Here is a 113,018-nt window from a genome sequence, read left to right as displayed (position 1 = left end):
AGAGGGCGCAGGGAAGACCGGGTGCGCGCTGCACCCGCGGTCCCGTGTGCGGTTTGCACTAAGTAGGCTGCACACGAGCATACAGGGCAGCGGAGAACACCCGGCCTTCCCTGCGCAATGGCTTTACGGCTTATGCCGCGCTCTCCCCGGAGACGAGTTCTTGGTTGACTCCGTCGCTGCCGCTTCCGCTCGCGCTTCTTCGACAGCTTGACGCCGGCAACGGGCGCCAGGACCACACGGTTTTGCCGTACGCCTGTATACGCCGTCGTCAGGCGCAACAAACGTCCACCGCATCCCGCCGCGCGTTCGTGACGTGCGCACGCCCCTCTTGTCGGGCGGGACGCGACGATTCAAACCGCTGATTTGCCCTACGAGGGAAGTGGAATTTTGCCCGTCGGGTTACTTTGTCGCAGTCAATCGTCGTCGCGAGCGCAGCGACGTCGTCCCGGCCTTGAGCCGGGACCCATACGCCGCGGCCCTCATTGTTTGCAGAAGGTGTCCAAGACCTGCGCTCTCACCGATGGGCCGCGGCGTATGGGTCCCGGATCGCGCTTCGCTTGTCCGGGACGACGTGGATGGGTCATTGCAAGCACCGCTTCGCGATCTCGCCGCGTCGCCCCGCCCTACTCCGCCGCCGCTTCCCGCGGCGCTTCGCGCGGCATGATGATCTGGATTTTCGTGCCCATGCCGGGTTTGGTTTCCAGATGAATCCGGCCGCCCAGACGATTGGTCACGATGTTGTGGACGATGTGTAACCCGAGGCCGGTGTTGCCCTGGTCGCGCCGGGTGGTGAAAAACGGGTCGAACACCTGGCGCTTGACCTCCGGGCTCATGCCGCAGCCGTCGTCTGAAAACAGCACCTCGACATTGCCCTTGCCCGATGCCTGCGCCGCAATATGGACCGATCCCCCGCCGCCGTCCGGAAAGGCATGCGCCGCGGAGTTGAGAACCAGATTGGTGAGCACCTGGCCGTAAGGTCCGGGATAGCTATTCATGACAAGATCGGGTTCGCATTCGACGGCGACCGTCAGGTTTTGACCTCGCAGCCCGAACCGCAATCCCCCGACGACCTGCTCGGTCACCTCGCCGAGATCGAAACGCCTGCGGTCCGAAACGTTGCGATCGGCTGCAACCTGCTTGAACGACTGGATCAGTTCGACCGCGTTGCCAAGATTGAACATGATCTGCGACGCCGCCTCGCGGCTGGCCGCAATGAACTCCGAGAGCGTCGAGCGGCGCACGTCACCCTTGGCGACATCGGCTTCAAACCGCTTGGTCTTGTTGATCAATGCTGAGGCCACGGTGAGGCTGGTGCCGACGGGGGTGTTGATCTCGTGCGCAACGCCCGCCACCAGCCGTCCCAGCGCGGCCAGTTTCTCGGTCTGTACCAGACTGCCCTGCGCGGCGCGCAAATCGTCAAGCGATTGCGACAGCTGCCTGGTGCGTTCCTGCACTTCCGTGAACAGCCGCGTGTTCTCGATGGCGATGACCGCCTGGCCGGCAAAGGTCTTCAGGAGCTCGACCTGCGCCTTGGGGAATAATTGCGGCTCCAGGCGCATCACCGCGATGGCGCCGATCGCGACCTCGTCGCGCAGCATCGGCACGATCAGGATGCTGCGATAGCCCGATGTCTTCTGCAGTTCGCTGTAGCCGCCGGAGACCAGCACATCCGGCTCATGCACGACGCGGCGCTCGCGGATCGCGACCGAGATCAGATTCTTGCTGGTGAGCGGAGCCGGGTAGGCTTTGCGCACCGCCGCCACCGATGCCGGAGAGAACTGATCGTGCGCGACCAGGTGGACGTGGTCCCCGTCCCGGCGGTAGACGGCGCTCAGCACGCTCTGGCAGAGCCGCGCTGCGTTCCTGACGATCCGGTCGAATACCGGCGCAAGATCGGTCGGCGCGTCGGCGATGAGGCTCAGGACCTCGGATGTCGCGGCCTGGCGCTCTCTGGCTTGCTGAAGTTCGAGGGCGAGTCGTTCGACTTCGGTTTGCGCTGGATTTTCGGCGTCCGTTTTCGCTGACCTGGAAGCGCGCGCCACCTTTGGCGCAATGATCCGCTTTCGCGGCTTCGCCGTACGGCTTTGCGGCTTTTTCGATCCGCCGCCTGCTGCAGAACGTGGTGTCATTGCCTGCCCCGGGCTTCAGAATAAGCCATCGGATCGGCTTAGGCTAGTAACGGGAAACGGGGGGCGGTGGCTGCGCCGGATGAGACCTCACCGCGACATGGCCGGACTTGCCGCTGCATTGCCTTGCCGCGAATGAGCCGACGCAGCAACGAAATCAAGCGAACTTGTACAGGTTTGCTTTGGCCGCTAGCTTTGGATCATGACGTGCTCCGTTCTTCTGGACCTCGACGGCACCTTGATCGATTCGTATCCCGGCATTTCGGCAAGCTGTCTGGCGGCGCTGCGCGCCCTTGGACATGAACCGGATGGAACCCCCGACATAAAACGCATCATCGGGCCGCCACTCGAAGAGATCATGCAAACCCTGCTGCAGTCATACGGAGACGACCGGGTCGGTGAAGCAGTCACGGCCTATCGTCAGCACTACGGTGAAAGCGGGTTTCTCGGCAGCGTGCCCTATCCGGGAATTGGCAACTGCCTTGCAGAGATGAAGCGATGCGGATTGCGGGTCTATCTCGCGACCTCGAAGCGGGAGATCTTCGCGAGCCGCATTCTGGAGCATCTGGGGTTTGCCAGCTACTTCGATGGCATCCATGGCTCCGTGCCGAGCGGCGAGCTGGATCACAAGCCCGAGTTGCTCGCCCATATCCTGTCCAGGCACGGTCTTGCGCCGTCTCGCAGCCTGATGGTCGGGGATCGCCGGCATGATATTTCCGGCGCCCACGCGGTCGGGATGCGCGGTCTTGGCGTGCTCTGGGGTTATGGCACGAGGGACGAACTTGAGACGGCGGGCGCAGACCAACTGGTGAATTCTCCCGCCGATCTCGCCGGTACGGTTCTTTCGATGGTCAATGGGAAGCAATCCCCGGGCTAGGGCCGCTGTTGAAATGCGCTAGCCTTTGTTCGGTGACCAGCCATAGGCCTTGGCGCAGGCACCGCCCATCAGCATGGCCCGCTCGGTGTCACTGAGGCGGTCCGTCTTGAGGAACGGCGTGACGGCCTGCTCGTAATTGACGACGGCGAAGGCGCGGGTCCAGTCGGTGCCCCACAGGCAGCGATCGAAACCCCAGGCCTCAAACACGCGCGCCAGCGGGTCCCAGATGTCAGGGAATGGATACGGCTCTTTGGACAGCGTGCAGGCGCCGCTGACCTTGATCACCACGTTCTTGCGTTTGGCGAGCGCCAGCACCTTGGGCAGTTCGGCCCAAGGGGACCAAGGCTGCGCGGGCGCCGGCGGCGTGCGCGGCTGCAGGATGCCGAGATGGTCGAGGATGAAGCGCGTGTCGGGATGACGATCGACCAGCGCCCTGCCGGCATCGAGATTGTCCCAGCACAGCAGATTCACCGGAAAGTCATGTTGGACGGCCGCGCGCGCAATGCGGTCGATGCCGGGGTGACCGGGCTCGCGCTTGTTCTCCCTGGTCAGCATGATGCGGATGCCGACCGCGCCCGGCATCTTCTTCCAGTCGGCGATGACGTCGGCGACGTTGGGATCATCCGGGTCGACCGGCTTGACGATGGCGAGCCTGTTGGGATGGGCGCGCGCCACTTCCACGGCATAGCTGGCGTCGTAGCGGTACATCGAGAAGGCGGAGATGAAGATCGCGCCGTCGACGCCGACCTTGTCCATCGCCGCCACCATCTCGTCGCCGGTGACGTGGTCGGGCCAGTTCGGCACCGTGGCCCAGGGCCGCTTCGGCGTGTTGGCCTCATAGGCATGGACCTGGGAATCGATAATCGCCATCGGGACGCTCCTCCGTTTTGAGGCGATTTTGGACATCGCAACATCTGCGTGTCCAGAGGGCCAAAGCGCGGAGATGCGTTGCGCGGATTGCAGGCGGCGTCAGCGCTCCCGCGCCACCGCCTGCCAGCCGATGTCGCGGCGGCAGAAGCCTTCCGCCCAGTTGATGCGATCGACGGCCGCATAGGCGCGCTGCTGCGCCTCGGTCACCGTCTTGCCCATGGCGCAGACGTTCAGCACGCGGCCGCCGCTGGCGAGAATTTTTCCGTCTTTCTCGATCGTCCCGGCGTGGAAGATTTCGACGCCCTCGACTTTTGCGGCGTCGTCGAGACCTGAGATCACCGAGCCCTTGCCATAGCTGCCGGGATAACCTTTCGTCGCCATGATCACGGTCAGCGCCGCATCGTCGAACCAGCGCAGGCTGAAATTCTTCAATTGCCCGTCGGCGCTGGCGATCAGCGCCGGCAAGATATCGGACATCATCCGCAACATCAGCACCTGGGTTTCCGGATCGCCGAACCGGGCGTTGTATTCGACGAGTTTCGGGCCGTCCTTGGTCACCATCACGCCGGCAAACAGCACGCCCTTGTAGGGCGATCCCATCGCCTTCATCGCACGCAGCGTCGGATGGATCATCTCCTCCATGACGCGGGCGCACATCGCGTCCGTCATGACCGGCGCCGGGGAATAGGCGCCCATGCCGCCGGTGTTCGGGCCCTGGTCGCCGTCGAAGGCGCGCTTGTGGTCCTGCGCGGTCGCCAGCGGCAGCGCGTGTTCGCCGTCGCACAGCGCAAAGAACGAGGCCTCCTCGCCCACCATGAATTCCTCGACCACGACCTCGGCGCCTGCGTCGCCGAACCCGCCGCCGAACATCATGTCGACGGCGTCAAGCGCTTCGGCCTCGCTCATCGCCACGACGACGCCCTTGCCGGCGGCCAGACCATCGGCCTTGATCACGATCGGCGCGCCCTGCTTGCGGATATAGGCTTTTGCCTTCGCGGCCTCGGTGAAATGCTCATACGCCGCGGTCGGAATGTTGTTGGCGCGGCAGAGATTCTTGGTGAAGGTTTTCGAGCTCTCGAGCCGGCCCGCGGCCTGGGTGGGCCCGAACGCCTTGAAGCCGGCACTGTTGAGATCGTCGACGATCCCGGCGGCGATCGGCGCGTCGGGGCCGACCACGACGAAATCCACCTTGTGCGCCTTGCAGAAATCGATCACGGCCGGATGGTCGGTGATGTCGAGCGCGACGCATTCGGCATCCTTGGCGATGCCGGCATTGCCCGGCGCGCACCAGAGCTTCGTCAGCAGCGGAGATGCGGCGATCTTCCATGCCAGGGCATGTTCGCGGCCGCCGGAACCGAGCAGGAGGATGTTCATGACTGGAGCCAGATGTGGGGAACGACAAGTCGAGCAGGTCGCACAAAACCTTCACGGACGGCAAGAGCAGCCTCCAGCAGGATGGCACTTGTCCGGAGCCAAGATGACTTTTCCGCCCGCAATCCGGTTTTCCCCCGACGGACAAAGTCATCACTACTATATTACCTGAAACACCACACCGGCGGAGATTGGCGGGGATAAGCAAAAGTCCCTACCTTGCGTAGAAGCCCCAAAAGCCTGATTCGATTGACGAGATGCCTGCCACCGAACCACTGCTCAACGCGCCCGAATTCACCGTCTCGGAACTCTCCTCCGCCCTGAAGCGGACGGTGGAGGACGCCTATGGCCATGTCCGGGTGCGCGGCGAAATTTCGGGCTTCCGCGGGCCGCATTCCTCCGGCCACTGCTATTTCGCGCTCAAGGACGAGAGCGCCAAGATCGAGGCTGTGATCTGGAAGGGCGTGCATTCCCGAATGCGGTTCAAGCCGCAGGAAGGGCTCGAGGTGATCGCGACCGGCAAGCTCACCACCTATCCGGGCTCGTCGAAATACCAGATCGTCATCGAAGCCATCGAGCCCGCCGGCATCGGCGCGCTGATGGCGCTGGTGGAAGAGCGCAAGAAGAAACTCGGCGCCGAGGGCCTGTTCGACGAAGCGCGCAAGCAATTGCTGCCGTGGCTGCCGGAAGTGATCGGCATCGTGACCTCACCGACCGGCGCCGTGATCCGCGACATCCTGCACCGCCTCGAAGACCGCTTTCCGCGCCGCGTGCTGGTGTGGCCGGTGAAGGTCCAGGGCGAAGGCTCCGCCGAACAGGTTGCCGCCGCGATCCGCGGTTTCAACGCGCTGCCTGAGGGTGGCAAGATTCCGCGGCCGGATCTGCTGATCGTCGCGCGCGGCGGCGGCTCGTTGGAGGATTTGTGGTCGTTCAACGAGGAGATCGTGGTTCGCGCCGCGGCCGAGAGCATGATCCCGCTGATCTCCGCGGTCGGGCACGAGACCGACATCACGCTGATCGATTTTGCCGCCGACAAGCGCGCGCCGACGCCGACGGCGGCCGCCGAAATGGCCGTGCCGGTGCGCAGCGAATTGCTGGTCGAGGTCGCCGGCCTGGCGCGCCGCACCATGGTGTGCTGGCTGCGCGGCCAGGAAAGTCGGCGCAACGAATTGCGCGCCGCGGCGCGCGCCCTGCCCGCGGCCAGCGAATTATTGGCGATCCCGCGGCAGCGGCTGGACAGCGCAGGTAGCGCCCTGCCCCGCGGCTTGAAAGCCAACACCAACGCGCATCATCGCCGTTTCTCGCAGCTCAGCGCCGGCTTGACGCTGAAGGTGCTGCGCGGACAGGTCGCGCAGGCGGGGCACCGTCTCACCGTATCCGGCGAGCGCATCAGGCTTTCCGCACGGGCATTGTTGCGCAACCGGCGCGATCGCTTTGCCGGACTTGAACTCAGGCTGAAAGCGTCGAAACTTTCCAACGCGCAAGCGCAGCGCAACGCGATCGCGCGCGACCGCGAACGCACGCAGCGCCTTGCCGAGCGCGCGCGCCGCGCGCTGGTGACCGCGATGACGCGGCTCAACGCCCGCGTCGCCCATAGCGGCCAGTTGCTGTCGGCGCTGTCCTATCGCGGCGTGCTGGCGCGCGGGTTTGCGCTGGTGCGCGACGAACACGGCCACGCCGTGCATGCCGCAGCGTCGATCGGCCCGGGCGCGCCTCTGTCAATCGAGTTCGCCGACGGCCGCGTCGCGGCGACGGCGGATGCCGACCGGCCGGCGGCGACATCAGCACCGATGAGCCAGCCGACCCTTGCCCGGCGAGAAACCAAGACGCTGGCGCCCAAGCGCGTGGTCAAGCCGGTCGATCAGGGCAGTTTGTTTTAGGCGAGCGATGCGCCTTCCTTACCTCTCCCCGCAAGAGCGGGGCGAGGGAGCAGAGACACCGCGCTACGTCGCTCTCGCTCACCTTGCCAGCCATTCCGCCACGCGCCTTTGCGAGTCCGAGCGCGCCGCCGCATCGGTGCCGATGTGGCCGCGTTCCGGCTGGCCGGCATCGCCGCTGCCGAGCGCGCGGAGCGGCAGATTGGCGCGGTCGAAATCGTGCGGCGCGCCGGGATAGATTTCGATCCGCGCCAGCGCGCTGCGGCCGCGGGCGCCGTCCACCATCTGGCGGCACGCCGATGGCGAACTGACATCGTCCTTGGCGCCGATCAACAGCAGCGTCGGCATCCGCGCGCTCCAGCCGAGGCCGGCGGAGATCCGGCAGTCCGGATAGAAGGCGACCGCCGAGCGGAAATCCGGCCCGTCGTGGCGCCAGGCTTGCGGACGCACCGCCCACAACAGCGCGCTGGCCCCGTTCGCCCATCCCATCAGGCTGACGCGATCCTGCGCCACCCAGGCCTGCTGCGCCAGCCATCGCCGCGTCGCCACGATATCGGCCACCCGCTCGCGGCGCGCCAGCACCCGGCGCTCCTTGTCGCGGCATTGCGGGCCGAGTTCGCGCGAACCGTAGCTGTCCGGCAGCACGACCGCATGTCCCGCCTTCAATAGTTGTTCGACCCAGTCGCGGTAGCGCGGCAGCACCGGCTCGGAATGTCCACTCAGGCCGCCGCAGCCATGCAGCGCGATCACGGTGGGAAACGGCCCGTCACCGTCAGGCCTGTAGAGCTGGGCGTGCAAGTTGAGTTTTGGCGCGGGGATATCGACCTGTTTAGGGGCCGGCAGTGGCGCGCCCGAAGCGGCGCGCGGCACGGCTGCGCAGGCCGCGGCGAACAGCGTCAGGAATAGCAGTGTCGCTGGGCGCATCTGATTTCGCCGGGTCAAACTGGCGCTCGGGGCAATGCGAACATAATCAGGAGGTTATCACGCGCGATCGGCGAAAATTCATCACAATCAGGTGGTTTTCTTGCAGGTGGTTTCTTGCGGGTGGGTTTCGGGAGCGGACAGCCCAGCCTATCTGTGATAGATCGGATTTGGAAAATACACTTTAGTCGGCCTGTGAAATGGCCGACCTGTCGGAGAGTTTGCGGTGCTGAATAAATTCGGTCCCTCGGGACATGGCGAAGCGCAGGTGCAATATCTGGATGGCGATTTCCGCGTGGTCTCGCCGGGAACCTATGTGCGCTGCGCGATATCGGATGTGCGGATCCCGCTCGACGAGTTGAAATACTGGAGCGTCGATCTGCAGGAAGCCTATTCGGTGCCATCAGCCGTGCTGCAGCGGCATTTTCCCGGCGCGCTGAAGACGCAGGGTTGAATTATTTGTCGTCCCGGGCTTGACCCGGGACCCACAACCACAGCTCTTCGTGGTTATGTCAGGCTGGAACTCCAGCCCGCTTCAACAACTGACGACGGTGGTTATGGGTCCCGGGTCAAGCCCGGGACGACGACGCAAATTTCTTCTCGCGCGCCTTGAAGAGTTGATCGGTCACGAACCTCTTTAGCTTCGCGCCGTCCTCAAACTCGAGCGTCACCGCGAACGGCACGATCGCTTTCGCCCAATCCGGCAATCCGCCGCCGACTCTCAGGCGCGCCAGATCCTTTTCCGTCGTCACCAGCGTCAGCGCGTCGCGGCCGGCCTCGGCGATCAGGCCGTCGATCTCGGCCTTCGAGAACGCATGGTGATCGGCGAAGGCGTGCTGCCGGACCACCTCAACGCCGCTTGCCGTCAGCGTGCCAAAAAATCTTGCGGGATCGCCGATGCCGGCGAAGGCCAGCACGCGCTTGCCGCGCAGCGAAGCCACCGAATCCTGGTTCGGCACAAGGCGCGCGCGCAGCACCGGCTTGTCCTGTGCGGCGATATCGGCCGCAACGCGGTCGGCCGCCGTACCGTTGCCGACGATGATGAGCGCATCGGTGCGCGCCAGTTGCGGCTTTAGCGGCGCGCGCAAGGGGCCTGCGGGAAACACCTGCCCGTTGCCGAGGCCGCGGCCGGCGTCGATCACGATCAGCGAGGCATCCTTGGCGACCGAGGGATTCTGGAAACCGTCATCCATCAGGATCACGGACGCCGCCAGCGAACGCACCAGCGGAACGCCGTCGGCGCGTTGGCGCGCGACCACCACCGGCAGCGTCGCCGCCAGCATCAGCGGCTCATCGCCGACATCGGCGGCGGCATGCCGCTCCGGATCGACCCGCACCGGCCCGCGTAATTTTCCGCCATAGCCGCGGCTCAGCACGACGGGCGTTTCGCCGAGCTCGCGGAGCAGCTTCGCCAGTGCCAGCACCGTCGGCGTCTTGCCGGCGCCGCCGACGTGATAATTGCCAATACAAATGACGGGGACGCCGGCATCCAGGCCCCCGCGCTGCATCCGTCTCGCGGCGATGGCGCCGTAGAGGGCAGCGAGCGGGCTCAACAGGTTGGATTGAAGAGAAGGCGGGCCGTGCCAGAAGCGCGGCTCACGCATTCGCGGCTCCCATTTCGAGCCGCAGCTGCAACAGATACGGCTCCAGCGCGATCATCGTGCGATCCAGCGCGCCGCCGAGCCGTTCGACCACACGCTCGGCAGCTTTGAGCGATACTTCGCGCGCCCTGGGATCGGCGAGCAGCTGACCGAGTTGCTTGACCAGGGCCTCCTGGGTGTCAGCCTTTCGCGCGCCGCCGGCCTGATCGAGCGCCTCATAGACGTCGCCGAAATTGAAGACGTGCGGGCCATGGACGATCGAGGCGCCGAGCTTGACCGCCTCGATCGGATTTTGTCCGCCATGTTCGACCAGCGATCCGCCCATGAACACGATCGGCGACAACCGGTAGAACAACCCGAGCTCGCCCATGGTGTCGGCGACATAGATGTCGGTCGCAGCGGTCGGCAATTCCTCGCGCGAACGCAGCGACGCGTGCAGGCCGGACGCCTCGACCATGCGCGCGATCGCCTCGCCGCGATCGGGATGCCGCGGCACGATCACGGTGAGCAGGTTCGGAAAGTATCCGGCGAGGATCTTGTGCGCCTCCGCCAGCATCTCGTCCTCGCCGGGATGGGTGGAGGCGGCGATGACGACCGGACGGCCGCGCGTCATCGCCATCAGCCGCTCCAGCTTGGCTTGATCCGCCGGTGGTGCGGGAACGTCGAGCTTCAGATTGCCTGTGGTCACGACGTTGGGACAACCAAGTGTCGAAAACCTGTCGGCATCGGTTTCCGACTGCGCGAGGCACAGTTCGAACCGGCCGAGCAGCGCCGAGATGGTGCCGGAGACACGCCGCCAGCGCGGAAACGAGCGAGGCGACATGCGGCCGTTGATCAGCACCATCGGCACGCGCCGCGCCGCGCTCGACAGGATCAAATTCGGCCACAGATCGGACTCGATGAACAGCGCCAGCGACGGACGCCAATGGTCGAGAAACCGCGCGACGTAGCGCGGCGAGTCGTAGGGGACATATTGATGGATAACGTCGGGCGGAAACCGCTTGGCGACGACCGCCGCCGAGGTCACCGTGCCCGAGGTGAGGAGGATGCGCAGGTTCAGCGCCCGCAGCTGCTCGACCAGCGCTGCCGAGGCCAGCACCTCGCCGACGCTGGCGCCGTGAATCCACACCAGCGGCCCGACCGGGCGAACATCGGCGCTCACGCCGCGGCGCTCGCTGACGCGCGCCGGATCTTCCTTGCCGAGCTTCAGCCGCCGGTTGATGAACGCAGGCGCCAGCGGCACCATCGCGGACGACAGACTCCGGTAGACGCGCAACGTCATCGGCAGCGGCAGCGAATTAACCAAGGGCGGCCTCCGGACGACCGACAGCCGCATAGGCGCGGCGGGTCGCTTCGTTCAGATAAGTCTCTACCTGTTGGCGCAGCTTTTCCATGGTCTCTGCGTCGGCGTCCGGCGGCACGAAAACCGCATCAATGCCTACCACGGCACCCCTGCCGAATGGCAAATTGATGGTGGAGGAGTCCCAATTTTTCAACCGGATGAACCGGCTGGTCACCATCGCAAAGGGAAGAATCGGCCGCCCGGACTCCCGCGCCAGCATGATGAGGCCGAGCCCCACCACCCGCGCCCGCTTCGGCACGTCGGCGGTGGTCGCGACATTCCACCCCTGCTCCAGCGCCTGCACCATCTCGCGGAACGCGCCGACGCCACCCTTGCGGTGGAAGGCGCCGCCATGGTCGCCGGAACCTCTGATGGTTCCGATGCCGAGCCGCTCGGCCGCAATGGCGTTGAACTCGCCGTCGCGATGCCGCGAGATCAGGACCTTGGCGCGATGGCTCTCCTTGGTCTTGATGAACGGCGTGATGAAATGCTGGCCGTGCCAGAACGCGAGGATCGCCGGCATGGCGGGCTCGACCTGGTCGTAGACGTCAGCCGGTTCGTAGCTGAACTTGTTGGTCAACCAGACCAGCCGCAGATATTCGGCCGCAAGCACACCGACCGCGCGCTGAAGCCAGCTGCTGCGCAGCAAATCGCGAAGGAATCGTTTCAACGGGCAGGCTTCGCGTCTTGCTTGGTATCTTGCTTGGTGTCTTGTCCCGGATCGAGCAGCCGGTGGAGGTGGACCACGAAATAGCGCATGTGGGCGTTGTCCACGGTCTGCTGCGCCTTCGCCTTCCAGGCCGCATGGGCGGTGGCGTAATTCGGGTACACGCCGACGATATCGACCTGGTCGAGATCCTTGAAGGTGATGTGTTCGAGATCGGTCAACTCGCCGCCGATGACGAGATGAAGCAGTTGTGGCGGGGCACTATCTGGCATGATGGTTGTTCCTAACGAGGTGCCCGGCAAGCGAGTTTGTTGAGGTGTATCGCATGATGAGTGGCGTGACGAACCGTGACGCTGGTCCGGCGTGTTCAGGGCAGCGGACGGATTCGAAAATGCTCGACAATGCGTGCATGCCGATCACGTCCCGCAGCCACCAGCACCCCGTGCGTCACCTCCCGGCGATTATACTCAATCGTGTCCCCCGAGAGCGCCGTCATCCTACCATCGGCTTCGTGCACGATCAAATTCGCCGCCGCAAGGTCCCAATCGCGGCTCTGCCCGCCCGCAAAAGCGGCATCCAGGCTGCCGTCGGCGACCCGGCACAGCCGAAGCGCCAGTGAACCGATTCGCGGAAACAGCGTGATCTCATCGGATGACGGGCTCAGCCGCTGCACCAGCGGCTTGGGGCCGGCCATGCGGGAAAAATCCAGATCCGTGCCTGCGGTCGCCAGCACGCGCTTGCCGTTGCGCGTGGCGCCCTGCCCGCGCACCGCGAAGAAGAATTCGTCGGTCGCGGGTGCGAACACCGCCGCCAGCAGCGGCGTGGCATCGGCCACCAGCGCGATGCTCACGCACCAGTCCTCGCGGCCGGCCAGATAGGCGCGGGTGCCATCGATGGGATCGACGATCCAGACCAGTTTCCTGCCGAGGCGCGTGTCGTCGTCGACGCTTTCTTCCGACAGCCAGCCATAATCAGGCGTTGCCGCGCGAAGCCGGCTTTCGACGAGATCGTTGACGGCGATGTCGGCTTCCGACACCGGCGACGAGGCGCCCTTGGTCCAGTTCTTCAGCTCGGTGCGAAACAACGACAGCGCCAGCGCCCCCGCCTCGCGCACCGTCTCCGTCAGCAGCGCGGCGTCGCGCGCCTTTGTCGTTTCAAGCGTATCAGCGTCCGCCAAGCGTCAAACCCTCGATGCGCACGGTCGGCGCATTGACGCCATAGCGGAATTCCAGATCGTTGGCCGCAGTCAGCGATTGGAAGATCGCCAGCAGATGGCCCGCGATCGTGACTTCGCTGACGGGATAGGTGATCTCGCCGTTCTCGATCCAGAAGCCGGACGCGCCGCGGCTGTAATCGCCGGTGACGCCGTTGACGCCGGAGCCGATCAGATCGGTGACGTAAAAGCCCTGCTTGATGTCAGAGATCAACTCGGCCGGCGTCGGCTCGCCCGCCTCCATGTGCAGATTGTACGATCCCGGCGACGGCGACGACGACACGCCGCGATGCGCATGGCCGGTCGTCACCAGTCCAAGTTCGCGCGCGGTCGCGGTGTCCAGCAGCCACGAGGTCAGCACGCCCTCGTCGATGATCGCGAGCTTCTTCACCGTGACGCCTTCGGCATCGAAGGTCTGCGAACGCAATCCGCGCACCCGCAGCGGATCGTCGATGATGCGGATGTTTTTGGCGAACAGTTGCTCGCCCATGCGGTCTTTCAGAAAACTGGTCTTGCGCGCGATCGAGGCGCCGTTGACGGCGCCGACGAGATGGCCGACCAGCGATCCCGACACCCGCGGATCGAACACGACCGGCACCTTGCAGGTCTCGACCTTGCGCGGATTGGCGCGCGCCACCGTGCGCTCGCCCGCCTTGCGGCCGACGCTTTCGGGCGCGGCAAGATCGGAGGCATGCGGCGCCGACGTGTAATCGTAGTCGCGCTCCATGCCGGTGCCTTCGCCTGAAATCGCGGTCATCGAGATGCCCTGGCTCGATCGCAAATACGAGCCGTGGAACCCGGTCGAAGTCACCAGCACCATGCCGCCGATGCCGCTCGATGCCGACGCGCCGCCTGATCGCGTCACGCCCTTGACCGCAAGCGCCGCGGCCTCCGCTTCTACGGCGCGGCGTTCGAGTTCGGAAGTCGAGGGAACCGTGCGATCGAGCAGGTCGAGATCGGCGAACTCGCGTGCCAGGAGTGAAGGATCGGCGAGGCCGACATATTTGTCGTCGGGTGCGACGCGCGCCATCGCGACCGCGCGCTCGGCCAGTTTCGAAATGCCATCGCCGCTGATGTCGTTGGTCGAGACCACGGCCTGGCGCTGTCCGACCAGCACGCGCAATCCGACATCGTCGCCTTCCGATCGCTCGGACTCCTCGACGCGGCCATCGCGCACTTCGACGCCTTGGCTGACGCCGCGCACCGCGACCGCATCAGCCGCATCGGCGCCGGCGCGCTTGGCAGCCTCGACCAGCTGCTGCGCCAGCGTCGAGAGCGCCGACTGGTCGAACAGGTCCGAGGTCGCGGAAGATGAAGGCTTGGATGGTGAAGAGTTCACAAACAAAATCCCTGACATTGAAGCGAGTTGGGACGCAAATCTTTGGACCCATCAGATGTGCCTGATTCACAGGGATTTCAAGCATTTTGCGGTGCCAAAAGCCAATCATTTTCGGCTTCAAAGCAAGGACTCGTCAATCATGCGCGCCAAGCTCTTGTCAATCATGCGGGCAGAAGCAGTGACGGTGACCTCGGGTTAACCAGCCTTTTTAAGCCAAAACGGAAACCGCTCGGCTAAGGTCTCACACATCGACCGGGAACATAATTCCGGCGGGGAGACGAAAGCCGTGAGGCGTCAAACAGCAACAAGCGGGATCAATCCCGCCGGGTCGGGCCGCGCATTGCGGCTCGACCCTCTTTCCCTTCCGCTCCGCTTCGATGCGCAGGACACCCGCGCTGACGGCGGCGTGCGGCAGATCGAACTTCACCGCGAACGCGTCGTGCTGCGCCGTGCCGTCCGCGGCATGCAGATGGCCGTCAACGTTCGCGTCAGCGATTTTCTCGGCGTGGCTTTGCGCGGTCTCGACGACGCGCAGATGCTGGTGCTGGTGCATCGCGACCCTTCGCTGAACATTCCGCTTGGCGTCAGCTCCGATGCCGAGGAGCTTTCTTCCGCCTGGCAGATGTGGAGCGATATCTTCGCGCTTCCGCTATTGCCGGAGGACAAGCGCCGCGATCCGGCCCAGCGCCGCCGCCGCCACAACGCCATCCGTGCCCGCCGCCCGAAATTTCTGGTGCGCCGGCGTGCCGGAGACCTGCTCAACCCGGCCAACATCCATCAGGGCGAACGCGAGATCATCGCAAGGGATTGAGATTTTTTTGTAGGGTGGGTTAGCCGAAGGCGTAACCCACCGCTGTGCGGAAGATCAAGATGGTGGGTTACGCTGCGCTAACCCACCCTACGCATCAGTGCATCACCGCATCGACCAGCAGGCCCGCAAACAGCAGCAGCCCCGCATCGCGGTTGGATTTGAAGATGCGCAGGCACAGCGCGGGATCGCTGATGTCGAGCCGCCGGATTTGCCAGACCAGATGAACAGCAAATGCGACCAGCCCGATCCATGCCGGCCATCGCGCCCCGCCCAGCACCAACGCGACGCCGATCAGCACCACCGCCAGCGTATAGAACACGACCAGCGCCCGATGCGTCGCCGCGCCGAACAGACGCGCGGTCGATTTGACGCCGATCAGCGCGTCGTCCTCGGCGTCCTGATGCGCGTAGATGGTGTCGTAGCCGATCACCCAGGCGATCGAGCCGGCATAGAGCACGAGCGCGGTCAGATCGATGCGTCCGAGCGTGACCGCAAATCCCATCAAGGCGCCCCATGAGAAGGCAAGGCCGAGCACGACCTGCGGCCACCAGGTGATGCGCTTCATGAAGGGATAGACCGCGACGATGATCAGCGACGCGATGCCGGTCATGATCGCGAAGCGGTTGAACTGCAGCAACACGGCGAGCCCGATCAGCGCCTGCAGCACCAGCCACGCCAGTGCCTGCGGCACGCTCACCTGTCCGGCCGGAATCGGGCGCGACCGCGTGCGCTCGACCTTGCCGTCGAGATCGCGATCGGTGATGTCGTTCCAGGTGCACCCCGCCCCGCGCATCACGAAGGCGCCGATGAAGAACAGCACGATGACGAGCCACAATTGACTGGCGTCGCGCGCGATGCCGGCGGCCAGCGCCGCCGACCACCAGCACGGCATCAGCAACAGCCAGGAGCCGATCGGCCGGTCGAAACGGGAAAGCCGCAGATAGGGCCGCGACCAGGACGGCGCGCGCGTATCGACCCAGTTGCCGGTGGCGTCGGCAACGCGGGCCGTAGCGTCGCTCATCGGAAGGCGGTCATCGGGTGAGAACGTTGCCGTTCAGCGTATCGAACGTGCTGCCGCCCTTCCGCACGGTTTGCGCCTCGGGCAGCGCCGCCGACGAGCCGAGCGCTTCGCTCAGGCTTGGAGCTGCCGCTCGCTGCGCCTGTGCTCCCTGCTGGGCGACCGTGCAGACCTGCTTTTGCATTTTTTCGGTGTTCTTGTGGCTGTTCTTGAGCTGCTCGGCGATCTGCGGCGGAATTCCGCATTTCGCGGAATTGGTCTCGACATATTTGATCATCTTGACTTCGGCCACACTGTAGCTGCCGATCAGCTTGCAGGCCTCGTCCGGCGACGCCTTGCGATCGCTCGCGGCCTTGATCATCTTGCCGCGCTTCTCGGCCTCCTCGCGCAACGGGACGAACGCCTTCATGCAGGCATCTTGCGCGCCGCCGGCTTGTGGCGGCGGCGCCGCTCCGCGGTCGAATACCGAACCGCCCCCGACAGGGGCGGCTCCGGCCGACGGGAACGGTGAAGGACCACCCACCGATGCCGCAGGCGCCGCGCCGTTCACCGGCGGAAACGGCGATGCGTTGCTGGCCGCGGCGGGTGCGGCCTGTCCGGGCAGCGGCGCCGGAAATGGGGTCTGCGCAAAGGCCTGCCCCGCGAGAACGGTCACGGCAATCGTCAGCGGCACAATGAGACGGCGGATTTTCAAAGGTGTTTCTCCGGCAAAGGTCCAGCAGGGCCCGGGCGACTTCCGATCGAAGCACAATTCCGACGGGGCTTTTTACGATTCCTGCCGGCCCTTAACAACCCGTGGATTTAGGCGGCAGCGCGGCGCTGGGCCGCACCGAATCATTAAATTGTCCCCGGATTCTAGCCCTTTAGGCTAAAACCGGCGCGAAACGGAACAATCACAGATGCCTGAACTCGATTTTCGTGCCCCTCGCCTGTTCGTCGATGCCCCCTTGAGCCCGGGCGAAAGGGTCGCGCTGGAGCGCAACCAGAGCAATTATCTCGGCAATGTGCTGCGGCTTGCCGCCGGCGAATCGATCCTGGTGTTCAACGGCCGTGACGGCGAATGGCAGGCGCAGATTATCGGGCGGAAGCGGCCCGACAGCCTTGAGATCCTCATTCAGAACCGGCCGCAGGATCGCCTGCCCGACATCGCCTACGTCTTTGCCCCGTTAAAGCATGCCCGGCTCGACTACATGGTGCAGAAGGCGGTCGAGATGGGCGCCTCACGGCTGCAGCCGGTGTTGACGCGTTTCACCCAGGTCTCGCGGGTCAATGGCGAGCGGATGCGCGCCAATGTCATCGAGGCCGCCGAGCAATGCGGCATCCTGAGTCTCGCCGATGTTGCCGAGCCGATGCCGCTCGATCGCTTTCTGAGCCAGCGCCAGCCGGAGCGCCTCCTGGTTTTCTGCGACGAGGCCGCGGAAACCACCTCGCCGCTGCAGGCGCTGCAAAACGGGTTAACGGCGGCTGGCGGCATCGACATCCTGATCGGTCCCGAAGGCGGATTTGCCGAGGAAGAGCGCACGCTGCTGCTGCGCCAGCCGCGAACCCTGCGGCTTTCGCTCGGGCCCCGAATTTTGCGCGCCGATACGGCCGGCGTCGCGGCGCTGGCGCTGGTGCAGGCCGCGCTCGGCGACTGGGCCGGGCCGGGTTAGCCAGCCGAGGCCGTTAAGCCTCATTGAACCCCGCGTTAAGCGACGACACCAATCTCTGTCGAAACCCTGCCCCGGCCATGCTAAGGCCTCCGCCACCAAACGCTCGATACCTCTAGGAACCCGTTTTTCGGGATATTTGGACGCGAAATGACCGTAACCGCCGCCATCGATGGTGCCGCCGGGTCCGCCACCTGGGTGGACGCGCTGCTTTTGTCGTTTGCGCAGGCCGGCTACGCCCAGGCTGAACCGGCGATTCTGCAGCCGGCCGAGCCGTTCCTCGACCTCTCCGGCGAGGACATCCGCAAGAGCCTCTATCTGACCACCGACGCCAGCGGCGAAGAACTTTGCCTTCGTCCCGATCTCACCATTCCGGTGGCGCGGGACTATCTGGCCTCGGGCCGCGCCGGCCAGCCCGCGGGCTTCAGCTATCTCGGGCCGGTGTTCCGTTATCGCGACGGTCAGCCGAGCCAGTTCCTGCAGGCCGGCATCGAATCCTTCGGCCGGCAGGATCGCGCCGCGGCGGATGCGGAAATGCTGGCGCTGGCGCTGGAGGCGACTTCGGCGTTCGGCCTGAGCGATGTCGAAATCCGCACCGGCGACGTCGCGCTGTTCACCGCGCTGATCGATGCGCTCGAACTTTATCCGGTCTGGAAGCGGCGGCTGATCAAGGATTTCAACCGCAAGGTCAGCCTCGCCCAGGACATCGAGCAGCTGACACTGGCGACCGCCCCCGGCCGCAATGAATATGAAGGCGTGCTGGCAGCCCTTGCCGGCTCCGACCGCAAGGCCGCGCTGGCGCTGGTCACCGACCTGATGTCGATCGCCGGCACCACCAATGTCGGCGGCCGCACGGTTGCCGAAATCGCCGACCGCTTTCTCGAACAATCGACGCTCAAGAGCGGCGCGCTGCCGCGCGACGCGCTCGCGACCATCAAGCGCTTTCTTGCCATCGCGGGCGATCCCGATGACGCGGTGGCGCAATTGCGCGCGCTGGCCGAGGACACCAGGCTCAATTTGACGGCGGCGATCGATCAGCTCGAAAGCCGCGTCGGCTTCATGGCCGCGCGCGGCATCGACACCAGCCTGACGCGCTTTTCGACGTCGTTCGGACGCGGCCTCGACTATTACACCGGCTTCGAGTTCGAACTGCACGCCAAAGGTCGCGTCAAGGACAACGGCGTCGAGCCGCTGGTGGCGGGCGGGCGCTATGACGGGCTGATGACCCAGTTGGGCTCGGCCGCGCCGATCCCGGCGGTGGGCTTCTCGGTCTGGATCGAAGCCCTGACGCAACTCCGCAAACCGGTCGGGAACGCATCATGACCGCGCCCTTCGTTCTCGCCGTTCCCTCCAAGGGCCGCCTGCAGGAAGAAGCCCAGGCGTTCTTTTCGCGCGCCGGCCTCAGCCTCGCCAAGCCGCGCGGCGCGCGCGATTATCGCGGCACGATCTCCGGGCTCGACAATGTCGAGATCGCCTATCTCTCGGCGAGCGAGATTGCCTCGCAGCTCGCCCGCGGCATGGTGCATCTTGGTGTGACCGGCGAAGATCTCTTGCGCGAAAGCATCGTGGACGCCGACAAGCGCGTGCTGTTGATCGACAATCTCGGCTTCGGCAGCGCCAATGTCGTGGTCGCGGTACCGCAGGCCTGGATCGACGTCCGCACCATGGCCGATCTCGACGACGTCACGACGGGTTTCCGCGCGCAGCATAACCGGCGCATGCGGGTCGCGACCAAATACATCAACCTGACCCGGAACTTCTTTGCCACCCACGGCGTGGTCGACTACCGCATCGTCGAGAGCGCCGGCGCCACCGAAGGCGCGCCCGCGGTCGGCACCGCCGAGATGATCGTCGATATCACGACAACAGGGGCTACCCTCGTCGCCAACGGCCTCAAGGTGCTTGACGACGGCGTGATCCTGCGCAGCCAGGCCAACCTCGTCGCCTCAAAGGATGCCGACTGGTCGAGCGGGGCGCGCGAGACCGCGCGCGTCATCCTCGATCACATTGCCGCACGCGCGCGCGCCGCCAAATATCGCGAAGTCCGCACCCGCTTTGCCGGCTGCAACGACAGGCTGCTGACCGAGGCGCATAACCGCTTCGGTGTCGTCGCCCCGTTCGGCGGCCCGACCTCGTCGGGCATGCTGACGCTGCACTGCCCGCCGTCGAAGCTCTACGCGCTCGGCAGCTTCCTGCGCGAGCACGGCGCCGATACGGTTTCGGTGGCTTCCCTCGAATATGTGCTCGACCGGGAAAACCCGCTGTTCGCCCGGCTCGAGGCGTTTCTGCGACAATAAGGCGGCTGTGTTTTCAAAGCGGCTCTTGTTTTCGTTCATCGTAGCGACAGCTAGTGGCAAGTAACATATGCTGTTGGGAGCATGATCCGGAAAAAGCCTGCCCCGCACTTGATGCGGGGTGGGCACCGGTTTTCCGAAGAGATCATGCTCAAAACATATGGATGATTTGGAACCTGATCGATGACGCTTGGCTCTGACGTTTCCGGCCTGTCCACCACCGCGGCGAGCGCCGCGGCGCGGGGGCTGTCGATTGTCGTGCCTGTCTATAACGAGGCCGCCGGGCTCGCGTTGCTGCACGAGCGGCTGATCGGCCTCGCCAGGACATTGCGGCAGCGCTACGGCCTCGCCAGCGAAGTGGTCTATGTCGACGACGGCAGCGCCGATACCACGCTCACGATCGCGCGCACCCTGAAGGCCGACGCGCTCGACGTTCAGGTGGTGTCGCTGTCGCGCAATTTCGGCAAGGAAGCCGCCTTGATGGCGGGGCTCGACCATGCGCGGCGCGGTGCGGTGCTGTTCATGGACGGCGATGGCCAGCATCCGCCGACCCTGGTCGAGAAGCTGGTCAGCCACTGGATCGATGACGGCTACGACGTCGTCTATACGGCGAAGGCGCATCGCGACAATGAATCGTTTCTGCGGCGTCTTGCCGTGCACGGCTTCTACGCGCTGATCAATTACGGCGCACGGCAGAAAATCCCCGAGGATGCCGGCGACTTCCGCCTGCTGTCGCCGCGCGCCGCGGCAGCGCTCAAGCAGCTGCCCGAGCGCAATCGCTTCTTCAAGGGTCTGGCGAGCTGGATCGGCTTTCGCCAGATCCGCGTCGATTATGAGCCGGCGCCGCGCGCGCACGGCGTCACCACCTTCAGCGCCGGCCGGCTGGTGGGCCTGTCGATCGAGGGGCTGACCTCGTTCTCGGTAGCGCCGTTGCGCTTTGCCAGCCTGCTCGGCGTGCTGCTCGCCGTGGGCGCCTTTCTGTTCGGCCTGACTATTCTCTGGGAAGTCTTGACCACGGGCAAGCAGGTCCCCGGCTATCCCTCGCTCGTGATCGGCCTGATGACGATCGGCGGCGTGCAGCTGATCATGATCGGTATCGTCGGCGAATATATCGGCAAGATCCTGTCGGAGCTGAAAGCGCGTCCGATCTATTTCGTCGCCGAACACTCCGAGAAGCACGCGGACGAAACGACCACCACAACTGTCAGCGAACGGACCGCCGCGGAATGAACGATGCCGCGCCGCCGCGCCGTATCTGGCTGTGCGCCGATGATTACGGGATCAGCGAGGGCGTCAATCGCGCCATTCGCGAGCTGATCGGCCAGCGCCGCCTCAATGCGACATCGGTGATGGTGGTCGGCCCGGCGATCGGCCGCGGCGAGGTCACGGCGCTGCAGGACGCCGCTGCCGGCAGCCCGCGCTGCGCGATCGGCCTGCATGCGACGCTGACCGCGCCATTCCGGCCGCTGACGATGCACTTCAGACCGACCGATGGCGGCATGTTTCTGCCGCTGCCGGCGATGCTGCGTTCGGGCCTGTTGCGGCGGCTCGATCCCGAGATGATCCATGCCGAATTGATCGATCAGCTGGCCGCGTTCCAGGATCTGTTCGGCCGCCCGCCGGATTTCGTCGACGGCCATCAGCATGCGCAGCTCTTCCCGCAGGTGCGCGATGCGTTTCTGCGCGCGGTGAAGCAGGCCGCGCCCGGCGCCTGGGTTCGCCAGGGCGGCCGCCTGCAGCCGCTGGCCAAACGGCTCGGCGCGCCGAAGGCGCTGCTGCTCGATGCGCTCAGCTCGCGGTTTCGCAAGCTCGCCACCCGTGCCGGTATCCCGTTCAATCCGGCCTTTGCCGGCGCCTATGATTTTTCGAAGACGCCCGATTTCGGCGTCCTGATGGGACAATTCCTGCAGGGCATGCCGGAGGGCGGGCTGGTGATGTGTCATCCGGGCTTCGTCGACGAAACCCTCATCAGCCTCGATCCCCTGACCACACAGCGCGAAAGCGAGCACGCGTTTCTCGCCGGCGCGCAATTGCCGCCGCTGCTGGCAAGGAACAATGTTACACTGGCTTGAGTTTGCTCAATAAACCGGCCGGTCGTTTTGTCGCATACCGAAATTTAATCTGCCCTCCCACTACTTGCGACACAAACCCCGCCCTACATCTGCCCCGCGCTTCGAGGCACCGGGCGCGATGGAGAACGCCATGACACCGCAAGAACGCCAACTGATTGACGATCTTTTCGACCGCCTTGCCAAGCTGGAAAGCGCCCCGCGCGATCCCGAAGCCATGTCCGCGATCATGCAGGGCCTGCGTGGTGCGCCCAATGCCGTCTATGCGTTGGTGCAAACGGCGCTGGTGCAGGACGAAGCGCTGAAGCGCGCCAATGACCGCATCCAGCAACTGGAAAGCGGGCACGCGGCCGAACAGAATCAATCCGGCGGCTTCCTCGATTCGATGCGTGACACGATCTTCGGGCAGAGCCAGTCGCGCGGCTCGGTGCCGAACGTCCGCTCGCCCGGCATGGGCGGCCGCCCGGTCTGGAACAGCGGCGAGGTGGTGCAGCAGACGCAAGGACAACAAGGACCCGGACAATACGGCCAGCCCGGCTACGGGCAGCAGCCTGCCTATGGTCAACCGCCGCAGCAGCAGCCGGCGTTCGGCGGCGGTGGCGGCTCCTTCCTCGGAACGGCGGCGGCAGCAGCCGCCGGCGTGGTCGGCGGATCGATGCTGCTCGGCAGCATCCGCTCGATGATGGGCGGCGGCGGCAACCAGCAGGCGGCCTTCGGCGGCGATAGCGGTGGTCATCGCGGCAGCGTCGAAGACCGGCGGCCTGGCGGCAGCGATCAATCCGGCGGCGATTTGGCGCGGGAGGCCGGTGCCAATGACATCGGCTCGTCCGGAAGTTCGCGCACCGGGCTGTTCGACGACAACAACAGCGGTGACAGCTCACGCAGCGGATACTTCGACAACGCATCGAACGACGACAATTATGACGACATGGATGACGGCTTCGATGGTGACGGCGGCGGCGACGACGATTAAGCCTGAACGACGTCACGTCTGAAAAAGAAAACGGCCGCTCGATCGGGCGGCCGTTTTGATTCCTCTTCCTCGTCGTCCCGGCCTTGAGCCGGGACCCATAACCACCACTGCTCGTGGTAAGCGAAGCTGTGGCAACGGACATACAAAACCAACAGACATCTGTGGTTATGGGTCCCGGCCTTCGCCGGGACGACAGCGATGATTGCAAAACGGCCGCTCGATCGAGCGGCCGTTTTTTTTCGAGACCTGGTTTTGCTCAGATCACAACAACCTTGGCGCCGACGCCGACGCGGCCGTAGAGATCGATCACGTCTTCATTGCGCATCCGGATGCAGCCGGACGAGACGTTGGTGCCGATGGTCCAGGGCTCGTTGGAGCCGTGGATGCGGTAGAGCGTCGATCCCAGATACATCGCGCGGGCGCCGAGCGGATTCTGCGGACCGCCTTCCATGTGCCGCGGCAGATCGGGACGCCGTGCCAGCATTTCCGGCGGCGGGGTCCAGGCCGGCCATTCCTTCTTCGCCGAAATCGTCTTGACGCCGGACCAGGTGAAGCCGGGGCGGCCGACGCCGATGCCGTAGCGCAAGGCCTTGCCGTCGCCCTGCACCAGGAACAGGAACTTGTTGGGCGTATCGACGACGATGGTGCCGACACCTTCCTTGCCGTGATAGTCGACAACCTGCTTGTTGTACTTCGGATCGACCGGGCGCTGTGCCGGCTCGAGCGCCTCTTCCTGCTGCTGACGCATCGGTTGTTGCGGATCCATCGGCGGCAGGGTGCCGCGCCTTCCGCCATATCCGTACCCCGGCTGCTGCTGGTAATCCGGCTGCTGCTGATAGACCGGCTGCTGCTGATAGCGGCCGCCCTGCACCGGCCCATCGCCGAACAGGAATTCAATGAAGCCGCCGCCCATTTGCGAACGTTCGGCATAGGCGGTGCGTACCGGCGCAGGTTGCGCGGGCCGATTGGCGTAGATCACGGTGGGTTCGGCGAGCGGAGAGGCGTCGATCGCCAACGCAGAATCGGAGAAGCCAAGGCACGACACGCCCGCAAGGAGCGCGAGAGACATTTTTCTGAACATCGACGTACTCTGTACTGTTTCGTCACTGTTAGATCTTGGCGACGCCTGAGCGGCGCCGTTGCACGTGGTCAATAAAGGGTCAAAACCACATCGGTTTGGTAAACAGAAACGGCGTTTGGATTCACCACGTCACAGGTTGCGCGCTGATTTGCCCGGTAGCGTTTATTTTGAGTGAACGCCGCACACGCATGGTTAATCCCTGGTATGCGCTTCGCGGAACACTGCGCCGCGATGTGTTCCCCGCGTGAACCTCACGTTAAATCGCATCTGTCTAAAACAGGTCACGGAGTTAAGGGGTGGGAATACATCATGTCGGTTAGTCGCAAACGTTTTCGTATCGAACAGGCCATTTTGGGCGATGTGCCAATACCGGTGTCCGCGGCTGCCGAAGGCGGCGACATCGGCCCGATGCATCGCGAGATCATGAGCGAGCTGCGCTCGATCCGCGCCCAGATGGCCGCGGGCGGTCAAGGCCGCTCAGTTGTGACTGAATCGGCGGAAGCGTCGGTGGCGCGCGAGGTTGCCGAAGCCCAGGCGCTGCTGGAAACCTATCGTGCCCAGATCGAGCAGTGTGAAAAGCTCAAGGTCGAACTCGACCTCATTCACGACGCCATCAACCGCACCAAGCGCGAAATCGCAACGCTGCACGGCAAGAGCTTTGACGGCGGCGAAATGGCCAAGGTCAATGGCGAGCTCGGCGCCGTCGTCGGCGGAACCGAGCAGGCCACGCAGCAAATTCTCGAAGCCACCGAGGCGATCGACCAGGCGGCGACCGCGCTGTCCAAGAACACTTCGCCGGACCAGCAGAAGCTGCTCAGCGAGGAAATCCAGGAACGCGTCATCGCGATCTTCGAAGCCTGCAATTTCCAGGATCTCACCGGTCAGCGCATCAGCAAGGTGATGACCACGATGAAGTTCATCGAGAACCACATCAACGTCATGATGGACATCTGGGGTGGCGTCGACGCGCTGAAGGCGCACGCGACCCCGATCGTCGACACCCGTGAAGGCGACGCCAAGCTGCTCAACGGTCCGAAGCTCGACGGCGACGTCGGCCATGCCTCGCAGGACGACATCGACGCGCTGTTTGATTAGGAATTCCGGCGCGCCGGGCGACAACGCCTGGCGACGTCACGTCGAAAAAAAAACGCCGGCGCGGAGCCGGCGTTTTTTATTGCGGATGAGGTTAAGGCTTTTGTGGTCTCACGCGCGCGGCGCGCAGCGGACATAGACCATGTTGCCGTAACGAACCCCGGCATCCTTTTCGACGAAGCGGGTCACCAGCACACGGCCGTCGAACGAGACGATCTCGCGATCCTGCTCGCCCGGGGTCGCTCCCGCCGGGCCGATATAATTCTTGCCGCTCGGAGAGCCCTTGAGGCGCAGTTCCTGCGGGGTCGCCTGGTCGGCCAGATGCATGACCACGCCCCCGGAGGTGCCGGCGGTGATCACATAAGGCTGCCTGCACTGATCGCGGGCCATCTTTTCGGTGCGGGCCCGGTCGTTCGGATTCTGATACGAGGCGAGACCCCAGCGGCCGACGATCTCGTCGGAGCGGATCGTCGCCGGCATCTCGGGCGCGACGCCCGGCTCGGGCGGAGGCGCGGAACTTGATGACAGCGACGGCAGGCTCATGCTGCTGCACGCCCCCAGGATTATCGTGAGCGCCGAGGCGATCGCCAGATTGGCAACCACGCGCGCAGTACCGGACCCGATCATCGCATTCCCCCAAACAAGTTTTTTGGCCGCACCCGTCCTGCAGCCAACCGTAAAACACGTGCCGGAGCAATGACGTCCATCAAATTACGCCGCCGCTCCGATTTGGTTTCTCAGGGAGCATCCTATATTGGCCTCACCAAGGCCTTAACCTTTTTTGGGCCTTAACCCCCCTTGCTTGACAGGATCGGCGCCAAGCCATATTCCCCGGGCCATACATTAGCACTCAAATGCGACGATTGCTAAGGCAAGAATTGCCCGGGGAGTTTGGCCGTCCCGCCCGGGACGGTGTCGAATACCCGGCATTAGCAGCCATTTTGATGGCAATCAGACCTGAAACCAAGCCTTCCAAAGAGGAAACCTCATGGCCAAATCCAAATTCCGCCCGCTGCATGACCGCGTCGTGGTCAAGCGTATCGACGCCGAAGAGAAGACCAAGGGCGGCATCATCATTCCCGACAGCGCCAAGGAAAAGCCCTCGCAGGGCGAAATCACGGCCGTCGGCCCGGGCGGCCGGGACGAAGCCGGCAAGTTGATCCCGATCGACCTCAAGGTCGGCGACCGCGTGCTGTTCGGCAAATGGTCGGGCACCGAGGTCAAGCTGGACGGTGAGGAACTCCTCATCATGAAGGAATCCGACATCATGGGCGTGCTGGTTTAAGCACGCCTGACTGCCGCCGCACCCTCATTCGTCGGCGCATCCCTTCTTCCCTTCTCCCCTTGTGGGAGAAGGTGGCGCGCAAAGCGCGCCGGATGAGGGGTCTCCATCCGCGGAGACAGACCCCTCACCCGTCTCGAATGAGCTGATGCTCATTCGATCCACCCTCTCCCACAAGGGGAGAGGGGAAGAGGCCCCGGCGACGACAAGCGGCAAGCGACCGTATTCATCCAATCAGGAGTAAATCCACATGGCTGCCAAAGACGTTAAATTCGCCGGAGACGCCCGCGATCGCATGCTGCGCGGCGTCGATATCCTCGCCAACGCCGTGAAGGTGACGCTCGGCCCGAAGGGCCGCAACGTCGTGATCGACAAGAGCTTCGGCGCCCCGCGCATCACCAAGGACGGCGTTACCGTCGCCAAGGAGATCGAACTCGAGGACAAGTTCGAGAACATGGGCGCGCAGATGCTGCGCGAAGTTGCCTCCAAGACCAACGACACCGCCGGTGACGGCACCACCACCGCGACCGTGCTCGCCCAGGCGATCGTGCGCGAAGGCGCCAAGTCGGTTGCCGCCGGCATGAACCCGATGGATCTGAAGCGCGGCATCGACATCGCGGTGCTGGCCGTGGTCAAGGACATCGAAAAGCGCGCCAAGCCGGTCGCCTCCTCCGCCGAAGTCGCCCAGGTCGGCACCATCTCGGCCAATGGCGATGCCGCCATCGGCAAGATGATCGCGCAAGCGATGCAGAAGGTCGGCAATGAAGGCGTCATTACCGTCGAGGAAAACAAGTCGCTCGAGACCGAAGTCGACATCGTCGAGGGCATGAAGTTCGACCGCGGCTATCTGTCGCCCTACTTCATCACCAACGCCGAAAAGATGACCGCCGAGCTCGAGGACGTCTACGTGCTGCTGCACGAGAAGAAGCTCTCCGGCCTGCAGGCGATGCTGCCGGTGCTGGAAGCCGTGGTGCAGTCCGGCCGTCCGCTTTTGATCATCGCCGAGGACGTCGAGGGCGAGGCGCTGGCGACGCTGGTGGTGAACCGTCTCCGTGGTGGACTGAAGGTCGCCGCCGTCAAGGCGCCGGGCTTCGGCGATCGCCGCAAGGCGATGCTGGAAGACATCGCGATCCTGACCGGCGGTCAGCTGATCTCCGATGAGCTCGGCATGAAGCTGGAAAGCGTCACCGTCAACATGCTCGGCCGCGCCAAGAAGGTGGTGATCGACAAGGAGAACACCACCATCGTCAACGGCGCCGGCAAGAAGCCGGCGATCGAGGCCCGCGTCAGCCAGATCAAGGCGCAGATCGAGGAAACCACCTCGGACTACGACCGCGAGAAGCTGCAGGAGCGTCTGGCCAAGCTCGCCGGCGGCGTCGCGGTGATCCGCGTCGGCGGTGCGACCGAGATCGAGGTCAAGGAGAAGAAGGACCGCGTCGAGGACGCGCTCAACGCAACCCGTGCGGCCGTGCAGGAAGGCATCGTGCCGGGCGGCGGCGTAGCGCTGCTGCGCGCCAAGAAGGCGGTCGGCCGCATCCAGAACGACAATTCCGACGTTCAGGCGGGCATCAACATCGTGCTGAAGGCGCTGGAAGCTCCGGTTCGCCAGATCTCGGAGAACGCCGGTGTCGAGGGCTCGATCGTGGTCGGCAAGATCCTCGAGAACAAGTCCGAAACCTTCGGCTTCGACGCCCAGACCGAGCAGTATGTCGACATGGTCGACAAGGGCATCATCGACCCCGCCAAGGTGGTGCGCACCGCCCTGCAGGACGCTTCCTCCGTCGCCGGCCTGCTGGTGACCACCGAAGCCATGGTCGCCGAGCTGCCGAAGGAAGCGGCTCCGCCGATGCCCGGCGGTGGCGGCGGCATGGGTGGAATGGGCGGCATGGGCTTCTAAGTCTCGCCGACCAATGCAATCATCGAAGGCCGCCTCCGGGCGGCCTTCTTTTTTGGCGACATGATCTGGAGGTTTGCTACTTACGACGACGCTGATTCTCTCCCTTGAGGAATTCCCATGCGCGCACTCCTGCTCTGCCTGCTCGGTCTGGTGACGGCCTCGGACCTGGCTTTTGCCCAGATGAAGCTCCCCTCCAAGGCAGCACCGGCACCCGGCGGCAGCGAAGTCAGGTACTTCACCTCGATCGACGGATTGATGGGCGGCAATGCCGACGTGGTCCTCAAGGAGATCCGCCAGGGTAAAACCGTCACCGCGGCCGTGCTCGACGTCTGCTACCCCGTCGAAAAAGGCTCCGACCGCAAGGACCGCTTCGTCGCCAACCTCACTGTTAATGGCCAGAGCCTGACCGGCTCGACGCAAAGCATCGGTGACAAGCTGCCGGTCACCGTGAACCTCGCGCGCAAGGCCAGCGCCGACGGCTTCGAATTCCGCGGCCGGATCACCATCGGCCAGGCGGTGACGGAAGTGGCCTCGACCGACAATTCCGATCTCAGCGAGAAGGAGTTTTTGGACAACCAGACCACCGATGACGGCATCACGCCAACGCCGAAGGACTTCACCGAGGTGTCGCCGGAATCCATCGGCGTGCGGATAAAGCTGGATGCGGCGCTGGATTTCCTCAAGAGCCTGAAGGGCCAGGAGGTGGAACTCGGCCTGAGCAGCCTCTCGATTTCCTGCGACGCGCTGCGCGCCGGCGAACAGACCATCAATCTCACCGCCGATCCGGAGCGGTCGGCGGCGCTGATCGCCAAGGCGAAGTCGACACCAGGTGTGGTCACCGCGGGATGGACCACCGGCATCGTCGAGATGGACCGCACCATCCGTTTTGCCGCCGCCGACTGGCGCGATGGCGACAAGATCAACAAGGACAAGATCGCCGCCGCAGTATCCGCGGTGCTGTCGAAGACGCTCGCGGCCAAGGCGGCCGGTGCGGCGTGGAACGCCAACACCGGCAAGCTGACGCTGACCTTCAAGCGGCCGAGCGAGATCTACCCGGCGCTTGGCCTCACCGACAGCATCGAGGTCACCGCGCTCGTCTCGCCCGACAAGCCCGGCGCGTCGGACCGGCTGATGCTGTGGATCTCGAGCCCGGTGACATCGACCATCGACGAAGGCGCAGGTCCCAAGCTGAACCTGTCCGAAGGCGCCGGCGGCGAGGAGGAAGGCGGCGAGCCGGAAGACGATAATGGTTCGGTCGAGGCGCTCGCCAGGGAGTTCAAGGGCCAGCGCTGGGACATCGACAAATCGGCCTGGAAATAGCGGTTTTCAGCCGTTCCCTTTCTCGATCCTTTCTAAATCGCTGAAGGCGGCTTTCCGCGCACCGCTCCATGCGGTCAGCGCATTTGACATGCCGCACCCGAGCGGCAATGAAACACCCTGATCTTGCAATGGCTTCCAGGGTGCCACGCTGAATGACACGTTATGATGTCGTGATTGTCGGCGCCGGCCTTGGCGGCCTCACAGCTGGAGCGATCCTGGCGCGCGCCGGCCGCAAGGTACTGGTGGTCGAGCGCAGCAATTCGGTCGGCGGTGCGGCGTCGAGCTACAAATCCGGCGAGCTGTTTGTCGAGGGATCGCTGCACGAGACCAGCGACCCGAACGACCCGCGCGACCCCAAACATGACGTGCTGACGCGTGCCGGCGTGATCGACGCCGTCAAATGGATTCCGTCCGGCGCGTTTTACCAGGCGCGCGGCGGCCCGCTCGATCAGCCGTTCCTGATGCCCGACGATTTCGACGCCGCGCGCCGTGCGTTGACCGAACGTTTCCCGGAGGCCCGCGCCGGCATCGATCAATTGCTCAGCGAGATGCAGCATATCGTCGGCGTCATGAGCCGGTTCTCGCAAGGCGACGACGCAACGGAGACCCCGCGCGACCGTCTGGGCACCCTGATCAAGCTTTTGCCTGACGCCGCGGATTGGCCGTTGTCGCTGTCGCAAAAGCTCGACCGCGTATTCGGCGATAATGAAGCCGTCAAATGTGCGCTTGCCGCCAACCTGTCCTATTTCCACGACGACCCCGCCACGCTGTGGTGGATCTATTTCGCGATGGCGCAGGGCAGCTATCTGCAAAGCGGCGGCCGCTACGTGCAGGGCGGCTCGCAGCGGCTTTCCAGCGCGCTGGCGCGGGCCATCAAGGTGGCCGGCGGCGAAGTGCTGCTGCGCCGTGTCGTCAGCGCCATAGCGCTCGGCGACGGCGCCAAGTCCATCACGCACACCGCCAAGGACGGCAGCGATCCCCGGACCGTGCAATGCGCGCGGATCATCGGCAACGCCGCGCCCGCAGCGCTCGAACCCCTGATGCAGGCGGACGCCGCCAAGCAACTGAGGCAAACTTATGCCCGGCAAGCGCCCTCGACCTCGCTGTTCGCGCTGACGCTGGGGCTGTCAAAACCGCCGTGCGAATTCGGTATCGCCGCCTACTCCACGCAATTGCTGCCGCCCTGGATGAAGCGATTGACCGACTATGCGCAAGGCGCAGCGCTGATGGCGGAAGAGCCCGGCGAGCGCATGCCGCCGATGTCGGTGGTGGACTATGCCGCGATCGATTCCGGCGTGCCAGCGCCGCCCTATGTGCTTTCGATCCTCGGCCCCGATCTGTTGTCGAACTGGGACGCCTCCGACATGGACGCCTATCGCGAGAAGCGCGGGCGCTGGCAGGAGGCGATCGTGCGCTATCTCGCCGCGATCTATCCGGGGCTTGGCGAGGCCGTCGTTGCATCCTCGTTCAACAGCGCGCTGTCGGTGCGGCAATATCTCAACGCCCCCGACGGCGCCGTTTACGGATTTGCGCCGACCCCGCCACAGGCGATCTGGAGCAACCCGTTCCGCTCGCCGCGCACGACGGTATCAGGGCTTTATCTGGCCTCCGCCTATGCCGGCTTCGGCGGCTACACCGGCGTCGTGCAATCGGCCGGTGTCTGCGCGGATATGATCCTGCGGGAAGGGTGACACGCGCCGGTCGTCATTGCGATTCTGCTCTCTCCACGCGTCGTCCCGGCCTTGAGCCGGGACCCATACTCCGCGGCGGTTGTTGTTTCAGAAGGTCGCTAACGCCTGCGCTCTCACCGATGGGCCGCGGCGTATGGGTCCCCCGATGCGCAATTGCGCATCTGAGATCGGCGCTCGCGCTGCTCGCTTGTCCGGGACGACGAAAATTATTCTCGCGACGCGCTGCGCACGAGTGGTTGCTGCCGCTTCTCCCCAAAACAAGGGAGCAGGGAATGCCGGATGCGCGCTGCACCCACGTCCGCACCTGGTTAGGAGAGCGGATTTACGTCGTTGCTGATCCGTCCTACGCGCTGGGCCGTAGCTCTCCCACGGTCTGGCTCTTTCCGTCGACGATCGGGCAGCGCACCCGCTGCAGCTCCGCTTCACCTCCACCTAGGCAGCGCGCCGCTGCTCTGCGGGGGCATATCGACTCAACGCCGAAAGTTCCCGGTCTATGCGTGCCTGCAAGGCTCGGCGTTCTTCGTCAGAAGAGGATGAATCGCGCAGCCTGCGATAATGTTCGATGACCTTTTCATGCCCGCGAACGAGGAAAGCATCGAGCTCAGACATGGCCCGCCCTCCCGGCTGCGTTCGGCGGGACAGGCAGAGTGAATGGAAAGGTATTTTCCGAAAGGGAGTTCAGGGCGGACTGTTCTTCGTCCATCCGGCGCATAATGTAGGCACGTTCCAGGTCCGATAGCTGCGTCGCGAGCAGCCTGCGGTAGCGATGGATATTGTCGCGGTGGGCACGCAAGCGGGCAAGTTTTTCATCCAACATCATCGTCTCCTGACGGTCGTCGTGTTTTCCTTTGAGACTGGAAGGGGAAAGGCCCCGCGGAAAAATTAGGCGGCCGGCCTTTACTGTCAAGCCGGCTGATGCCTGAAAAAATCGGTAACCAATCGGCCGCCTCACCCCCAAAAAAAATTTCGCGCTCCCCTTGAACTTTTTTCCACTCTGACAATTCTTATGGTCGCCGCAGACAAAGCGGCCGGGGTGCCCATCGGGGCCCCGGACATGAGGCGGGCGCCGGAAGGTGTCCGGTGCCAGCTCGTACCCAACTTGCTCTTTGGAGGATTTGGCTATGAGGTATGATTGGACTCCCCTGTGGAGGTCGACGATTGGCTTCGACCGCCTGTTTGACGTTCTCGACGAGGTCCAGCGGGCCAGCGAAGAGAGCTATCCCCCCTACAACATCGAACGTCTCGACGAAAACCGCTTCCAGATCTCGGTGGCGCTCGCCGGCTTCACGCCGGACGAGGTGGCGCTGACCATGGAGCAGAATGTCCTGACGCTGGAAGGCCGCAAGGCCGACAAGGACGAAAAGACCTTTTTGCATCGCGGAATCTCCACGCGGTCATTCAAGCGTCAGTTCACCCTGGCCGACCACGTCGACATCAAGGGTGCACGCTTCGAGAACGGCCTTCTGGTCATCGAGCTTCAGCGGGAAATCCCCGAAACCATGAAGCCGCGCCGCATCGCAATCAGCGACGGCACCGGCAAGGTGAGCCAGATCGAGGCCAAGGCGGCCTGACCGACTGAACCATCAGGATCGATCGCCGCGCGGGGCTTCCCGCGCGGCAGCTCATCAACACGTCTATTGATTTGGAGGCAGCCATGCGGCCGACGCCCGCACAGCACGATAACGTGTTCGACTTCGACTTTTCTGCTCCGTCCCGGCACGGCATTCGAACATCCCCGGGATGTGGTTTGTCACCCGGGTCTAACGCTTGCCGAGAAGCGCGCCATCCTCGCATCCTGGGCTTCCGATGCCTCTGCGATGGCATCATGTCCCACATTGCGCGCGCCTGAAGGGCTGAGAGCGCCCGTCCACATCGACGACATCCTGGCAGCGCTCTGCGCGCTCGACGGAAACGGACCGCGCCATCCGCCCGGCGGAAAGCCAATGCGCCTGCGCTCAACCGTGCGCCAAGCTGCAGCCTGATCCAGCGGGAGGAACAATGGAAAAGTCCAGCGAATTGCCGCGCGAATTCGAACGGGTCGAGAGAGCGCTGGCACAAAATCTGGAAAACGAGGTGCGGGCCTGGAGACACGGTCGGTCGCTTCGACACAGCATAACCGCAACCGGCGTTCCGGTCTTGCGACGGTCTGCGCGAAAGCCTCGTCCCCTACGGGCCGACGCTTGGAGATGAGCATGCCGTATCACGTCTATACGAGGAGCGGCCCCAGTGCCTTCGGGGTGATCGTTGAAACGGCGCGCGATGCTGTCACAAAGGCCCGCAATTTGCTGAAGAAGGACATCCAGAGGTCCTGATCAAGGACCTTCTTGGGCACATTCTCTCTCATGCCGAAGTCGCCGCCCTGGCTGAAGGCGAAGATGGCCAGGGCACGTAGAGTCCGTCCCGGAACGGCCCCAAGCGGCCCGCCAGCACGCCGCAGCCGATTCTCGCCCGTCTCGCCGAGGTGATGCCGAAGATCCTGCAGCGGCCCGACATCACGGAGAAGCTGGCGGTTCAGGGCATCGTGTCGCGCAATTCAGGGCATCGTGTCGCGCAACATGACCGATGCCGAGCTGCGCGCCTTCGTCCGCTCGGAATCGGACAAGTTCGCCAGGATCATTCAGGACGCCAACATCACGTTCGCCAATTGAGGCCGGCGTAGCACAAGTCATGTCGACACCGGCCATCGACATGATCTTGCGCGGGGTTGACTTCAGCTTCGATCTTGAGCATCGCGCTTTTGAGCGTCGTGTGCGGGCGACGCCTCATGCTGCAATAGCGAAGCGGTGACGACGGCAGGCGTGACCCGGACGCGGAGCTGCGCTACCTTCCCCGGCAACAAGACCAACAATACGGGGAAATACCAAAGTGTATGACACGATTATCGTAGGCGGCGGTTCGGCTGGTTCGGTCATGGCGCATCGGCTGTCAGCCAAAAGCGGCCACAAGGTCCTGCTGTGCGAGGCGGGCCAGGACACCCCGCCCGGCAACGAGCCGGCCGAGATCAGGGACAGCTATCCCGGCACCGCCTATTTCGATCCGCGTTTCCACTGGACCGAACTCAAGGTCACGACGCAGATCGTCAGCCATAACAATCCCAACGAGGGGCGGCCGCCCTTACGCAAATACGAACAGGCGCGGGTTCTGGGCGGTGGCTCCTCGATCAACGGCCAGATGGCCAACCGCGGCGCGCCGACCGACTACGATGAATGGGAAGCGCGAGGCGCCACCGGCTGGAACTGGAAGGACGTGCTGCCCTATTTCAAAAAGGTCGAGCGCGACCTTGATTTCGACGGGCCGTACCATGGCAAGGATGGCCGCATCCCGGTGCGACGCATCCCGAGGGAGCACTGGACCAAGCATTCGCAGGCTTTCGCTGACGCCTTCCAGCAGGCCGGCCATCAATTCCTGCCGGACCAGAACGGCGAGTTCGTCGACGGCTATTTCCCCGTGACGCATTCCAACCAGGCCGAGCAACGCGTCTCGGCCGCGATGGGCTATCTCGATCGCGAAACGCGCAAGCGCGCCAATCTCACGATCTCCACCAACACGCAGGTCAGGGAATTGCTGTTCGAAGGCACGCAGTGCGTCGGCGTGAAGGCCGTCGTTGACGGCAAGGAGCAGGAATTCCGCGGCCGCGAGATCATTCTGTGCAGCGGCGCCATCCATTCGCCGGCTCATCTGCTGCGCGCCGGCATCGGCCCGGTCGGTCACCTCAAGGACATGGGCATTCCCGTGCTGGTGGGGCTTGAAGGTGTCGGCCAGCGCCTGATGGATCATCCCTCGATTTCGCTGTCCTCCTTTGTCCGCCGCGGCGCGCGCATGAACGGGCATACCAGGCGTCACATGCAGGTCGGCTTGCGTTATTCGTCCGGACTGCCCGGCGTGCCGAAGGGCGACATGTTCGTCGTGGTGCTGAGCAAATCGGCCTGGCATGCGGTCGGCGAGCAAATCGGCTCGGCGCTGACCTTCGTCAACAAGACCTATTCCGAAACCGGACAGGTCAAGCTCGCCTCGCGCGACCCGGCGGCCGAGCCGATCGTCGAGTTCAACCTGTTGTCCGACCGGCGCGACCTCGATCGGCTGATGAGCGGTTTCCGCAAGATGGCCGCGGTGCAAATGAGCGACGCCGTCAGGGCGGTCACCGACAAGCCGTTCCCGGCCTCCTATACCGACCGCGTGCGCAAGATCGGCGTGGTCAACAACAAGAACAGGATCCTCACCAAAATCGCCGCCACCCTGATGGACGGCCCGGCGGCGCTGCGCCATTACATGATCGACAATTTCGTGGTCGAAGGTTTTTCGTTCGACGACGTGATCAACGACGACGAGGCGCTGGAGAGCTTCGTGCGCAAGGGGACCATCGGCGTGTGGCACGCCTCCTGCTCGTGCCGGATGGGCCGGCCGGAGGACCCGATGTCGGTCGTCGACACCGAGGGCCGCGTCAAGGGCGTGCAGGGGCTCCGCGTGGTCGACGCCTCGATCTTCCCCGTCGTGCCCTGCGCCAACACCAATTTTCCGGTGCTGATGTCGGCGGAGAAGATTGCGGCCTCGATGCAGTGAATGCACCGGGGCAGCAATTCCCGTTGCATGCCCATTGATTGACTTGGCACGCTGCGAACCTAAAGTTGGTTCGCACCGAAGGAATTGCACCGCATGACTTTGCCGATGAACTGGAACGAATGGGCGCAGCACGACGGCGTGGCGCTGGCGGAGCGTGTCAGGAAAGGCGAACTGACGGCACAGGAATTGGCAAGTCAGGCGACCGCAGCCATCGCCAAGGTCGATCCGGCGCTGTCGGCCGTGGTCGAAGTGTTTGAGGACGCGATCGACGATCCCGCCAAGGCCGGCGCCAATCTTGCGGGACCGTTTGCCGGCCTGCCGTTCCTGATGAAGGATCTGGGCCCGACCATGCAGGGGCGCCTGCAGGAAATGGGCTCGCTGCTGATGCGCGGCAACCGCGCCACATCAGATACGTTCCTGACATCGAAGATGCGCCAGGCCGGACTGAATTTGATCGGACGGACGACGACGCCGGAGTTCGGCGTTTGCAGTTCGGCGGACAATCCGGCCGTCTACGTCACGCGCAACCCGTGGAATACCGACTACACCACCTGCGGATCGTCGGCCGGCAGCGCCGCGATGGTCGCGGCGGGCGCGGTGCCGATCGCGCATGCCACCGACGGCGGCGGTTCGATCCGCATTCCGGCCGGCGTCAACGGCAACATTGGCCTGAAGGTATCACGCGGCGTGTTCTCGCTGGCGCCGCATCTTTCCGATCTGTCGGGGCTGGTGTCGATCCAGGGCTGCCAGTCACGCACCGTGCGCGATACCGCCGCCTTCGTCGATGCCTGCCGCGGTCCCGCGCCCGGCGAATTGATGCCGTTCTGGACCGCGCCGGAGCCTTATCAGGAGATGATCAAGCGCGATCCGGGACGGCTCAAAATCGCGCTCTCGCACCAATGGGGCGACTACCAGGCGACACCGCAGATCGCCTCCGAGCTGAAAAAGGCCGGACAATTCCTCGAAGGCCTCGGCCATCACGTCGATTACGCGTTGCCCGCGGTCGACTATCGCGCCGCCTTTGACGCCCAGACCACCTGCTACATCAGCAATTTTGCGGTCGTGATCAGCAACATGCTCGCCGCCCGCGGGCTCGAAAAGCCGCCGGCGGATCTCATCGAACCGGTCAACATCCGGATCTGGGAAGCCGGCCGGCACACGACGTATGCCGAGCGGGCGCGCATGCAGGCCGTCTTCAACACGACGTCGCGCGGCTTCGGCGCATTCTTCGAGGAGTGGGACATCATCCTGACGCCGATCACCGCGCTGCCGACGCCGAAGGTCGGCACCAAAGAATATCTGACCATCTCGGACAATCCGTCGGTGCTGGACTGGTTCGGCAATCTGTGGCGCAATTTTGCGTTCACGCCGCTCGCCAATCTGTGCGGGATTCCTGCAATCTCGCTGCCGATGGCGCAGCATGAGCATGGCTTGCCACTCGGCATTCAGGCCCAGGCCAGGCAGGCCAATGACGGGCTGCTGCTGCAGCTGGCGGCGCAGATCGAGCGCGCGCTCGGCGGCCAATGGAACTCGGGACGGAAGCCCGGCGTGCACGCGACGAACGGTTGAGCCGTCTTTGGCTCATCCATCAATATGGTCTAGAACGTCCGTATGTCCGAAGCATCAAAAGTCGACATGCCGCTGCCGTTTGACGAACTGGCTGACGCCATCAAGAGCCACCGCTCCGTCTATGGGCACATCAGTGGACTTCAGCTCGACCGCGCCGCCCCTGGCGAAGCCTGGTCAAGCCTGCCCTACCGCCCGGTCTTCGTCGGCGACACCGGGACCGGCGTACTTCACGGCGGCGTTGTCACCGCGATGCTCGACGAGAGCTGCGGCATGGCGGTCCAGCTCGCGCTCGACGGGACGCGCGCGATCGCAACCCTCGACCTGCGCATTGATTACCTGAAGCCGGCAACGCCCGGCCTCGACATAAGGGCGCACGCGATCTGCTACCGTGTCACCCGCTCGATCGCCTTCGTGCGCGCGACCGCCTACCAGGAGACCGAGGACGATCCGGTCGCCACCGCAACGGCCTGCTTCATGGTCGGCGCCAACCGCACCAACATGCTCAAGGGCCGCTCGAGGGAGGATCTCGCGCTGCCGACGCTTGAAGCGCCGGAAGATCCGGCAGGCCCGTTCGCCCAAAGCCCGTTCGCGCGCGCCCTCGGCATCCGCGTCAGTGAGGACGGCACGCTGGTGATGCCGTTCTCACCAACGATCATCGGCAACCCGATCCTGCCCGCGATCCATGGCGGCATGACCGGCGCCTTTCTCGAAACCACCGCGATCGTCGGCGTGACGCGCGAACTCGGGGTGTCGCTGCCGAAGCCGATCGGGCTGACGATCAACTATTTGCGGTCCGGCCGCGCACTGGACAGCTACGCCAACGTCTCGATCGTCAAGCAGGGCCGGCGCGTCGTCGCCTTCGAGGCGCAGGCCTGGCAGGACGACCGGACCAAACCGATCGCCTCGGCGTTCGGGCATTTCATGCTGAGGCAGGCGCCGGGCGCGGACGAGGAATAGGCGTATCCTAACCGTTAAGCTTACGATCCAAGCGGTCATCGACAAGCGGCTACCGCCGGGCTTAAATCTGTCAGGCTGACCGCGGCCACACGGGCATTAACGGGATGTTGATGCTCTCGCTGTTGTCTCGCCATGGTTGATGGTGGAACATCGGCGCATAGAGCGCACTGATTTTTGAGGGAACGGTATTGCTGGATCCAAAATGGGATGAGCGATTTATGCTCCTGGCGCATCATCTGGCGAGCTGGAGTATCGAGAAAGGGCGGCGCGTCGGCGCCGTGATCGTCGGCCCCGATCATGAAATCCGCTCGACCGGCTTCAACGGACTGCCGCGCGGCGTTCGCGATGATCTCGAGGAGCGCCATTCCCGCATCACCGGCGCCAAATATATCTGGAGCTGCCACGCCGAACAGAATGCGATCTTCAATGCGGCCCGCATTGGCGTCGCGCTCAAGGGCTGCACCATCTACGTTCCCTGGTTTCCCTGCGTCGAGTGCACCAAGGCCATCATCCAATGCGGCATCACGGCGCTCGTCGCCTACGCGCCCGATCGGCCGAACTCGAACTGGGCCGAGGATTTTTCCATCTCCGGCCAGATGCTGAACGAAGCCAATATCGAGGTTCGGCTGATTCCCCGGCTCGCCGAACTACCCGACGCCACCGAAGAGTGAGGCGTAAGAGGCTACACCAAAGCGAAACCATCGCGGTTCCGCGCGGCTCGGCTACGTCGCCCCTTCGTCAGGAATATTCAGCACCACACCACACGCCTTGCAGTGCACGGCATCGCTGTCATGGCGCTGCAGGCCGCAGGACGGACAGGGAAAACGCACTTTACTCGGGGACAGCAGCGCGCGGGCAAGATTGAAGAACAGCGTCACGCCGAAGATCATGATCACGACCGTGATCATGCGGCCGAGCGTTCCGCGCAGGGTGATGTCGCCAAAGCCGGTCGTCGTCAGCGCCGTGACGGTGAAATACAGCGCGTCGGCGTAATTCGTGATCTGCTCGTTGCGAAATTTCTGGGTCTCGTAGACGATCGCGGTCATCACGAAAATGAAGACCGCGAGATTTGTGACGGCAAAGATCACTTCCTCGTTACGCCGGAAGAATGAGCTGTCACCGCGCAGCCGGGTCAGCATCTGAACCTCGCGCAGCAGCCGCAAGGTGCGCAGGATGCGCAGAAAGCCGCCCGCTTCTCCCGCCAGCGGGGCCAGGAACGAGGCGATCGCGATCAGGTCGGTCCAGGTCGAAAGGCGGGTAAATGCCCGCAACGGACGACGGTTGATGAACAGGCGCGCGGCGAAATCGGCCAGGATCACCGCGCCGAACAGGACGTCGAGCGTTTCGACGAGCTCGGTTGGGGGCAGGAACGACGTCACGACGATGAACAGCACCGTGACGATGTCGAACGCCAGCAGCGCATAGCGAAAACGGACGCCGGCTGACGTGGCGCCTTCGTAGAGCTGCCGGATATCGCCTTTCAGGGAGTCGAGCGTCATGGCGGCATGTTCACAGGTTTACCCGCATCATGGCAAGCCATGCAGGGCGCCGCGCCGAGGCGTCACGCGGTGGCCGCCCGGGCGCGCATCTCCTCGCTGGGCTTGACGTCCCGCGAGCGGCTGTAGATCGCAACGGCCAATATCAGCACCACCGTGAGCACGCCGAACAGAGCGCGGTAGGCGGTCTCGGAGCGGGCGCCATCGGCGAGAGGCTCGAACCCGCCGACGATGATGCCCGACAAGGTCTGCATGCAGGCGACGCCCAGCATCACGGCGGTGTTAATGGTCGCAATGCCGCGGCCGATCAGCCGGTCCGGGAAAATGCCACGGCCATGCGTCATCACCATGGTGCTGGAGGCGCTGAAGAAACCGATGGCGACGATGGCGCCGACGGGCACCCAGACGGGCGGGCGAGACGCGAGCGCCAGCGTCGCAAGCATGGATATGGTCACCATGGTGCCGCCGATGGCGATCCATTTGCGCGTGTCGAGCACGCGGTCCAGGGGGCCGAAGGCGACGATCCCAAGCTGGTAGGTGATCACGGCTGATAGCAGCACGTTGCCGGCCTCGATCGGGCTCATGCCATACACCTCGCGCAGGAACGAGCCGCCCCACAGGCCCTGAACGGTGAAGGTGCAGGCATAGTTGCAGAAATTCATCGCCAGGATCGGCCTCAGGCGCGGGTTGCCCAGCACCTCGATCAGGCCTTGCAGCATCTGGCGTGGCGGCTCCGGGGTGCGGTCGAGAAACGGATGGCCGGGCGGCGCGTCGCGCACCACCAGCCACACGGCGATGGTGGCAAGTGCGATGAAGACGACGACGGCACCGAACACCGCGCGCCAGCCGACGGCCTCCGAGGCCCATGCCAGCGGCGTGGTGGCGAACAGATTGCCGAGCAGTCCGATCGACAGCACCATGGCGGTGAGCGTGGAAAAACGATCCGGTGGAAACCAGCGCGAGATCACCACCATGCTGCCGATCAGCATGACGCCGAAGCCGGCGCCCATCAGCACGCGGCCGGTGAGCAGAACCGGCCACGTCGGCGCCAGCGTGAAGATCGCAGCGCCTGTCGTGGCGAGGATCAGCATGCAGGCCACGGTGCGCCGCGGTCCGAAATGGTCGAACAGAAGGCCACAGGGGATCTGCATCGCGGCGAAGCCGAAGAAGAACGCGCCGGTCAGCGCGCCCAACGCTTCCGGTCCGATGGCGAGGTCGCGCATCAGGTCGAGGCCGATGGTGACGTTGGCGGCGCGGAAAAAATGACTGGCGACATAGGCCGTGGCCAAGGTCGCGACGATGATCAGGCCCCGGCGGTGGGCAAAAGGGCGCCGCAACGCGGAGCTCATCGACTGGGGGGTATCCCTCTTGTTGTTTGATGCCTGGCAGGCGTTTCCAATCACCGAGCCTATGCGGCCTTGGCAGGCAGTTCAAGGTTCGGGCTATGATTGGCTGTTATCTCTGCTGCAGTGCATGATTCCAAGTCGTTGTCATTCCCCGATGCGCGATTGCGCATCTGAGGGCGATGCGCAGCATCGAACCCGGAATCCATCGGGCAACGGTGCACGCGGTTGAATGGATTCCGGGCTCGCGCTTCGCGCGCCCTCAGATGCGCAATCGCGCATCGGGGAATGACGGGGGAGAGTGTTTGCGCGCGCCGGGCTTGCGGTGAAATGAGGCCACCCATAAGAACGTGGATCGACATCGCTGGAGGGAGGCAATCTGGTGCTTAGGCTCTCACATCGTCGCAACATCATGAATGCCGTGATCACCTTTGCATCAACCATCGCCTTCGCATGCCCGCTGGTGGCAAGCGCGGCCGTGCATGCCGCCGAGTTTCCAGCGCGCAGCATCACGCTGGTCGTCCCCTACCCGGCCGGCGGCGGCGTCGACGCCATGGCGCGTGTGGTCGCGCAAAAACTGTCGGACGCATTCCGCCAGACCGTGACCGTCGATAACCGCGGCGGCGGCGGAGGAACCATCGGCACCCGCGCCGTGGCGCGCGCCGCGCCTGATGGCTACACGCTGCTGCTGGGCCACACCGGCACCCTCTCCATCAACCCCAGCCTCTACACCAAGCTCGGCATGGACCCGCGCAAGGATTTTGCGCCGATCGGTCTCGTCGCGTCGATGCCGGTGGCCCTGCTCGCGCACCCGTCGTTCTCAGCCAAGACGGTCGCTGAGGTGATCGCGTTCGCCAAAAAGGAGCCGGGCAAACTCAATATCGGCACGTCGCCGGTCGGCACCGGCGGGTACATGTGCGCGGAACTGTTCAAGGCCGAATCCGGTATCGATGCCGCTATTATTCCCTACAAGGGTACGGCGCCTGTCATGAACGACCTGCTCGGCGGCCATGTGCCTGTCGCGTTCGGCGTGCTGCCGCCGGCGCTCGGCAATATCGCGGCCGGCCAGTTGCGCGCCATCGCCGTCACCAGCAAGCAGCGCTTCTCGCTACTGCCTGACGTGCCGACATTCGACGAATCAGGGATGCCCGGCTTCGAAGCCGTGCTGCATTACGGGCTGCTGGCGCCGTCAGGCACGCCGCCTGACATCGTCGAACTCCTCAGCGCCGAGCTGCGCAAACTTGTCAGCGATCCGGAGGTGCAGAAACGCATCCGCCTCGAAGGCGGCGATCCCCTGGCCTCGACGCCGGCCGAATACGCAGACGATATCGACAAGGAAGAGAAGAAGTGGAGCAAGCTCGTGCATCAGCTCGGGCTGAAGGTGGAGTAGCGGCGGGACTCTTCTCCCTCTCCCCGCCCTTCGCGGGGTCGAGACGAGCGGAGCTCGCTCTTAGAGGGTCGGGGTGAGGGGCTCTCTCCGCCATTGCAGTCTATCGATAGACCTGTACCCCTCACCCGAAATTCGCTATTGCGAATTTCGACCTCTCCCCGCAAGCGGACGCAAGCGGGGAGAGGTGACCAGACCGCCGTCCCGCACATCAAATATTCGGATTCCACATCACCGGGATCTCCCGGTAGCCGCTGCCGTGTTTCTCGACATGCGCCAGCGACGGGAACGGGTAATGGAAACCCTGCACCCGCATCCGGTCGGCCACCAGCATGTCGTAGACCTTGCGGCGGGTCGCTTCCGCCATGGCGCCGTCCTGATCGTAAAAGGCGTGCCAGTCGGGATGGCGGACGAACAGGAACGGCACGTGGGTGACGTCGGACTGCACGTAGACGGAGTCCGAGCCGGAAGCGATCACGAACGAGCTGTGGCCGGGCGTGTGCCCCGGCGTGCCCTGCGCGGTGACGCCGGGAATCAGCTCCTTGCCCCATTCATAGGTTTTTACGCGCTTCAAAACCTCCGGCGTGAAGACGCGCCGCACATTCTTGAAGTTGCCTTCCATCCGGCCCTTGGGCGCGCGGCTCATCTCGCCGTCATCCATCCAGAACTGGTGCTCTTTCGCCGGCACGGCGATCTCGGCGTTCGGATAGGTCAGTGAGTTATCGTCCATCAGGACGCCGTTCATGTGATCGCCGTGATAGTGCGAGATGATCGCGACATCGACGGCGTTGCGGTCGATGCCCGCGGCGGCGAGGTTGGTCACGAACTGGCCGGCGGTGCCGTTGCTCTTCTTGTAATTGCTCTCGCCGGTGCCGGTATCGATGATCGCCAGCTTCGATCCGGTGTTGATGGCGATCGGGTTGTAGGGCGTGGTCATCATGTCCTTTTCCATGAAGACCTCGGCGAGAGCGGCGTTCACCACATCCTTCTTGATGTTGGTGACGTGATCCTCCGCCATCTTGAAGCGGTTGACGCCATCGGTGGCCACCGTCACCTCGATGCTGCCGATCTTGTAGCGGTACCAGCCGGCGGTCTGTTTGCCCGCAGGCGGCGCGGCGGCGCGGGCGGGCTGATTGAACGGCAGGCTCGTGGCCGCTGCCGCGCCTGCGGCAGCCGACAACAGATCGCGGCGCGTGAAAGCCGTCATAGGCGTCTCCCCTCAAATTTTATCCCGGGATTTGGCTCCCGAATTGGCGTGAACACTCCCGATTTCTGAGACCTTCCGCAAGGCGGAAGCGAAGGCGACATTCAGCCTTTGGTTAGGCGCACCATCCGGCCGCCGCCTGATTGCCACCTCCGCAGCCTGTCACCTCGGGAACAGCGCGCCGGTTCGGTCTCAGGCATTCTCCAAATCACAGGAAACGGACGCGGTGGTCGCGGTCCAACTGCCAAAAGGAGAACTGCCATGAATACCCAGAACGCTCAGATCGACGTGCTTTCCGACGAACAGCTCAATGCCGTGTCGGGTGGCAAGGACCGGGTTCAGGTCACCAAGGAGCAGTACGAACAGATCCTCGAAGTCAAGTTCATGTTCGCCAGCCTCAAGAAGTAAGCGGATTAGGAGATCCTCCGCGTTCCAATACGAGTACGGCGGACCAGGCCTATTGGCCGGTCCGCCGCACTTGTTTCCGCCGGCGCGCGCGTCAGTCGTTGGCGCCGTGGATGGAGGCGACGACCGCGGCCGTGACCTCATTCGTCCTGGCCTTGCCGCCGAGGTCCGGCGTGTGAAAGCGGGGGTCGGCGGTGACACGTTCGACCGCCTGCATCAGCCGCGTCGCGGCCGCCGGCTCGCCGAGGTGCTCCAGCATCATCACCGATGACCAGAACGTCCCGACGGGATTGGCGATGCCTTTGCCGATGATGTCGAAGGCCGAGCCGTGTATCGGCTCGAACATCGAGGGATAGGTCCGCTCCGGATTGAGGTTCGCTGTTGGCGCGATGCCGAGCGAGCCGGCGAGCGCGGCCGCGAGATCCGACAGCACGTCGGCATGCAAATTGGTCGCCACCACGGTATCGATGGTCTCCGGCTTCATGACCATGCGCATGGTCATCGCGTCGACCAGCATCTTGTCCCAGGTCACGTCCTTGAACTCGGCCGCGATCTCGACTGCGATCTCGTCCCACATCACCATGGCATGGCGCTGCGCGTTGGATTTGGTCACGACGGTGAGCAGCTTGCGCGGCCGCGACTGTGCGAGCTTGAAGGCGAAGCGCATGATGCGCTCGACCCCGGGACGGGTCAGGATCGAGACGTCGGTTGCGACTTCGAGCGGCAAGCCCTTGTGGACGCGGCCACCGACGCCGGCATATTCGCCTTCCGAGTTTTCGCGGACGATCACCCAGTCGAGCTCCTTGCCGTGCACGTTGCGCAGCGGGCTGGTGATGCCGGGCAGGATCCGCGTCGGGCGGACATTGGCGTACTGATCGAACGGCTGGCAGATGGCGAGCCGCAGCCCCCACAGCGTGATGTGATCAGGCACATCAGGCGCGCCGGCCGAGCCGAACAGGATCGCGTCGTGATCCTTGATCTGGTCGCGGCCATCCTCCGGCATCATGATGCCGTGCTTCTTGTAGTATTCAGATCCCCAGTCAAAATGATCGACCTTGAACTTGAAATTGCCGTCGCGCTGGGCCAGCGCGTGCAGCACCTCGACACCTGCAGCAATGACTTCGGTGCCGATCCCGTCGCCCGGGATGGCGGCTATGGCGTACGTCTTCATCGATTGGTCTCCGGATGGCGAATGATTATTTAGTTTCCCTTGGCACCCGCTGCCTTGATCACGGCGCCCCAGCGCGGCACTTCGGCCGTCAGATGCGCCTTGAGCGCCGCTGGCGTCGCCTGCTCGGCCTGGACCGGCTCGGTGCCGAGATTGGCAAACCGCTCAATCACCTTGGGGTCCATCAGCGCGGCCTGAAGAGCTGTGACCAGCTTGTCGGTGGCCTCTTTGGGCAATCCCTTCGGGGCCCACATCGCATGCCAGGCCGAGACCTCAAATCCCTTGACGGCGCCGCCGTCGAGCGTCGGCAGGTCGGGCAATGACGAGACTTTGGCTTTGGTCGTGACCGCAAAGCCCTTGATCTTGCCTTCCTTGATCTGGTTGGTGGTGTTGGTGGTCTGGTCGCACATCACGTCGAACTGGCCGCTGAGCAGGTCGTTCATGGCCGGCCCGGTGCCGCGATAGGGAATCCCGTTCATCTGCACGCCGAGCTCCTTCATCAGCATCAGCATGCACAGATGCGAGGCGGAGCCGATGCCGGCATGCCCGTAGACGGCCTTTTCGCCGCTGGCGCGAATCCACGCCACGTACTCGGTCACATTGTTGGCAGCAAGCGTCGGCTTCGACACCAGGGTCATCGGCACGTCGGTGATGCGGCCGAGGTGGTCGAAATCGTCGACGACATCATATTTGAGAGAGTCGTAGAGCGCGGGCGCGGTCGCGTGCGCGATGTGCCAGATCGCGAGCGTGTAGCCGTCGGCGGCCGACTTCGACACGCGCGCCATGCCGAGCGTGCCACCGGCGCCGCCGACATTTTCGACCAGGATGGTCTGGCCGAGGCTTCGGCCCATCGATTCCGCGATGAGGCGGGCCACGGTGTCGGTCGGCCCTCCGGCCGCCGCCGGAACGATGATGGTGATCGGTTTTGTCGGAAAGGCGGTCTGCGCGAAGGCTGTGTGTGACGCCCATAGCGACGCGGCCGCGATGGCACCGGAAAGGATCGTGCGACGATTGAACCGCATTGGGTCGCTCCCTGCAGAATTCGTTGATTGGCTGATTTCAGCGCTTGCCGACAAGGTAAGGCCAAAGGTCACGCGCCTTCAATCGGCATACGATTATACAAATATTTGATATAATCTGCCGGGGAGGACGAAATATGGAACTGCACCAGCTTCGCTGCTTCGTGGCGGCGGCCGAGGAATTGCATTTCGGGCGTGCGGCGCAGCGGCTGGAAATGCTGCCCTCCGCGCTCGGCCGTTACATCCGGCTGCTCGAAGACGATCTCGGCACAAGGCTGATGACGCGAACGACGCGCAGCGTGACGCTGACCGATGATGGCGTCGTCCTGCTCAAGGAGGCCCGCATTTTGCTGGCGCAGGCGGACAATCTGGCGGTCAAATTCCAGGCGCGGGGCCGCAAGCAGGGCGCGATCATCCGCGTCGGCGCGATCGACAGCGCAGCGGCGGGACTGCTGCCGATGCTGCTTTCCGACTTTCGCGAACAGAGACCTGACGTCACGGTGAAACTGACGGAAGACAAAACGATCCGGCTGTTGCCGGCGCTGATCTCCGGCCGGCTCGACATCGCCCTGGTACGCCCGCCAGAAAAGCCCGACAAGCGGCTGGAATTTCTGTTTCTCCTACACGAGACCGCGGTCGTCGCCGTACCGGATCGTCATCCCCTCGCGTCGAGAAAACGGGTGACCGTCGCCGATCTTGCCGAACAGCCGCTGATCGTCCCCGAGCGTCGCTCGCGCCCGCATAGCCACGATCTGACCATGAAACTGTTTGCGCAGGCCGGGCTGCAGGCGCGCATCATCCAGATTGCCAATGAAAAGCAGACCATCGTGAATCTCGTCGCGGCCGAAATTGGCGTTGCCATCGTGCCGCGATGGACGTCGCGAATGGCGGCGCGTGGCGTTCGGTTTGTTCCGCTGGCGGGATCAGACATGAACCGCTTGCCGCTCGCAGCCGCTTGGACCCGCGGCGCGCGCGATCTCATCAGGGACGAAATGCTTGGTATCCTCAAAGCGTCCCTCAAACGCTATGCACGGGAGGCCTGACGAGGCGGGCCGCCGGCTGACGGTGATCTGGGTCACAAACAGCCGGGGCGGAGAAAGGCAAAATCCCGTTCGTCGCAGCATCGTGCGGCGCCTAACCAAGGGAAAACAGCCATGACCGATTTCACTCCCGTCAAACCCGAAGCATTGACATCAGATGAACTCGACCGCGTTGCCGGTGGCATCATCGTCGTCGGCGGATTGCTGCGCCAGTTTACCTCCAGGCTGGACTGGGTCGCGCTCAATCCGCAGCCGCTGCCGCCGAAGGTTTTCTTTTCATTCCGCTGGTAGCGGCCGCAGCCTCCGGCTCGACTCGCGCGCCTAGTTCGTGTTGAGCCGGAACCGCAGCGTTCTGGTGCCGATGAACGAGATCGCATCGCCCTGCCGCTTCCAGGTCGCGGCATCGGTCAGTGCGGCAATCAGTTCGTCGTCGGCCTGGGCGCGATTGGGCGGACAATTACGGTTCTCCATCGCGCCGGCGACGAAGATCACGGTGTTGCCCGCCACCGAAAACTGGCCCTTGCCGCCTTTGCACCAGAGTTCGAGCACCACTTCGCCGCGGTCGCCGATTTCCAGATTCGGTATTCGCTTGGAGCCGGGCTGCGGCGGGACATCCATGGTCATTTCCATCCCGAACGGAAAGCCGTTGTCGGCCTGGGCATGACCGGCATTGGGAGCGGAAACCAGCAGCACCGAAGCAACGCCTGCGAGCTTCACCATGCGCGCGAATGAAATCATGCAACCTCTCTCGAAAAATCCTCAACCCCGATATCGCGCCGTTCTATTGAACAAGTATGTCATTGGCTAGAGCCGTCCGGTTCAGACCGGTTTCCTGTCCTGCCTCAGCCAATGCGCAAAATGCCGCACCGATGAAAAAATCCCCGCGGGCTTCGCCGCGGGAGTTTGGTTGATCGACTTGGCTCTCGCTTCGCAATCCGCTCAGTCGAATTTTGCCTGCGCCGTCTTTCCATCAGGGCCGGTCAGTTGAACGACACCTTTTGGCTGAACCGGCAATGCGACGCTGGCTGTGCCGGAAAGCAGCGCGCTGCCGGCAGGCTGGAGCAGGATTCGCTGCGATTTGCCGTCGACAACGAGGATGGCAACCGCCTTGAACCCTGTGGCCGGGATCGATTTCTGGTTCTCGTCGCTGACGAAGAGTTCGAGCTTGTCCGATTTCGAAACCAGTTCGACGTGATACGAACCGGCATGCGCGACCCAGCCGCCATTCGTTCCTCTCTCGTCGTGCGCCGAGGCGCAAGTCGACCAGGCCAGCACGGCCACGACCATCAAAAATTTCGCATTCACCGTCATTCTCCGGATGTTGATGTCAAAAAGCTTCGGCGGCTGAATTTGCCGCGGCCGTCTCCGCACTGCCGCCAGCGCCTCTTCGCAGCCGCTCCAGCGGCGCTTCGCCATAGCGAAGGAACAGAACGGGCGTCAGCAGCGTGTCGAGCAGGGTCGCGCTGAGGAGACCGCCGAAAATCGTCACGGCCACCGGATGCAGAATTTCCTTGCCGGGCGTTGCCGCATCGATCAGCAGCGGCACCAGCGCGACACCGGCCGACATCGCCGTCATCAAGACCGGCGTCAGCCGCTCGACGCTGCCGCGAACCACGAGGTCGTGCCCGAACGGCATTCCCTCCTTCAGCGCCAGGTTGATGTAGTGGCTGATTTTCAGGATGCCGTTGCGAACCGCAATGCCGGTCAGCGTGACAAATCCAACCATCGACGCAACCGAGAGCGGTTGGCCCGCCAGCCAGAGCGCCGCGACCGAGCCGATCAGCGCCAGCGGGACGTTGCCCATGATGATGAAGGCAAGCACGGCCGAGCGGTAGCGGCTGTAGAGAATGGCAAACACCAGCAACAGTGACAGCAGCGAGAGCACGCCGATGGTCCGGCTTGCTTCCTCCTGGGCCTGGAACGTTCCCTCCAGCCGAACGTAGAAACCCTCGGGAAGCCTGGTCGAGGCGGTCACCTTGCGGATCGCCGCGATGATGTCGGTCATGTCGGCCGTCCCGTCGGCGTTCGCCAGCACCACCACACGGCGGCGGCCGTTCTCGCGCAGGATCTGGTTGGGGCCTTCGGTCTCCTTGACGTCGGCGATCTGCCGCGCCGGGATCCATCCGGCCGGCGTTTCGATCAAGAGGTCGCCCAGGGTTTGCGTGGTGCGAAGCCGGTCCGGCAGCCGCATCGTGACGTCGAACCGGCGATAGCCGTCCACCACCCGTGAAATGACGCGGCCGTTCGAGAGCCGGCTGAGCTGCTGGATCACGGCGGCCGGCTGCACGCCATAAAGCGCGGCACGGCCATAGTCGACGCGGATTTCCAGCTGCGGAATCAGGACCTGCTTTTCGACCTGCAGGTCGGTGAGACCCGGAATCTCCGAAAGCTTGCCGCGCAACATGTCAGCGGTCGCGCGCAGGCTGTTCAGATCGTCGCCAAAGACTTTCAGCGCAATTTCGGCCCGGACGCCCGAAAGCAGATGGTCGAGCCGGTGCGAAATCGGCTGGCCGACATTGATCGCAGCGGGAAGCACGGCGAGCCGCGCCCTTATATCCGCGACAATTTCGGTCTTTGGCCGTTTCGATGGCTTGAGATTGACCTCGAGGTCCGACGAATGGACGCCTTCGGCATGCTCGTCGAGCTCCGCCCGGCCGGTTCGCCGGCCAACGGTCTTGACCTCGGGCACTTCAAGGATGAGGCGCTCGGCAATCAACCCGACGCGATGGGATTCGGCGAGCGAGATTCCCGGATTGAACAGCATGTTGATCGTGAAGGTGCCCTCGTTGAAGGGCGGCAGGAATGCGCGGGGAAGATAGAATGCGGAAACCGCCGCCATCACGACCGCCGCGAGCGCGGCAGCCATCAGGGCGCGCTGATGGTGGAAAACCCGTTCGAGCAAGGCCGCATTGGCGCGCTTGAGCATCGCGACCAGCGCGCTGTCGCCATGATCGAGGCGCTTGAGATGCGGAAGCATGTGATACGCCATCACCGGGGTCAGGGTGATGGAGACCGCAAGGCTGGCGAGAATGGAGATGATGTAGGCCTGACCAAGCGGCGCAAACAGCCGGCCTTCGATGCCCGACAGTGCAAACAGCGGCACGAACACCAGAACGATGATGGCGGTCGCATAGACGATGCCGGAGCGCACTTCCTGGGATGCCGAGACGACCACATCGAACGCGGAGCGCGGATGCTCCAGGGCGCGATTTTCGCGCAACCGCCGGAAGATGTTTTCGACGTCGACGACGGCGTCATCGACCAGTTCGCCGATGGCGATGGCGATGCCGCCAAGGGTCATCGTGTTGATCGACAGGCCGGCAAAATAGAACACGACCGCGGTGGTCAGGATCGATACCGGGATCGCAGCCAGCGAGATCGCCGTGGTCCGCCAGTTCATCAGGAACAGAAACAGCACGATGGCGACGACCGCGCCGGCCTCGAGCAGGACACGCTCGACATTGCCGATCGAGGTCTCGATGAAATTGGCCTGACGGAAGATGATCTGGTCGGCCTTCATGCCCGTCGGCAGCGACGCCGTGATTTCCTTCAGGGCCTGTTCGATCTCGCGCGTGAGCCTGATCGTATCGACGTTGGGCTGCTTCTCGACCGAGACGACGACGGCCGGCTTGCCCATATAGCCGGCGTCGCCGCGCTTGACCTTGGGGGCGAACTCGACGGTGGCAACCTGCTTCAGATAGACCGGCCCGCCATTGACCTGCGCCACCACCACGTTGCGGAGGTCGTCCAGATTGGTGGTCCGCCCGATATTGCGGATCAGATATTCGCGGGCATGCTGATCGGTAAATCCGCCGCCGGTATTGACGCCGAACTGATTGAGGGCGAGTTCGACCTGCTCGTAGGTGACGCCGAGGCTGCGCAGCGCCGGCGGATTGGGCGCGATCCGGTATTGCCGGACTTCGCCGCCCATCGGAATCACCTGTGCGACGCCGGGGATGGTCAGCAGCCGCGGCCGCACCACGAAGTCGGCGGTCTCGCGCACTTCCATCGCCGAAGCGCGGTCGCTGGTCACCGCGACCAGCAGCACCTGCCCCATGATGGAGTTGATCGGTCCCAATTGCGGAACCGTATTGGGCGGCAACTGGGTCCGGATCAGATTGAGGCGCTCGCCGATCTGCTGCCGGTTACGATAGATATCGGTACCCCAGTCGAACTCGACATAGACGATTGAAAGGCCGATGCCGGAAACCGAGCGGACCCGCGTCACGCCGGGAACACCGTTCATCTGGGTCTCGATCGGAAAGCTGACGAGCTGTTCGACCTCTGGGGGCGCGAGCCCGTCCGACTCGGTCATAATCGTGACCGTCGGCTTGTTCAGGTCGGGAAACACGTCCACCGGCAGCCGGGTAGCGCTGAAGATGCCGAGCAATACCAGGACCAGCGCAGCCGCGATGACCAGGAGGCTGTTGCGCAGCGACTGTGTGACGAGAAAGCGAAACATCTGCTCGGCTCCTCAGCGCACTTGGTCGAGCAGTTCGGCGCCCTGCACCACGAGGCGCTTGCCGCCGGCAAGGCCGGTGGCGATGAACACGCGGTCGCCGTCGAGCGGCTCCACCCGCACCGGCCGCTGTTCGAAGCGCTCCGGCGTGACGTGTTCGTAAACCACCTCCTGCCCGTTGGCGTTGCGCACCAGACTGGCCCGCGGCACCGCAAGGCCGACCTTTTCCTCATTGGTGGTGGCCAGCACCGTGACGAACTGCCCGGCGCGAAGGCCGGAATGGTCGCCCTGAATGGCGAACTGGACCGGAATCGATTGATTGCGGTCCGCAAAGCCTGAGCCCTGATAGACCAGCGTGAAGGTACGATCGGTCCCGAGATTCGCAGTCGCGCTGCGAACGCCGGCCAGCGGATCGAAGCTGCGGGCTTCGACCCACAGACGGGTCGGATCGACGATGTGGAAAATCACCGCATTGGACTGGGCGATCTGTCCGGCCACCGGTGTGCCTTCGGCGACGACGCCGTCGACTGGCGCCAGCAGCGCTTCGGGCTCACGGCGCGCCCGGTCGAGCGATCCGCGGCGGTCTTTCAAGCCCTGCAGCTCCGACCTCGTGTCTTCGAGCTGGGAGCGGGCAATGGCGCCGCTCGGCACCAGCGTTTCATAGCGGGCGAGCCGGCGCTCCACGATGGAAATTTGCTGGTCGAGTTCGCCCTGGCGCTGGCGCATATCCGACACGTCGATGGCCTGCAGCGGCGGGTCGACATAAGCGAGCACGTCGCCTTTCTTGACCGGCGTCCCCAGTCTCGGAAAACCGCCGGGCGGGGCTGAGAGGCGGCCGCCCACCGAAGCCTGCACGAAGCCGCTGGCGTTCGGATCGGGAATGATCCGGCCCGGCAGCTCGATGGCGCGCGGGTGCGCACGGGATTCGGTCATCACGGTACGAAGGGCGAGAATGCGTTGCGTGCTCTTGGGCACGAACACGCCGCCATCTGGCAGGCGCTGTGCGAGGTCGCGAACCGACTGCATCGCGGCTGCCGGAGCGGCGCGATCATGGCCGTCATGGGAGCGCGATGAATTGTTGGACAGGACGAACGCGCCGGCGACGACGAGAACCATTGCCGCCGCTCTGCGACGCCGCCGGATCAGCGCCATGACGCCGATCCCGGCAGCAAGCCCGGCCAGGATGGCGATGAACAGCGCCGGGCCGTCGTGATTGAAGTGATAGCCGACCTCTCCCGCAATGGCGGAGGTCGAGAGCCACGATGTCGGTCCGGCCTTCGCCCCTGGAAGATCCGGAATCACCAGCCGGGCGGGCAACACATCGACATTGCCGTCTTTCGCGACCGTGAAGATCAGGTCGTAAGCGCCCGGCTTGCTGGACCAGGGCGCGTCGAGGCGATAGGGCTCGCCCGGCCTGGCTGCGGCCTTCTGCGGCCCGGCGGGCGTTTCGATTTCGATTTCGGCGCCATCCACCGGCTCGTTGGTTGCGAACCGGTCGAGATAGATGACGAGCACGCCTTCGCGCGCAATCGCAACCAGTTCGTGCGCATCCGAGTCGGTCTCGGCACGCGGCGCGAGACTGGCGCTCGACGCCGGAGCGGGCGCGCCATGATCGTGGCCTTCGTGCGCCAGCACCGGGCCTGCCATGAGCAGGAATGACATAGCCGCCACGCACCGCGCGGCACGGAACAAAAAAGACATCTGAATGACTCACCTGAGAAGAAGCGTGTTCTCGCTCGCGCGGCCGGCACATCGTGCCGCCGCGATATCTTTGCTCAGGTGAACGCTCGGGGGGGTTTACGCAGGCTTGCGGGTTCTATGCCCGAAGCAAGCACGGCACCGGTGACATCAAGTCGGTGCGAATGAACTGCAGGAGGCAAACATTGCGAGGCTGCAACCAAAGCGGCGCCGCCGCAGCACCCCATGCCCGCCCCGCAACAACCGTCCACGCATCCGTCCGCGTCGATCGGCGCTGCATCGGGCACCCGACCTGCGGTCAGGAAAAGCCGGTGCGGGATAGATCCGTTGGCTTCGGTGAGGTCAGCCTCGTTGGTGAAGAAGGCCTCTTTGGTGAAGGCAGCCTCGGCAAAGACGTCCCTGGTGAACGCAGCCTTGGTGAGGTGATGCGCCACCGGCACATGGGCGGCGTGAGGCACCGCGTGATGATGAACGTGGGCATGTCCCTGCAGGCGGTGGGCCTGGTCGGCATGGGCGCGGGCCAAGGCAGGCGCGAATTGAACGGCGATCAGGACGATCACCGCACAAATAAACTGCCAAAGCTTTGGGTTCGCGTTCATCAAGCTCACAATATCACAGGGCTCTCGGCCCTGCATAGGTCAGATTAAAGATGGCTAACGCGAGCTGCGAGCCATTTGTAGTCGTCTTGCATCTTTCTGTCGCCTTCAGGCCAGCAACGGTTCACGAGGCTTTGATGAACGGGGCTGCTGGTCCAGACCGGGTGTATATTCACGCTCGAAACTGAATACTATTACGGTCGGCATCCCCCAACCTCAGTTGAATTTGGCTTGCACTGTCTTGCCATCGGGTGAGGTCAGTTGCACCACCCCCTTCGGCTGCGCCGTCAGCGTATCGCTGGCGGTTCCGGAAAGCCGCCCGCTTCCGGCAGGTTCCATCGCAATGCGTTGGGCTTTGCCATTCACGACGAAGATGCCAACGGCCTTGTATCCGGTTGCGGCGATCGGCTTCTGGTTCGCATCGCTGATGTAGAGGTCGACCTTCTCGGATTTCGAAACCAGCTCGACATGGTACGAGCCGGCATCCTCGACCCTGCCGCCATTCGTTCCCTGGTGATCGTGCGCCCAGGCGCTGGCCGACGAAGACAAGAGCGCCGCAACCAGTAGAAATTTCTTCATTGTCATTCTCCAGCGATGGCGATCAAGCCGAGGCGTTAAGCCGGCCGACGGCGTCGGCCGGCTTTTCGTCGTTAGTGGTGGTGGTGGTGACCGTGATGGTGGTGACCGTGGTGATGATGATGGCCATGATGATGGTGATGGCCATGATGACGGTGCCAGCGCCAATGCCAGTGACCGTGATGGTGGTGGTGGCCATGATGGTGATGACCATGATGGTGATGGCCGTGGTGATGATGGCCGTGATGGTGACGCCAATGCCCCGCGCTGCTTGCGGAGACGCCGGCAACCAGGATGGCGGTTGCAGCGAACGCGGAGAGGATTGCTTTACGAAACGACATGGTAGCTCCTTGGGTTGTGGTAGCAGGGGATCTGCTCCGTAGTTCGAACCCTATGATCGTCGTCGTCGGCTGAACGTGAGCTGAAACACGTTGGTGCACTCGCCTCTTCTTGAAGCGTGGACCGGCAAGCGAATCCGCAAGGCAAATCAGACACGAACTGCACATTCATCTCGGCGTGCGCCACAATGACGCGCGCCGAAATTGCTTCGTCGCCGATCGTGTCAATGTGTCGAATCGTGTGCATGGCCGTTTGACGCGCGCGTCATTCACATCGTTCATGGAAAATTTCTGAACAGTTGTTCAGGTGTCCGCTCGGTCATGAAGAAAATTGCGATCGTCAGCACGTATTGAGGATCGCAACCAGCGTCGCGACATGGTGCAACTCCTTGCGGCTCACCTGCCGTCGGCCGCAGTGAAATTCGGGCTCGGCAAATAGTTGGTTCTGCTCGATGGAGAACCAGGCAAAATGGGAGTTGCGATGAAAGCTGATTTGACCGCCTTGAAAGGCTGGTACAGTTGGGTGGGTTCGAACCACCGACCTCCTGTTCCACAGACAGGCGCTCTAACCAACTGAGCTACAACTGCATCCTGCGCGAAGCCTTGGGAAGGATTTGCTTCGGCCGTTCGTGAGTACGGCGGGCATCATCGCTTGAATGTGAGCTGGCGCACACAGTGGATCGGACGTGCAAATGACAATCCAGCTCCGTCATTGCGAGCCACCCGGTCGGCGCGTAGCGCCGCCGGATGACAGGCTCCGCGAAGCAATCCATGGCACCACTTGCGGAGGCATGGATTGCTTCGTCGCTGTCGCTCCCTTGCGCAAACGCTTCGCGTTTGTCGCAGGCAATGACGACGTAGCGAGAGTGGCTGCGACAAATTAACCCGACGGGCAAAATTCCGCTTCCCTCGTCGGGCAAATCAGCGGTTTGAATCGTCGCGTCCCGCCCGACAAGAGGGGCGTGCGCACGTCACGAACGCGCGGCGGGTTGCGGTGGACGCTGGTTCACGTCTGACGACGGCGTGGATTAAGCGTACGGCAAAACCGTGTGGTCCTGGCGCCCGTTACAGGCGTCAAGCTGTCGGAGAAGCGCAAGCGGAAACGGCGGCGACGGAGTCAACCAGAACTCGTCTCCGGGGAGATCACGGCATAAGTCGTAAAGCCATTGCGCAGGGAAGGCCGGGTGTTCTCCGCTGCCCTGTATGCTCGTGTGCAGCCTACTTAGTGCAAACCGCACACGGGACCGCGGGTGCAGCGCGCACCCGGTCTTCCCTGCACCCTCTCATTGGAGGGCAAGGAAATTTCTGGCAAAGCTCGGGCGCAGCAGGCCGCGACATCGTGAAGGTGCGTTCAGTGCAGAGTGTCGCAACAAACACCGCCGTCGTCCCGGCCTTGAGCCGGGACCCATAACCACAGGAAGAGGTTTTGCGAATGGTCTCTGTTACCGAGTCCTCATCGAGAGATCACGCGGTATGGGTCCCGGCGTTCGCCGGGACGATAAGTTCACTCACCCCTTCGGCCGCATCGCCTCCGGCGTATCGGGCTGCATCGATGGATGCGCGCTGGCAAATTCCGGCAGCGCCATCGCGGCATCATAGATGCGCTTCACGGCCGGATAGGGCGCAAGGTCGATCTGCTGATTGACCGCCGCGGTGACGTGCCCGACCATGCAGATGTCTGCAAATGTTGGCGCATCACCTTGGCAAAAGCGCCCCGTGTCCGTGTGGCCGGCAAGATGGCCTTCCAGCGCCGCCAGCGTCTCCACGGTCCAGTGTCGCCGCCATGCGGCCTGCTGGGTGTCGCGCAAATTCAGTTCGTGATCGAGATAGCGGCGCACCCGCGGCGTCAGCAGCGGATGGCCTTCGCAGGCGACCATTTGCGCGAGCCCGCGCACCCGGGCGCGGGCGCGCGGATCGGCCGGCAGCAGCGGCGGAGCGGGATGCATCTCCTCGAGATATTCGAGGATCGCGAGCGACTGAAACAGCACGGTGCCGTCATCCAGCACCAGCGACGGCAGCGCCATCTGCGGATTGACGCGGCGATATTCTTCACCGCGCTGCGCGTTGGCGTCGAGATCGATGAACACGACTTCCGCCGGCAGGTTCTTCAGATTGAGCGCGATGCGAACGCGAAAGCTCGCCAGCGATCGCCAGAAGGAGAAGAATTTCATGGAGGAGCCTCGGCACACTCTGTCATGCCCGGGCTTGACCCGGGCATCCATCCACCTTCGAGAGAGTCTCCTGAAGATGGATCACCGGGTCAAGCCCGGTGATGACAGTGGTATATGCCGGGAAGCCTTACGCTCCCACCGCCTTCTTGCGATACGCCAGATGCACCGCGCAGGTGCACCCCGGCGGATGCGAGGCGACATCGTTGGCGGGGACTGCCGCGATCGGCGCAGGCGCCGCTGCCGCCGGCTGATCCTGCGACGGAATGTAATTCAGCACCGGGGCCAGCCAGCGCTCGGTCTCGGCGACGCTCATGCCCTTGCGCGCGGCGTAGTCCTCGACCTGGTCGCGCTCGATCTTGCCGACGCCGAAGTAAAAACTCTCGGCGTGGCTGAAATAGAGTCCGGACACCGACGAGCCCGGCCACATCGCATAACTCTCGGTGAGTTTTACGCCCGCGGTGTTCTCCGCGTCGAGCAGCCGGAACAGCGTCGCCTTCTCGGTGTGATCAGGCTGCGCGGGGTAACCGGGCGCGGGGCGGATGCCGGCATATTGTTCAAGGATCAGCTGATCCGGCGCCAGCGCCTCGTCCGGTGCATAGCCCCAGAATTCCCGGCGTACGCGCGCATGCATCCGTTCGGCGAAGGCTTCGGCGAGACGATCGGCCAGTGCCTTGCACAGGATCGAGGAGTAATCGTCATTGGCGTTCTTGAAGCGGTCGGCGACGACGTCCTCGCCGATCCCGGCGGTGACGACGAAGGCGCCGATATAGTCGGGCACGCCGGAAGAGACCGGCGCGATGAAGTCGGACAATGCCGAGTTGAAGCGGCCTTCGCGCTTCTCCAGTTGCTGGCGCAGCGTGTGGAAGGTCGCGATCTCGGTCTTCCGGGTATCGTCCGCGTACACCTTGATGTCGTCGCCGACAGCGTTGGCCGGCCAGAAGCCAATGGTGGCGCGCGCCGTGAACCACTTCTCCTTGATGATCAGGTCCAGCATCTTGCGGGCGTCGTCATAGAGCGAGCGGGCGACTTCGCCGATCTTGGGATCGTCGAGAATGGCCGGGAAGCGCCCGGTCAGTTCCCAGGTCTGGAAGAACGGCGTCCAGTCGATGTATTCGGCCAATTCAACAAGGTCGTAGGCGTCAAAGCTCCGGATGCCGAGGAACGCCGGCCTCGATGGCGGCGTCTTGGCGAAATCGATGGTCATCGCGTTGGCGCGCGCATCCGCCAGCTTCAGCCGCTTCTTGTCGGCCTGGGCGCGGAAATGCGCCGCGGAGATTTTCGCGTATTCGGTCCGGATGTCGGCGGCATAGGCCTCGCGGCGGTCCGGCGACAGCAGCGAAGAAGCCACGCCGACGGCGCGGCTGGCGTCGTTGACATGAACCACCGGGCCGCCCTTGTAGTTCGGGTCGATCTTGACGGCGGTGTGAACGCGGCTGGTGGTGGCGCCACCGATCAACAGCGGCATGTTCATGCCCTGCCGTTGCATCTCGCCGGCGAGAAAACTCATCTCGTCCAGCGAGGGCGTGATCAGGCCGGACAGCCCGATGATGTCGGCGCCCTCGGCCTTGGCGGTCTCGATGATCTTGGCGGCCGGCACCATGACGCCGAGGTCGATCACCTCGAAATTGTTACATTGCAGCACGATGCCGACGATGTTCTTGCCGATGTCGTGGACGTCGCCCTTGACGGTCGCGAGCACGATCTTGCCGGCGGCGTTGCGGCCGCCGTTGCTGGTGACGCCATTGGCGAGGTTGCGCGCCTTCTCCTCTTCCATGAACGGCATCAGATAGGCCACCGCCTGCTTCATGACGCGGGCGGACTTCACCACCTGCGGCAGGAACATCTTGCCGTCGCCGAAGAGGTCGCCGACGATGTTCATGCCGTCCATCAGCGGGCCTTCGATCACGTTGAGCGGCCGCTCGACGGTCTTGCGCACCGCCTCGGTGTCTTCCTCGATATATTCGGTGATGCCGTGCACCAGCGCGTGAGAAAGCCGCTTCTCGACCGTCCATTCGCGCCAGGCCAGATCCTGCTCCTTGGTCTGCTTCTCCTTGCCGCGGAATTTCTCCGCCAGCGCCAGCAGTTTTTCGGACGCACCGGGATCGCGGTTGAGGATGACGTCTTCGCATACCTGGCGCAGCTCGGGATCGATGTCGTCATAGACGATCATCTGCCCGGCATTGACGATACCCATGTCCATGCCGGCCTTGATGGCGTGATACAGGAACACCGAATGCATCGCCTCGCGCACCGGCTCGTTGCCGCGGAACGAGAACGACAGGTTCGAAACGCCGCCGGAAATATGCGCATGCGGCAGGTTCTGGCGGATCCAGCGCGTCGCCTCGATGAAGTCGACGCCGTAATTATTGTGCTCCTCCAGCCCGGTCGCGATCGCAAAGATGTTCGGGTCGAAGATGATGTCCTCGGGCGGGAAGCCGAGCTGGTCGACCAGGATGTCATAGGCGCGTTTGCAGATCTCGGTCTTGCGCGCGAACGTATCGGCCTGTCCGACCTCGTCGAACGCCATCACGACCACGGCCGCGCCATGGCGCTGCGCAATGCGGGCCTCGTGGATGAATTTTTCCTCGCCCTCCTTCATCGAGATCGAGTTCACCACCGGCTTGCCCTGAACGCATTTCAGGCCGGCTTCGATCACGCTGAATTTCGAGGAGTCCACCATGACGGGGACGCGGGCGATATCGGGCTCGGCGGCGACGAGGTTGAGGAACGTCACCATCGCGGCTTCGGAGTCGAGCAGGCCTTCGTCCATGTTGACGTCGATGATCTGGGCGCCGTTCTCGACCTGGTCGCGCGCGACCTGCAGGGCCGCGGTGTAGTCGCCAGCGGTGATCAGTTTACGAAATTTCGCCGAACCCGTGACGTTGGTGCGCTCGCCGACGTTTACAAACGGGATCGCGGGCGTGAGCTCAAACGGCTCCAGGCCGGACAGCCGCAGACGCGGCTCAATCTCCGGAACGGCGCGGGGCTTGTGCGGGGCGACGGCCGCCGCAATCGCCGCGATGTGGGCGGGCGTGGTGCCGCAGCAGCCGCCGACGATGTTGACGAGGCCGGCTTGTGCGAACTCGCCGATCAGGCCCGCCATGAACTCCGGGCTCTCGTCGTACTGGCCGAACTCGTTGGGCAGGCCGGCGTTCGGATAGGCGCACACCAGCGTATCCGCGACGCGGCCGATGTCGGCGATGTGGGCGCGCAGATCCTCGGCGCCGAGCGCGCAGTTGAAGCCGATCGTGATCGGCTTGGCATGCCGCACCGAATTCCAGAAGGCCTCAGGCAATTGCCCGGAGAGGAGGCGGCCGGATTTGTCGGTGATGGTGCCCGAGATCATCACGGGCACGTCGATATTACGTTCTTCGCAGATTTCCGAGATCGCGTAGAGCGCCGCCTTGGCGTTCAGCGTGTCGAAAATGGTTTCGACCAGCAGCAGGTCGGCGCCGCCGTCCAGGAGACCGTTGATCTGTTCGCCATAGGACTTGCGCAGATCGTCAAACGTGACGGCGCGGTAGCCGGGGTTGGACACATCAGGCGAGATCGAGGCGGTGCGGTTGGTCGGGCCCAAGGCGCCGGCGACGAAACGCGGCTTGCCGTCCTCGGCGGTGACGCGCTCGGCGGCGTTGCGGCAGAGCCGCGCGCCGTCGCGATTGAGTTCGTAGGCGAGGTCCGACATGTCGTAATCGGCCTGCGCGATCGAGGTCGAGGAGAAGGTATTGGTCGCGACGATGTCGGCGCCGGCGCGCAAATAATCGGCGTGGATGTCCTCGATCGCCTGCGGCTGGGTCAGGATCAGCAGATCGTTGTTGCCGCGGACGTCGCGGTGGAAATCCTTGAAGCGCTCGCCGCGGAACGCGGCCTCGTCATATTGCAGGCCCTGGATCATGGTGCCCATGGCGCCATCGAGCACCAGGATGCGTTCGCGGGCAGCCGCGCGCAGGGCGGTTCGCTTCGGGGACACAGGTACGGTCATCGGATCAGGCAGCTTTCTGTGCGCCATTGGGACGGATGCCCAGCAAATGGCTGATCGCGAACACGAGGTCCGCGCGGTTCATGGTGTAGAAGTGAAAGGTGTCGACGCCCTGCTTTGCCAATTTCTGCACCTGGCCCGCCGCGACAGTTGCGGCCACGAGCTTTCGCGTCTCGGCGTCGTCGTCGAGCCCTTCGAACTTGTCGGCGAGCCAGGACGGCACCGTGGTGCCGGCGCGGGTCACGAAGCTGCGGGCCTGCTTGAAATTGTGCATCGGCATGATGCCGGGCACTACGGGGATGTTGATGCCGCGGGCGCGGACGCGGTCGAGGTAGCGCAGATAAAGGTCGTTATCGAAGAACACCTGGGTGATGGCGCGCGCCGCACCGGCGTCGACCTTGGCCTGCAGCGTGTCGATGTCGGCGTCGAGGTTCGGGCTCTCCGGATGCTTCTCCGGATAGGCCGAGACCGAGATTTCAAAATCGGGATAGCGCTTCTTGATGCCGGCGATCAGGTCGGGCGAGCTTTGATAGCCATCGGGATGCGCGTTGTAGGCGGTGCCGATGCCGGTGGTGGGGTCGCCGCGCAGCGCCACGATGTGGCGGACGCCGATCTCGTGATAGCGCGCGACCACGTCGTCGATCTCGCCCTTCGGGGCGCCGACGCAGGTCAGATGCGCGGCCGGCGTCAGATTGGTCTCTTTCAGGATGCGGGCGATGGTCGAATGGGTGCGCTCCCGCGTGGATCCGCCGGCGCCATAGGTCACCGACACGAAATTGGGGGCAAGCGGCGCCAGCCGGTTGATGGTTTCCCAGAGCGAGCGCTCCATCTCCTCGGTTTTCGGCGGGAAGAACTCAAAGGAGATTTTTGGCGATTGCAGCGCGCGGTGAATGGACGCAGCGGACGTAACTTCGGTCATGGCACTCACAGGCTCCACAGGCGGAGGGGCATCAGGCCGAGCGGCCATCAGCTAAAATAGGCCAAACGAGGCCGTCCATACAGCCCATCAAGGATGGGAATTTGCCCAATTTTTACGTGAATAGTGAAATTTGTGGCCGTTATAATAGGATGGTGGGCAGAATGATCTTCGAGCCAGACGGTACAAAAAGATTATATAGTACAGATAGTTATGCCATTTCTAAGTCCTGCAAGATGCTTCAACCAGTTGGTGGGCTGGATCGATATCAATCCTGCATATGGCGTCATGTCCCACGCGGAGCGGTCTCGAGTCCTGACTCCCGTCGCCGGCAGCGCGGGCCTGATCTGCGCAGGCCGGGCCTTTGTCGCTTCCGCCGGCCGCACTAGTCTAGGGCGATGATCCCGCTTTCAGTCCTCGACCTCTCCGTCGTCACCACAGGCACCAAACCCGCTGCGGCCTTGCGCAACAGCATCGATCTGGCGCGCCATGTCGATGAGCTTGGCTATGTCAGGTACTGGCTTGCCGAGCATCACAACCTCACCTCGGTCGCGAGCCCCGCACCCGATCTGATGATCGGACAGATCGCGGCGGTGACGAAAAACATCCGCGTCGGCTCCGGCGGCGTGATGCTGCCCAATCACGCGCCGCTGGTGGTGGCCGAACGCTTCAAGATGCTGGAGGCGCTGTTCCCAGGCCGCATCGACCTCGGACTCGGCCGTGCGCCGGGCACCGATGGCGCCACGGCTTACGCGTTGCGCAGCCGGCTCGACAAGCGCGAGGGTGACGATTTCCTCGAACGGCTGCAGGAGCTCATCCTGTGGGAGACGCGCGAGTTCCCGGCCGGCCACCCCTACAACAATGTGGTCGCGATGCCGGACGATTCGCCGCTGCCGCCGATCTGGCTGCTGGGCTCCAGCGACTACAGTTCCGAACTTGCCGCCCAGGTCGGCATGGGTTTCGCGTTCGCGCATCACTTCGCCTCCTATGACGCGATCGAGGCGATGACGCATTACCGCGCGCGCTTCAAACCGTCGGGCTGGCGCCCGGCGCCGCACGGCATTCTGGCGGTCGCCGCCGTTGCCGCCGAAACCGACGCCGAGGCCGAAAAGCTGGCGTCCTCGATGGACCTCAATCGCCTGCGCCGCGACCGCGGCCAGTATCTGCCACTGCCTGATGTCGAGGAGGCGCTGGCCTATCCCTATTCGGACGCCGAACGGGCCTCGATCGCGCGCAACCGCTCGCGGCTGTTCGTCGGCAACCCGGCAACGCTGATGGCCAAGCTGCAGCCGATGATCACGGCAAGCCAGCCGGACGAACTGATGGTCATCACCGCGGTCTACGATCACGACGCGCGCAAGAAGTCGTATAGCTTGCTGGCGGATGCGTTCGGGCTCAGCAGCAAAGCCGCAGCGTAGCACGGTGTCGTCCCGGCCTTGAGCCGGGACCCATACGCCGCAGCAATTATTATTGGATGAACTGGTTATTGCCTTCCTTCATCACGAAGGCCGGTGGCTATGGGTCCCGGCTCAAGGCCGGGACGACGTGTTGAGAGAGTTTCGCCGCGCCACTTAATCCACCATCTCGCTGAACGTCAGGCGGAACGGCTGCGCCGGGTAGACGCCGACGATGCGGAATTCACGAGAGAAGAATTTCAGCTCCTCCAGCGCGAACGCCAGGCTCCGGTCCTCGGGGTGGCCGTCGACATCGGCGTAGAATTGCGTGGCGAAGAATTCGCCGTCGACCATGTAGCTTTCCAGCTTGGTCATGTTGACGCCGTTGGTGGCAAAACCGCCGAGTGCCTTGTAGAGCGCGGCGGGAAGGTTGCGCACCCGGAAAACAAAAGTCGTGACCAGCGGCCCCGATCCCTGCTCGGCCCACTGGGCTTCGCGCGCCAGCACCACAAAGCGCGTGGTGTTGTGGGCCTCGTCCTCGACGTCCTCGGCCAGAATGTCGAGACCGTAGATATTGGCGGCGAGGCGTGACGCAATCGAGGCGCAATGCTTGTCACCGCGTTCGGCGACGATGCGCGCGCTTCCGGCGGTGTCGCCCGAAACGACCGGCTTGATGCCAAGCTTGCGGATGATGCGGCGGCACTGGCCGAGCGCGTGGACGTGGCTCTCGACGGTCTTGATGTCGGCGAGTTTGGCGCCGCGCGGCGCCATCAGCTGGTGGTGGATCGGCAGAAACCACTCGCCGACGATGAACAGCCCGGAATGCGGCAGCAGATGATGGATGTCGGCGACGCGGCCGGCGACCGAATTCTCGATCGGGATCATCCCCAAATCCGCTTCGCCTGAGGAGATCGCGGCCAGCGCGTCCTCGAAGGTCGGGCACGGCAACGGCTCGGCGTCCGGATAGGCCTCGACGATGGCGATATGGGAGTTGGCACCAGGTTCGCCCTGGAACGCGATTTTCAGCTTGCTTGTCATGTCGTCTTTCTGGGGGCCTTGTATCAGCCGTTCAGGTTTTGGCCAGCATCTGGCGGGCGGTTTCGAGGTCGGCCGGGGTATCGACGCCCCGCGGGACCGTGTCCACGATCATGACGTCGATCCGCATGCCGGCTTCCAGCGCTCGGAGCTGCTCGAGTTTCTCCTGCTGCTCGAGCGGCGAGGGCGGCAGCGCCACAAAGCGCTCCAGCGCGGCGCGGCGATAGGCGTAAAGGCCGATATGATGGTAGCGTGGCCCGACGCCGGTGGGCGCCGTCGCCCGCGTAAAATAAAGCGCCCGCAACCGCCGCGGGCCGATCGGCGAGCCGACCGCCTTGACCACGCTCGGCGCGAGGTCCTCTTCCTCGGTATGGATTTGGGCCGCCAGCGTCGCGATATCGACCGCCGGATCGGCCAGCGGCGGCAGCACGTCACGGATATTCTCCGGCGAGATGGTCGGAAAATCGCCTTGCAGATTGACGATGATCTCGGCCTCGCCGTCGGGATCGAGCGCCTTCATCGCCTCGTAAATCCGGTCCGAGCCGGACGGGTGGTCTGGGCGGGTCATGACCGCTTCGCCGCCATGGGCCGTCACCGCGGCGGCGATTTCCGCCGTGTCGGTGGCGACCGCGACCCGGCCGATGTTGGCAGCTTCCGCCCGCCGCAGCACATGGATGATCATCGGCACCCCGCCGATGTCCAAGAGCGGCTTGCCGGGCAGCCTTGTGGCGGCCATGCGGGCGGGAATCAGCACCAGGTTGCGGGTTTCGGTCATCGGGTGCGAGGTCACGGGCTAGCGAAAACAGGCCGGAAATAATGGGGATTGGCGGAAAGTCGGGGCGTTTATACGGGTTGCCAGAGCCCGGGCAAACCGATATCTCAACCCTGCTGAGGGTGCGGCGCGAAAGCCTGATTCCTGAGGCTAAACCGCGGCCGTTTGCCGGCCTTTAAGTCGATCCTTTAAGGCCTGGAGCCTGAGCCACTATGGACTCCTTCGAACTCAACAAAATTCTCGGCGCCGTTCTCGCCACCTGTCTTCTCGTCCTGGTGACGAGCTTCGCCGCCAACGCGATTTTCGCGCCCCATATGCCGGAAAAGCCGGGCTTCGAGATCGCCGTGAAGGAAGTGACGCAGGGCGGGGCCAAGGAAGCCGCGGCGCCGTCAGAGCCGATCGAGAAATTGCTGCAGACCGCCTCGGTTGAAAAGGGCGCCGGCGCCGCCAAGAAGTGCGCGGCCTGCCACACCTTCGAAAAGGGCGGCCCCAACCGGGTCGGTCCGAACCTGTTCGGTGTCATCAACGAGAAGAAGGGCGAGGGGCGCGCCGGCTTCAACTTCTCGGCCGCGATGAAGGGCAAGGGTGGCACCTGGACCTTTGACGACATGAACAAGTTCCTCGCCAATCCGAAGGGCTTTATTCCGGGCACCGCGATGGGCTTTGCCGGTATCACAAAGGACAGCGAGCGCGCCGACGTGATTGCTTATCTGGCCACGCTGGCGGACAAGCCGGTGCCGCTGCCGACGGCGGCGAAATAACATTTCGACAGTCCTGCATGGACTTCGGCGACATGACGGCCAGGCATTGCCTGGCCGTTTGCATATCGCGTTGTTGTTATCGGGACCTTTCGCCGCACCGGCGCGTTGCGTTGGCTGATAACATGAGGAAAAAGCAACGAAATTCGTCGCACCCTTGCCTTATACTGGGCCCTCACTGGAGCATGATCCGGAAAAGCGGACACCGGTTTTCTGATTAGGATCGTACCCCTGCGATTATGCCCTGAAGATCAGACCTTGGTCCCACAGCAACAGGAATTCTGCATTGGCGATCACCCGACGACATCTCCTGCAAGGCGGCGCTGTGGCGGCGATGGCCCCGGCGCTGGGGCTTAATGCGAACCTTTTCGCGATTGAAGTCGCCCGCGCCCAGTCCGAAATCAATGGGCTGCAATGGCGCCACGCGCTCTCCCTGTTCGGTGACATCAAGTATCCAGCCGACTTCAAACATTTCGACTATGTCAATCCGAGCGCCCCCAAGGGCGGCGTCGCCCGGATGATCTCGATCGGCACGTTTGATAACTTCAATCTCGCCGTCGCCGGCGTTAAAGGCTCGCTCGCGCCGGCCGCCACGCTGATCTATGAGACGCTGATGACCAAATCGCAGGACGAGGTCGTCACCGAATATGGCCTACTGGCCGAAGCGGCGGCTCATCCGGAAGACTTTTCCTGGGTCGTCTACCGTCTCCGCAAGGAGGCGCGCTGGCACGACGGCAAGCCGGTCACGCCCGAAGATGTGATTTTCTCGATTGATGCGTTGAAGCAGTTCAGCCCGATGTACGGCTCCTATTACCGGCACGTGGTCAAGACAGAGAAGGCCGGCGAGCGCGATATCAAGTTCACTTTTGACGGTCCGGGAAATCGTGAACTGCCGACCATCGTCGGTGAATTGCCGGTCTTGCCCAAGCACTATTGGGAAGGCACCGACAGCCAGGGCCGCAAGCGCGACATCTCGTCGACGACATTGGAGCCGCCGCTGGGCTCGGGTCCTTATCGGATCAAGGAATTCGTTGCGGGCCGCTCCGTCACCCTAGAGCGCGTTAAGGACTATTGGGGTGCGCAAATTCCGGCTCAAATTGGAACGAACAATTTCGACCAACTGCGCTTCGAGTTCTTTCGCGACAATCTGGTTGCGCTGGAGGCCTTCAAGGCAGACCAAGCGGACTGGATTAGCGAGAATTCGGCCAAGCAATGGGCAACCCAGTATGAATTTCCGGCTGTCGTCGAAAAGCGGGTCGTCAAGGAAGAATTCAAGATCAACGATTCAGGCCGGATGCAGGCCTTCGTGCTCAATTTGCGCCGGGATCAATTCAAGGATGCGCGTTTGCGGCGGGCATTCAATTACGCCTACGATTTCGAGGAGATGAACAAGCAGCTCTTCTATAGCCAGTACAAGCGCATCAACAGCTACTTCGAGGGTACAGAGCTTGCATCATCCGGGTTGCCGGAAGGACGTGAACTGCAAATCCTCGAAGCGGTGCGTGACAAGGTGCCGGCCGAAGTCTTCACAAAGCCCTATGTCAATCCGGTTGGCGGTAATCCGGAGGCGGTGCGCGCCAATTTGCGGGAGAGTGCGAGGCTTCTGAAGGAGGCAGGCTTTCTGGTACGCGACCAGAAGCTCGTTGATAGCAACGGCAAGCCTGTTACCGTGGAAATCCTGGTGCAGGATCCGCCCGCCGAGCGCATTGCCCTGTTTTTCAAGCCATCACTTGAGCGCATCGGAGTCACGACGTCGATCCGGGTGGCCGATGACGCGCAATATCAAAATCGCATCCGCAGTTTCGATTTCGACATGATCATCGACCAATGGGGGCAGTCTCTGTCACCGGGCAATGAGCAACGGGAATTCTGGAGTTCGCGCACCGCCGATCAGCCGGGTTCGAGGAACACCGTCGGCATCAAGAATCCCGCCGTCGATGCGCTGATCGAGCAAGTGATTTTTGCCAAGGACCGTGAGGAATTGGTGGCGGCGACCCGAGCGCTGGACCGTGTGCTGCTCTGGAACTTCTATGTCATACCCCAATTCACCTATGGTTTCTCGCGCTACGCCCGCTGGGATCGTTTCAGCCACGCCGAGCCGTTGCCAAAATACGGCCGTTCGGGCCTTCCCTCGCTGTGGTGGTATGATGCCGAAAAGGCAGCCAAGATCGGAAAGCGCAGTTGAAGGAAAAGCGCAAGGAAAACCGGATGGCGCACCTCAATCGCCGGCACGTGCTGGGGCTCGGCCTCGGCGCGGTGAGTGCCAGCATGTTTCGTCCCGCCGCCGCCGACAATGGCGGCACCGAGATGCACGGCATGTCGGTCTTCGGCGACCTGAAATACCCGGCTGACTTCAAGCATTTCGACTACGTCAATCCGGATGCGCCGAAGGGCGGCTTGTTTTCCACGATCCCGTCGACCCGCGCCTACAACCAGTCCTTCCAGACGTTCAATTCGTTCAACGCTTTCATCCTCAAGGGCGAGGGCGCCAAGGGCATGGAGCTGACCTTTGATTCGCTGATGGCGCGCGCCAATGACGAGCCCGACGCGATGTATGGCCTTGCGGCGAAGTCGGTGCGGATTTCGCCGGACAAGCTCACCTACCGCTTCACCATGCGCCCCGAGGCTCGCTTTCGCGATGGCTCGAAGATGACGGCGCACGACGTCGCCTTCTCGCTCAACACGCTGAAGGAAAAAGGCCATCCGCTGATTGTGGTCCAGCTGCGCGACATGGTGAAGGCCGAGGCGCTCGACGATGCGACGGTGGCCGTGATGTTTGCGCCAAACCGCGCGCGCGACGTTCCGCTTTATGTCGCTAGCCTGCCGATCTTCTCCAAAGCCTACTACGCGACGCGGCCATTCGAGGAATCGACCACCGATATCCCGCTCGGTTCGGGACCGTACAAGGTCGGCAAATACGAGATCAACCGCTTCGTCGAATACGACCGCGTCAAGGACTGGTGGGCGGCCGATCTTCCCGTCAATCGCGGCAGCTACAATTTCGACACCGTGCGTTATGAGTTCTATCGCGACCGCGATGTCGCGTTCGAAGGCTTTACCGGCAAGAATTATCTCTACCGCGAGGAATTCACGGCGCGCATCTGGGCCACCCGTTACGATTTTCCCGCGGTCAAGGACGGCCGGGTCAAACGTGAAACCCTGCCGGATGAATTGCCTTCGGGTGGGCAGGGCTGGTTCTTCAACACCCGCCGCGACAAGCTGAAAGACCCCAGGGTACGCGAAGCGGTCATCAACGCGTTCGATTTCGAATGGACCAACAAGACCGTGATGTACGGCGCCTATGCGCGCACGGTTTCGCCGTTCCAGAATTCGGACATGGTGGCGACCGGGTTGCCGTCGCCTGAAGAGCTGAAGCTGCTCGAGCCGTTCCGCGGGCAGGTGCCCGCCGAGGTGTTCGGCGAGCCGTTCGTGCCGCCGGTGTCGGATGGGTCGGGCCAGGACCGGACTTTGCTACGCAAGGCCGGGCAGTTGCTGCAGGACGCGGGACTTATGGTGAAGGACCGCAAGCGCCTGCTGCCGAACGGCGAAGTCTTGAAGATCGAGTTTCTGCTCGACGAGCCCTCGTTCAAACCGCATCATGCGACCTTCATCAAGAACCTGGAACTGCTCGGGATCGAGGCGGAAATCCGGCTGATCGACGCCGTACAGTATCGCGCTCGCGTGGAGTCGTTCGACTTCGACATGACGACGATGCGCCTCAGCATGTCGCCGACGCCGGGTGACAGCCTGCGGCCTTACTTCACATCGCATGCGGCGGCCACCAAGGGGTCGTACAATCTGGCGGGAGTAGCTAATCCTGCGATTGACGCGCTGGTCGACAAGGCCATCGGCGCCGAAACGCGCGCTGATCTGACGATCGCGTGCCGTGCGCTGGATCGGGTGTTTCGGGCCGGCCGCTATTGGGTGCCGCAGTGGTTTCGCACCAATCACCCGATCGCCTATTGGGATCAATTTTCCCATCCGCCCAAGCCGGCACGCTACACGCAAGGCACCGGAGCGCCAGACAACTGGTGGTTCGAGGCCAACAAGGCTGCGAAACTCGAGCAGGCGAAATAATTCATGGCCGCTTATATCGCCCGCCGTATTTTTCTGATGCTCCCGACGCTGCTCGGCATCCTGTTCGTGTCGTTCATCGTGGTGCAGTTCGCGCCGGGCGGTCCGGTCGAGCGCGTGCTCGCGCAGCTCTCCGGCGCCGACACCGGTGGCACCTCCAGAATATCGGGGGGCGGCGGCGACATGGGTCCGCGCGGCCAGGTCGGCGCATCGGCGGACGCCGTCAGCTCGAAATACCGCGGCGCGCAGGGGCTCGATCCGGAATTCATCAAGAAGCTGGAAGCGCAGTTCGGCTTCGACAAGCCGGCCTACGAACGCTTCGCGCTGATGGTGTGGAATTTCGCGCGGTTCGATTTCGGCAAGAGCTACTTTCGCGACGTCAGCGTGATCCAGCTGATCAAGGAGAAGCTGCCGGTCTCGATGTCGCTCGGGATCTGGATGACGCTGTTGACCTATCTGATCTCGATCCCGCTCGGCATCCGCAAGGCGGTGCAGGACGGCTCGCGGTTCGACACCTGGACCTCGGCGATCATCATCGTCGGGTTTGCGATTCCCGGCTTCCTGTTCGCGATCCTGTTGATCATCCTGTTCGCCGGCGGCTCGTTCTTCAACATCTTCCCGCTGCGCGGGCTGACCTCGGACGGCTGGGCGCAGTTCCCCTGGTACTGGAAAATCATCGACTATTTCTGGCACCTCACGCTGCCGCTGATCGCGATGGCGCTCGGCGCCTTCGCCACCATGACGCTGCTGACCAAGAACTCGTTCCTCGACGAGATCCGCAAGCAATATGTGATGACGGCGCGCGCCAAGGGCTGCGGCGAGCGGCAGGTGCTGTATAATCACGTCTTCCGCAACGCGATGCTGATCGTGATCGCGGGTTTTCCGAGCGCGTTCATTTCCGCCTTTTTCTCCGGCTCGCTCCTGATCGAGACCATCTTCTCGCTCGACGGGCTCGGCCTGCTCGGTTTCGAAAGCGTCTTGAACCGCGACTATCCCGTGGTGTTCGGCACGTTGTTCATCTTTTCGCTGGTCGGCCTCGTGGTCAATCTGATCTCCGACCTCGCCTATATGTGGGTCGATCCACGGATCGACTTCGAGGCGCGTGAGGTCTGATGACGATCACCGCACCCCAGCCGGTCGAGACCACGACGCAATCGCCGCTCGGCGAGGCCGTGCCGATGACGCGCCATGCCTTCACGCCGTCGCCGCTCAACCGCCGCCGCTGGCAGAACTTCAAGGCCAATCGCAGGGGGTACTGGTCGTTCTGGATCTTCATGGTCCTGTTCGTGGTCTCGCTGTTTGCGGAGCTGATCGCCAACGACAGGCCATTTTTGATCAAGTACGACGGTCGTCTCTATTGGCCCGCCTTCGTCAGCTATTCCGAAACCACCTTCGGCGGCGACTTCGAGACCGCCGCCGACTACCGCGACCCCTACTTGCAGAAGCAGATCGCCGACAAGGGCGGCACCATCATCTGGCCGCTGATCCGCTATTCCTACAGCACGCATAACCTCGATTTGCCAACGCCGGCGCCGTCGAAGCCGACCTGGATGCTCACTGAAGCCCAGTGCAAGGAAGTGGTGACGAAGAAGGGGCTGAACGGCTGCAGCGACCTCGAATACAACTGGCTCGGCACCGACGACCAGGGCCGCGACGTGGTCGCGCGCCTGATCTACGGCTTTCGCATCTCGGTTCTGTTCGGCCTGACCTTGACGATCTTGTCCTCGATCATCGGCATCGCCGCGGGCGGCGTGCAGGGCTATTTCGGCGGCATGACCGATTTGCTGTTCCAGCGCTTCATCGAGATCTGGAACGCGATACCCTCGCTCTATCTGCTGCTGATCATCTCGGCGGTGCTGCCGCCGGGCTTCTTCATCCTGCTCGGCATTCTCCTGCTGTTTTCCTGGGTGTCGCTGGTGGGCCTGGTGCGCGCCGAATTCTTGCGCGGCCGCAATTTCGAATACATCCAGGCGGCGCGGGCGCTCGGCGTCTCCAATGCCAGGATCATGTTCCGCCACCTGTTGCCGAACGCGATGGTGGCGACCATGACGTTCCTGCCGTTCATCGTGTCGTCGTCGGTGATGACGCTGACGGCGCTGGATTTCCTCGGTTTCGGTCTGCCGCCGGGCTCGCCGTCGCTGGGCGAATTGCTGGCGCAGGCAAAAGCCAACGTGCAGGCGCCCTGGCTCGGCCTCACCGGTTTCTTCTCGGTCGCGATCATGCTGTCGCTGTTGATCTTCATCGGCGAGGCCGCACGCGACGCCTTCGATCCGCGCAAGACGTTCAGGTAAGAGCAGCATGGACGCCATCAACCAGCCTCTGCTCGATGTCCGCGATCTCTCGGTGGCGTTCGGCGACAGCCTTGCGGTGGATCATGTCTCGTTTTCGATTCGGCGCGGCGAGTGCGTGGCCCTGGTTGGCGAATCCGGCTCCGGAAAATCCGTCAGTGCGTTGTCGATCCTGAGGCTGCTGCCGTATCCGAGCGCCTCGCATCCTTCCGGCAGCATTCGCTTTCGCGGGCAGGATCTGTTGACCGCGCCCGAGAACGAGATGCGCGGAATCCGCGGCAACGACATCTCGATCATCTTCCAGGAGCCGATGACCTCGCTCAATCCGCTGCATACGATCGAGGCGCAGATCGGCGAGATCCTGTTTCTCCACAACGGCGTCCGCGGCGCGATGGCGCGGGCACGCACGCTCGAACTCCTGACCCAGGTCGGCATTCCCGATCCGGACCGGCGGCTGCAAAGCTATCCGCATCAATTGTCCGGCGGCCAGCGCCAGCGCGTCATGATCGCGATGGCGCTCGCCAACGAGCCGGACCTGTTGATCGCGGACGAACCGACCACGGCGCTGGATGTCACGGTGCAGGCGCAGATCCTGGCGCTGCTGGCCGAAATCCGCACGCGGCTCGGCATGAGCATGCTGTTCATCACCCATGATCTTGGCATCGTCCGCCGCATCGCCGATGTCGTCTGCGTCATGAATGGCGGCAAGATCGTCGAGCAGGGGCCGGTGGAACAGGTTTTTACGGCGCCTAAGCATTCATACACACGGGACCTGCTTGCGGCCGAACCAAAGCCTGACCCGGCGCCGCCGCGGCCCGATTCACCGGTGGTGATGTCGGCGGATAATTTGAAGGTCTGGTTTCCGGTCAAGCGCGGCCTGCTGCGCCGAACCGTGGATCACATCAAGGCGGTTGACGGCGTCAGCCTTGCGGTGCGCAAGGGTGAGACGCTCGGCGTCGTCGGCGAGTCCGGTTCCGGCAAGACCACGCTCGGCCTCGCGCTGCTGCGGCTGATCTCGTCGGACGGGCCGATCGTGTTCCTCGGCAACAACATCCAGGGCCTGCGCTTCAAGGCGATGCTGCCGTTCCGCCGCGACATGCAGATCGTGTTTCAGGATCCGTTCGGCGCGCTCTCACCGCGCATGTCGGTCGGCGATATCGTCGCCGAGGGCCTGAGCGTGCATCAGCCCAAGCTGACATATGAGGAGCGCGAGGCGCGCGTCATCAAGGCGCTGACGGACGTCGGCCTCGACCCCAAGACCCGGTTTCGCTATCCGCATGAATTTTCCGGCGGCCAGCGCCAGCGCATCTCCATCGCGCGCGCGGTGGTGCTGGAGCCGGATTTCGTCGTGCTGGACGAGCCGACCAGCGCGCTCGACATGCTGTTCCAGGCCCAGATGGTGGATCTCTTGCGCGAGCTGCAGCGCAAGCGCGACCTCACCTACATGTTCATCTCGCATGATCTGCGCGTGGTCGCGTCGCTCGCCAGCCATCTGATCGTAATGCGTCACGGCAAGGTGGTGGAGAAGGGGCCAGCCGCCGAGCTGTTCAAGAATCCGCAGAGCGACTACACCCGCGCGCTGTTCGCCGCCGCGTTCCGGATCGAAGCCGTGCCGGATGGGACGGTAGAGGTCTAGATAGCGTTTTCGAGCGAAGTGGACACCGGTTCGCGTAAAGAAAACGCGTCAGAGAACTAAAGCCGCTTGATCGCCGTCACTTCGCTGCCTGCCGCCCTGATGCGGGCGATGGCCTCGGCCGTATTTTCAACTACCGTTGCCATGTGATGCGCGTTGGCGTGGACGATGGTGTCGGCGTCGCGCACGATCGCGACATGGCCCTTCCAGAAGATCAGGTCGCCGCGTTGCAGCTTCTTGGTTTCGGAGGGATTCAAGGCGCGGCCGAGGCCGTCCTGCTGCATGTCGCTGTCGCGCGGGCAGCCGGTGCCGGCGGCGCTAAGCGAAACCTGCACGAGGCCGGAGCAATCGATGCCGAGGCTGCTCTTGCCGCCCCACAGATAGGGCGTGCCGACAAACCTTTCCGCGACCGCAACGAAATCCTTCTCCATCGCCTCCAGGCCGCCGACATGCCGCCGCGGCAGATACCAGCCCTCGCGCGTGACGGCGAACGCGCCGTCCTCGCGCGCCACCGTGATCAGCGTCCCCAGCGACAGCGTATCCACCGGCGGCAGCTTGATCGACGCGGCCGGAAACGCAAAGGTCCGTAGCACCGTGACCTTGTGGGTCGGCGCGGCAGATGGTTTGCCGAGCGCGGCATCGGGAATCCAGCCGACATAGCCGTCGCTGTTCAATTGGCCCCAGGCAAAGCCTTCGCCGTTGCGGTCGTAGATCGTGACGCGTTCGCCTTTCAGCGCCTGCGTCAGCAACGCGGCGTCGGCGGCCGGCGCCTCGCGCAGCGGCGCGATCGCATCGACCACACAGAATTCCTCGCCGGTCACAAAGCGCGCCGCCGTGACCTTGCCTTCGAGATATTTGGCGGCGAGGTCCGGACGGGCCGGGGTCAGGCGTGGATCATCCATAGCGTTCGCTCAATAGTTTATAGATCGCGCGCGCGGCCTGGCATTCGCCGCCCTCGGGGCGCGCGGGTTTGGCCGACGGAGTCCAGCCGTAGATATCGACATGCAGCCAGCTTTGGGCGTCGGAGACGAAGCGCTGCAGGAACAGCGCGCAGGTGATCGAACCGGCAAAACCGCCCGACGGCGCGTTGTTGATATCGGCGACTTTCGAATCCAGCCAGGAATCGTAGGCCGGCCACAGCGGCATGCGCCACAACGGATCCTGCTCCCCGGTTGCGAAACGCGCAACATCCTGCGCCAGCGTCTCATCATTGGTGTAAAAGGGCGGTAAATCCGGCCCCAATGCAACACGCGCCGCACCGGTCAGGGTTCCCAGATCGACCAGCAGGTCCGGCTTCTCTTCGCAGGCAAACGCCAGCGCGTCGGCCAGCACCAGCCGGCCCTCGGCGTCGGTATTGCCGATCTCTACCGTTGGCCCCTTGCGCGACTTGAAGATGTCGAGCGGGCGGAAGGCGTTGCCGGCCACCGCGTTCTCGACGGCGGGGATCAGCACCCGCAGCCGGACATTCAGCTTGGCATCCATGACCATCTGGGCCAGCGCCAGCACATTGGCCGCACCGCCCATGTCTTTCTTCATGATCAGCATGCCGCTGGAGGGTTTTAGGTCGAGCCCGCCGGTGTCGAAGCACACGCCCTTGCCGACCAGCGTCACCTTGGGATGATCAAGGTCGCCCCAGCTCATATCGATCAGCCGCGGCGCGCGCGTCGAGGCCATGCCGACCGCGTGGATCAGCGGGAAATTCTGCTGAATCAGTTCGTCGCCGACAATTGTCTTGAAGCTGGCGCCGAAGCGCGCCGCGAGTTGCCCGGCGGCCGCCGCCAGCTCTTCCGGGCCCATGTCGTTCGACGGCGTATTGATGAGGTCGCGCGCCAGCGAGGCCGCTTCTGCCATCCGCGTGATGTCCGATATGTCCACGCCATCGGGTGGCACCAGGCGCACATCGGGTTTGTCGGTCTTGCGATAGCGGCCGAATCGGTAGCTGCCGAGAGCAAAGGCGAGCGTGGCCAGACGCGTTTCGTGCGGCGCATTGGCGAAGCGATAGACGCCAGGCGGCAGCAGCCCCGGCAGCGCGCCGGGCCGGAACAGGTCACGGGATTTGCTGCCTTCCTCTTCGAGACCGAAGATGACCTGCGCGATCCGTCCATCGGGCGAGGGGAGCGTCAGGCACTTGCCGGGCTTGGCGGCAAAATCGTTGGCGAGAGCAAATTGCTGGGCGTGTGGAGGAAGCTCCTTGCTGACCGTGGCCCATGTCGCCTTGGTGGCAAAATAAATCGGAATGCTGGAGGCGGCGGGCGCGGTCTCGAACGGGGATTGCATGCTTGTCTCGCGGAAATAGGGCGGCTCGGTCAGCTGCCGAGCTTGCAGGATATTCGTGTGACTTCAATGGTGAAGCTGCAAAATTGTACGTCAAAACCCCGTCGGGGGCCCAACGCAGAGCCGGAGCTCCCGCCTGCCGATTAACCAGCCGTTAGGGTTAACAGTCTATTGCTGGCGTGTTCGGCTCCACCCGAAATCGTGAGTTGAAGTGCCATGCGTCCATCATCCAGCCTTGTCCGGCCCAATGTGGCCCGGTTTCTCGCCTCCGCGGCCGCGACGGCGATTTTGGCCGCAAGCCTTGGCGGCTGCCAGACCATGTCCGATGTGACGGGCGCGCTGACCCAGAAGTCCAGCAGCGCCGCCGCTCCCGCCATTCCCGACGATCCGCGTCGTGCCGTCGAAGTCTATGGCGAGCGCTATCGCGCCAATCCCAAGGATGCCAACGCCGCCCTGGCCTATGGCCAGGCGCTGCGTGCCACAGGCCAGCGTTCGCAGGCCGCCGCCGTTCTCGAACAGGCCACCATCGCCCATCCCGGCAACAAGGCGCTGCTCGCCGGCTATGGCCGCGCGCTCGCCGACAACGGCAATTCGCAAGCCGCCTTCGACGTTCTCAGCCGCGCCCATTCGCCCGACAATCCCGACTGGCGCATCCTCTCGGTGCAGGGCACCGTGCTCGACAAGCTCGCCAAGCACGAGGAAGCCCGCCGCTATTATGCCAGCGCGCTGAAGATCGCGCCGGAAGAACCGTCGGTGCTGTCCAATCTCGGCCTCTCCTACATGCTGACGCGCGAACTGCCCGACGCCGAGGCGGCGCTGCGGCGTGCCTATGGCAATCCGCGGGCGGACGCGCGGGTGCGGCAGAATCTGGCGCTGGTGGTCGGCTTGCAGGGCCGTTTCACTGAGGCCGAGACCATCGCCAAGGGCGATCTGCCGTCCGAGGAGGCCGCGGCGAACGTGGCCTATCTGCGGGAAATGCTGAGCCGCAAGGATCCGCGCGGCGGCAAGACCGTTCCGGTGGCCGCGCTCAACCGGCCCGACTGACAGCTGCGCGGCGGATCGATCGGCCGGACCGCTCAATCCAGATTTTCTGGTGGATTCCGATTCAGAACGTTTTCGAGCGAAGCGTGCCCTCGGACTTGATCCGGGGGTGGCTACCGGTTTGCACAGCAATCGAGTTTACGCAGCTTGCGTAGGCCCGTCTGCGGTAGAAACCGCGCCAAAGCGGCTATCGGTTCTGATTCAATCAGAATCGATGATGCTTTAGAGGATCGTCGTCGTCTGCAGCTTGATGTAGGTCGGCCCGAGAATGACGATGAACAGGCACGGCAGGAAGAACAGGATCATCGGCACGGTCAGCTTCGGCGGCAAGGCGGCCGCCTTCTTCTCGGCCTCGTTCATGCGCATGTCGCGGTTTTCCTGCGCCATCACGCGCAAGCTCTGGCCGAGCGGCGTTCCGTAGCGTTCGGACTGCTGCAAGGCCAGACAGACCGATTTGACGCCGTCGAGGCCGGTACGCTTCGCCAGGTTCTCATAGGCCACCTTGCGGTCCTGCAGATAGGACAGTTCGGCCGTGGTCAGCGCGAATTCTTCCGACAGCGCCACCGATTGCGAGACGATTTCGGTGGAGACCTTGCGAAAGGCGACTTCGACCGACATGCCGGACTCGATACAGATCAAGAGCAGGTCGAGCGCGTCGGGGAACGCACGCTTGATCGAAAGCTGGCGCTTGGTGATCGCGTTCTGCAGGAACAGCATCGGCGCCTGCAGCCCGAAATAGGCCGCGCCCAGGCAGATGCCGATCTTGACCGGCATCGATTTGTCCATGTGCGTGATGACGAAGACGTAGAGCACCGCGCCGATGAAAAGCACGATCGGCGTCACCGCGCGGGCGAACAGGAACGTGACGTAGGGCGCATGGCCGCGGTAGCCGGCCATGATCAGCTTGTCGCGTGCGGCTTCCTGCGCCAGCCATTTGGTCAGGTTGAAGTCTTCCACCACCTTGGAAACCAGCTGCTTCGGGCTCTGGCGCAGCGATACCTTCTCCGTTTTGGCAAGACGGTCGCGCTCGCGCTGCCGGATCCGTTCCCGCTCGCTGGCGACTGCTTTCATGCGCTTGGCGAGGCCTTCGCCGGCGAACAGCGGCGTGACCAGCGTGTAGGCGGTCAGGGTCGCGGCAATGGCGGCCAGGAACATGGTCATGAACCGGGCGTCGTGCATCTTGTTTATGAGGAACTCAACCATGTTACACCGTCAGAAGTCGAAGTTGATCATTTTCTTCATCACGAGAACGCCGATCGTCATCCAGCCAACGCAGCACACAAGCATGAATTGGCCGAGCCGGTCGGTCCACAGCAGCGAGATGTAGTCGGGCGTTGTTATCCAGACCAGCACCATCACGACCGGCGGAAGAGAGCCGATGATGGCGGCGGAGGCCTTGGCTTCCATCGACATCGCCTGAATTTTCTCCGCCATCTTCTTGCGGTCGCGCAGCACCTTCGAAAGGTTGCCGAGCGCTTCCGACAGGTTGCCGCCCGATTTCTGCTGGATCGCGATCACGATGCCGAAGAAGTTGGCTTCCGGCACCGGCATCCTTTCATAAAGGCGCGCGCAGGCTTCGCCGAGCGGCATCCCGATGGTTTGGGTTTCGATGATGGCCAGGAACTCGCTCCTCAGCGGCTCCGGCGAGTCGGCCGCGACCACCTTGATCGATTCGAACAGCGGCAGTCCGGCCTTGATGCCACGGACGATGACGTCGACCGCGTCCGGCAGCGCTTTCAAAAATGCCTTTTCGCGCTTCGTCTTGAGGTAACCCAGCAGCCAGCGCGGCAGCCCGAAGCCCGCGCCGAAGGCCATGCCGAGGGCGCCCAAAACTCCGCCTCCGGCGCTGAACGCGGCGAAACCGGCGACCGCAGCCAGGACGCCGGAGATGATCCAGAATTTCTGCGTCGACCAGGAAAGTCCGGCCTGGGTGATGCGGGTGCTCAGGGGAACCGATTTTTCCTTCAGCCGGCGCGACTCGAGATCCTTCAGCGACCCCTCGACCTGTTCGCGGCGTGAACGCTGGTTCTTGTCGGCCTGACGCGCCGCCGTCGGTTCGGACCGCGCGATCGAGGCGCGGCGCGATTCCGCTTTCTTCTCGCCGGACAGCAATGGGTAGACGAAAACCCAGGCAATGCCGCCAATCGCGGTGAATGCAAGAAAGGCCAGTGCGAGCGCTTGCATGGACATCAGCGTGCTCCGGGTTCAGCTGTGACTTCGGCGGCATCAAGCGCAGCCGCGAGCCGCTTCTCCTCGCCGTAATATCGTGCGCGTTCCCAGAACCGCGGGCGTCCGATGCCGGTCGAGCGATGCTTGCCGATGATCTTGCCGTTGGCGTCTTCGCCGATCATGTCATACAGGAACAGGTCCTGGGTGATGATGGTATCGCCTTCCATGCCCATCACCTCGGTAATGTGGGTGATGCGCCGCGAGCCGTCGCGCATACGCGCGGCCTGCACGATGACGTCGATCGAGGCGCAGATCATCTCGCGAATGGTGCGGGACGGCAGCGAAAATCCGCCCATCGTGATCATCGATTCGCAGCGCGATAAAGCTTCGCGCGGGTTGTTGGCATGCAGCGTTCCCATCGAGCCGTCATGGCCGGTGTTCATCGCCTGCAGCAGGTCGAATGCCTCGGGTCCGCGGACTTCGCCGACGATGATGCGTTCGGGCCGCATACGCAGGCAGTTGCGGACCAGTTCGCGCATCGTGACCTGGCCTTCGCCTTCGATGTTGGGCGGCCGGGTTTCCAGCCGCACCACGTGCGGTTGCTGCAGCTGGAGTTCGGCGGCGTCTTCGCAGGTGATGACGCGCTCGTCATGCTCGATGAACTGGGTCAGGCAGTTCAAGAGCGTGGTCTTGCCGGAGCCGGTGCCGCCGGAGATCAGCACGTTGCAGCGGACGCGGCCGATGATCTGGAGGATTTCCGCGCCTTCCGGCGAGATGGCGCCGAACTTGACCAGCTGCTCGAGGGTCAGCTTGTCCTTTTTGAATTTTCGGATGGTGAGCGCGGGCCCGTCGATCGCCAGCGGCGGCACGATGGCGTTGACGCGGGAGCCGTCGGCGAGACGCGCGTCGCAGATCGGCGATGATTCGTCGACGCGCCGGCCGACCTGGCTGACGATGCGCTGGCAGATGTTGAGCAGCTGCTGGTTGTCGCGAAACCGGATGCCGGTCTTCTGGATCTTGCCGGCGACTTCGATGAACACCGTGCCGGCGCCATTGACCATGATGTCGGCGATGTCGTCGCGCGACAATAGCGGCTCCAGCGGACCGTAACCGAGCACGTCGTTGCAGATGTCGTCGAGCAGCTCTTCCTGCTCGGCAATCGACATCACGATGTTCTTGATCGCGATGATCTCGTTGACGATGTCGCGAATTTCCTCGCGCGCCGACTCGCCGTCGAGTTTGGCGAGCTGGGCAAGGTCGATCGCCTCGATCAGGGCGCCGAAGATCGTGGCCTTGACCTGGTAATAATTGTCGGAGCGCCGCGCTTCCATGGCGGGCGCCGGCGGCGGTTTCGAGGGTGCGATCGGCGGTGAAGATACGGTCGGCGCGGCCATTTCACGCGAAGCGGCCGCCATGCCGGATGGCTCCGGCGCGTGAATGGCGGGCTTCGGCGCCCGCGTGTCGTTGTCTCCGCTACGCTTACCAAACACGATCGTACTCCACGCGGACGGCTTACTTCTTGGCCCGCAACTTCTCGATCAGGGGCGACAGGAACGACCCCTTCGGCTTCTTGGTCTCGCCGCGGCCTGTCAACCGCTGCGCAATCTGCAGGAACATCTCGGTGGTCCGGTGATTGGCGGAAATTTCCGCAATCATCTGGCCGTTATTGGCGGCCGAGCCGAACATCTGCGGCTCGAACGGGATCGTGGCGATCGGCTGGCTCTCCATGGCCTTGGCGAATTCGCTGGCGGGGATCTCGGGGCGCTTCGGAATGCCGACCTGGTTGAGGCAGTAGAGCGGCGCGCGGTCGTTCGGCCGCGACGCCTTCAAGAGGTCGTAGATGTTCTTGGTGTTGCGCAAATTGGCCAGATCGGGCGCCGCCACGATCAGAATATCGTCGGCTGCGATCAGCGCGCGCTTGGTCCATCCCGACCACTGATGGGGGACGTCGAGCACGATGCAGGGCATCGTGGTGCGAAGCGTGTCGAAGATCGCATCGAAAGCGTCAGCGCCAAAATCATAGACCCGGTCGAGCGTCGCTGGCGCCGCGAGCAGGCTGAGATGGTCGGTACATTTCGACAGCAGACGGTCGATGAAGGCGGTATCGACCCGGTCGGGCGAGAACACGGCGTCGGCGATGCCCTGCGGCGGGTCCTGATTGTAGTCGAGGCCGGCGGTGCCGAAGGCGAGGTCGAGGTCGGCGACCACCGAATCCAGCGCCAGATCGCGGGCGATCGCCCAGGCGACGTTATGCGCGACGGTGGACGAGCCGACGCCGCCCTTGGCGCCAACCACGGCAATGATGCGGCCGACCGCCTTGGCTTCGGGCGCCGAGAACAGGTTGCACACCGCGCGGACGACGTCGATGGCGGTGACGGGGGCGATCACGTAGTCGCTGACGCCGCGGCGCACCAGCTCGCGGTACAGCGTGACGTCGTTGATGCGGCCGATCACGATCACGCGGGTTCCGGCGTCGCACACGGTGGCCAACTGATCGAGACCGAGCAGGATATCGTTGCGGCCCTCGGTTTCCAGGATGATCACGTTCGGTGTCGGCGCGGAGCGATAGGCCTCGATGGCGGCGGCCATGCCGCCCATCTGGATCTTCAAATGAGCTTTGCCGAGACGGCGGTCTTCGCCGGCCGATTGCACAGCCGCAGCGGTTTCCACCGTCTCGCAGAATGCCTGGACGGACACCCGCGGCGCCGGCGCGATATGATCTTCCGTCGACGGCGGCGGGCCGTCCGGCTGCTGTTCGGGGGTCTGGCGCGAGTAGCTGATCATTTGCCTGTATCGCTGAGTTTGGCCTTGTCGGCTTCGGGATAAGCGGTCGTGGTTGACGTACCCTTGCGATATTTGTCGAAGGCGATGTTGCGCCGCGGCGTATAGGCGGGTGTCTCCTCGCGCGGCTGCACGAGATCCGACGGATTATCGACCATCGCGGCAAGATTGCGCTGATTGGAGCAACCGAGATTGTAATAGGGCTTGTTTTCGAAATAGCCCCGGTTGTTGACGGACGGTCCGAGGTCGTCGGGCCACAGGCCGCAGGGCCCGGCGGTGGCCGAGATCTTCGGATAAGTCAGCCGGATCGCCGCCATGTGCCTGGGGTCCTCGGGACGATACTGGCGTATGGCGACCGCGCGCGGCGGGACGCCGGCAGCGGCGAACGTCGCCTGGATCTCGCGCAATGATTCGCTGGCAGCGCGCGCGTTCGGCGTATCGGTGGGCATGTCGATGGTGATGCCGCCGGTGCCCTCCTTGAGCCAGGTCTGCGCCATTCCCATCACATCGGAGCGCTGGTTCGCGGAAAGTCCGCCGCGGCCACGGCCGACGAATACGATCACCGTGCGATCGGCTTCCTGAATCGCGATCGGATGACGCAGGCGATAATCGTCCGGCACGCTTGCCGTCGTCACCGGGTCAGTGTGCTTGCAGGCGCCCAGCACCACGGCAAGACCGATCAGCGCTCCCGCGAGGCGAAGAGCGCGCTTGCGGTCGGCGGTTATTGCGGATGTGCTTTGTCGTGTCATCGTCCCGCCTCAGTCCGTAATAAAGCCGTAGGTGCCGCGATATTTCCGTCCCGGCTCATTGCTGCGGCCCGGAACGCCGTAGACGCGATTGATGCTGCCGAGCAGATCGGTCTGCGGATCGGAAGCGTTGGCGAACCCGTCATCGGGGCGCGAAAGATCCTTCTGCGCCACCGCGCGAACCACGTAGGGGGTGACCAGGACCATCAGCTCGGTCTGGCTGTTGACGAAGTCGCGGCTGCGGAACAGCGTGCCGAGCACCGGCAATTGCGCCAGACCCGGGAAGCCATTGATGGCCTGCTTGGTCTGCTCCTGGATCAGGCCGGCCATCGCCATCGCGCCGCCCGACGGGATTTCCAACGTCGTCTCCGCACGGCGGGTCTTGATCGAGGGAATGGTCAGCGAGTTGGTGCCCGCGGAGCTGAGCGACTGGGTCAACGTGATCGAGTTGTCGTTGGACAGTTCGGATACTTCGGTCATCACGCGCAGGCTGATGCGGCCTTCGGTCAGCACGACCGGCGTGAAATTGAGCGAAATGCCGAACTTCTTGAACTGGATCTGGGTCGTACAAACGCGCGTGATCGGGTCGCAGGAATAGCCTGCGGGAACTGGAAACTCGCCGCCGGCGATGAAGGTGGCGGACTCACCGGAAATAGCGGTCAAATTGGGTTCGGCCAGCGTCCGCACCACGCCGGCGCTTTCCATGGCGCGAAGGGTAGCCGTCACCGACGGGACGTTGCCGCCGCCGAACGTTCCCGATGCGACGTTGCCTGGGACCAGCGGACGGCCATAGGCGGTAAACGGGTTGGCGTTGCTGAAGTTTACCACCGCCGTGCCGTAGGTCATGCTGGCCGTGAGGTCGATGCCCATCTGCTTGATGATGTTGCGCGCGACTTCGGCAACCGTCACCTTCAGCATCACCTGGTCGCGGCCGCGGACGGCGATCGAATTGACGACCTTGTCGGTGCCGCCGGCGAGGCGGGAGGCCAGATCAAAGGCCTGCTGCGCGTCGATCGGGCTTGCCGCCGTGCCGGTCAGCACCACGCCGTCGCCGACGCCGTCGATATGGATGTCCGAGTTCGGCAGCGTCTGCTTCAGCGCCGCACGCACGCCGTTGAGGTCGCGCTTGACCGCGATGTCATAGGCCGCGATCTGCTGGCCTGCCGAATCGAAGAATACGATGTTGGTCTGGCCCACCGCCGCGCCGATGATGTAGGCACGCTGGGAGGAGCGGACGACGGCGTTGGCGATCTTCGGATCGGCCACCAACACGTCCTTGATGTCGCGCGGCAGGTCGATCACGATCGACTTTCCGATCCCGAGCGAAACCGTGCGCGCGTTCATCTGCCCGTCCATGGCCGCCGGCGCCGCGGCGCGATAGTCGCTTGCCTTGACCGGCGTCAGGGCCGGATTGAGCGTCAGGGCTGCGACCGCCGAGAACGACAGGGCGCGGACGATGAATGTCCGCAGCATCGGCTGATTTCCCCTGCACTTCATAACGAGCGTCCTTTCGGTCACGTCTGCACCGACTGCTGGCTGACCAAGCCGTATCCGACGAGCGACGGCGCGCCGCTCTGGCGCGCACGGGCCAGTGTCATCGCGTTGGCGTTGCTGATGAAACTGTCGCTGGCGCTCGCGGCCGGCCAGGTCTGCCATTGCATATCCTTGGCCTTGAGCGACTGGCCGAGGCCGATGTCGCCGTTGGCGACCAGAATATCGATGGTCTGCAGCTCCGCGACCGGATCCGGCGCGACAGGCTGGTGGTCGGATCCGCTGGCCAGACCTGCGGCAATGCCGCCAGCGCCGATGGCGATGGTCAAAACGACAATGCGAGCGGTATTCATACGCTTCACTTTCCACATAACGCCGCGACGCTTCCGCCGCCGTGATGGGAGTTGACCAGCTATTCGTCAAAGCATGGTTAATGAGGCGTGAGTAAATTGCCTTAACGGTGCGTTACCGTTCGAAGGATCAGTGCATTGCGAGGTGCGTGACGTCGATCGACTTGATCCACTCGGTCTCCGGATAGACCATCAACGCGCCGATCGCGAGCGCGATGCCGTAGGGGATTCCGGTCTGTTTGTCGTGGAGGCGGAGCAGCCAGGCCTGGCCTGTGAGCGGCCGGGGTAGCGGCCATTGCCTGGCATAGAGCAGCAGCAGCGTCAGGGCGCCGCCGAGCAGCGAGGCATAGAGCAGATAGTTGAGCAGGTGATCGAAGCCGAACCAGAGCGCCACCCCGGCCGCGACCTTGGCGTCGCCGCCGCCGACCCAGCCCATCGCGAAACAGCCAAAGGCCACGACGAGGACAACGGCGCCGGCGCCGAGATGCATCAGGAAATCGTGCAGGCCCATTCCGCCCAGCGGCGCCAGAACCAGAAAGCCGGCCACCAGGGCCAGCGATATCCGGTTCGAAATCGTCATAGTGAAAAGGTCGCTCGCGGCCGCGAACGCCATCAGGGCCGGAAACAGCATGAGGCGGGCAATATCGAGGATCATGGATTCACACAGCCCGTGCTGCCAACGCGAAGGCCGGGAAGACCTGAAAGAAGACGTTCCAGCATCCGGCGAACCTATCGACGAGAAGTGAACAATCGGAAAACGGCCCGCACGAGACGGACCCGCAAAAACCCCGGGTCTCGAAAACGACCCTCAAGTCGCGCAAACGACAAAGGCCCCGGGTGACCCCGGGGCCTTTGAAGCAGATTGCGACGATCGCTTATTTCAGCGAGGTCGAGATCGTGCCGAAGTTGGTCGACAGCTTGCCGCCGACGCCCTGAACGGCGGTGATGATCGCGATCGCAATACCGGCGGCAATCAGGCCGTATTCGATGGCAGTCGCGCCGGACTCATCCTTGACGAAACGCGAAACGAGATTCTTCATAATAGATAACTCCTGTGTACACGTGGCTGGTCGAACTATCATTTGGTCTCGCCGGCGTTCTCAGCACCGTGACCATGACGCCACCCTAAAACCGGACCATTGCGGCGCAGTTAATTCGATTGAGCAAAACCGGGGGGAACTCGCTGTTCTCACTCAGAGTAAACGCGGAATTAAGCCAGTTGATAAAATGCGCTTAGTGTTGCGGGCCTTGTTGTCGCAGCCGCGCAGGCCCGGGTCAGTGCCGGATTCACCGCTCCTTAAGCGCGAGGGTGATACCCCCTTGGATCTCCCCATCAAGCGAGGCCGTCATGTCGGGTATGCCGTTGGAAGTCATCGAGATGATGGGCCAGACCATGGCGAAGGTGGTGCCGGTTACGATCGGCCTCGCCCTGGTGTTCACGGTGCTCTCGCATTTCTGGGCCTGCAATCCAGGCAAGCCGTGGTGGCGCAAGCGCGAACTCATCACCGACATCTGCTACTGGTTCTTCGTTCCCGTTTTCGCCCGTGTGCTCCGCATCGGGCTGTTGGTGCTCGGCGCCGGTGTTGTCTTCAACATTCATGACGTCGACGAGCTGGTCGCATTCTACGACAATGGCCACGGGCCGTTGGCCGCGCTTCCGCTCTGGGTGCAGGCACTGCTGTTCCTGGTTGCCTCCGACTTCATGCTGTACTGGCTGCACCGCATGTTTCACAGCGGCGGCTTCTGGAAGTACCACGCGATCCATCATTCTTCGGAAGATCTCGAGTGGATTTCCGCGGCGCGGTTTCACCCCGTCAACCTGTTCATCGGAACGATCATGGTGGACGTCATCCTGTTGATGGCGGGCATATCGCCCAACATCATGCTCTGGGTCGGGCCGTTCACGACCTTCCACTCGGCCTTCGTCCACGCCAATTTGAACTGGACGCTCGGCCCGTTCAAATATGTGCTGGCGACGCCGGTGTTCCACCGTTGGCATCACACCTCGCAGGAAAAGGGCGGCAACACCAATTTTGCCGGCACCTTCCCGCTCTGGGATATTCTGTTCGGAACGTTCCGGATGCCGGAAAACCAGCTGCCGGATAATTACGGCGTCGACGCCGATCAGTCGGTGCCGAACGAAATCGGTGGGCAGTTAGCCTATCCGTTTCGCCAGTAGCGCCTTTTCGAGCCAGCACGACCCGCTTCGCGCAAGCAAGACGCGTCAAGTATCCAGAGCGGGGACCTGGAGGTCCTCCCGCCGGAAGTTTTCGTCACGACCGAATTGACCGCCCAATCCGATCGCGGCACGCTGCGCGCCTTGAGTCTTGCAGAAATCCGGTTCTGCCGAGACGCCAGATCGCGCAAGGTGCTAAGAAGCGGCAATGTTCCTGGGCCTGGAAATCGTCGAGATGCTTGGCCAGACGATGGCCATTGTGGTGCCGGTGACCATCGCGCTGGCGCTGGTGTTTTCGGTGCTGGCGCATTTCTGGGCCTGCAATCCCGGCCGGCCGTGGTGGCGCAAGCGCGAACTCGTGACCGATCTCGCCTACTGGTTCCTGGTGCCGCTGTTCGCCCGCGTGTTCCGGATCGGGCTATTGGTGCTCGGCGCCGCCCTGGTGTTCCAAATTCATGACGCCGACGAACTGATCGCCTTCTATGACAATGGCCATGGGCCGCTGTCGACGCTGCCGCTGTGGCTGCAGGCGGTGCTGTTTTTGGTGCTCGCTGATTTCATGATGTACTGGCTGCACCGCATGTTCCATGGCGGCGGCTTCTGGAAATACCACGCCATCCATCATTCCTCCGAGGATGTGGACTGGATTTCGGCGGCGCGCTTTCACCCCGTCAACCTGTTGCTCGGCACCATCGGGATCGACGTCGCGTTGCTGATGGCGGGTATTTCGCCGAACGTGATGCTGTGGCTTGGCCCTTTCAACATTTTCCATTCGGCGTTCGTTCACGCCAATCTGAACTGGACGCTCGGCCCGTTCAAATACGTGCTTGCCACCCCGGTCTTCCACCGCTGGCATCACACCGCGCAGGAAGAGGGCGGCAATACCAACTTCGCGGGCACCTTTCCGCTCTGGGACATCCTGTTCGGAACCTTCCGGATGCCCAAAGACCGTTTGCCGGACAATTACGGTGTCGACGATCAGTCGACCTTCCCGCGCGAGATCGCCGGGCAACTGGCCTATCCATTCCGGAAATAGGCTCGGAACGCGAACCGTCGGGCGTCAGTCCGGTTCCCGACTACGAGGCTTGTTAACGCGACTTCGATGCGCTCCCTTAACCTTGCTTTGACCTATGTCTGGCTAGACTCGCTTCAGCGCCGGAAGCGTCGCTGCGTCATGTATGAGTAAAAGCGTATGAACACCGCCCGAATTATCGTTCTGGCCATCGCAATCAGTGCTGGCGGTGTTGCCGCATACCTTGCGAGCGGTATCGACAAAGAAGCTCCCGCACCGGTCGCAGCAGTACCGCAACTGCCGACGGTGGATGTGCTCGTGGCCAAGGATGACATCGGCCTTGGCCAGACAGTCGCCGCCGAAAACCTGCAGTGGCAGACCTGGACCGAGTCGTCTTCAAGCGGCAGCTTCATTCGCAAGAAGGACCGGCCCGAGGCCATCACCCAAATCGTTGGCTCCATCGCCCGCATGCCGTTCATCGCGGGAGAACCGATTCGCGAGCAGAAATTGGTCAAGGCGAACGGGTCAGGGTTCATGGCGGCGATCCTGCCGACGGGAATGCGGGCCGTCTCGACTGAAATCTCGGCCGAGACCGGGGCGGGCGGCTTCATTCTACCGAACGACCGTGTCGACGTGATTCTATCGAAGCGCGAGAAGCAGCAGAGTATCGATGGTGCGGGGCAGCCGCCCGATATCATCTCCTCCCAGACCGTTCTGACCAATGTCCGGGTTCTCGCCATCGACCAGGCCCCCAAGGAAAAAGAGGGCCAAAACGCGGTGCTGGGAAAAACGGCGACGCTGGAAATGACGCCTGATGAAGTCGAGGTTCTGGGAAAAGCACGCCTGAGCGGGAGTTTGTCGCTGGCATTGCGCAGCATCACGGACAGCAAAACGACCGCCGTTGCTTCAACCGGCAACAGCAAACTGGTCACGGTTTACCGCGGAAGCACCAGCGCCGACGTGCTGAGCTGCACGCCACTTTGTGCCCGGCGCTAGAGGGTTAACGTCCGCTTAACGGCGCGGGTCGTTCTGCTTCTATCCGGCGAAACACTTCGACAATCTGTTTCGGCTACTCATGACGGCAGTTCCGCTTGCGCCTGAGGTCGCTTCGATGCCGTCGCATATCCGCTCCTTCAGCCAGTTGTTGCGCCGTTTTCGCCGCAATCGCGGTGGCTCCACCGTGGTCGAGTTTGCGCTGGTCGCGCCGATGTTCTTTGCGCTGCTGTTCGCGATCATCGAGACGGCGTTCATGTTCTTTGCCAGCCAGGTGCTCGAGACCGTGACGCAGGATTCGGCGCGCATGATCATGACCGGTCAGGCGCAGAACGCCGCCTACACCCAGGCGCAGTTCAAGACCTATGTCTGCGGCAAGGTCGCCGCGCTGTTCGATTGCAACGGAATCTCCGTCGACGTGCAGAGCTATCCCCAGTTCAGCAGCGTCAACGTCAGCAACCCGATCGACGCCAGCAAGAATTTCGTGCCGACGAACAATTACAGCCCCGGCGGCCCCGGCGACATCGTCGTGGTGCGGCTGTTCTATCAATGGCCGATACTGGTCACCAAGTTCGGCTATGACATCTCGAATCTCAGCGGCAGCAAGCGGCTGTTGAGCGCGACCGCGGCGTTCCAGAATGAACCTTTCTAGAAGCATTTTTCAAGCGACCCGGTTTGCGTTGAGAAAACGCGTCAAGACAAGATAGGCAAGGCGATGAGTCTGATGAGTGGAATCTGGCTTCGCATGCGGCGCTCGGCGCTCGATCTGTCCGGCGATACCAGGGGTCTGGCCGCCGTCGAATTCGCCATGGTCGTACCTCTGATGCTGGTGCTGTTTTTCGGCACGGTCGAGTTCTCGTCCGGCGTTGCGGTCGACCGCAAGGTGACGCTGATGGCGCGGACGCTGTCGGATCTGACGTCGCAGAACGTCTCGGTCACCGACGCCCAGCTGACCAACATCTTCAACGCCTCCACCGGCATCATGACGCCCTATTCGGCCGCGCCGCTCAATTCCACGATCACGGAACTGTATGTCGATCCCACTACCAAGATCGCCCGGGTGCAGTGGAGCAAGGGCGCGGTGCCGCGCGGGACCGGAAGCACGGTGGCGATTCCGAGCGCGCTGCAGGTCGGCGACACCTATCTGATTTACAGCGAGGTCAGCTACAAATACGTCCCGGCCATCGGCTATGTGATGGCGAAGGCGGGGATCAATTTGACCGACTTCACCTATACGCGCCCGCGCCAATCGCTGTGCGTGATGTACAACACCACGGTTTGCACGAAGTCGTAACGCCGTCGCGCAGATCAATGGCGCGGGATAAATCTGATGTACGAAAAAAGGCCGCGCCATGGGCGCGGCCTTTCGTTATTTCGAAGCAATTTTCAAGGGCGCGCCGGGCGTCCTGAAAAATCACTCATCCAGCGGCGCGCAGATTGTCGGCCGAAGATTTGCCAGAGCGACGATCGGCCACGATTTCGTAGCTGATCTTCTGGCCTTCACGCAGCGTACCAAGACCGGCACGTTCGACAGCGCTGATGTGCACGAACACGTCATTGCCGCCGTCATCCGGCTGGATGAAGCCATAGCCCTTGGTTGCGTTAAACCACTTCACGGTTCCCATGCTCACGGGGGTAGTCCCTTCTCAGATATACTAGTCGTAGCCCACCTCTCGATGGGCTGGTGAGATCGAATTTTTGGAAGGGTCGTCAGCGTCTAAACCGGCTGTACCGGTGGATAGCTAATGTCGTCCGGCCGAAAATCGATGCCCAATATTATTCGATCAAGGGGTCCAAAACAATCCTGACGTGCACGATTTTTTGAACAGGGCAAGCCCGGTCCATCGCGCGCCGACATCATCTGTCGGGCACGATGGCAATCGGTCGCTGGAAGCCCGTTACCGGCGGCGGAACTGGCCGCCACGCGGCGGTGCACCACGCGGGGGACCGCTCGAGGGGCGCTCATCCTTGTGACGGAAAATCAGCCGGCCCTTCTCCAGATCATAGGGCGACATTTCGATCGTGACCCGATCGCCTGCCAGCGTCTTGATCCGGTTCTTCTTCATTTTACCGGCGGTGTAGGCAACAATTTCGTGTCCTGCGTCGAGCTGCACGCGGTAGCGCGCGTCGGGGAGGATTTCGGTCACCAGTCCTTCGAACTGGATCAGCTCTTCTTTAGCCATATTTGTCTCCAGATCGATCGAGGCTAGCGCTGCGGCCGATGGGTACGGTTGGGTTGGGTATTCGGGCGGCTCTCGCGATGCAAGAAGGCGACGCCTTGAATGCTTTCGCTGTTGCCACCCTGCGCCGGACGCGGCGACTCATGCCGGGTCGGCTGCGACGCGGCATTATTACCACCACCGCGGCGGGGACGGCGAGGGCCTTTTGAGCCCGGCGATTGCTCATGGGAACGGCCGCCGTGGCCATGGCCGTGGGCGGAATGGCCGCGCGGTGCGGACCGGCCGCCCCGGTTCTGGGACGGCGCGGGAGCTGCATCCCGGGTGCCCGGTGTGCGGCGGTCTTCGCGGGGCAGCGCCACGCGGATCAGCCGCTCGATGTCGCGCAGATAACCCATTTCCTCGGCGCCTGCGATCAGCGAGATCGCAACGCCTTCGGCGCCGGCGCGCGCGGTGCGGCCGATCCGGTGGACGTAGGTTTCCGGCACGTTCGGCAGATCGAAATTCACCACATGGCTGATGCCGTCGACGTCGATGCCGCGGGCGGCGATGTCGGTGGCGACCAGGGTGCGGATCTCGCCGGTGCGGAACGCCGCCAGCACGCGCTCGCGGTGGTTCTGCGACTTGTTGCCATGGATGGCGTTGGCGTTGATGCCGGACTTGGCAAGCGCCTTCACCACCTTGTCGGCGCCATGTTTGGTGCGGGTGAAGATCAGCGCGCGGTCGACCGGTTCCTGCTTCAGGAGTTGGGCCAGTATGCCCTGCTTGGCCGCGAAATCGACCTGGATGATGCGCTGGGTGATGCGTTCCACGGTGGAGGCCACCGGCGTCACCGCCACGCGGGCGGGGTCGCGCAGCATCGCTTCGGCGAGCTCGGCGATGTCCTTGGGCATGGTCGCCGAGAAGAACAGCGTCTGCCGCTTGATCGGCAGTTTGCCGACGATTTTTCGGATGTCGTTGATGAAGCCCATGTCGAGCATGCGGTCCGCTTCGTCGAGCACCAGGAACTCGACCTGGCCCAGCTTGAGGCCGTTGCTCTGCACCAGATCGAGCAGGCGGCCGGGGGTGGCCACCATGACTTCGACGCCCTGCATCACGGAACGGACCTGACGGCCCATCGGCACGCCGCCGATCGCGAGCGCCGAGGAGAGGCGGATGTGGCGGCCATAGGCGTTGAAGCTGTCGAGGATCTGACCCGACAATTCGCGGGTCGGCGAGAGCACCAGCACGCGGCAGCTCTTGGGCTGCACCCGGATGCGGTTCTCCAGAATGCGGTGCAGGATCGGCAGCGCGAAGGCTGCGGTCTTGCCGGTGCCGGTCTGGGCGATGCCGACCACGTCACGGCCGGTCATTGCGAGGGGGACGGTCTGGGCCTGGATGGGCGTCGGGGTGAGGTAATTTTCTTCCTTGAGGGCACGCGAAATGGGATCGGCAAGGCCGAAATCCTGAAAGGAGGTCAAAAGAGGGTTCTTTCCATTAAAAAGGCAGGCGCCCGGCCGATACAGCCAGGAGCGCGCGAGGGGTGTCTGAGACACCCGCGTGTTTGGGGCGTCGGTTTTGCTAGGCTGAAGGGGCAAGCCAGAAACCGTTGAACGGGATCAGAACACGCGGCTCGCAAGGACCTGATGATTCTCTAGGTCACGGGGCTCATATGGAACATGAACGCGGCGCTTTCAAGGTAAATCGCCGGATATGCTTGGCGCGGTTAAGAAACAGCCGGAAATTCGCAAGTTCCGGTGCACTCTCATTGGCCTGCATCGCCAAATTTTCGTGCCGTAAAATTAGACAAATGGCCTATTTTGCCTAAAATATAGACTGTATGCCGTAAAAGAATACATTTTGTCGGCCCAAAAAATAGGCGGATTTCTCGGCGATTTCCCCGCAAGCGGAAGATTATACTGCGATTCTATAGACTTACCCTGTGCTCAGGCCGTGGCACGCTTCTTGCGATTCCGTTAACGCAGGCGGCCGTTGGGGCCGTTTCGCAGCGTTTCACGCCTGCGTCAGGGAGATGACATTTCATGCTTACACAACTTACCCACGATATAGCGACGCTGAGCCGCCGCCGCTGGCTGGCGGCGACCGCGGGCCTGGTTTTGGGCCTGGCCGCATTCGGCAGCGCGCAGGCGCAGGAGACCATCAAGGTCGGCGTGCTGCATTCGCTTTCCGGCACCATGGCGATCAGCGAAACCACGCTGAAGGACACCGTCCTCTTCCTGATCGACGAGCAGAACAAGAAGGGCGGCATACTCGGCAAGAAGCTCGAGGCCGTCGTGGTCGACCCGGCGTCGAACTGGCCGCTGTTCGCGGAAAAGGCCCGCGAGCTGATCACCAAGGACAAGGTCTCTGTCGTGTTCGGCTGCTGGACCTCGGTGTCGCGCAAATCCGTGCTCCCGGTGTTCAAGGAGCTGAACTCGATCCTGTTCTACCCCGTGCAGTACGAGGGCGAGGAGAGCGAGCGCAACGTGTTCTACACCGGGGCGGCGCCGAACCAGCAGGCGATCCCGGCCGTCGACTATCTGATGAAGGACGAGAAGGTGAAGCGCTGGGTGCTGGCCGGCACCGACTACGTCTATCCGCGCACCACCAACAAGATCCTCGAAGCCTACTTGAAGTCGAAGGGCGTCAAGCAGGAAGACATCATGATCAACTACACGCCGTTCGGTCACAGTGACTGGCAGACGATCGTGGCCGACATCAAGAAGTTCGGTTCGGCCGGCAAGAAGACCGCCGTCGTCTCCACCATCAACGGCGACGCCAACGTTCCCTTCTACAAGGAGCTCGGCAACCAGGGCATCAAGGCGACCGACATTCCGGTTGTCGCGTTCTCGGTCGGCGAAGAAGAGCTCGCCGGCATCGACACCAAGCCGCTGCTCGGTCATCTGGCCGCCTGGAACTACTTCCAGTCGATCAAGGATCCGGCCAACGAGAAGTTCATCAAGGCCTGGCAGGCCTACACCAAGAACCCGAAGCGCGTGACCAACGACCCGATGGAGGCACACGTCATCGGTTTCGAGATGTGGGTCAAGGCGGTCGAGAAGGTGAAGTCGACCGATCCGGACAAGGTGATCGACGCGCTGCCCGGCATCGAAGCCAAGAACCTGACCGGCGGCACCTCGAAGATGCTTCCGAACCATCACATCACCAAGCCGGTGTTCATTGGCGAAATCAAAGCCAATGGCCAGTTCGACGTGGTGTGGAAGACCCCGGGCCTGGTGGCCGGCGATGCATGGTCGAAGGAGCTCGATGGCTCCAAGGACCTGATCGGCGACTGGGTTGGCAAGAAGTGCGGCAACTACAACACCAAGACCAACAAGTGCGGCGGTCAGGGCTCCTGATCCCGATTTGATCCGAAGGATCTGGTCCGAAGGATCATGGTCTGACTGCAACAAGAAACTTCCAAGAGAAAAAGTAGACCCGGAAGGCGGCGATGTCGCCGCCTTCCACTTACTCCTGCCGGGGTTGTAACGTGCCTGCCAATTTCTTTGACCGTCTTCGCGCTATTGTTCTGTCATTTTTCCTGATCGCAGCGTTCGCTGTGCCGGCGCTGGCGGGACCGTTCGAGGATGCGGTCGCTAAATTCGCCAATGACGAGTTCTCCGACACCGACGAGGCGATCGGCGCGGTCGCGACCTCGGGCAATCCGCTGGCCTTTCCGATCATCAGCGCGCTGCAGGACGGCCGGCTGTCGGCCGATCCGGAATCCAAGAAAGTTTTCGTCACGGGGGCCGACGGCAAGATCATCGATGCGGCAACCGGGGCCGCGGTGGCCAGCCTGCCCGCGGGTGCCGCTGCCGTCCGCCTCAACAACCGCCTGCGCCGCACCGTGGAGGCCGCCCTCGGCGGTCTGACGCTGCTGTCGCCGGATCCGGCCAAGCGGCTGACGGCCGCGCAATCGGTCTTCAAGAGCCATGACGAAGCCGCGCTTTTGGTCATCGACGGCGCGCTGGCGAAGGAGACCAACAAGGCGGTGAAGGCGGCCTTTGCCGAGGCCCGCGCCGCCATCCTGCTCTACAAGGCGGATGCGTCAGACGCAGAGAAGCTGGAGTCCATCGCCATCATCAAGGCGCGCGGCGATCAGGAAGCGCTCGCGCTGTTGACGGGCCTCGGCAGCGATGCGTCGCCGCCGGTGGCGCAGGCTGCTAGCAGCGCGATCTCCGCGATCCAAAGCAATCTTGCAATGTGGTCGATGGTGCAGAACGCCTGGTACGGCCTGTCGCTCGGCTCGGTGCTGCTGCTGGCGGCGATCGGGCTGGCGATCACCTTCGGCGTGATGGGCGTCATCAACATGGCCCACGGCGAAATGGTGATGCTGGGCGCCTACACCACCTTCGTGGTGCAGGAGGTCATCCGCACCAGCTATCCCGGCCTGTTCGACTATTCGCTGCTCATCGCGGTGCCATCGGCCTTCCTTGTTGCGGGCGCGATCGGCGTCCTGATCGAGCGCAGCATCATCCGCTTCCTCTACGGCCGCCCGCTGGAAACCCTGCTCGCGACCTGGGGTCTCTCGCTGGTGCTGCAGCAGGCGGTGCGCACCGCGTTCGGCCCCACCAACCGCGAAGTCGGCAATCCCTCCTGGATGAGCGGCGCGTTCGAACTCGGCCAGATCACCATCACCTACAACCGGCTCTGGATCCTCTGTTTCACGCTGGCGGTGTTCGCCATCCTGCTCGCGATGCTGCGCTACACGGCGCTCGGGCTCGAGATGCGCGCGGTGACGCAGAACCGCCGCATGGCGGCGTCGATGGGCATCGCCACCTCGCGCGTCGACGCGCTTACCTTCGGCCTCGGCTCCGGCATCGCCGGGATCGCCGGCGTGGCGCTGTCGCAGATCGACAATGTCAGCCCCAACCTCGGCCAGAGCTACATCATCGACAGCTTCATGGTGGTGGTGTTCGGCGGCGTCGGCAATCTCTGGGGCACGCTGGTGGGGGCCTTCACGCTCGGCATCGCCAACAAGTTCCTGGAGCCGGTGGCGGGGGCCGTGCTCGGCAAGATCGCGATCCTGGTGCTGATCATCCTGTTCATCCAGAAGCGGCCGCGCGGCCTGTTCGCGCTCAAGGGACGGGCGATCGAAGCATGACGCCGCATGTTGCAATGGGATGCTTCACCGCGCTGCGCTCTGACTCCCTCTCCCGCTTGCGGGGGAGGGCTGGGGTGGGGGTCTCTCCACGAGCGCCGTCGCCTAGTGGAGACACCCCCACCCGCCGCGCTCTGACGAGCGCCATAGCCGAAGCTTCGCTTCGGCGTTCTCGGCTAAGAACGGTCGCCGTAGGCGACCTATGCTCCCCCGCAAGCGGGAGAGGTGACCACCTATGACGCCGCATGTCCTCACCCGCTCGCTGGATCGCAGCGCGACCGTCTTCCTCTTGATCGTCGCCGGTCTCGGCGTGCTGATCCCGCTGTCGAACCTGCTTCTGCCCGCTGGATCGATGTTCCAGGTGCCGACCTATCTGGTCGCCCTGTTCGGCAAATATGTCTGCTACGCCATTCTGGCGCTCTCGATCGATCTGATCTGGGGCTATTGCGGCATTCTCTCGCTCGGCCATGGCGCGTTCTTCGCGCTCGGCGGTTACGCGATGGGCATGTACCTGATGCGACAGATCGGCAGCCGCGGCGTCTACGGCAATCCGGTCCTGCCCGACTTCATGGTGTTCCTGAACTATCCGTCGCTGCCTTGGTACTGGTACGGTTTTGATATGTTCTGGTTCGCGGCGCTGATGGTCTTGGTCGTGCCGGGCCTGCTCGCCTTCTGCTTCGGCTGGCTGGCGTTCCGCTCCCGCGTCACCGGCGTCTATCTGTCGATCATCACGCAGGCGATGACCTACGCGCTGCTGCTGGCGTTCTTCCGCAACGATTTCGGCTTCGGCGGCAATAACGGCCTGACCGACTTCAAGGACATTCTGGGCTTCAACGTCCAGGCCGACGGCACCCGCGCCGCTTTGTTCATCCTGAGCTGCCTGGCGCTCATCATCGCTTTCCTGATCTGCCGCGCGGTGGTGACGTCGAAACTCGGCAAGGTGCTGATCGCGATCCGCGACGCCGAGTCGCGCACGCGATTTCTGGGCTACCGCGTCGAATCCTACAAGCTGTTCGTGTTCACGCTGTCGGCCTGCATGGCCGGCGTCGCCGGCGCGCTGTATGTGCCGCAGGTCGGCATCATCAACCCCGGCGAATTCGCGCCGGGCAATTCGATCGAGGCGGTGATCTGGGTGGCGGTCGGCGGCCGCGGCACGCTGATCGGGGCTGCGCTCGGCGCCATCGTGGTCAATTACGCGAAAACCGTGTTCACCTCGGGTCCGCTGGCGCCGTATTGGCTGTTCATGCTGGGCGCGCTGTTCATCCTGGTGACGTTGTTGCTGCCGAAGGGCATCATCGGCACCTTCAATGCCTGGTATGAGCCGTGGAGCGCAAGGCGCCTCAACGCCGAAAGTGCCGCGCGCGAAGACGGCATCAGCGCACCGAAGCCGGCGGAGTGAGCGCATGAACGCGATGAATACCAGGACGACGTCCGCGCTGCTCTATCTCGACGGCGTGCACGTCTCGTTCGACGGCTTCCACGCCATCAACAATCTGTCGCTGACGCTGGAGCCGGGCGAGATGCGCGCCATCATCGGCCCCAACGGCGCCGGCAAGACCACGATGATGGACATCATCACCGGCAAGACCAAGCCGGACGAGGGGGTGGTGCTGTTCGACGGCGTCACCGACCTGACGCGCCTCGATGAAACCCGCATCGCCGAACTCGGCATCGGCCGCAAATTCCAGAAGCCGACGGTGTTCGAGAGCCAGACCATCGAGGACAATCTGTTGCTGGCGCTCAATGTCGATCACAGCGTCAAGGGCACGCTGTTCTGGCGCGGCAGCAAGCCCGACGCCGAGCGCATCGAGCGCGTGCTGGAAACCATCCGCTTGAAGGATTCGCGGACCAAGCTCGCCGGGAGCCTGTCGCACGGCCAGAAACAATGGCTCGAGATCGGCATGCTGCTGGCGCAGGATCCGAAACTGCTGCTGGTCGACGAGCCCGTTGCCGGCATGACCGACGTCGAGACCCATCAGACCGCCGAGCTGCTCAAGGAAATCAACAAGGACAAGACCATCATGGTGGTCGAGCACGACATGACCTTCGTACGCGAACTCGGCGTCAAGGTGACCTGCCTGCACGAAGGCACCGTGTTGGCGGAGGGAACCATCGACCAGGTTTCGCGCAATGATCGCGTGGTCGAAGTGTATCTGGGAAGGTAGAGGGCGAGTAGCGAATGGCGAATAGCGAATGGGTTCTTTTTACTATTCGCCATTCGCTACGCGCCATTCGCCCGAAAAGGGCATCGCATGTTAAACGTTGACAACATCAGCCTCTATTACGGCGCGGCGCAGGCGCTGCGCGGCGTCTCGATCAAGGCCGAGCCCGGCAAGGTGACCTGCGTGCTCGGCCGCAACGGCGTCGGCAAGACCTCGCTGCTGCGCGCGATGGTTGGCCAATATCCGATTGCCTCGGGTTCGATCACGCTCAACGGCGACGATATCACCGGCCTCAAGCCGTATGAGCGGGCCCGAAAAGGCATCGGCTTCGTGCCGCAGGGCCGCGAGATTTTTCCGCTGCTGACGGTGGAGGAAAATCTCAAGACCGGCTTTGGCCCGCTGAAGCGTGACGACCGCAATATTCCCGACGACGTGTTCTCGCTGTTTCCGGTTCTGAACTCGATGCTCGGCCGGCGCGGCGGCGACCTCTCCGGCGGCCAGCAGCAGCAGCTCGCGATTGGCCGGGCGCTGGTGATGCGGCCGAAACTGCTGCTGCTCGACGAGCCGACCGAGGGGATCCAGCCCTCGATCATCAAGGATATCGGCCGCGCCATCTCCTATCTGCGCAGCCTCGGCACCATGGCGATCGTGCTGGTCGAACAATATCTCGACTTTGCCTGCGAGCTCGGCGACAATTTCGCGGTCATGGACCGGGGCGCGGTGAAATATGCGTGCGAGCGGAGCGCGATGGATCCCGCCGAGATCAGCCGCCAGATGGCGCTGTAACTTTAAAACGGATTGAGCCGCGGCGGCCGGTTTTGGGGAACGGATGCGGACCGAATCGACGGGCGCAGCTTCATCGACTTTCGCTGACAACCGGGCCCGGGGCGCGGTCAAGTTCGACGTGCGGCTGCAGGATGGTGTCACCCGCCGCGGGACTTTGCATGAATCCGGCTCGCTGCGCGTGCGGTTTCCCTCGCCCGAAGACGACGGCCTGTCCGGCGTGTTCGTCAACACGGCCGGCGGCATCGCCGGCGACGACCGTTTCGACATCGACATTGCGGCCGGTGAGGGCGCGCGGCTGACGCTGACGACCGCGGCGGCCGAGAAGGTCTATCGCGCGCCGGGACCTGCGGCCCAGCTCAACATTGCGCTCAGGGCCGAGGCGGGGGCGCACCTTTCCTGGTTGCCACAGGAGACCATCCTGTTCGACCGTGCGCGGATCTTGCGGCGCATCGATATCGACCTGGCGGATGACGCCTCGCTTTTGCTGTGCGAAATCGTGGTGTTCGGCCGCGCCGCGATGGGCGAGCGGATGCTGCATGGCGAGTTCGTCGATCGCTGGCGGCTGCGCCGCGGTGGCCGGCTGGTGTTTGCCGAAACCATCCAGCTCGCCGGCGATATCGGCGCAAAGCTCGCGCAACCCGCCATCGCCAAAGGCGGCGTTGCCATCGGCACCGCGCTGATCGTGCCCGGCGATGAAGCCGTAGTGGAGCGGATCCGCGAAGCTGCTGACACGTTCGGCGGCGAGGTCGGAATCTCCGCGTGGAATGGATTTGCAATGGCGCGCTTCTGTGCCCAAGATGCGGCGCGGCTCCGCGCCGACATGATGACCGTGCTCGGCCGCGCCTCCGGCGTGCCGCTGCCAAGACTCTGGCTTAATTAACGTCTCTGGCTCAACTAAGATCGATCCATTACTCGAGTGCCCGCATGAATCTCTCCCCCCGCGAAAAAGACAAGCTCCTGATCTCGATGGCCGCGATGGTGGCGCGCCGCAGGCTGGAGCGCGGCGTCAAGCTCAACCACCCCGAAGCGATCGCGATCATTTCCGATTTCATCGTCGAGGGCGCGCGCGACGGCCGTACGGTGGCCGATCTGATGCAGGCCGGCGCGCAGGTGATTACGCGGGCGCAGTGCATGGATGGGATTCCCGAGATGATCCACGACATCCAGGTCGAGGCGACGTTTCCGGACGGCACCAAACTCGTCACCGTGCATGAGCCGATACGATGACAAGCATCCGCTATCTCGTCATGCCCGGGCTTGTCCCGGGCATCCACGTCTTTCGAACCGCAAGTAAGACGTGGATGGCCGGGACATAGGCGAGCGGAAGCGACGCCGTCCTTCAGACGGCTATGCCCGGCCATGACGTAACAAAGTGTTGTGAGGTAAACGAAGATGATCCCCGGTGAACGCTTCATCCAGGACGGCGAGATCGAACTCAATGCCGGCCGCAAGACCGTGACGCTGACGGTCGCCAATACCGGCGACCGGCCGATCCAGGTCGGCTCGCACTACCATTTCTTCGAAACCAATCCGGCGCTGAAGTTCGACCGCAAAAAAGCCCGCGGCATGCGTCTCGACATCGCCGCCGGCACGGCGGTCCGCTTCGAACCCGGCCAGACCCGCGACGTGCAGCTCGTCGCGCTTGCGGGCAAGCGTGTGGTCTACGGCTTTCGCGGCGAGGTACAGGGCAAGCTGTGAGCCGACAATGCGGGCAACGCTAAAATCGTTGGTGCCTAACGACTATCCGTCCTTGGAACAGTTCACACCTGATGATGAGCAGAATTTTGGTCTTTGGCTTACCTTGGACATAGGACCGGCCGATAGTGATGGAGCCGAAATTTTTCAGCTTCTTTATTGTTCGCCCATTTGGTTTCATGAGCATGAACTAGGGGACGGCGTGCGATCGGGCGAGCATACGGTCTTTACTAAAATATATGATCGTCATGCGCTCGTTGCTTTTGTGGAAAGTCGAGTTCAGGCTTGCGAAGGAATAGATTGGCACGAAATTGCTCTAAAGCTTTCCCGTCTTTTCCATTGGGAATTCGACGGATATTCGCCGTCAACTTGAGGAACTCATGTCCGTAAAAATCAAACGTTCCGTCTATGCCGACATGTTCGGGCCCACCACCGGCGACCGGGTGCGGCTGGCCGATACCGATCTCATCATCGAGGTGGAAAAGGATTTCACCATCTATGGCGAAGAGGTGAAATTCGGCGGCGGCAAGGTGATCCGCGACGGCATGGGGCAGTCGCAGGTCACCAACCGGCAGGGCGCGGCGGACACCGTCATCACCAACGCGCTGATCGTCGACCACTGGGGCATCGTGAAAGCCGACGTCGCGATCAAGGAGGGTATGATCTCGGCGATCGGCAAGGCCGGCAATCCCGACATCCAGCCGGGTGTGACCATCGTGATCGGGCCCGGCACCGACATCATCGCAGGCGAGGGAAAAATCCTCACCGCCGGCGGTTTCGACAGCCACATCCATTTCATCTGCCCGCAGCAGATCGAACACGCGCTGATGAGTGGCGTCACCTCGATGCTGGGCGGCGGCACGGGCCCGTCGCACGGCACCTTTGCCACCACCTGTACGCCCGGCCCCTGGCACATGGGGCGGATGATCCAGTCGTTCGACGCATTTCCGGTCAATCTCGGCATTTCCGGCAAGGGCAACGCGGCGCGCCCGGCGGCGCTGGTGGAGATGATCAAGGGCGGCGCCTGTGCGCTCAAGCTGCACGAGGATTGGGGCACCACGCCGGCGGCGATCGACAACTGCCTGTCGGTGGCCGACGATTACGACGTCCAGGTGATGCTGCATTCCGACACGCTGAACGAGTCCGGCTTTGTCGAAGACACAGTGAAGGCCTTCAAGGGCCGCACCATCCACGCCTTCCACACCGAAGGCGCCGGCGGCGGCCACGCGCCGGATATCATAAAAATTGCCGGCCTGAAGAACGTGCTGCCGTCCTCGACCAACCCGACGCGGCCGTTCACGCGCAATACCATCGACGAGCATCTCGACATGCTGATGGTGTGCCACCATCTCGACCCGTCGATCGCGGAAGATCTCGCGTTCGCCGAAAGCCGCATCCGGAAAGAAACCATCGCGGCGGAAGACATTCTGCACGATCTCGGCGCGCTCTCGATGATGTCGTCGGACTCGCAGGCCATGGGCCGGCTCGGCGAGGTCATCATCCGCACCTGGCAGACTGCGGACAAGATGAAGAAGCAGCGCGGCTCGCTGCCCGAGGACAAGGGCAACAACGACAATTTCCGCGTCAAGCGCTACATCGCCAAATACACCATCAATCCCGCGATCGCGCATGGCGTGTCGAAGCTGATCGGCTCGGTGGAGAAGGGCAAGATGGCCGACCTCGTGCTGTGGTCGCCGGCGTTCTTTGGCGTCAAGCCGGATTGCATCATCAAGGGCGGCTCGATCGTGGCAGCTCCGATGGGCGATCCCAACGCGTCGATCCCGACGCCGCAGCCCGTGCATTACCGGCCGATGTTCGCGGCATACGGCAAGGCGCTGACCGCTTCATCCGTGGTGTTCACCTCCAGGGCCGCGATCACAGGCGGGCTGGCGCGCAAGCTCGGCATCGCCAAAAAGCTCTATCCGGTGAAAAATACCCGGGACGGCATCTCCAAGAAGAGCATGATCCATAACGGCGCCACGCCCAAGATCGAGGTCGATGCCGAGACCTATGAGGTACGCGCAGACGGCGAGCTTCTGACCTGCGCGCCGGCCGAGGTACTGCCCATGGCGCAGCGCTATTTCATGTACTAGGGTTTCTCCCAGGCAGTCTTAGCCAGAACAAAAATCCGGGAGGATTCTTCGTGATTTACGTCGTTGCCACGCTGACCATCAAGCCTGAAACGCGCGCCGATTTCATCGCGGCGGCCACCGCCTGCATCATGGAAACCCGGAAAGAGCCGGGCAACATCGCCTATGATCTGCATGAAAGCGTCACCGACCATTCCAAGATGGTGTTCGTCGAGCAGTGGGAGAACATGGAGGCGCTGGGACCGCACCGCACCGCCGAGCACATGAAAACCTTCGGCCGCGTCGCGGTCAAATGCATGAGCGCGCCGCCGAAGATCGAATACATCACCCCCGAAAAAGTCGAAACCCGCTAATCAAGAAACGCAAAGGGAGAAAATCCATGATCTACGTCATCGCCACCACGCCGATGAAGCCGGAAAGCAAGGACGACTTCATCAAGGGGCACAAGGCCTGCACCGCCGAGACGCTCAAGGAGAAGGGCTGCCTCTCCTATGAAGGCCATGTCAGCGTCAACAATCCCAATCTGTATGTGGTGGTGGAGCGCTGGGAGACCCGCGACGACCTCAATGCGCACGGCAAGGCGCCGCACATGAAGGTGTGGCGGGAATATTCGTCGCAGATGAAGACGGCACCGACCGTGATCGAGATCATCAGCGACGGCAAGGTGGAGAAACTGTAACTCAGATGATCCGCGCAACACGCGTTCAGGGCCAGCATCGCTGGACGGAAGCCGCCGCCGATACCGTGGTGCTCGATTTCGACGATCGGCACCGGCGGCGCATGGCGATGACGGGCACTCGCGGGCTCGAATTCCTGCTCGACCTGGAAAACGCCATCGCGCTTCGCGGCGGCGACGCGCTGGTGCTGGAAGACGGCCGCCTGATCGAGGTGGTCGCTGCCCCCGAGCCGCTGATCGAGATCCGCGGCACGGATCCGCTGCATCTCGTCCGCGTCGCCTGGCATCTCGGCAACCGCCATCTGCCGACCCAGATCATGCCGAAGGGCCTGCGCATCCGCAGGGATCATGTCATCGAGGCGATGGTGAAGGGGCTGGGCGCGCGCATCATCGAGATCGAGGCGCCGTTCGATCCCGAAGGCGGCGCCTATGCCGGCCATGCCCATGCACCGGAAGCCGCGCATGGGCATACCGGCCACGACCATTCCTCGCACGGTCATTCACACGATCACGACCACCACCATCATCATGACGAGCATTGCGACCACGATCATCACCACCACGATCATTCCCATGCTCATGACCACAAGTGAGCCCGTCCCGGCTGACGGGATGACGGCAGACGAGGGAGCGGCGCTGTACCGGCTGATGACGTGGCTGTCGCCGGCCTTTCCGGTGGGCGCGTTCTCCTATTCCAGTGGCATCGAATGGGCGGTGGAGGCCGGTGACATCACCGATGCCGCCTCGTTGCGCGCGTGGTTGACGGCGATGCTGGCCGACGGCTCGGGCTTTTGCGACGGCGTGTTTCTGGCGCAGGCGCACCGGGCGGCGACTGCAAACGACAGAGCCGTGCTGCGCGAGATCACGGAGCTTGCCGCGGCCTTCGTGCCGTCGCGCGAGCGCCAGCTCGAAACCTCGACCCAGGGCCGCGCCTTCATCGACATCGCGCGCGCGGCCTGGACCTGCGACGGCCTCGACGAGCTGGTTTCAGCTTGCGGCGGCGTCACCATCTATCCCGTCGCGGTCGGCCTCGTCAGCGCCGCGCACAAAATTCCGCTGGCGCCGGCGATGCATGCGTTCCTGCATGCGGTGGTCTCGAACTGGATTTCCGCAGGCGCGCGACTGGTGCCATTGGGGCAGACCGACAGCCAGCGCATCCTGGCCGCACTGGAGCCGGTGGTGGTCGCCACCGCGCAGCGCGCGCTGCAGGCCTCGCTCGACGATCTCGGCAGCGCAACGTTTCGCGCCGATCTCGCCAGTCTTCGGCATGAGACGCAGTATACGAGGCTGTTCCGGTCATGATGTGCAGGGCACTTCTCCCTCCACACGTCGTCCCGGCGAACTCAGATGCGCAATTGCGCATCGGGGGGACCCATAGCCACCGGCGATGGTGTTGCGGAAGAGCGTCGGCCATCGTGCCCGACTGAAAGATCACGCGGTATGGGTCCCGGCGTTCGCCGGGACGACAATCGAGGGAATGTTTTAAATGTCCAAATCTCACGGCCCCCTGCGTGTCGGCGTCGGCGGTCCCGTCGGCTCCGGCAAGACCGCGCTGATGGACCTGCTCTGCAAATCGATGCGCGAGCGTTACGACATCGCCGCGATCACCAACGACATCTACACCAAATGGGACGCCGAGTTCCTGGTGCGCTCGGGCTCGCTGACGGCGGACCGCATCGCCGGCGTCGAGACCGGCGGTTGTCCGCATACCGCGATCCGCGAGGACGCCTCGATGAATCTCGCTGCCGTCGCCGACATGCGCGCCAAATTCCCCAATCTCGATCTGGTGCTGATCGAGTCGGGCGGCGACAATCTGGCCGCCACCTTCTCGCCCGAACTCGCCGATCTCACGATCTACGTGATCGACGTCGCCGCCGGCGACAAGATCCCGTCCAAGGGCGGGCCGGGCATCACCCGCTCGGACCTTTTGGTCATCAACAAGATCGACCTCGCGCCGCATGTCGGCGCGTCGCTGGAAAAGATGGATACCGACGCCAAGAGGATGCGGGGCGAGCGCCCCTTCGTGATGACCAATCTGAAGAAGAGCGAGGGGCTCGAGCGCATCATCGGCTTCATCGAGACCAAGGGCGGCCTGCGCCCGGCGCCGAAGGCCAAGGTTGGGTAGAGCAAGGCTGGATAGAGGCTGGTTAACGCCGCCGGATGTGGTTAACGGCCGCGGCCCACCGCCCTGCGCCGGCGCGCCTTCTTAAATCCGCCATCCCGGGGCGCGAGGCTGACAGGATATCGCTTCGCAAGATATTGCCGGGATGCCTGGAACCAAACGGGTCCGGCTTCATTAGCATCTTCTGGCCCCGCGAAATCAGCGTTAGCGGCGGCCACTTGTTGCCCGCTGCCAACCCGTTAGTTGCGTGCTGATGATCGCTCATTCATATTCGCCCGCGATCGGCCGTCGTCCGGTTTACATTTGTTGCCGTCCCGGCAGACCTCGAATGTTTTCTTCTCTGCGCCAACACTTTATTCCCGAGTAAGCGAGTGGTCCGGCTGGGTTTCATTATCGGCTTCATCGCGCTGATCGGAGTTCTGCTCTCCGGTCTTGCGGCCTATCGCGTCCATGAACAGGAAGTGACCCTTGACGGCATCGCGCTGGCGCGCGCCATCGACGTCCACGCCAGTCTGGTGCAGGACCGGCTGACCGAGCGCGAGCTGCTGGCGCGCGTCGCCTCCGGCCTGTTTCGCGCGCCGTCGGTGCTCAAGGCCAACATGCTGCAGCCGCTGCGCGCGTCGATCTACGCCTTCAAGACCGATTTCGTGGTCGCCAACTGGATCGCGCGACTCAAGCCGGACGAACTGGAAGCGGCGCGCGCGGTGCTGAAGAGCTCGGGATTCACCGATCCGACGATTCGCGATTTCGACGACCAGCCGCTGGACATGAAGGCGATCGACAAGCCGATCAACGTGCTGATGGACCTCGAGCCGCGCAGCGCGGATACGCTGAGCTTTCCAGGCCGCGCTTACGACCGCCACTCGATCATCGGGCCGGTGCTGACGCAGGTGATGGAGGGCGGCAAGCCTGTCGCGTCGGACCCGATCCCGCTGTTGCGCAAGGATGGTCCGGTCGGAATCGTGCTCGCCGCGCCGGTCTATCAGGAAGGCTCCAGCGAGGCCGCTGGCTTCGTCACCTTTTCCTACGAACTGGCGACGCTGATGCTGACCAATGACGACCAGTCGCTGTTTGCGGTGGTGCTGAAGGACCCGACTGACGTCAATGACGAATTCGTCGCCAACGACCAGGGTGTCGTCACCTTGCAACCGGTCAAGCCGGAGGGCCCGGCGCCGTCGATGGTTCGCACCGTGACCTTCGGCGGCCGCGACTGGTCGCTCGGCTATTACGCCAAGTCCAACGTGGCCGTGCGGGCGCAGCAGACGGCGGCGATCGTGGCGGCGATCGGGCTGGCGCTGACCGGCATCGTCTGCGGCCTGTTCGGCTATGTCGCCTACAACAACTTAAGGCTCAGCCGCGAGATCCAGGTGCGGATCGGCTTCGAGCGGCGGCTGACGGCCGTGATCGACGAGCTTAACCACCGGGTCAAGAACATCCTCGCGGTGATCCAGTCGATCGTGACGCGAACGCTGCGCCACGGCTCCGACATCGATGTCTCGCGCGAGCTTTTGATCGGCCGCATTCACGCGATGTCGAACGTGGTCACGCTGCTGAGCGAGAGCCAGTGGCAGGGCGTCAAGCTGAAGGGGCTGTTCGAGGCGCGCGCGATACCGCATGCTGATCGCATCGCGGTCAACGGTCCTGACATCGCGGTGAGCGCGCGCGCCGCGCAATCGCTGTCGCTGTTGTTCTTCGAACTGGCGTCGCATTCCGACGAGGGCCTGTCGCTGGTCGGCAAGCATCCGCATATCGTTGCGAACTGGGAAATATCGGGCGAGGAGCCGGATACGGTTTTCCATTTCCGCTGGGAGGAGTTCAACACGTCAGCGGCGACGCGGCGCGAGGACAGTGATTTCGGCCTGATCCTGCTTGACCGCGTGGCGCCGGAAGCGCTCGGCGGCACCGCCAAGCGCTTCTTCACCGACGTCAGCTACGTCTATGAGCTGACCGCGCCCATGGTCACCGTCGTCGACATGACCGAACGCGACCGCACCGAACAGCTCTCCGCCCCGGTGCGGCCGGTGAAGTAGCGACGTCGTAGGGTGGGCAAAGCGCAAGCGTGCCCGCCATTCAAACAATGATTCGATCGATGGTGGGCACGGCGCAAGTGCGCCTTTGCCCACCCTACGATTCCGGAACCAAATTACTCGTTCGAGAATTTTATCCGTATCAATCAGATGACGGACGGAGACGCACCATGGGACGCTATCTGCTGTTATGGATGCTCGGCATACCCCTGCCAATTCTCGTGCTGATCTACGCCTTCGGCGGCCTGAACTAGAAACCCAGAACTTCCCGACAACAAAAAAGCGGCCCGGTCGGGCCGCCTTTTCGTCATGCGAACCGGTGCATGTCAGTTGTTGCCGCCGATCACCGCGCGCACCGTGTTGTCGGGGCCGAAATCCTCGGCGCCGTCGACATAGAGCAGGGCGGAAAGCTTCGAGCGCGCGCGGTTGACGCGGCTCTTGATGGTGCCGACCGCGCAGCCGCAGATGGCGGCAGCGTCCTCATAGGAGAAGCCGGAGGCGCCGACCAGGATCAAGGCTTCGCGCTGGTCCTGCGGCAGCTTGTCGAGCGCGACGCGAAACTCCTCGAACTCCAGATGCGCGTTCTGCGCCGGCTGGGTCTTCAGCGTCTTGGCGTAATTGCCCTCGGCGTCCTCGACCTCGCGCCGCCGCTTGCGATAGTCGGAGCGGAACAGGTTGCGCAGGATCGTGAACAGCCAGGCCGGCAGGTTCGAACCGGGCTGGAACGAGTCGATGTTGGCGATCGCGCGCAGCAACGTTTCCTGCACCAGATCGTCCGCACGGTCGCCATTGCCGCTGAGCGAGATCGCGAACGCGCGCAAGGACGGTACCGACGCCAGGATGTCGTCGCGAAGTGAATCTGTGAGAGGCATTAGTCCCTCCCGTCAGTTTTTGCAGCTTGGTCCGGTTGGGCCGTTTGAGCCACCGCCGCTTCGGGCCCGTCGAGCTTCCGGATCAGCTCCGCAAAGCGGTCTGGCACCCCTTGCCGCACCACGTCGTCATACATGGCGCGCAGCTGGTGGCCGATTCTAGACTGGATCTCTGCATTGAGACCGCCCTGCTTCTTTGCTTCTTTCATGATGTCATCCACGCTTCCCCGAGTGTTAAGTACCTTGTATTTCAAGACTTTTCCTCGAAATTAGGCCTTGGCCGCCCGCGCTCTTGGTCAAATCCTAATGCGATGGGTCCCGAAAAGTTCCGAAATTGGGGAACTGTTTGAAGGAACTTTTTCGCCGCTCAGGCGTATTCGGGGATGACAGGGGAACCGGGTCGCCCCGTTTCAGGATAGGCTACGCCGGACCAGGCGTTCAGGTTCGACCCAGATGTGGCCCGCACGGGCCTCAGACAAGGATGGAGTGGGGATGTCCCGATCACAGCTCGTTGCTGAACATTTGCCGCTGTTGCGGCGCTACGCCCGCGCGCTGACCGGAAACCAGTCGTCAGGTGACGCTTATGTCGGGGCCATGCTGGAGGCCCTGCTGCAGGATGGCTCGCTGCTCGACGAAAAGCACGGTCCGCGCGCCGGACTGTTCCGGCTGTTCACGCAGATCTGGAATTCAGTCTCGGTCAACGAGAACCCGGATGTTGCGACGCTGGCCCTGCCGTCGGAGCGCCGGCTCTCGAACATCACGCCGTTGCCGCGCCAGGCCTTCCTCCTGCTGTCGCTGGAGGGTTTTTCCGAAGAAGAAGTCTCGTTCATCCTCGGCACCGACATCGCCGAGACCCGCAAGCTTGCGGACGCTGCCGGCCGCGAGATGGCGGCGGAAATCGCCACCGACGTTCTCATCATCGAGGACGAGACCTTCATCGCGATGGACCTCGAAAGCCTCGTGAAGAACCTCGGTCACAACGTCATTGGCGTCGCCCGCACCCATGCCGATGCGGTCGCGCTCGCCAAGAACAAGAAGCCGGGCCTGATCCTCGCCGACATCCAGCTCGCCGACGGCTCGTCCGGCCTCGATGCGGTCAACGAGCTGTTGAAGGTGTTCGAGGTCCCCGTGGTGTTCATCACCGCCTACCCCGAGCGCTTCCTCACCGGCGAGCGTCCGGAGCCGGCGTTCCTGATCTCCAAACCGTTCCAGCCCGCGATGGTCTCGGCGGTGGCGAGCCAGGCGCTGTTCTTCCAGCGTAACTCCCGCAATCGCGCCCCACGGGCGGCGACGGGTTAGTTCGTAAGGCTATCGCTTAACGGCGCGCTTCACAGCGCGCCGTTTTTCTTTGTCGTCGCTCCGGCTTTCTTTCGTCGTCCCGGCGAAGGCCGGGACCCATACGCCGCGGCCGGAATTGTTGGAAAGAAAGATAACGACCAGCGCGCAAACAATTGCCGCCGGTGGTTGGTTATGGGTCCCGGCCTTCGCCGGGGACGACGGAGGATAGAGTTGAGCTGCGCCACTCACTTGCGCGCCCCACACACCTCCCTGATATCCCGCGCCAGCGTATCGACCCTGTCCGGATCGGCGTCCCAGGCGAACATGAAACGCGCGCCGCCGCCGATGAAAGTATAAAATTGCCAGCCGCGCTGGCGCAGCGCTTCCAGCCGGTCGGCGGAGGCGCGCAGGAACACCGCATTGGCCTCCACCGGAAACATCGGCTTGAAATCCGGCAGGTCGGCGACCGCGGCAGCGAGCCGGGCGGCGCCGGCGTTGGCATGCTGCGCATTGCGCAGCCACGCGCCATCCTGCAGCATGCCGACCCAGGGGGCTGCAAGGAAGCGCATCTTCGAGGCAAGCTGCCCCGCCTGCTTGCAGCGATAGTCAAAATCCTCGGCGAGACGCGGATCGAAAAACAGGATCGCTTCGCCGACCGCCATGCCGTTCTTGGTGCCGCCGAAACACAGCAAATCGACTCCGGCCTTCCAGGTCATCTCCGCCGGCGAACAATTCAGCGACGCACAGGCGTTGGCAAAGCGGGCGCCGTCCATGTGCAGCCGCAGGCCGATTTCGCGGCAGGTCGCTGACAGCGCACGGATTTCAGCCAGCGAATACACCTGGCCGGTCTCGGTCGGCTGCGTGATCGTGACCACGCGCGGTTTTGGGAAATGAATGTCGGATCGACCGGTGGCGAGGGCGACCACCTGCTCCGGCGTCAGCTTGCCGTCCTCGCTCGCCGCGATCAGAAGTTTTGAGCCGTTGGAGAAGAATTCCGGCGCGCCGCATTCGTCGGTCTCCACATGCGCCGACGAAGAGCAGATCACGCTGTGATAGGACTGGCACAGCGACGCCAGTGCCAGCGAATTGGCGGCGGTGCCGTTGAAGGCGAAAAACACCTCGGCATCCGGCTTCTCGAACAACGCCCGGAACGCATCAGAAGCGCGCTGGGTCCAGGGATCGTCGCCATAGGCGGTCGCGTGCCCCTGATTGGCCTCCGCCATCGCCGCCCACGCTTCCGGGCAAATGCCGGCATAATTGTCGCTCGCAAACTGCTGGGGATTGGGGGTCATCGCTGGGATCGCTTTCGTCGGGGGAGATCTGCAACCGGGCAGCCGGCTCGGCACCTTTTGCCAAGGTTTTTTATCAGGCTGCAAGGCGGCTTTGCCGACGGGGGGCATCATTTGCGACGAAACCAGGCCGTGTTCGCATGGCTTTCAACGAAAAACCCGCCGGGTTGAGTGGCGGGCTTCCCTGGCATTACCTCGCGCGCGGGCCGTGGCGGCCTACGCGACCTTCCGAGCACCGATCAACCCTTGTACGTCCCGGCGACGACCATCCGCACCGCCAGAAGCATTTCGTATTGGGCTTTTGATACCTGATGGCGTTCGCCACCGGACACGATGTCGAGTTCGTTGTCCGAGAGCGCACTGTCTTCGAAGCGAGCTGCGTAAGCGTCGTTGATCTGCACGTTCATGGCAGTTCTCCTGTTTGCGAGGTGGGGCGCGACCACCGCGTCCCCTTGTCCCTCGATTTGGAGAATGCCCGCTGCCGAGCCGGAAAGCTGTTACCTGGGGAACAAGCCCCGCGCCCGACCTGGCTGAGTACTTGGCCGGGTACAAAGCGGAAATCGATCGGCCAGCGTTTGCCGCAACGATCAGGGGGAACGGAATGCCAGCCGGACAATTCGTTGTCAGGCGCAAAATAAAAAGCGGGGCGCGACCGGCATCACCACGGTCGCGCCCCACATCACCGGTCTATGGGGCAGGGGGAATGACCGGCTTTTGGAAAGACTCACAAGCCGGAGAGTCGTTCCAGGCGCCTTCAAATATTTTCGTACACGGTTAAGTGATCGGTTGTCCGCCGAACCCGCACGGCCTGGTTCGTGTTGTGTTCATGATCGCCATGGGGCGAGGGACACACCAACATGTCACAGATTCATAAGGGAATTTTCGGTTCGCTCGCGATCGCCCTGACCCTAGGCGCGGGCGCGGTCCAGCTCGCCTTCGCCCACGACCTGATCGGCGGTCGCCAGGTTACGGCTGCGGCGCCCGAAACCGGCGTCAATCGCGCCGGCAAGTCCGATCGCGCGTCGGTTCCCGCCTCGCCCGGGCAGACCCAGACCATTACGCTGCGGCACGACGGCGTCGCCGATACCTCGGTGCTGGTCCGCATGCCTGTCGCCAAAGCGGCGCGCAACGAAACGCGCAACCCGGCCCCGACACCGCCGGTGACCAAGCCCCCGCCCAGAAAAATCGCCATCGCCTGCGAGCCGCCGGTCAGCGTCCTGACCGATGTAGCCAAGCTGCTCCAGCCCGGGCGGTGCGTGACGTAAGCGGTGTTGGTCGCCATCTCTCTTGCGTCGTCATTCCCCGATGCGCGATTGCGCATCTGAGGGCGCGCCGCTTGGCACGAGCCTCGCAATGACGGTTGAGTGCGACAAAACAACCCGACGGGCAAATCAGTTCCGATTTTCAGAAATCGTGTCAAGCAGAAAATTTCTGTAAATCGAAAATATTTCTGTTGTCGGCCGACCCAAATCAGTGCGCATCTATCGCCATCCCGCCCTGGTCAGAAGGGCGTCGGCC

Annotated in this window: 106 protein-coding genes, 1 tRNA gene and 1 pseudogene; 56 read left to right on the top strand and 52 right to left on the bottom strand. The window is 63.4% G+C overall.

The features are described 5' to 3' along the window. Positions 1-623: 623 nt before the first annotated feature. Positions 624-2,129 carry a HAMP domain-containing sensor histidine kinase gene (locus JQ609_RS22665; protein ID WP_212275021.1) on the bottom strand — a complete coding sequence of 502 codons (1,506 nt, stop codon included), beginning with the start codon at positions 2,127-2,129 and terminating at the stop codon, positions 624-626. A gap of 199 nt (positions 2,130-2,328) precedes the next feature. On the opposite strand from JQ609_RS22665, the gene JQ609_RS22660 reads away from it, so the two are divergent. Further along, a complete protein-coding gene (locus JQ609_RS22660; RefSeq protein WP_212275020.1) occupies positions 2,329-3,003 on the top strand; it encodes an HAD hydrolase-like protein in 675 nt (224 codons plus the stop codon). 18 nt (positions 3,004-3,021) lie between these two features. On the opposite strand, the gene JQ609_RS22655 is transcribed toward JQ609_RS22660, so the two are convergent. Both JQ609_RS22655 and purD read right to left on the bottom strand, forming a co-directional pair. After that, positions 3,022-3,873, bottom strand: coding sequence for an amidohydrolase (locus JQ609_RS22655; RefSeq protein WP_212275019.1), 852 nt, complete (start codon positions 3,871-3,873; stop codon positions 3,022-3,024). A 99-nt stretch (positions 3,874-3,972) separates the two neighbouring features. Beyond that, positions 3,973-5,247: a phosphoribosylamine--glycine ligase gene (gene purD / locus JQ609_RS22650; protein ID WP_212275018.1), complete on the bottom strand. Its 1,275-nt coding sequence runs from the start codon at positions 5,245-5,247 to the stop codon at positions 3,973-3,975. 254 nt (positions 5,248-5,501) lie between these two features. Here purD and xseA point away from each other — a divergent pair, with 254 nt between their 5' ends. Beyond that, on the top strand, positions 5,502-7,124 hold the full coding sequence (gene xseA / locus JQ609_RS22645; RefSeq protein WP_212275017.1) for an exodeoxyribonuclease VII large subunit: 1,623 nt from the start codon (positions 5,502-5,504) through the stop codon (positions 7,122-7,124). Between the two features lie 78 nt (positions 7,125-7,202). Here the strand turns inward: xseA and JQ609_RS22640 are convergent, their stop codons facing one another. Continuing rightward, positions 7,203-8,045, bottom strand: coding sequence for a dienelactone hydrolase family protein (locus JQ609_RS22640; RefSeq protein WP_212275016.1), 843 nt, complete (start codon positions 8,043-8,045; stop codon positions 7,203-7,205). 223 nt (positions 8,046-8,268) lie between these two features. On the opposite strand from JQ609_RS22640, the gene JQ609_RS22635 reads away from it, so the two are divergent. Further along, positions 8,269-8,496, top strand: a complete 228-nt coding sequence (locus JQ609_RS22635) for a DUF2093 domain-containing protein (RefSeq protein WP_212209655.1) — start codon at positions 8,269-8,271, stop codon at positions 8,494-8,496. A gap of 115 nt (positions 8,497-8,611) precedes the next feature. On the opposite strand, the gene lpxK is transcribed toward JQ609_RS22635, so the two are convergent. From lpxK to JQ609_RS22605, 6 genes are all read right to left on the bottom strand, one after another. Further along, complete coding sequence (gene lpxK, locus JQ609_RS22630) at positions 8,612-9,646, bottom strand: tetraacyldisaccharide 4'-kinase (protein WP_212275015.1); 1,035 nt, start codon at positions 9,644-9,646, stop codon at positions 8,612-8,614. Next, a complete protein-coding gene (locus JQ609_RS22625) occupies positions 9,639-10,979 on the bottom strand; it encodes a 3-deoxy-D-manno-octulosonic acid transferase (RefSeq protein WP_212275014.1) in 1,341 nt (446 codons plus the stop codon). The genes lpxK and JQ609_RS22625 overlap by 8 nt, the downstream gene beginning before the upstream one ends. Further along, positions 10,942-11,655 carry a lysophospholipid acyltransferase family protein gene (locus JQ609_RS22620; RefSeq protein ID WP_212275013.1) on the bottom strand — a complete coding sequence of 238 codons (714 nt, stop codon included), beginning with the start codon at positions 11,653-11,655 and terminating at the stop codon, positions 10,942-10,944. The genes JQ609_RS22625 and JQ609_RS22620 overlap by 38 nt, the downstream gene beginning before the upstream one ends. Beyond that, positions 11,652-11,924, bottom strand: coding sequence for a DUF4170 domain-containing protein (locus tag JQ609_RS22615; protein ID WP_211993617.1), 273 nt, complete (start codon positions 11,922-11,924; stop codon positions 11,652-11,654). Before JQ609_RS22615 ends, JQ609_RS22620 begins: the two co-directional genes overlap by 4 nt. Positions 11,925-12,019: 95 nt before the next feature. Beyond that, the gene (locus tag JQ609_RS22610) at positions 12,020-12,829 is read right to left on the bottom strand and encodes a 3'(2'),5'-bisphosphate nucleotidase CysQ (RefSeq protein ID WP_212275012.1); all 810 of its coding nucleotides are present in this window, start codon (positions 12,827-12,829) and stop codon (positions 12,020-12,022) included. Beyond that, positions 12,816-14,222, bottom strand: a complete 1,407-nt coding sequence (locus JQ609_RS22605; protein WP_212275011.1) for a TldD/PmbA family protein — start codon at positions 14,220-14,222, stop codon at positions 12,816-12,818. Before JQ609_RS22605 ends, JQ609_RS22610 begins: the two co-directional genes overlap by 14 nt. 268 nt (positions 14,223-14,490) lie before the next feature. On the opposite strand from JQ609_RS22605, the gene JQ609_RS22600 reads away from it, so the two are divergent. Next, a complete protein-coding gene (locus tag JQ609_RS22600) occupies positions 14,491-15,015 on the top strand; it encodes a DUF6101 family protein (protein ID WP_212275010.1) in 525 nt (174 codons plus the stop codon). A gap of 94 nt (positions 15,016-15,109) precedes the next feature. On the opposite strand, the gene ubiA is transcribed toward JQ609_RS22600, so the two are convergent. Together ubiA and JQ609_RS22590 are read right to left on the bottom strand one after the other, a co-directional pair. Continuing rightward, a complete protein-coding gene (ubiA, locus tag JQ609_RS22595) occupies positions 15,110-16,036 on the bottom strand; it encodes a 4-hydroxybenzoate octaprenyltransferase (protein ID WP_212275009.1) in 927 nt (308 codons plus the stop codon). Positions 16,037-16,046: 10 nt separating this feature from the next. After that, complete coding sequence (locus JQ609_RS22590) at positions 16,047-16,727, bottom strand: hypothetical protein (protein ID WP_212209647.1); 681 nt, start codon at positions 16,725-16,727, stop codon at positions 16,047-16,049. 205 nt (positions 16,728-16,932) lie between these two features. On the opposite strand from JQ609_RS22590, the gene JQ609_RS22585 reads away from it, so the two are divergent. The 6 genes from JQ609_RS22585 to JQ609_RS22560 all read left to right on the top strand — a co-directional run bounded on the left by JQ609_RS22585 (position 16,933) and on the right by JQ609_RS22560 (position 23,018). Next, complete coding sequence (locus JQ609_RS22585) at positions 16,933-17,685, top strand: 16S rRNA (uracil(1498)-N(3))-methyltransferase (protein ID WP_212275008.1); 753 nt, start codon at positions 16,933-16,935, stop codon at positions 17,683-17,685. A gap of 147 nt (positions 17,686-17,832) precedes the next feature. Further along, entirely contained in the window at positions 17,833-19,005 is a 1,173-nt protein-coding gene (locus JQ609_RS22580) for an ATP phosphoribosyltransferase regulatory subunit (RefSeq protein ID WP_212209645.1), read from the top strand. Then, positions 19,002-19,979, top strand: coding sequence for an ATP phosphoribosyltransferase (gene hisG / locus JQ609_RS22575; protein WP_212209644.1), 978 nt, complete (start codon positions 19,002-19,004; stop codon positions 19,977-19,979). Before JQ609_RS22580 ends, hisG begins: the two co-directional genes overlap by 4 nt. A 180-nt stretch (positions 19,980-20,159) precedes the next feature. Beyond that, the gene (locus tag JQ609_RS22570) at positions 20,160-21,206 is read left to right on the top strand and encodes a glycosyltransferase family 2 protein (RefSeq protein ID WP_212209643.1); all 1,047 of its coding nucleotides are present in this window, start codon (positions 20,160-20,162) and stop codon (positions 21,204-21,206) included. Then, a complete protein-coding gene (locus JQ609_RS22565; protein WP_212209642.1) occupies positions 21,203-22,048 on the top strand; it encodes a ChbG/HpnK family deacetylase in 846 nt (281 codons plus the stop codon). Before JQ609_RS22570 ends, JQ609_RS22565 begins: the two co-directional genes overlap by 4 nt. A gap of 130 nt (positions 22,049-22,178) precedes the next feature. Next, a complete protein-coding gene (locus JQ609_RS22560; RefSeq protein ID WP_212275007.1) occupies positions 22,179-23,018 on the top strand; it encodes a DUF2076 domain-containing protein in 840 nt (279 codons plus the stop codon). Positions 23,019-23,274: 256 nt separating this feature from the next. On the opposite strand, the gene JQ609_RS22555 is transcribed toward JQ609_RS22560, so the two are convergent. Then, positions 23,275-24,099: a L,D-transpeptidase gene (locus JQ609_RS22555; RefSeq protein WP_212275006.1), complete on the bottom strand. Its 825-nt coding sequence runs from the start codon at positions 24,097-24,099 to the stop codon at positions 23,275-23,277. Between the two features lie 309 nt (positions 24,100-24,408). On the opposite strand from JQ609_RS22555, the gene JQ609_RS22550 reads away from it, so the two are divergent. Further along, entirely contained in the window at positions 24,409-25,194 is a 786-nt protein-coding gene (locus JQ609_RS22550) for a protein phosphatase CheZ (protein ID WP_212209639.1), read from the top strand. A gap of 108 nt (positions 25,195-25,302) precedes the next feature. Here the strand turns inward: JQ609_RS22550 and JQ609_RS22545 are convergent, their stop codons facing one another. Further along, on the bottom strand, positions 25,303-25,818 hold the full coding sequence (locus JQ609_RS22545) for a hypothetical protein (protein ID WP_212209638.1): 516 nt from the start codon (positions 25,816-25,818) through the stop codon (positions 25,303-25,305). A 361-nt stretch (positions 25,819-26,179) separates the two neighbouring features. Between JQ609_RS22545 and groES the strand changes: the two genes are divergently transcribed. The 4 genes from groES to JQ609_RS22525 all read left to right on the top strand — a co-directional run bounded on the left by groES (position 26,180) and on the right by JQ609_RS22525 (position 31,381). Continuing rightward, positions 26,180-26,476 (top strand): co-chaperone GroES, encoded by a 297-nt coding sequence (groES, locus tag JQ609_RS22540; RefSeq protein WP_192738881.1) that lies wholly within the window; start codon positions 26,180-26,182, stop codon positions 26,474-26,476. Positions 26,477-26,723: 247 nt separating this feature from the next. Beyond that, positions 26,724-28,370 (top strand): chaperonin GroEL, encoded by a 1,647-nt coding sequence (gene groL / locus JQ609_RS22535; protein ID WP_212209637.1) that lies wholly within the window; start codon positions 26,724-26,726, stop codon positions 28,368-28,370. 117 nt (positions 28,371-28,487) lie between these two features. Next, on the top strand, positions 28,488-29,690 hold the full coding sequence (locus tag JQ609_RS22530; protein WP_212275005.1) for a hypothetical protein: 1,203 nt from the start codon (positions 28,488-28,490) through the stop codon (positions 29,688-29,690). A gap of 152 nt (positions 29,691-29,842) precedes the next feature. Next, positions 29,843-31,381 carry an NAD(P)/FAD-dependent oxidoreductase gene (locus JQ609_RS22525; RefSeq protein WP_212275004.1) on the top strand — a complete coding sequence of 513 codons (1,539 nt, stop codon included), beginning with the start codon at positions 29,843-29,845 and terminating at the stop codon, positions 31,379-31,381. A gap of 432 nt (positions 31,382-31,813) precedes the next feature. Here JQ609_RS22525 and JQ609_RS22520 read toward each other — a convergent pair whose 3' ends face one another. Then, positions 31,814-31,990, bottom strand: coding sequence for a hypothetical protein (locus JQ609_RS22520; protein ID WP_212209634.1), 177 nt, complete (start codon positions 31,988-31,990; stop codon positions 31,814-31,816). Beyond that, the gene (locus JQ609_RS22515; RefSeq protein ID WP_212275003.1) at positions 31,983-32,198 is read right to left on the bottom strand and encodes a hypothetical protein; all 216 of its coding nucleotides are present in this window, start codon (positions 32,196-32,198) and stop codon (positions 31,983-31,985) included. Before JQ609_RS22515 ends, JQ609_RS22520 begins: the two co-directional genes overlap by 8 nt. 304 nt (positions 32,199-32,502) lie before the next feature. Between JQ609_RS22515 and JQ609_RS22510 the strand changes: the two genes are divergently transcribed. From JQ609_RS22510 to JQ609_RS22490, 6 genes and pseudogenes are all read left to right on the top strand, one after another. Then, complete coding sequence (locus JQ609_RS22510; RefSeq protein WP_212275002.1) at positions 32,503-32,952, top strand: Hsp20 family protein; 450 nt, start codon at positions 32,503-32,505, stop codon at positions 32,950-32,952. 83 nt (positions 32,953-33,035) lie between these two features. Continuing rightward, positions 33,036-33,363 (top strand): annotated as a pseudogene (locus JQ609_RS35195) (hypothetical protein). Positions 33,364-34,246: 883 nt separating this feature from the next. Beyond that, positions 34,247-35,941 carry a GMC oxidoreductase gene (locus JQ609_RS22505; protein ID WP_212275001.1) on the top strand — a complete coding sequence of 565 codons (1,695 nt, stop codon included), beginning with the start codon at positions 34,247-34,249 and terminating at the stop codon, positions 35,939-35,941. 93 nt (positions 35,942-36,034) lie between these two features. Beyond that, positions 36,035-37,510 carry an amidase gene (locus JQ609_RS22500; RefSeq protein WP_212275000.1) on the top strand — a complete coding sequence of 492 codons (1,476 nt, stop codon included), beginning with the start codon at positions 36,035-36,037 and terminating at the stop codon, positions 37,508-37,510. 42 nt (positions 37,511-37,552) lie between these two features. Next, the gene (locus tag JQ609_RS22495; RefSeq protein WP_212274999.1) at positions 37,553-38,467 is read left to right on the top strand and encodes a PaaI family thioesterase; all 915 of its coding nucleotides are present in this window, start codon (positions 37,553-37,555) and stop codon (positions 38,465-38,467) included. Positions 38,468-38,655: 188 nt separating this feature from the next. Further along, positions 38,656-39,138 (top strand): dCMP deaminase family protein, encoded by a 483-nt coding sequence (locus JQ609_RS22490; protein ID WP_283813793.1) that lies wholly within the window; start codon positions 38,656-38,658, stop codon positions 39,136-39,138. A 51-nt stretch (positions 39,139-39,189) separates the two neighbouring features. Here the strand turns inward: JQ609_RS22490 and JQ609_RS22485 are convergent, their stop codons facing one another. Both JQ609_RS22485 and JQ609_RS22480 read right to left on the bottom strand, forming a co-directional pair. After that, a complete protein-coding gene (locus tag JQ609_RS22485) occupies positions 39,190-39,966 on the bottom strand; it encodes a potassium channel family protein (protein WP_212274998.1) in 777 nt (258 codons plus the stop codon). Positions 39,967-40,028: 62 nt separating this feature from the next. Then, positions 40,029-41,312, bottom strand: a complete 1,284-nt coding sequence (locus JQ609_RS22480) for an MFS transporter (protein WP_212274997.1) — start codon at positions 41,310-41,312, stop codon at positions 40,029-40,031. A gap of 376 nt (positions 41,313-41,688) precedes the next feature. Here JQ609_RS22480 and JQ609_RS22475 point away from each other — a divergent pair, with 376 nt between their 5' ends. After that, entirely contained in the window at positions 41,689-42,696 is a 1,008-nt protein-coding gene (locus JQ609_RS22475) for a tripartite tricarboxylate transporter substrate binding protein (protein ID WP_212274996.1), read from the top strand. Between the two features lie 208 nt (positions 42,697-42,904). Here the strand turns inward: JQ609_RS22475 and JQ609_RS22470 are convergent, their stop codons facing one another. Continuing rightward, a complete protein-coding gene (locus JQ609_RS22470) occupies positions 42,905-43,900 on the bottom strand; it encodes an MBL fold metallo-hydrolase (RefSeq protein WP_212274995.1) in 996 nt (331 codons plus the stop codon). Positions 43,901-44,158: 258 nt separating this feature from the next. Between JQ609_RS22470 and JQ609_RS22465 the strand changes: the two genes are divergently transcribed. Continuing rightward, positions 44,159-44,305: a hypothetical protein gene (locus tag JQ609_RS22465; protein ID WP_212209622.1), complete on the top strand. Its 147-nt coding sequence runs from the start codon at positions 44,159-44,161 to the stop codon at positions 44,303-44,305. 91 nt (positions 44,306-44,396) lie between these two features. On the opposite strand, the gene JQ609_RS22460 is transcribed toward JQ609_RS22465, so the two are convergent. Both JQ609_RS22460 and JQ609_RS22455 read right to left on the bottom strand, forming a co-directional pair. Further along, on the bottom strand, positions 44,397-45,473 hold the full coding sequence (locus tag JQ609_RS22460) for a tartrate dehydrogenase (protein WP_212209621.1): 1,077 nt from the start codon (positions 45,471-45,473) through the stop codon (positions 44,397-44,399). A 29-nt stretch (positions 45,474-45,502) separates the two neighbouring features. Continuing rightward, positions 45,503-46,492: a tripartite tricarboxylate transporter substrate-binding protein gene (locus tag JQ609_RS22455; protein ID WP_212209620.1), complete on the bottom strand. Its 990-nt coding sequence runs from the start codon at positions 46,490-46,492 to the stop codon at positions 45,503-45,505. 134 nt (positions 46,493-46,626) lie between these two features. Here JQ609_RS22455 and JQ609_RS22450 point away from each other — a divergent pair, with 134 nt between their 5' ends. After that, positions 46,627-47,532 carry a LysR family transcriptional regulator gene (locus tag JQ609_RS22450; RefSeq protein ID WP_212274994.1) on the top strand — a complete coding sequence of 302 codons (906 nt, stop codon included), beginning with the start codon at positions 46,627-46,629 and terminating at the stop codon, positions 47,530-47,532. Positions 47,533-47,643: 111 nt separating this feature from the next. Beyond that, the gene (locus JQ609_RS22445; RefSeq protein WP_212209618.1) at positions 47,644-47,820 is read left to right on the top strand and encodes a hypothetical protein; all 177 of its coding nucleotides are present in this window, start codon (positions 47,644-47,646) and stop codon (positions 47,818-47,820) included. A 30-nt stretch (positions 47,821-47,850) separates the two neighbouring features. Here the strand turns inward: JQ609_RS22445 and JQ609_RS22440 are convergent, their stop codons facing one another. The 11 genes from JQ609_RS22440 to metF form a co-directional block, all read right to left on the bottom strand. After that, the gene (locus tag JQ609_RS22440) at positions 47,851-48,267 is read right to left on the bottom strand and encodes an META domain-containing protein (protein WP_212209617.1); all 417 of its coding nucleotides are present in this window, start codon (positions 48,265-48,267) and stop codon (positions 47,851-47,853) included. Positions 48,268-48,468: 201 nt separating this feature from the next. Then, complete coding sequence (locus JQ609_RS22435; protein WP_312014882.1) at positions 48,469-48,834, bottom strand: hypothetical protein; 366 nt, start codon at positions 48,832-48,834, stop codon at positions 48,469-48,471. Positions 48,835-48,856: 22 nt separating this feature from the next. After that, positions 48,857-51,991: an efflux RND transporter permease subunit gene (locus JQ609_RS22430; RefSeq protein WP_212274993.1), complete on the bottom strand. Its 3,135-nt coding sequence runs from the start codon at positions 51,989-51,991 to the stop codon at positions 48,857-48,859. Between the two features lie 12 nt (positions 51,992-52,003). Beyond that, positions 52,004-53,689, bottom strand: a complete 1,686-nt coding sequence (locus JQ609_RS22425) for an efflux RND transporter periplasmic adaptor subunit (protein WP_212274992.1) — start codon at positions 53,687-53,689, stop codon at positions 52,004-52,006. 74 nt (positions 53,690-53,763) lie between these two features. Continuing rightward, positions 53,764-54,285, bottom strand: a complete 522-nt coding sequence (locus JQ609_RS22420) for a hypothetical protein (RefSeq protein ID WP_212274991.1) — start codon at positions 54,283-54,285, stop codon at positions 53,764-53,766. Between the two features lie 213 nt (positions 54,286-54,498). Continuing rightward, complete coding sequence (locus tag JQ609_RS22415; protein ID WP_249128293.1) at positions 54,499-54,861, bottom strand: hypothetical protein; 363 nt, start codon at positions 54,859-54,861, stop codon at positions 54,499-54,501. Positions 54,862-54,883: 22 nt separating this feature from the next. Continuing rightward, positions 54,884-55,147, bottom strand: coding sequence for a hypothetical protein (locus JQ609_RS22410; protein WP_212274989.1), 264 nt, complete (start codon positions 55,145-55,147; stop codon positions 54,884-54,886). 560 nt (positions 55,148-55,707) lie between these two features. Further along, positions 55,708-55,784, bottom strand: a tRNA-His gene (locus tag JQ609_RS22405). Between the two features lie 920 nt (positions 55,785-56,704). Beyond that, positions 56,705-57,367, bottom strand: coding sequence for a maleylacetoacetate isomerase (gene maiA, locus JQ609_RS22400; protein WP_212274988.1), 663 nt, complete (start codon positions 57,365-57,367; stop codon positions 56,705-56,707). A 127-nt stretch (positions 57,368-57,494) separates the two neighbouring features. Beyond that, positions 57,495-61,349, bottom strand: coding sequence for a methionine synthase (metH, locus tag JQ609_RS22395; RefSeq protein WP_212274987.1), 3,855 nt, complete (start codon positions 61,347-61,349; stop codon positions 57,495-57,497). Between the two features lie 4 nt (positions 61,350-61,353). Continuing rightward, positions 61,354-62,265: a methylenetetrahydrofolate reductase [NAD(P)H] gene (gene metF / locus JQ609_RS22390; protein WP_212274986.1), complete on the bottom strand. Its 912-nt coding sequence runs from the start codon at positions 62,263-62,265 to the stop codon at positions 61,354-61,356. Between the two features lie 395 nt (positions 62,266-62,660). On the opposite strand from metF, the gene JQ609_RS22385 reads away from it, so the two are divergent. Then, positions 62,661-63,680 carry an LLM class flavin-dependent oxidoreductase gene (locus JQ609_RS22385; RefSeq protein ID WP_212274985.1) on the top strand — a complete coding sequence of 340 codons (1,020 nt, stop codon included), beginning with the start codon at positions 62,661-62,663 and terminating at the stop codon, positions 63,678-63,680. A 153-nt stretch (positions 63,681-63,833) separates the two neighbouring features. Here the strand turns inward: JQ609_RS22385 and JQ609_RS22380 are convergent, their stop codons facing one another. Beyond that, on the bottom strand, positions 63,834-64,694 hold the full coding sequence (locus tag JQ609_RS22380; RefSeq protein ID WP_212274984.1) for a prephenate dehydratase: 861 nt from the start codon (positions 64,692-64,694) through the stop codon (positions 63,834-63,836). A 31-nt stretch (positions 64,695-64,725) separates the two neighbouring features. Further along, positions 64,726-65,466 (bottom strand): 3-deoxy-manno-octulosonate cytidylyltransferase, encoded by a 741-nt coding sequence (locus JQ609_RS22375; RefSeq protein WP_212274983.1) that lies wholly within the window; start codon positions 65,464-65,466, stop codon positions 64,726-64,728. A gap of 209 nt (positions 65,467-65,675) precedes the next feature. On the opposite strand from JQ609_RS22375, the gene JQ609_RS22370 reads away from it, so the two are divergent. The 6 genes from JQ609_RS22370 to JQ609_RS22345 all read left to right on the top strand — a co-directional run bounded on the left by JQ609_RS22370 (position 65,676) and on the right by JQ609_RS22345 (position 74,219). Beyond that, entirely contained in the window at positions 65,676-66,224 is a 549-nt protein-coding gene (locus JQ609_RS22370; RefSeq protein WP_212206243.1) for a cytochrome c family protein, read from the top strand. A gap of 331 nt (positions 66,225-66,555) precedes the next feature. Beyond that, positions 66,556-68,406: an extracellular solute-binding protein gene (locus tag JQ609_RS22365; RefSeq protein ID WP_212275024.1), complete on the top strand. Its 1,851-nt coding sequence runs from the start codon at positions 66,556-66,558 to the stop codon at positions 68,404-68,406. Between the two features lie 23 nt (positions 68,407-68,429). Then, positions 68,430-70,298 (top strand): extracellular solute-binding protein, encoded by a 1,869-nt coding sequence (locus tag JQ609_RS22360; RefSeq protein ID WP_212274982.1) that lies wholly within the window; start codon positions 68,430-68,432, stop codon positions 70,296-70,298. A 3-nt stretch (positions 70,299-70,301) separates the two neighbouring features. Continuing rightward, positions 70,302-71,408, top strand: a complete 1,107-nt coding sequence (locus JQ609_RS22355) for a microcin C ABC transporter permease YejB (protein ID WP_212274981.1) — start codon at positions 70,302-70,304, stop codon at positions 71,406-71,408. Further along, positions 71,408-72,586: an ABC transporter permease gene (locus tag JQ609_RS22350; protein WP_212274980.1), complete on the top strand. Its 1,179-nt coding sequence runs from the start codon at positions 71,408-71,410 to the stop codon at positions 72,584-72,586. Before JQ609_RS22355 ends, JQ609_RS22350 begins: the two co-directional genes overlap by 1 nt. A gap of 7 nt (positions 72,587-72,593) precedes the next feature. After that, on the top strand, positions 72,594-74,219 hold the full coding sequence (locus JQ609_RS22345) for an ABC transporter ATP-binding protein (protein WP_212274979.1): 1,626 nt from the start codon (positions 72,594-72,596) through the stop codon (positions 74,217-74,219). 56 nt (positions 74,220-74,275) lie between these two features. On the opposite strand, the gene JQ609_RS22340 is transcribed toward JQ609_RS22345, so the two are convergent. Together JQ609_RS22340 and JQ609_RS22335 are read right to left on the bottom strand one after the other, a co-directional pair. After that, positions 74,276-75,118, bottom strand: a complete 843-nt coding sequence (locus tag JQ609_RS22340) for an NlpC/P60 family protein (protein WP_212274978.1) — start codon at positions 75,116-75,118, stop codon at positions 74,276-74,278. Next, the gene (locus JQ609_RS22335) at positions 75,111-76,493 is read right to left on the bottom strand and encodes a M17 family metallopeptidase (RefSeq protein WP_212274977.1); all 1,383 of its coding nucleotides are present in this window, start codon (positions 76,491-76,493) and stop codon (positions 75,111-75,113) included. The genes JQ609_RS22340 and JQ609_RS22335 overlap by 8 nt, the downstream gene beginning before the upstream one ends. Before the next feature lie 213 nt (positions 76,494-76,706). Here JQ609_RS22335 and JQ609_RS22330 point away from each other — a divergent pair, with 213 nt between their 5' ends. Continuing rightward, positions 76,707-77,534, top strand: a complete 828-nt coding sequence (locus JQ609_RS22330) for a tetratricopeptide repeat protein (RefSeq protein ID WP_212274976.1) — start codon at positions 76,707-76,709, stop codon at positions 77,532-77,534. 219 nt (positions 77,535-77,753) lie between these two features. Here JQ609_RS22330 and JQ609_RS22325 read toward each other — a convergent pair whose 3' ends face one another. The 9 genes from JQ609_RS22325 to JQ609_RS22285 all read right to left on the bottom strand — a co-directional run bounded on the left by JQ609_RS22325 (position 77,754) and on the right by JQ609_RS22285 (position 86,108). After that, entirely contained in the window at positions 77,754-78,734 is a 981-nt protein-coding gene (locus JQ609_RS22325; RefSeq protein WP_212274975.1) for a type II secretion system F family protein, read from the bottom strand. A 9-nt stretch (positions 78,735-78,743) separates the two neighbouring features. After that, positions 78,744-79,721 carry a type II secretion system F family protein gene (locus JQ609_RS22320; protein ID WP_212206268.1) on the bottom strand — a complete coding sequence of 326 codons (978 nt, stop codon included), beginning with the start codon at positions 79,719-79,721 and terminating at the stop codon, positions 78,744-78,746. Beyond that, on the bottom strand, positions 79,721-81,190 hold the full coding sequence (locus JQ609_RS22315; protein WP_212274974.1) for a CpaF family protein: 1,470 nt from the start codon (positions 81,188-81,190) through the stop codon (positions 79,721-79,723). The genes JQ609_RS22320 and JQ609_RS22315 overlap by 1 nt, the downstream gene beginning before the upstream one ends. 22 nt (positions 81,191-81,212) lie before the next feature. After that, positions 81,213-82,484 carry an AAA family ATPase gene (locus tag JQ609_RS22310; protein ID WP_212206272.1) on the bottom strand — a complete coding sequence of 424 codons (1,272 nt, stop codon included), beginning with the start codon at positions 82,482-82,484 and terminating at the stop codon, positions 81,213-81,215. After that, a complete protein-coding gene (locus JQ609_RS22305) occupies positions 82,481-83,230 on the bottom strand; it encodes a CpaD family pilus assembly protein (RefSeq protein WP_212274973.1) in 750 nt (249 codons plus the stop codon). Before JQ609_RS22305 ends, JQ609_RS22310 begins: the two co-directional genes overlap by 4 nt. Before the next feature lie 9 nt (positions 83,231-83,239). Then, entirely contained in the window at positions 83,240-84,724 is a 1,485-nt protein-coding gene (locus tag JQ609_RS22300) for a type II and III secretion system protein family protein (protein WP_212206276.1), read from the bottom strand. 17 nt (positions 84,725-84,741) lie between these two features. Then, complete coding sequence (locus JQ609_RS22295; protein WP_212206278.1) at positions 84,742-85,071, bottom strand: hypothetical protein; 330 nt, start codon at positions 85,069-85,071, stop codon at positions 84,742-84,744. 127 nt (positions 85,072-85,198) lie between these two features. Next, positions 85,199-85,723 (bottom strand): prepilin peptidase, encoded by a 525-nt coding sequence (locus JQ609_RS22290; RefSeq protein WP_212206280.1) that lies wholly within the window; start codon positions 85,721-85,723, stop codon positions 85,199-85,201. Positions 85,724-85,943: 220 nt separating this feature from the next. After that, the gene (locus tag JQ609_RS22285) at positions 85,944-86,108 is read right to left on the bottom strand and encodes a Flp family type IVb pilin (protein WP_192737154.1); all 165 of its coding nucleotides are present in this window, start codon (positions 86,106-86,108) and stop codon (positions 85,944-85,946) included. Between the two features lie 308 nt (positions 86,109-86,416). Here JQ609_RS22285 and JQ609_RS22280 point away from each other — a divergent pair, with 308 nt between their 5' ends. The 5 genes from JQ609_RS22280 (at position 86,417) to JQ609_RS22260 (ending at position 90,543) form a co-directional block, all read left to right on the top strand. Beyond that, positions 86,417-87,247 carry a sterol desaturase family protein gene (locus JQ609_RS22280; RefSeq protein ID WP_212274972.1) on the top strand — a complete coding sequence of 277 codons (831 nt, stop codon included), beginning with the start codon at positions 86,417-86,419 and terminating at the stop codon, positions 87,245-87,247. 205 nt (positions 87,248-87,452) lie between these two features. Then, positions 87,453-88,280: a sterol desaturase family protein gene (locus JQ609_RS22275; RefSeq protein WP_192737156.1), complete on the top strand. Its 828-nt coding sequence runs from the start codon at positions 87,453-87,455 to the stop codon at positions 88,278-88,280. Positions 88,281-88,436: 156 nt separating this feature from the next. Next, positions 88,437-89,252 (top strand): Flp pilus assembly protein CpaB, encoded by an 816-nt coding sequence (gene cpaB, locus JQ609_RS22270; RefSeq protein ID WP_212274971.1) that lies wholly within the window; start codon positions 88,437-88,439, stop codon positions 89,250-89,252. A gap of 115 nt (positions 89,253-89,367) precedes the next feature. After that, positions 89,368-89,901: a TadE/TadG family type IV pilus assembly protein gene (locus JQ609_RS22265; RefSeq protein ID WP_212275023.1), complete on the top strand. Its 534-nt coding sequence runs from the start codon at positions 89,368-89,370 to the stop codon at positions 89,899-89,901. Positions 89,902-89,964: 63 nt separating this feature from the next. Continuing rightward, a complete protein-coding gene (locus JQ609_RS22260; protein WP_409363377.1) occupies positions 89,965-90,543 on the top strand; it encodes a TadE/TadG family type IV pilus assembly protein in 579 nt (192 codons plus the stop codon). Positions 90,544-90,667: 124 nt separating this feature from the next. Here JQ609_RS22260 and JQ609_RS22255 read toward each other — a convergent pair whose 3' ends face one another. From JQ609_RS22255 to JQ609_RS22245, 3 genes are all read right to left on the bottom strand, one after another. After that, positions 90,668-90,880, bottom strand: a complete 213-nt coding sequence (locus JQ609_RS22255) for a cold-shock protein (RefSeq protein ID WP_002714433.1) — start codon at positions 90,878-90,880, stop codon at positions 90,668-90,670. A gap of 267 nt (positions 90,881-91,147) precedes the next feature. Continuing rightward, positions 91,148-91,432, bottom strand: coding sequence for a translation initiation factor IF-1 (gene infA, locus JQ609_RS22250; RefSeq protein WP_211999774.1), 285 nt, complete (start codon positions 91,430-91,432; stop codon positions 91,148-91,150). 23 nt (positions 91,433-91,455) lie between these two features. Next, positions 91,456-92,886 carry a DEAD/DEAH box helicase gene (locus JQ609_RS22245; RefSeq protein WP_212206296.1) on the bottom strand — a complete coding sequence of 477 codons (1,431 nt, stop codon included), beginning with the start codon at positions 92,884-92,886 and terminating at the stop codon, positions 91,456-91,458. Positions 92,887-93,447: 561 nt separating this feature from the next. On the opposite strand from JQ609_RS22245, the gene urtA reads away from it, so the two are divergent. From urtA to JQ609_RS22165, 16 genes are all read left to right on the top strand, one after another. Further along, on the top strand, positions 93,448-94,764 hold the full coding sequence (gene urtA, locus JQ609_RS22240; RefSeq protein WP_212206297.1) for an urea ABC transporter substrate-binding protein: 1,317 nt from the start codon (positions 93,448-93,450) through the stop codon (positions 94,762-94,764). A 131-nt stretch (positions 94,765-94,895) separates the two neighbouring features. Then, positions 94,896-96,509, top strand: coding sequence for an urea ABC transporter permease subunit UrtB (urtB, locus tag JQ609_RS22235; protein WP_212274970.1), 1,614 nt, complete (start codon positions 94,896-94,898; stop codon positions 96,507-96,509). A 232-nt stretch (positions 96,510-96,741) separates the two neighbouring features. Continuing rightward, positions 96,742-97,905, top strand: coding sequence for an urea ABC transporter permease subunit UrtC (gene urtC, locus JQ609_RS22230; protein ID WP_212274969.1), 1,164 nt, complete (start codon positions 96,742-96,744; stop codon positions 97,903-97,905). Between the two features lie 4 nt (positions 97,906-97,909). Beyond that, positions 97,910-98,671, top strand: coding sequence for an urea ABC transporter ATP-binding protein UrtD (gene urtD, locus JQ609_RS22225; protein WP_212206303.1), 762 nt, complete (start codon positions 97,910-97,912; stop codon positions 98,669-98,671). Between the two features lie 87 nt (positions 98,672-98,758). Beyond that, a complete protein-coding gene (gene urtE / locus JQ609_RS22220) occupies positions 98,759-99,454 on the top strand; it encodes an urea ABC transporter ATP-binding subunit UrtE (RefSeq protein ID WP_212274968.1) in 696 nt (231 codons plus the stop codon). A 43-nt stretch (positions 99,455-99,497) separates the two neighbouring features. Then, on the top strand, positions 99,498-100,334 hold the full coding sequence (locus JQ609_RS22215) for an urease accessory protein UreD (protein WP_212274967.1): 837 nt from the start codon (positions 99,498-99,500) through the stop codon (positions 100,332-100,334). A gap of 44 nt (positions 100,335-100,378) precedes the next feature. Beyond that, complete coding sequence (locus JQ609_RS22210) at positions 100,379-100,681, top strand: urease subunit gamma (protein WP_192737167.1); 303 nt, start codon at positions 100,379-100,381, stop codon at positions 100,679-100,681. 165 nt (positions 100,682-100,846) lie between these two features. Next, positions 100,847-101,152: an urease subunit beta gene (locus tag JQ609_RS22205; RefSeq protein WP_212206313.1), complete on the top strand. Its 306-nt coding sequence runs from the start codon at positions 100,847-100,849 to the stop codon at positions 101,150-101,152. Positions 101,153-101,159: 7 nt separating this feature from the next. After that, a complete protein-coding gene (locus tag JQ609_RS22200; RefSeq protein WP_283813880.1) occupies positions 101,160-101,522 on the top strand; it encodes an immunity 8 family protein in 363 nt (120 codons plus the stop codon). 7 nt (positions 101,523-101,529) lie between these two features. Then, positions 101,530-103,242, top strand: a complete 1,713-nt coding sequence (ureC, locus tag JQ609_RS22195; RefSeq protein ID WP_212274965.1) for an urease subunit alpha — start codon at positions 101,530-101,532, stop codon at positions 103,240-103,242. Positions 103,243-103,292: 50 nt separating this feature from the next. After that, complete coding sequence (locus JQ609_RS22190; RefSeq protein ID WP_192737171.1) at positions 103,293-103,592, top strand: putative quinol monooxygenase; 300 nt, start codon at positions 103,293-103,295, stop codon at positions 103,590-103,592. A 26-nt stretch (positions 103,593-103,618) separates the two neighbouring features. Next, positions 103,619-103,918, top strand: coding sequence for a putative quinol monooxygenase (locus JQ609_RS22185; protein WP_212274964.1), 300 nt, complete (start codon positions 103,619-103,621; stop codon positions 103,916-103,918). 5 nt (positions 103,919-103,923) lie between these two features. Continuing rightward, on the top strand, positions 103,924-104,508 hold the full coding sequence (gene ureE / locus JQ609_RS22180) for an urease accessory protein UreE (RefSeq protein ID WP_212274963.1): 585 nt from the start codon (positions 103,924-103,926) through the stop codon (positions 104,506-104,508). Beyond that, positions 104,489-105,217, top strand: coding sequence for an urease accessory protein UreF (locus tag JQ609_RS22175; protein WP_212275022.1), 729 nt, complete (start codon positions 104,489-104,491; stop codon positions 105,215-105,217). Before ureE ends, JQ609_RS22175 begins: the two co-directional genes overlap by 20 nt. Before the next feature lie 184 nt (positions 105,218-105,401). Further along, entirely contained in the window at positions 105,402-106,040 is a 639-nt protein-coding gene (gene ureG, locus JQ609_RS22170) for an urease accessory protein UreG (protein WP_212274962.1), read from the top strand. A gap of 368 nt (positions 106,041-106,408) precedes the next feature. Continuing rightward, positions 106,409-108,067 (top strand): HWE histidine kinase domain-containing protein, encoded by a 1,659-nt coding sequence (locus JQ609_RS22165; protein WP_212274961.1) that lies wholly within the window; start codon positions 106,409-106,411, stop codon positions 108,065-108,067. Positions 108,068-108,390: 323 nt separating this feature from the next. Here the strand turns inward: JQ609_RS22165 and JQ609_RS22160 are convergent, their stop codons facing one another. Both JQ609_RS22160 and JQ609_RS22155 read right to left on the bottom strand, forming a co-directional pair. Next, a complete protein-coding gene (locus JQ609_RS22160; protein WP_192737176.1) occupies positions 108,391-108,936 on the bottom strand; it encodes a sigma-70 family RNA polymerase sigma factor in 546 nt (181 codons plus the stop codon). After that, positions 108,936-109,142 (bottom strand): NepR family anti-sigma factor, encoded by a 207-nt coding sequence (locus JQ609_RS22155; protein ID WP_212206344.1) that lies wholly within the window; start codon positions 109,140-109,142, stop codon positions 108,936-108,938. The genes JQ609_RS22160 and JQ609_RS22155 overlap by 1 nt, the downstream gene beginning before the upstream one ends. Before the next feature lie 283 nt (positions 109,143-109,425). On the opposite strand from JQ609_RS22155, the gene JQ609_RS22150 reads away from it, so the two are divergent. Next, a complete protein-coding gene (locus JQ609_RS22150) occupies positions 109,426-110,232 on the top strand; it encodes a response regulator (RefSeq protein ID WP_212206346.1) in 807 nt (268 codons plus the stop codon). A 224-nt stretch (positions 110,233-110,456) separates the two neighbouring features. Here the strand turns inward: JQ609_RS22150 and JQ609_RS22145 are convergent, their stop codons facing one another. Beyond that, positions 110,457-111,503 (bottom strand): low specificity L-threonine aldolase, encoded by a 1,047-nt coding sequence (locus JQ609_RS22145; RefSeq protein ID WP_212274960.1) that lies wholly within the window; start codon positions 111,501-111,503, stop codon positions 110,457-110,459. A 236-nt stretch (positions 111,504-111,739) separates the two neighbouring features. Then, positions 111,740-111,907 carry a hypothetical protein gene (locus JQ609_RS22140; RefSeq protein ID WP_212206349.1) on the bottom strand — a complete coding sequence of 56 codons (168 nt, stop codon included), beginning with the start codon at positions 111,905-111,907 and terminating at the stop codon, positions 111,740-111,742. A gap of 450 nt (positions 111,908-112,357) precedes the next feature. On the opposite strand from JQ609_RS22140, the gene JQ609_RS22135 reads away from it, so the two are divergent. After that, a complete protein-coding gene (locus JQ609_RS22135) occupies positions 112,358-112,765 on the top strand; it encodes a hypothetical protein (protein WP_212274959.1) in 408 nt (135 codons plus the stop codon). The last annotated feature ends 253 nt before the right edge of the window (positions 112,766-113,018 follow it).

The sequence above is a fragment of the Bradyrhizobium sp. AUGA SZCCT0169 genome (assembly GCF_018130085.1).
Lineage (GTDB): Bacteria > Pseudomonadota > Alphaproteobacteria > Rhizobiales > Xanthobacteraceae > Bradyrhizobium.
Note: the sequence above shows the minus strand (reverse complement) of the source record. Positions and strands in the feature narration are given on the sequence as shown.

Bases quoted from the DNA above. Each gene is read 5' to 3' on its own strand.
- JQ609_RS22460 (WP_212209621.1), bottom strand. From the start codon at position 45,473: ATGAAGACGTACGCCATAGCCGCCATCCCGGGCGACGGGATCGGCACC.
- JQ609_RS22440 (WP_212209617.1), bottom strand. From the start codon at position 48,267: ATGATTTCATTCGCGCGCATGGTGAAGCTCGCAGGCGTTGCTTCGGTG.
- JQ609_RS22425 (WP_212274992.1), bottom strand. From the start codon at position 53,689: ATGTCTTTTTTGTTCCGTGCCGCGCGGTGCGTGGCGGCTATGTCATTC.
- JQ609_RS22375 (WP_212274983.1), bottom strand. From the start codon at position 65,466: ATGACCGAAACCCGCAACCTGGTGCTGATTCCCGCCCGCATGGCCGCC.
- JQ609_RS22385 (WP_212274985.1), top strand. From the start codon at position 62,661: ATGATCCCGCTTTCAGTCCTCGACCTCTCCGTCGTCACCACAGGCACC.
- JQ609_RS22140 (WP_212206349.1), bottom strand. From the start codon at position 111,907: ATGAACGTGCAGATCAACGACGCTTACGCAGCTCGCTTCGAAGACAGT.
- JQ609_RS22615 (WP_211993617.1), bottom strand. From the start codon at position 11,924: ATGCCAGATAGTGCCCCGCCACAACTGCTTCATCTCGTCATCGGCGGC.
- urtC (WP_212274969.1), top strand. From the start codon at position 96,742: ATGACGCCGCATGTCCTCACCCGCTCGCTGGATCGCAGCGCGACCGTC.
- JQ609_RS22260 (WP_409363377.1), top strand. From the start codon at position 89,965: ATGAGTCTGATGAGTGGAATCTGGCTTCGCATGCGGCGCTCGGCGCTC.
- JQ609_RS22455 (WP_212209620.1), bottom strand. From the start codon at position 46,492: ATGCGGTTCAATCGTCGCACGATCCTTTCCGGTGCCATCGCGGCCGCG.
- urtA (WP_212206297.1), top strand. From the start codon at position 93,448: ATGCTTACACAACTTACCCACGATATAGCGACGCTGAGCCGCCGCCGC.
- JQ609_RS22470 (WP_212274995.1), bottom strand. From the start codon at position 43,900: ATGACGGCTTTCACGCGCCGCGATCTGTTGTCGGCTGCCGCAGGCGCG.
- JQ609_RS22205 (WP_212206313.1), top strand. From the start codon at position 100,847: ATGATCCCCGGTGAACGCTTCATCCAGGACGGCGAGATCGAACTCAAT.
- JQ609_RS22430 (WP_212274993.1), bottom strand. From the start codon at position 51,991: ATGTTTCGCTTTCTCGTCACACAGTCGCTGCGCAACAGCCTCCTGGTC.
- JQ609_RS22500 (WP_212275000.1), top strand. From the start codon at position 36,035: ATGACTTTGCCGATGAACTGGAACGAATGGGCGCAGCACGACGGCGTG.
- JQ609_RS22145 (WP_212274960.1), bottom strand. From the start codon at position 111,503: ATGACCCCCAATCCCCAGCAGTTTGCGAGCGACAATTATGCCGGCATT.
- JQ609_RS22560 (WP_212275007.1), top strand. From the start codon at position 22,179: ATGACACCGCAAGAACGCCAACTGATTGACGATCTTTTCGACCGCCTT.
- JQ609_RS22520 (WP_212209634.1), bottom strand. From the start codon at position 31,990: ATGTCTGAGCTCGATGCTTTCCTCGTTCGCGGGCATGAAAAGGTCATC.
- JQ609_RS22360 (WP_212274982.1), top strand. From the start codon at position 68,430: ATGGCGCACCTCAATCGCCGGCACGTGCTGGGGCTCGGCCTCGGCGCG.
- hisG (WP_212209644.1), top strand. From the start codon at position 19,002: ATGACCGCGCCCTTCGTTCTCGCCGTTCCCTCCAAGGGCCGCCTGCAG.
- JQ609_RS22175 (WP_212275022.1), top strand. From the start codon at position 104,489: ATGCTCATGACCACAAGTGAGCCCGTCCCGGCTGACGGGATGACGGCA.
- JQ609_RS22465 (WP_212209622.1), top strand. From the start codon at position 44,159: ATGAATACCCAGAACGCTCAGATCGACGTGCTTTCCGACGAACAGCTC.
- JQ609_RS22320 (WP_212206268.1), bottom strand. From the start codon at position 79,721: ATGTCCATGCAAGCGCTCGCACTGGCCTTTCTTGCATTCACCGCGATT.
- JQ609_RS22585 (WP_212275008.1), top strand. From the start codon at position 16,933: ATGCCTGAACTCGATTTTCGTGCCCCTCGCCTGTTCGTCGATGCCCCC.
- JQ609_RS22510 (WP_212275002.1), top strand. From the start codon at position 32,503: ATGAGGTATGATTGGACTCCCCTGTGGAGGTCGACGATTGGCTTCGAC.
- urtD (WP_212206303.1), top strand. From the start codon at position 97,910: ATGAACGCGATGAATACCAGGACGACGTCCGCGCTGCTCTATCTCGAC.
- maiA (WP_212274988.1), bottom strand. From the start codon at position 57,367: ATGAAATTCTTCTCCTTCTGGCGATCGCTGGCGAGCTTTCGCGTTCGC.
- JQ609_RS22450 (WP_212274994.1), top strand. From the start codon at position 46,627: ATGGAACTGCACCAGCTTCGCTGCTTCGTGGCGGCGGCCGAGGAATTG.
- JQ609_RS22640 (WP_212275016.1), bottom strand. From the start codon at position 8,045: ATGCGCCCAGCGACACTGCTATTCCTGACGCTGTTCGCCGCGGCCTGC.
- JQ609_RS22550 (WP_212209639.1), top strand. From the start codon at position 24,409: ATGTCGGTTAGTCGCAAACGTTTTCGTATCGAACAGGCCATTTTGGGC.
- JQ609_RS22445 (WP_212209618.1), top strand. From the start codon at position 47,644: ATGACCGATTTCACTCCCGTCAAACCCGAAGCATTGACATCAGATGAA.
- JQ609_RS22210 (WP_192737167.1), top strand. From the start codon at position 100,379: ATGAATCTCTCCCCCCGCGAAAAAGACAAGCTCCTGATCTCGATGGCC.
- JQ609_RS22330 (WP_212274976.1), top strand. From the start codon at position 76,707: ATGCGTCCATCATCCAGCCTTGTCCGGCCCAATGTGGCCCGGTTTCTC.
- cpaB (WP_212274971.1), top strand. From the start codon at position 88,437: ATGAACACCGCCCGAATTATCGTTCTGGCCATCGCAATCAGTGCTGGC.
- JQ609_RS22135 (WP_212274959.1), top strand. From the start codon at position 112,358: ATGTCACAGATTCATAAGGGAATTTTCGGTTCGCTCGCGATCGCCCTG.
- JQ609_RS22160 (WP_192737176.1), bottom strand. From the start codon at position 108,936: ATGCCTCTCACAGATTCACTTCGCGACGACATCCTGGCGTCGGTACCG.
- urtE (WP_212274968.1), top strand. From the start codon at position 98,759: ATGTTAAACGTTGACAACATCAGCCTCTATTACGGCGCGGCGCAGGCG.
- ureC (WP_212274965.1), top strand. From the start codon at position 101,530: ATGTCCGTAAAAATCAAACGTTCCGTCTATGCCGACATGTTCGGGCCC.
- JQ609_RS22545 (WP_212209638.1), bottom strand. From the start codon at position 25,818: ATGATCGGGTCCGGTACTGCGCGCGTGGTTGCCAATCTGGCGATCGCC.
- ureE (WP_212274963.1), top strand. From the start codon at position 103,924: ATGATCCGCGCAACACGCGTTCAGGGCCAGCATCGCTGGACGGAAGCC.
- JQ609_RS22370 (WP_212206243.1), top strand. From the start codon at position 65,676: ATGGACTCCTTCGAACTCAACAAAATTCTCGGCGCCGTTCTCGCCACC.
- JQ609_RS22285 (WP_192737154.1), bottom strand. From the start codon at position 86,108: ATGAAGAATCTCGTTTCGCGTTTCGTCAAGGATGAGTCCGGCGCGACT.
- JQ609_RS22265 (WP_212275023.1), top strand. From the start codon at position 89,368: ATGCCGTCGCATATCCGCTCCTTCAGCCAGTTGTTGCGCCGTTTTCGC.
- JQ609_RS22305 (WP_212274973.1), bottom strand. From the start codon at position 83,230: ATGACACGACAAAGCACATCCGCAATAACCGCCGACCGCAAGCGCGCT.
- JQ609_RS22420 (WP_212274991.1), bottom strand. From the start codon at position 54,285: ATGAACGCGAACCCAAAGCTTTGGCAGTTTATTTGTGCGGTGATCGTC.
- ureG (WP_212274962.1), top strand. From the start codon at position 105,402: ATGTCCAAATCTCACGGCCCCCTGCGTGTCGGCGTCGGCGGTCCCGTC.
- JQ609_RS22485 (WP_212274998.1), bottom strand. From the start codon at position 39,966: ATGACGCTCGACTCCCTGAAAGGCGATATCCGGCAGCTCTACGAAGGC.
- JQ609_RS22150 (WP_212206346.1), top strand. From the start codon at position 109,426: ATGTCCCGATCACAGCTCGTTGCTGAACATTTGCCGCTGTTGCGGCGC.
- JQ609_RS22355 (WP_212274981.1), top strand. From the start codon at position 70,302: ATGGCCGCTTATATCGCCCGCCGTATTTTTCTGATGCTCCCGACGCTG.
- metH (WP_212274987.1), bottom strand. From the start codon at position 61,349: ATGACCGTACCTGTGTCCCCGAAGCGAACCGCCCTGCGCGCGGCTGCC.
- JQ609_RS22300 (WP_212206276.1), bottom strand. From the start codon at position 84,724: ATGAAGTGCAGGGGAAATCAGCCGATGCTGCGGACATTCATCGTCCGC.
- JQ609_RS22660 (WP_212275020.1), top strand. From the start codon at position 2,329: ATGACGTGCTCCGTTCTTCTGGACCTCGACGGCACCTTGATCGATTCG.
- JQ609_RS22515 (WP_212275003.1), bottom strand. From the start codon at position 32,198: ATGTTGGATGAAAAACTTGCCCGCTTGCGTGCCCACCGCGACAATATC.
- JQ609_RS22580 (WP_212209645.1), top strand. From the start codon at position 17,833: ATGACCGTAACCGCCGCCATCGATGGTGCCGCCGGGTCCGCCACCTGG.
- groES (WP_192738881.1), top strand. From the start codon at position 26,180: ATGGCCAAATCCAAATTCCGCCCGCTGCATGACCGCGTCGTGGTCAAG.
- JQ609_RS22295 (WP_212206278.1), bottom strand. From the start codon at position 85,071: ATGAATACCGCTCGCATTGTCGTTTTGACCATCGCCATCGGCGCTGGC.
- metF (WP_212274986.1), bottom strand. From the start codon at position 62,265: ATGACCGAAGTTACGTCCGCTGCGTCCATTCACCGCGCGCTGCAATCG.
- JQ609_RS22365 (WP_212275024.1), top strand. From the start codon at position 66,556: ATGGCCCCGGCGCTGGGGCTTAATGCGAACCTTTTCGCGATTGAAGTC.
- ubiA (WP_212275009.1), bottom strand. From the start codon at position 16,036: ATGAGCGACGCTACGGCCCGCGTTGCCGACGCCACCGGCAACTGGGTC.
- JQ609_RS22565 (WP_212209642.1), top strand. From the start codon at position 21,203: ATGAACGATGCCGCGCCGCCGCGCCGTATCTGGCTGTGCGCCGATGAT.
- JQ609_RS22655 (WP_212275019.1), bottom strand. From the start codon at position 3,873: ATGGCGATTATCGATTCCCAGGTCCATGCCTATGAGGCCAACACGCCG.
- JQ609_RS22340 (WP_212274978.1), bottom strand. From the start codon at position 75,118: ATGGATGATCCACGCCTGACCCCGGCCCGTCCGGACCTCGCCGCCAAA.
- JQ609_RS22200 (WP_283813880.1), top strand. From the start codon at position 101,160: ATGCGGGCAACGCTAAAATCGTTGGTGCCTAACGACTATCCGTCCTTG.
- JQ609_RS22325 (WP_212274975.1), bottom strand. From the start codon at position 78,734: ATGGTTGAGTTCCTCATAAACAAGATGCACGACGCCCGGTTCATGACC.
- JQ609_RS22530 (WP_212275005.1), top strand. From the start codon at position 28,488: ATGCGCGCACTCCTGCTCTGCCTGCTCGGTCTGGTGACGGCCTCGGAC.
- JQ609_RS22555 (WP_212275006.1), bottom strand. From the start codon at position 24,099: ATGTTCAGAAAAATGTCTCTCGCGCTCCTTGCGGGCGTGTCGTGCCTT.
- JQ609_RS22335 (WP_212274977.1), bottom strand. From the start codon at position 76,493: ATGCAATCCCCGTTCGAGACCGCGCCCGCCGCCTCCAGCATTCCGATT.
- purD (WP_212275018.1), bottom strand. From the start codon at position 5,247: ATGAACATCCTCCTGCTCGGTTCCGGCGGCCGCGAACATGCCCTGGCA.
- JQ609_RS22495 (WP_212274999.1), top strand. From the start codon at position 37,553: ATGTCCGAAGCATCAAAAGTCGACATGCCGCTGCCGTTTGACGAACTG.
- JQ609_RS22185 (WP_212274964.1), top strand. From the start codon at position 103,619: ATGATCTACGTCATCGCCACCACGCCGATGAAGCCGGAAAGCAAGGAC.
- JQ609_RS22275 (WP_192737156.1), top strand. From the start codon at position 87,453: ATGTTCCTGGGCCTGGAAATCGTCGAGATGCTTGGCCAGACGATGGCC.
- JQ609_RS22525 (WP_212275004.1), top strand. From the start codon at position 29,843: ATGACACGTTATGATGTCGTGATTGTCGGCGCCGGCCTTGGCGGCCTC.
- JQ609_RS22280 (WP_212274972.1), top strand. From the start codon at position 86,417: ATGTCGGGTATGCCGTTGGAAGTCATCGAGATGATGGGCCAGACCATG.
- JQ609_RS22290 (WP_212206280.1), bottom strand. From the start codon at position 85,723: ATGATCCTCGATATTGCCCGCCTCATGCTGTTTCCGGCCCTGATGGCG.
- JQ609_RS22665 (WP_212275021.1), bottom strand. From the start codon at position 2,129: ATGACACCACGTTCTGCAGCAGGCGGCGGATCGAAAAAGCCGCAAAGC.
- JQ609_RS22625 (WP_212275014.1), bottom strand. From the start codon at position 10,979: ATGCGGCTGTCGGTCGTCCGGAGGCCGCCCTTGGTTAATTCGCTGCCG.
- JQ609_RS22155 (WP_212206344.1), bottom strand. From the start codon at position 109,142: ATGAAAGAAGCAAAGAAGCAGGGCGGTCTCAATGCAGAGATCCAGTCT.
- infA (WP_211999774.1), bottom strand. From the start codon at position 91,432: ATGGCTAAAGAAGAGCTGATCCAGTTCGAAGGACTGGTGACCGAAATC.
- JQ609_RS22380 (WP_212274984.1), bottom strand. From the start codon at position 64,694: ATGACAAGCAAGCTGAAAATCGCGTTCCAGGGCGAACCTGGTGCCAAC.
- groL (WP_212209637.1), top strand. From the start codon at position 26,724: ATGGCTGCCAAAGACGTTAAATTCGCCGGAGACGCCCGCGATCGCATG.
- JQ609_RS22350 (WP_212274980.1), top strand. From the start codon at position 71,408: ATGACGATCACCGCACCCCAGCCGGTCGAGACCACGACGCAATCGCCG.
- JQ609_RS22345 (WP_212274979.1), top strand. From the start codon at position 72,594: ATGGACGCCATCAACCAGCCTCTGCTCGATGTCCGCGATCTCTCGGTG.
- JQ609_RS22570 (WP_212209643.1), top strand. From the start codon at position 20,160: ATGACGCTTGGCTCTGACGTTTCCGGCCTGTCCACCACCGCGGCGAGC.
- JQ609_RS22310 (WP_212206272.1), bottom strand. From the start codon at position 82,484: ATGATCAGCTACTCGCGCCAGACCCCCGAACAGCAGCCGGACGGCCCG.
- lpxK (WP_212275015.1), bottom strand. From the start codon at position 9,646: ATGCGTGAGCCGCGCTTCTGGCACGGCCCGCCTTCTCTTCAATCCAAC.
- JQ609_RS22415 (WP_249128293.1), bottom strand. From the start codon at position 54,861: ATGAAGAAATTTCTACTGGTTGCGGCGCTCTTGTCTTCGTCGGCCAGC.
- xseA (WP_212275017.1), top strand. From the start codon at position 5,502: ATGCCTGCCACCGAACCACTGCTCAACGCGCCCGAATTCACCGTCTCG.
- JQ609_RS22605 (WP_212275011.1), bottom strand. From the start codon at position 14,222: ATGTCAGGGATTTTGTTTGTGAACTCTTCACCATCCAAGCCTTCATCT.
- JQ609_RS22480 (WP_212274997.1), bottom strand. From the start codon at position 41,312: ATGAGCTCCGCGTTGCGGCGCCCTTTTGCCCACCGCCGGGGCCTGATC.
- JQ609_RS22215 (WP_212274967.1), top strand. From the start codon at position 99,498: ATGCGGACCGAATCGACGGGCGCAGCTTCATCGACTTTCGCTGACAAC.